The sequence below is a fragment of the Rhizobium sp. FG96 genome (genome assembly GCF_057808655.1).
Window position 1 is genome coordinate 219988 of the sequence record NZ_JBMDIL010000006.1, and the last position, 112127, is coordinate 332114.

Sequence of the window (112127 nt, forward strand, 5' to 3'; positions counted from 1 at the left end):
CGCCTCGTCGGTCACATCGTCGCCGATGGCGATGGCGCGGCGGCCCTGGAAAGGCGGCTGCGCCAGGAAGGCTTCGACAGCATGTCCCTTGTCGGCGCTGGAAGGGCGGATCTCGATCACCATCTTGCCATGCTGCATGTGCCAATCAGGCCCGGCGCGGTCGAGCGCCTGCTGCATCAGCGGTTCGAGATCGATTTCCCGATCCGGCGCCAGCCGGTAATGCGCGGCAACAGCCGCTCCCTTGTCTTCGATGAGGACGCCAGGCCAGCCCTGTGTCTGGCGTACGAGATCGGCTTTCAGTGCCTCGAATTCCGCCGTTGCCTTGGCTGTCGTCACCGACCCGTCGGCGGCGCGGCGTTCGGCGCCGTGAAGCCCAGCGATCGGGAAGCGAAGCGGTGCAAACAACCGGTCGGCATAGGAAAGGCCCCGCCCGGTCACCAGCGCCAATGCGCCGCCAAGCCTTGCGGAAAGGGTTTCGAGCTGGCCGGGAAGTTCCGGCGGCACGACGATGCCGTCAGGCGTCTCCGCAAGGTCGAGCAGCGTGCCGTCGATGTCGAGAAACAGGGCCCACGAATCCGGAGCGCTGGTCAGCGCGGCAAAGATGGAGTCCTCGCCTGAAGCCGCATCCGGCTCCGCGATGACAAGCGGCTGCTTTTGATAGGACATGAGACCTATCTATGTCAGCGCTCCCAAGCGGCAACCCTATTTGTCCGGTCTCGAACCCTAGTCGCCTGGCTGGATGCCGCCGTTCTTGGCGTAGAATGCCTTCGCATCCGCCGTGAAAGCCGCCCGTTGGTCCGCATTGGTGTAGAACATGTGGCCGCCGCGATAGACGTCGAGCTGCACGCGATCCTTGGCAAGGCTTTGCGGCAGGTGATCGACGACATAGCGGCTGACGCCATAGGGCGTCACGAGATCGCTGTAGCCATGGGCTATCAGCAGATGAAAGCTCGGGTTCGATGCCAGGAGCTGCCGGATATCGCCGGTGACGCTCGCCTGCAGGCGCGATCCGCCGCCGCGTCCGCCCCATTCCCATTGCCGGTTCACATCGTTGTCGAGCAGCGAATAGGTCATCTCGGTCTTGAAGCCCAGTTCGTTGCGGGCGTAGTCGCTAAAGGCGCCGCCATAGGCGCGCGTGAATCCGTCGAGAATGGCGTCGTCGCCTCGATCGTAATCGGATTCAGGATAGGGATCGGGCGAGGCAAACCCGGCATCATAGGGGCTCATCACCTCGCCCTTTTCCTTGCCGGAATTCTTGGCAAAGACATTGCCGAGGAAACCGCGGCTGCGGGTCACGACATCTTCCGGAATTCCGGTCAGTCCGGAAACTTTGGCATAGAATGCCTTGGCCGCATCGCCGGAAGGCTCAGGCCCCACGAGGGTCGTCAGATAGTCTCCCAGCGCAAAGCGCTCGGCCTCAGTCTGTTTCTCCGCTGAGAAAGCGCCGCGCCGGTCCATCTCTGCGGCGGCGAGCGAGGGAAGTTCGAGAGCAGCGCCGAGAGCGAACTCGTCGGCATTGAACATCAGCTGCGCCTCAAGCAGCGGCGACAGCATGATCGCCCCGGCAACGATAATGCCCTGGCTCTCCTGCAGCGCCCCGGCCACCTTTGCGGCGCGGAAGCCGCCATAGCTCTCGCCGAGCAGATATTTCGGCGAGGCCGCACGGTTGTTGTGGGCGACGTAAAGGGCGATCGCCTTGGCAATGCTCTGCGCATCCGAGCCGACATTGTAGTAGTCCTTGGCGTCATCGGCTTTTGCCGTCCGGCTCCAGCCGGTGCCGATGGGATCGATCAACACGAGATCGGTGAAATCCAGCCAACTCTCGGGATTGTCGGTGAGCTTCGCGTGGGCGCCATCGCGCGCCTGCGGTCCGAAATCGAGGATACGCGGACCGACGAGGCCGAGATGCAGAAAGGCGGACGCGGCGCCCGGCCCGCCGTTGAAGGCAAAGGTAAGCGGCCGGTTCGGACCAGCATTCTTCGCGGTATAGGCGGTATAGAAGATCGCTCCGGTCTGGTTGCCGTCCTGGCCGAACAGATCGAGCGTCCCGGCCGTTGCCGTATAATCCAGTTTCCGGCCGCCGATCGTTGCCTCGTGCTCCGTGACGGCATCCTGCGGAAGCAGCTTGAGAACACCCGGCCGCTCCTCGGAAAAGGCCGGTGCGGCGGCAAGCGAGAGAGTAAGGGCAATGGTCAGCGTCAGCGAGCGCAACAGCAAATGATCTCCTCCGGCGGTAGGTAGAGCCTGAGATAGGGTATCATCCCCCGCCGTGGAGACTCATCAAGACATGGTGATCCCCGGGTGAGTGCAGCTCATCCCCCCGAGGTGAGCATAGCTCATCCCTGCGTGAGTTCATCCCCGCAGCAACCGCGATCAAGGCGTCTCGATCGTCCTCGCATTGACCTGCAGCGCGCGCCCGGCATTCCAGCCGTTGATGGCAGCGCCGAGGCCGAGGGCGATGAACAGGACCGCGCACCAGGCAAAGCTCCCCGTCCAACTGCGGATCATGCCGACGATCAGCGGGCCGATCGCCGCAAGCAGATAGCCGACGCATTGCGCCATGCCGGAGAGATGGGCCGCAACATGCGAGTCCTTCGAACGCAACACGATCGCCGTCATCGCCACCGCGATCAGTCCACCCTGGCCGACGCCCTGCAGCGCCGCCCAGAGCCAGACGGTGGAAAGCGGTGCAAACAGCAGGCCGAGGAGCGCAATGACGGCGACTGCGCAGAGTGAGGCATTGATCAGCTTTTGATCCTTGCCGCGTACGGCGATGTGTGGCGCCACCAGGCAGGCGGCGGCCTGCACCATGACCGACATCGAAACGATCGCACCGGCCGTGATGCCGTCGAGGCCGCGCTCACGCAGGATCGGAACCAGCCAGCCAAAAACGCAATAGGCGAGGGCCGATTGCAGGCCCATGAACAGCGTCACCTGCCAGGCAAGCCTGTCGCGCCACAGACCCTCGACGCGGAAGCCGCTGCGCTTGGCGACATTCTTGGTGCTGAGAACCTGTGGCAGCCAGATCAGTCCGACGACGACGGCCGGAACAGCCCAAGCGGCCAATGCGCCCGAAAGCGAACCGCCGAGCGCATGCTCGATCGGCAGTGTCAGGCCGGCGGCACTCGCCGCACCGGCACAAAGCGCCATCGTATAGCAGCCGGTCATCAGCGCGGCTCGATCTGCAAAGTCGCGCTTCACCAGACCCGGCAGCAACACGTTGCCGACCGCGATGCAGCCACCGGCGATCGCCGTGCCGAGAAACAGCAGCGGGATCGAGTCGAGCCCGCGCATCGCCGTTCCGAGCGCCAGAAGGAAGATGACGCCGAGCAAAGTTCGCTCTGAACCTATGCGCTGCGCCAGCCGCGGTGCCAGCGGCGAAAAGGCGCCAAGGCAGACGACAGGAAGCGTGGTCAGCAGGCTGGCGCCGAGCGGCGAAAGGCCAAGCCCGGAGCGGATTTCCGGCAGCAGCGCCGAGGCGCTGGAGAAGACGGGCCGCAGGTTGAAGGCGATCAATACGAGGCTGACACCGAGCAGGATACGCGCGGTCGATGACATCGCCGCGGGCGGCTGCACCGGCGGCACGCTGTCGGTTTCGGCATCGATCAGCTGTTCGCTCGCCGCATCGAAGGCGTGTGCGGCATCATTCAGGGGAGTGGTCATGACAGGAGCATCCGATCCAGTGCGGCGATCACGGGGGCCATGAAGCGGCGCACCGCCGCATCGGCCTTTTCGGGATCGCCAGTTTCGATGGCATCGATAATGGCGGCATGCGCCGGCATGTCAGGTTCGGGCACATCCTGCCCAAGCGTCGCTTCGATGGTTTCGGCAATCGACGCCGAGAAGAAGTCGTAAATCTCGATCATCGCGCGGTTCTGCGCGGCGGCGATGACCGCCTTGTGGAAGGCGAGATCGCGGGCAATGAAGGCGGCCTTGTCGCCGCCATCATAATTGCCGCGCTCTTCGAGCAGGGTTCGCAACCCGGCGATGACGGCGGGCGTTCGCCGGATGCTGGCAAGCCGGGCGGCCTCGACATCGAGCGCGCAGCGCGCCTCGAACTGGTCGCGAAGGCCCGCCCGCCGCGCCATGGTCAGCGGCATGCTGCTGTCGGTCGTCGAGAGAACGTAGGTGCCCGAACCCTGTCGGGTCTCGAGATAGCCCTGCGACACCAGAACGCGCACGGCCTCGCGCACCGTGCCGCGGCTGACGGAGAGCATGCCGCAGAGTGCCGTTTCGTTCGGCAGTTTGTCGCCGACGGCCCAGCGCTTGGCGAGGATCTCGCTGCGGATCGCCTCGATCGCGGTCTCGGCCAGATTGGTCTTGCTGAGAGGTTGCATGGTCATATTCATAAAGTCATCAGATGACTTTATGAATATGACCATGGGCTCATGCCGTCAAATGCTTTCTGCAGAAATGGAAAAAGGGCCGCTTTCGCGACCCTTTCCATGAGTTTGGCCTTGAACTGGCCGGACCGTCAGGCGGTCCTAGGAAGGCTGGCTTTAGAGCGAGGGCTGCCCCGCTTTCATCACCACTTCCAAGCCTGCTACAAAGACCGAAATCTCATTAGACATTGGATCACCTTCCTTTCGTTTCGTTGAACATGACTCAAAGGTAGGCTGATTCGGCCGCGATGCAAGAAAAAACCCGACGCCTACGGGCTGGAGCGCCTCATACTTTCGGACACCAAGGCGTAGCAGCAACAGGATTTCGAACGAAATCAGGATGATGGCACGCCCAATTGGGCCAGTGATTTTCACGAAGGAAAGCTGTGAGCTACGCAAAGTGATCGCCGGAAGCGTCAACAATCCGTCATAAAGCCTTGCCACTCCCACAACCCTTAAGTTTTTATTCACCACGACGCCCGACAATCGGACCTCGTGTTTTCGGGCATTTTCTGCCGCCAAGACGGCAGGCTGGAGCAAAGAGCATGTGTCGCTGGGCAGCCTATCGCGGAGACCCCCTCTATCTGGAGGAGCTGGTATCCTCGCCCGCGCATTCTCTGATCGAACAATCTCACTGCGCCACCCGCGCCAAGACTGCCACCAACGGTGATGGCTTCGGCATTGCCTGGTATGGCGACCGGCCGGAGCCGGGGCGCTACCGCGACATCCTGCCGGCTTGGTCGGATTGCAATCTGAAGAGTCTGGCGCGGCAGATCCGCTCGCCGCTCTTTCTCGCGCATGTGCGCGCGGCGACCGGCGGCGGCACCCGCCGCGACAATTGCCATCCCTTTACGCACGAAAACTGGTCCTTCATGCATAACGGCCAGATCGGCGGTTTCGAGCGCCTGCGCCGCGCAATGGAAGCCATGCTCGACGACGAGCTTTTCAATGCGCGCAGTGGCACGACGGACTCGGAACTGATGTTCCTGCTCGCCATGCAGTTCGGCCTGCGCCAGGCGTCTGTCTCTGCCATGTCGGAAATGGTGAGCTTCGTCGAAAGCCTCTCGGAAAACGTTCTCGGCAGCGTCCACCTGCGCTTCACCGCGGCTTTCTCCGACGGCAAGTCGCTCTACGGCATTCGCTACGCCACGGATCGCAAGGCGCCGACGCTCTATGCCTCGCCGATGCGCGACGGCCACTGCCTCGTCTCCGAACCGCTGAATGACGATGTCGATGCCTGGGCCGAAATCCCCGATGGCAGCGCCGTGACGATCAACGAAACAGGCATTCATGTCGTGCCGTTCCGGCCGGAACAGCGCGCCACGAACAAGGCCGATATCGCTATCCCTGCCTGAGCCGCTCGGCGATCACCGCCGCCAGCCTATCGGCCACCTCTTCCTTCGCCATATCGGGCCATTGCTCGATACCGCCGCGGCTGATCAGCTTCACGCTGTTGCGCGTTCCGCCCATGATGGCGGTTGCCGGAGAGACGTCGTTGGCGACGATCATGTCGGCGCCCTTGCGCTCCAGCTTGGTCTTGGCATTGTTCTCGACATCCTGCGTCTCGGCGGCGAAGCCGACGACGAGCTTCGGCCGCATCGTGTGATGGCCGACGGTTTTCAGGATGTCCGGGTTTTCGGTGAGCGCCAGCGTCGGAATGGATTCGCCCGGCTGCTTCTTGATCTTCTGGTCGGCAGCTGAGCCCACACGCCAGTCGGCGACAGCCGCTACCATCACGGCTATATCCGCAGGCAAGGCAGCCAGAACCGCGTCGCGCATCTCCTCGGCACGCTCGACATGGATGGTCTTCACGCCCACCGGATCGGCAATCGTCACCGGTCCGGAAACAAGCGTCACATCGGCGCCGAGCTTCGCCAGCGCCGCGGCGATCGCATGGCCCTGACGTCCCGACGAGCGGTTGGCGATATAGCGCACCGGGTCGATCGGCTCATGGGTCGGCCCAGACGTCACGACGGCCTTGCGCCCCGCCAGCGGTTTGGGGCCATCGTCCAGCAGCGCCTCGGCAGCAGCGACGATCTCCAGCGGTTCGGCCATGCGGCCGGTGCCCGCCTCGCGGCTTTCCGCCATCTCGCCGGCCATCGGCCCGATCATCCGGATGCCGTCGGACGCGAGGGTCGCGACGTTGCGCTTCGTCGCCGGATGCGCCCACATGCGCGGGTTCATCGCCGGTGCGGCAAGCACGGGCTTGTCCGTCGCGAGCAGAATGGTCGAGGCGAGATCGTCGGCAAGGCCGTTCGCCATCTTCGCCAGAAGATCGGCGGTCGCAGGCGCGATCAGCACCAGGTCGCAATCGCGTGCCAGCCGGATGTGGCCGACATCCTGCTCGTCCTGCCGGGAGAAGAGATCGGTGAAGACATGATCGGCCGCCAGCGCGCCGACGGCGAGCGCTGTCACGAATTCCTGCGCGCCCGATGTCATGACGGGACGCACCGAAGCGCCGCGCTCGCGCAATCTGCGGATCAGATCGAGGCTCTTATAGGCTGCGATACCGCCCGAGATGATAAGCAGGATGCGTTTGCCGCTGAGAGCCATTGCCTTCTACCCGTCGTTTTGTTGTTGCGGTGAGCCTAAGCCTTTGGCGAATAACATGCAATGCGTGCAGCGCTCAGTGCGCCCGCCGCCCGCGCGCCGGCGTGAAGATGGCGATCGCCAGCCCGACGCCCGCAAGCTGCAGGATCGAGCCGCCGGCCTCGGCGAGCGTCGGCAGCCGCTGCTCGAAGAGGAAGCCGAAGATCAGGCCGAACACCGTCTCGGCGACGATCAGCTGCGCGGCCAGCGCCAGCGGCAGCCGCTTGGAAGCGATCATCCACAGCAGCGTCGCGAGCCACGCCCCGGCAAGTCCCATGATCAGCGACCAGAGAATGAAGCGCCAGAGCTCGGCCGCGGTGAAGACGATATCGGTGCCGGCGGAGGTGAAGGGGATGAGCACGAGGCAGCCGAGCCCTGCGCCGATGCCCTGCAATCCGGTCCATTGCAGAATGTCGGGCGCGTCGGGCGATTGCATCGCGGCGGTGCTGGCGAGGCCGTAGATCACCCACAGGATCAGCCCGATCATCGCCGAGCCGATGCCGAGCAGGATCGCGCCCTGATCGCCCGATGGCGTCGTCGCGAAGATCGACAGATTGACCCAGCCGATGCCGATCGCGATCAGGATCAAAGGCAGTGCCAGCAGCCGCCAGGGCACCGAGCGGTCACGCAGATTGGCGATGACGGCGAGAAGCACCGGCATGGTGCCGATGACGAGCGGCGGGATGGCAGCGCCCGCCAGCCGAACCGCATAGGCGACGCTGACGAAGTAGCCGACATAGCCGATACCGCCAAGCAGCAGCGCTGTGATCGCCATGCGCGGCTGGATGTTCTTCGGCCGGAAGCGCGGGCTGACCATCAGCACGATGCTCGCCAGCGCAAACAAACCATATCGGGTCACCGTCAGGTCCATGGTGCTGAAGGGCGCGATGGCGCGCGGCACGACGAAGGTCAGTCCCCACAAGGCGCATGTGGCGAGGCCGCAGAGAATACCGAGAAGCATGGAACACCCGAGGCGAAACCGCCGGACGATGAAGTGATTGGATGCCTTCTTGATAGGCCGCGGGCATCGGCCAAACAAGTCTCAGCCGCGACATCTAGCCGATGATTTCGACACAGAAATCGATGAAGGCGCGAACCTTGGCCGGCACATGATGACGGGACGGATAGAAGCAATGCAGCGGGAAGGTCTCGTCCGGCCAATCCGGATAGAGATCGACCAGCTGCCCGCTGTCGAGATAGGGCTTCATGCCGAGCGAGAAGACCTGGGCAATGCCGATCCCGGCAAGGCAAGTCGCGAGCGTCGTGCCGGCATCGTTGACGAGGACGCGGCCGCGCGTCTCGATCGGCACCACCTTGCTTCCACGCCTGAGCTCCCATTTGAAAGGCCTGCCGGTCAGCGGATCCTGATACTGGATGCAGGTGTGATCGGCGAGATCGGCCGGCACCTTCGGCGTGCCATGTTTCGCGAGATAGGATGGAGCTGCGACCGTGATCACCCGTGTGCGAAACAGCTGGCGGGCAATCAGCGAACTCTTCGCGGGAATCTCTCCAAAGCGCACGGCAACATCCATGCCGTCGGCCACGAGATCGCCGATCTCGTTGCGCGTCACCACCTCGATCTGCAGGTCGGGATAGCGGTCGAGAAAGAGGCCGAGCTTCGGCGCCAGGATCAGTCTGGAGAAATAAGGATCGACATTGATCCGCAGCCGCCCGCGCACCGCCTGCGTCGTTCCGGCGGCATAGGCGGCCGCTTCCTCGATGCCGCCAAGCAGCGGCACCACCTGCTCGTAGAAGCGCGCGCCGTCATCGGTCAACCGCAATGACCGCGTCGTCCGGTCGAGCAGGCGTACGCCGATCCGGCTCTCGAGCCGCGCCACCGCCCGGCTGACCCCCGATGCCGTCAGCCCCAGTGCCTCGGCTGCCCGTGCAAAGCTGCCGCTCTCGACCACGGCGGCCAGCACGCTGACCCCATTCAGCAATCGTCCGTCAAACATCATTCAATTCCTGATTTTTAGTCATGAATTATCTGACAAAAGCGCAATTCAGTCAAAGGCGGCTTTGGCGCATCTTCTAGTCATCGCGGCACAGGCCGCTGTCAGAAGGAGTTCGAACATGTTTGCTGTAACCGGAGTAACGGGCCAGGTCGGCGCCGTCGTCGGGGAGAAATTGCTGGTGCGCGGATTGCCCGTGCGCGCCGTCATGCGCAATGAGGAGAAGGCAGGAAGCTGGCGCGAACGCGGTGCCGAAATAGCGATCGCCGAGATGACGGATGCAGCGGCGCTTGCTGATGCCTTTGCCGGAGCGGAAGCCGTTTTCCTGTTGATCCCGCCGGCCTTCGATCCGGCACCGGGCTTTCCGCAGGCAAAGCTCATCATCGAAGCTTTGAAGACAGCTCTGGTGAAGGCGGCGCCGAAGAAGGTCGTCTGCCTGTCCACGATCGGCGCTCAGGCAAAGGAAGAAAATCTGCTGACGCAACTCGGCCTCGTCGAGCAGGCTCTGTCTGAACTGCCCATGCCGGTCGCCTTTCTGCGCGCCGGCTGGTTCATGGAAAACTCGGTGTGGGATATCGCCCCGGCGCGGGACGGCGTGATGCCGAGCTTCCTGCAGCCGCTGGATAAGCCCGTTCCAATGGTGGGCGTTCGCGATGTCGGCGCCGTTGCCGCCGAAATGCTGCAGGAGGACTGGACCGGCAAGCGCATCGTCGAGCTCGAAGGTCCCTACCGCATCACGCCGCTGCAGATGGCCGAAGCCTTTTCTACGGTGCTCGGCCGTCCGGTGCATGCCGAGAAGGTCGAGCGGGATGCGTGGGAGGCCCTGTTCCGCAGCCAGGGCATGCAAAACCCCGGACCCCGCATGCGCATGCTCGATGGCTTCAATGAAGGCTGGATCGAGTTCGAGGGCGGCGAGGCCGGATCGCGCAAGGGCGGGACCACCTTCGAAACCGCCATCCGCGCGCTGGTAGAACGCGGTTGATGAAAAAGGCCGCGGCAGATCAGTGCCGCGGCCTTCTTGGTCTTAGAGATTGCTCATCCCGCCATCGATGATCAGTTCGCTACCCACGATATAGGCGGCTTCATCGGATGCCAGGAAGATGATGGTCTTGGCGACCTCGGAGGGCTCGCCGAAGCGTCCGGTGGGGATCTGGCTCTGGATATGCGAGGTCATCGCCTTGGACTCGGCTTCCGAGCTGCCGAGCTTGCTGTAGAGAGGCGTGGCAATCGGGCCGGGGCTGACGGCGTTGACGCGGATGCCGCGGCCGATGAGTTCGCCGGACAGCGTTTTCGCCAATGTCAGCAAAGCGCCCTTGGTCAGCGAATAGACGCTGGAGTTTGGCATGCCGATATGGGCGTTGATCGAGGTGTTCAGAACGATCGCCGCGCCCTTCGCAAAGAGCGGCAGCAGCGCCTGGATCAGGAAGAACGGTCCCTTCACATTGATGGCAATCGACTTGTCGAAAGCCGCTTCCGTCCACTGCTCGAGCGGATTGAATTCGGCAATACCGGCATTGACGAAGAGAATGTCGAGATGGCCGAAGGCATTCTTGATGGCATCGGCGACAGCCTTCTGGCCATCGGCGTTGCCTGCATCGGCCTGGATGACCAGCGCCTTCTCACCCAATTCCTTGCGGGCGTTTTCGACGCTCGCGGCGCTGCTGCCGGTGATGGCGACGCGGGCGCCTTCAGCGATGAACTGGCGAGCGGTCTCAAGGCCGATACCGCTGGTGCCGCCGGTGATGAGGGCGGTCTTATTTGCAAGGCGTGACATGATGATGGTCCTTTGGGTGGGGGCTGACGCGCCGGATATTCATACGAAAATGGAAGGCGCGACCATCCCTTCTTTCGAAGAATGCGGATGATCGCGCCCGTTCGTCAGGTGCGGGTGATCGATGCGCCGCCATCGACCAGCGAGGCAGTACCGGTCACGAAGCTCGAATCGTCGGAAGCGAGGTAGAGAACCGAGCGGGCAAGCTCTTCCGGGGTGGCGACACGCTTCAGGGCGTGCAGGTTGGTGACGAAGCCCTTCTTGTCAGGCGTGTCGTTCATTTCGCGATACATGTCGGTATCGACCGCGCCCGGCAGCACAGAGTTGACGCGCACATTCTGCGGGCCGTATTCGGCGGCAAGCGCCTGGGTCAGGCCGATCAGGCCGGACTTGCTGGCGGCGTAAGCGGCAACACCCGGGAAGGCGAAACTGTAGCCGACGAAGGTCGAGGTGAAGATCACCGAGCCGCCGCCATGCTTTGTCATTTCGGCGATCTGGTGCTTGGCTGCCAGGAACGATGCCGTCAGGTTGATCGTCAGCGTGTCGGCAAAGCCGGCTTCAGAAACCTCGGTGCTGGGGCCGGCCTCGCCGAGCGTACCGGCATTGTTGAAGGCGATGTCGAGCTTGCCGTAATTGGCAACGGCGGCAGCGACCAGCGCCTTGTGATAATCTTCCGAGCGGACGTCACCGGCAACGGCAACGGCTTCGCCACCGTCGGCCTTGATCTCGGCGACGAGGCTTTCGAGTTCAGCCTGGCGGCGGGCGCCGACGACAACCTTTGCGCCTTCGGCGGCAAAGAGCTTGGCCGTCGAGCGGCCTATACCGGAGCTAGCGCCGGTGACGATTGCGACTTTGTTGTTCAGGCGGTTCATTGTTCCATCTCCTTGTTGCGGGGTGTTGTGCCCCTTCGATGAGTGGAAGATGGCATTTTCTTTTCGTTCGGATTAGTCTCCAAGTAGTGGAACTCGAATTCGGAAATACCGAACGATGATCAGGATTGAGGGGATCGCGGCTTTCGTCGCGGTGGTGGAGGCAGGATCGGTCAGCGAGGCGGCCAGACGCCTGCGATTGTCGAAGTCGGTGGTCAGCGAAAGGCTCGCCGAGCTGGAGAAAACCCTCGGCGGCACGCTGCTCCACCGCACGACCCGCAAACTGACACTGACGGAGGATGGGACGGCCTTTCTGGAGCGGGCGCTTCGCATCATCCACGAGATCGATGAAGCCTCGGCTTCCATGGCCGAACGCCGCGGCACGCTTGCCGGGCCGCTGCGGATCGCCGCCCCGGTCACCTTCGGGCGCATGCATCTCGGGCCCGCCCTCTATCCCTTTCTGGCGGAGCACCCGGAAATATCGCTGACGCTCGATATCGACGACCGCCGCGTCGATGCCGCATCGGAAGGCTATGACGCGATCATCCGCAACGGGCCGATAGCCGATTCCCGCCTGGTCGCCTGGAAGCTGGCGCCGAGCCGCCGGATGCTAGTCGCCTCGCCTACTTACCTCGCAAAGGCCGGCATTCCGCGCACGCTCGCAGATCTGCAGGAGCATCGCGGTCTCTTCTACACCAACCGCGGTGTTGCCGACTGGCGCTTCCAGACGGCCGATGGCACGGAGGTCGTTCGCGCGCATCTTTCCATGGGCATGAACAATGGCGACATGCTGCGCGATGCAGCAATCGCCGGCCTCGGCATCGCGTTGCTTCCGGCCTTCATCGCCGGACCGGCGATCCGCGAGGGCAGCCTTGCGGAGATCGATGTGGGCGAGAAGCCGGAGCCGGAATTCATCTATATGGCGCATCCCGAGGGCCGGAACCCCTCGGCAAAACTGCGCGCCATTGCCGATCACCTGCGCAAGGCCTTCGGCGATCCGCCCTATTGGGAGCGCCGCTAGAGAAGGCTCATGAGGTTCTCGGTCACCGGCGACCGCTGCGTCTTCAGCACAGCAAGTGCCAGCCGCGCAACGGCAGGCGGTCCTTCGATCGGCCGGTAGGCGACGCCATCGAGCTTGATCTGCGCGATCGACTCCGGAACGATCGAGACGCCGAGCTCGGCGGCAACCAGATTGACCACCGACGAAATCTGCGGCGCCTCCTGCGCCACGGTGAGCTCGAAGCCGGCCTTGCGGCACGCGAGCACCACATCGTCGAAAAGACTGAGACCGACCAGCCGCGGGAAGAGGATGAACGGCTCCGTTGCCAGCAGCGCCAGTGGCAAAGTCTCGCGCTTCGCCAATGGATGGCTTGCGGGCAGGGCAACGACCATCGGCTCGTCGGCCAGCCGCTTCAGCCGCACGCCGGGCGGATCGTCGAGGCTCGGCCGCATGAAGGTGGCGTCGAGCGCGCCGCGATGCAGTTTTTCCATCAGCGACAGCGTATTGAGCTCCGTGAGCGACAACCGCACATCCGGCCATTGCGCCTGAAAGCGCCGGATCGTGGCGCTGACAACAGGATTGAAAGCCGAGGACGCCGTGAAGCCAAGCGCTAGGCGCCCTGTCTCGCCGCGATTGGCGCGCTGTGCCGCAAGCTTCGCCTTCTCTGCGGAGGCGAGCGACGCCTTGGCTTCGGTCAGGAATGCCTCACCGGCCGCCGTCAGTTCCGCGCCATGCGGCACGCGATGGAAGAGCGCCGCCCCGATCTCCGCCTCCAGATCGCGGATCTGCTGGCTGAGCGGTGGCTGCCCGATGCCGAGCTTCGCCGCCGCCCGCGTGAAATTCGCCTCTTCGGCCACTGCAAGAAAGTAGCGAATGTGCCGAAGCTCCATGCCCGGTATCTCCAAAACATATTGAGAATGACAGTTCCATATATTGGACAAATTGAGCCTCGCTGGCTAGATCAGGGATGAAAGGCGCCTGACATGCCAAAGACAGCAGCAAGAATGAGCGATATTTCCCCGATCGAGGTGACGGAAGCGCCGCCCGCCAAGCAATATCTGACGCGCGGCACGCAGCCCTACCGGCGGGCCAGCCTGGCGCTGTTCCTCTCCGGCTTCTCCACCTTCTCGCTGCTCTACTGCGTCCAGCCGCTGCTGCCGGTCTTCGCTTCCGACTATGCGGTGAGCCCGGCCCAGAGCTCGCTGGCGCTCTCGTTGTCCACCGGCTTCCTCGCCGTCGCCATCATCTGCGCCGCCGCCGTATCTGAAGGTCTCGGCCGCCGCAGCCTGATGTCGATCTCGCTGGTCGGTGCCGCAGTGCTGACGATCGCCGCGGCCTTCGCGCCGAACTGGCATATTCTGCTGGTGCTCCGGGCTCTGCTGGGCTTTGTGCTCGGCGGTGTGCCCGCCGTCGCCATGGCCTATCTCGCCGAGGAGATCGATCCGAGGGGCCTCGGCACCACGATGGGCCTCTATGTCGGGGGAACGGCCTTCGGCGGCATGTCCGGCCGCGTGCTGACAGGCATCTTCGCCGAATACCTGACCTGGCGTCCCGCCATGGCGCTGATGGGTGTGATCGGTCTCGCTGCCGCCATCGGCTTCATCGTCCTCCTCCCGGCCTCGCGCAATTTCATCCGCCGCCCCGGCTTCGATCCGCGCTTTCATCTGAAAGCCTGGGCCGGCCATCTCCAAAATCCGGCGCTGCCCTTCGTCTTTTCGATCGCCTTCCTTGCGATGGGTTCATTCGTGACGATCTACAACTACGCCGGCTTCCGTCTCGTCGCGCCGCCCTATGAACTGACGCAGACCGAACTCGGCCTTATCTTCACCGTCTACATGTTCGGCATCGGCGCCTCGTCGATCGGCGGAATCCTTGGTGATCGCTTCGGCCACTTCGCCGTGCTCCTGACCGGCCTTGCCGTCACCGCTGCCGGAAGCGCGCTGACGCTCTCAGCCTCGCTGCCCGTCATCATCCTCGGCATCATCGTGCTGACAAGCGGCTTCTTCATGAGCCACTCGATCGCCAGCGGCCTCGTCGGCAAGCTGGCGAAGGGCACCAAGGGCCACGCCTCCTCGCTCTACATGCTTGCCTACTATGTCGGCTCCAGCGTCCTGGGCTCGGCGGGCGGCTGGTTCTTCTCCGCTGAGGGTTGGTCGGCCGTGGTCTTCTTCACCCTCGCCATGCTGCTCTGCGCCTTCGCTTGCGCCTATGGCGCAAGGCGTCTTTCAAAGGCAGCGCGCGTCTAGCAATCGCCATCTGACACAGAGGCCTTGACTGGCACCGCATCATCCATTATTTAACCTATAAGTTAATTAATCTAATGGGTAAATAATGGACCACTTGAGCGCGACCTTTTCGGCACTGGCCGATCCGACACGGCGGGCAATCCTCGCCCGGCTCGCCTCGGGAGAGGCATCCGTATCGGAGCTTGCCGAACCCTTCGACATGTCGCTGGTCGCCGTCTCCAAGCATCTCAAGGTGCTGGAGAATGCCGGGCTCATATCGAAGGGCCGAGAAGCTCAATGGCGGCCCTGCCGGCTGGAGCCGGCATCGCTGCGTGTCGTCGACGACTGGCTTGAGAACTACCGCGTTTTCTGGAGCGAAAGCCTGGACAAGCTCGAAGCCTATGCCGCGAGCCTGAAAAAGGAGGAAGAGAATGGCAAGTGATGTCAGCCCGGCTGTGCGGAGCCGCGAAATCGTGCTGGTGCGCGAGATCGATGCCCCGCGCGAACTCGTCTTCCGTCTCTGGACGGAGCCGGAGCACCTGCTGAAATGGTGGGGTCCGCACAATTGCTCGGCGCCATCCGTCTCCGTCGATCTGCGCGAAGGCGGTGCCTGGCGTCACTGCATCCTCGCGCCTGATGGCAAGGAATATTGGAGCCGCGGCCGCTACATCGAGATCACCCCGCCCGAGCGGCTGGTCTTCACTTTCGCCTGGGAGAATTCGGCCGGTCAGCCGGAACACGAGATGCAGGCGATTGTGGAGTTGGAAGATAAGGGCGGCAGGACGAAGCTCACCTTCCGCAAACATCAACTGCCAAGCGACACGGAATTCAAGCTTCAGAGCAGCGGCTGGGCGGAAGCGCTCGATAAGGTGGCGGCCTATGCTGAGGAGCAAGCAGGGAGGAGAGCATCATGAAGAAGACCTATCATGGCAGCTGCCACTGCGGCGAAGTCAGCTACGAAACCGCGCTCGACCTCCAGGCGGGCACCTTTCGCTGCAACTGCTCCGTCTGCAGGAAGAAGCGCAGTTGGCTCGCGGTGGCATCGCCCGAAGACTTCCGCTTGCTCTCAGGCAGGGAAGCGCTTGGCGAATATCAGTTCGCATCCCGTAAGCTGCATCATCTCTTCTGCAGGAATTGCGGCGTCAGCTCCTATGCCTGGGGCGAAAACGAAGCCCTCGGCACGTTCTTCGCTGTCGCCGTCAATTGCCTCGATGACGCCACGGCTGACGAGCTCGTCAACGCCCCCGTCGCCTATGTCGATGGCCTGCATGAGCGCTATGACACGCCGCCGGAGGAGACGCGGCATCTCTGATGCCGCATCAGGAGGTCAATCAAGCCGGATATACGGCACGTCCTTCTTGGCCACCTCATCAAGCGCGTCCTCATAACCCGCATCCGCATAGCGCATGACGCCCAGCGCTGTGTCGTTGGTCAGCGCGTGATCAAGCCGCTCATCGGCATCAACTGTACCGTCGGCAACGACCGTGACCCCGCAGCTCGTCATGTAACCCGCATAGCCGCCGCCGCCGGAGTGGACGACGACGAGATCGGCCATCGAGGAGCACAGCATCATCGCGTCGATGAGCGGCCAGTCGGCGATGGCGTCGGAGCCGTCCTTCATGCGCTCGGTCATGATGTTGGGATGCGCCATCGCACCGGCGTCGAGATGGTCGCGCGAAAAGGCGACCGGTCCCTTGAGTTCGCCGCTTGCGACCAGTTCGTTGACCCGCCGCGCCAGCGCCGTGCGTTCGCCGTGGCCCAGCCAGGCGATGCGCGCAGGCAGGCCCTCGAAGGGTACATGCTCACGCGCCAGCCGGATCCAGTTGGTAATGATCTTGTTGTCGGGGAACATCTCGAGCAGCAGATCGTCGATCCGGGCGATGTCGCTTTCCTCTCCAGACAACGCCATCCAGCGGAACGGGCCGATAGCGCGTGCAAACAGCGGCCGCAGGTAAGCTTCGGTGAAGATCGGGATGTCGAAAGCGTTCTGAACGCCGCCTTCCTTCGCCTGGGTGCGGATCAGATTGCCGTTGTCGAAAACCTCTGAACCCTTCTTCTGGAAGTCGAGCATCGCCGTCACATGCTGGACGATCGAGGCGCGGCTGGCCGCCATCAGCTGGCCTTGGCCGTCGTCGCGCAATTCTTTCACCTGGGCGATGCTCATGCCCTTCGGCACGTAGCCGTAGACGAGGTCATGCGCCGAAGTCTGGTCGGTGACGACGTCAGGCACGATGCCGCGGCGGGCGATCTCCGGGTAGATTTCCGCCGCGTTGCCGACGAGGCCGACGGACAGCGCCCGCTTTTGCTTCACGGCATCGTCGATCATCTTCAGCCCCGTATCGAGGTCGGGCGCTATCTCCTGCAGGTAACCGATCTCCTGGCGCTTCTTCGCCCGCTCGGCATCGATATCGACGCAGAGGATAGCCGCGCCCGCCATGCGGCCGGCGAGCGGCTGCGCGCCGCCCATGCCGCCGAGGCCAGCCGTCAGCACGAAGCGCCCGGAAAGGTCGCCGCCGAAACGCCGCTCGGCAATCCGCATGAAGATCTCATAGGTGCCCTGGATGACGCCCTGGCTGCCGATATATTGCCAGGCGCCGGCCGTCAGGCCGCCCCAGCAGATCAGGCCCTTTCGCTGCAGCTCGTAGAATACCTCAGCCTTCGCCCACTGGCCGACGATGTTGCAGTTGGCCATGATAACGAGCGGCGCCTTCGCATGGGTCTTCACCAGGCCGATCGGCTTGCCGGATTGGATCAGCAGCGTCTGGTCCTCGTCCATCTCGGTCAGTGCCTTGACGATGCCCTTGTGGGCCGCCCAGTTGCGCGCCGCCTTGCCGAGCGCGGCATAGACGATGAGATTGTCAGGATCCTCGCCGACAGAGAGCACGTTTTCGAGAAGCCGCAGCAACGCTTCCTGCCGCCAACCCTTGGCGCGCAGCTCCGGTCCGCCCGGGATCGGAAATTTCGGATGGCGTGGGTTCGGCTTCGGCATCTCGGTGTTCCTCGTTTGATTTCGACTTTCCCTTCTCCCCGCGGGGAGACGGTGGCCCCGAAGGGGTCGGATAAGGGGGCCAAGTCCTCGGCCTCACTTTCGCTCGGCCGCTCGCGTTTCCGGCGCTCGCCCTCTCATCGGTCCTGACGGACATCTTCTCCCTGCTGGGGAGAAGAGATGCTCAGCTCAAGCCCGCGCCCCCAGCGCATACCGGGCGATCTCGATGCCCATGGCCTTCTCCACCGGCGGGTAGACGGTCGGGTCGAGAACGCTTGCCGAGAGCGGGATGATATCCATCGGCACATGCAGGATGAAGATATGCATGCCCGTCTGCAGCTGGCCGACGGAGAGCGGTTCTCCCTCGGGCGACAGCGTGGTGATGACCGACGGGAAGGTCGCGACGCGCTTCCCGTCCGCATCGTCCACCGCCATGTATTCGTTCATCACATGCAGCGTTACCGCATTATCGCCGGCGCCGACGGAGACGGTGCCGATGTCGAAGGCTTCCTTCGTGTAGACGACATCCTTTTTGGTGATGATGCCCTCGGTCAGGATATGGCCGCCCGTTGTCTTGCAGATAGCGTCGATGACGGCGGAGCCGCCCTTCTTCTCGGCCGCGATGATCGCCTCGCCGAGCGCCAACGCCATGGAGATGCCGCCGAGTGCCGCATTCTTGCGTACGTAGGAGGCCCGCAGCGGATTTCGGCAGGAGGCTATGAAGCCGCCCGACTGATCGGAGGCAGCGCGTAGGATCGGCGAAATCTTCGCCGTCGCGCCCTTCACGACAAGCTCGATATAGCGGTTGTCGGCACGGTTGCCGCCGACTGCCGTCTGGATCATCTGTTCCGGTGATCCCGCCATGCCGATCGAACCCATGTCGCCGGTTGGATGCGCGCGGATATCGCCGACGGCATCCACGACCTTGGTGCCGAGAATGGCGGAGGGCAGCCAGCCGTTCAGTGTCGAGGACTTGCCGTTCTGGCCGATGATCAGGCCGGAAAGCTTTTCGCCAAGCTCGTCCTGCAGCAGCTGCACCGCCTTGACGTAATCGATGCCCTGCATTTCCCAGGGCGTGGTCGAGGCCGGCGCGCCGATCGCCGCGGCAGTCGCGATCCAGTCGTCGTCCTTCAATTCGTCGATCGAGACCAGTTCCGGCTTGCCGACATTGACGGCCGCATAGCCGAGCATCCGGCCGTGGTCGGCCCAGCCGCCACCGCCAGCCGCATAGACGGACCCGCCCTTGACGGCAGCCTCGACGTCTTTCTCAACGAGTATGCGTCCCATCAAGCCTTCTCCTCGTTCAAGCTCTTGTCCATGTTGCGTACAGCCTCGAACAGCACGGCGGCGCCAAGCGCGATGTCGTCATTCTCGGCCCACTCCTCGGCGCAGTGGCTGCGGCCTTCCTTGCAGGGCACGAAGATCATCGCCGCAGGCGCCACCTTGGCGACCCAGGCGGTATCATGACCGGCGCCCGAAGCCATGCGGCGATGCTTGGCGCCAACGGTGTCGCAGGCCTGCTCCAGGATCTTCAGAAGGCGCGGATCGCCGGGCGTCGGATAATTGTCGGAAACGCGGTTCGGCGACTTGATCGTCACGCCCTGCGCGATCGCCAGCTTGATCACATGGGCATCAAGCCACTCGCAGAAGGCTTCCATGTCGCCGCGGATTTCGGCGCGGCCGTCGATCAGCAGCACGACCTTCGAGGGAACGACATTGGCGGCGTTCGGCTCGATGCGGAATTCGCCGACGGTTGCGGCAAAATGGCCGGGCGTCTTCGCCCGCTCGGCGGCGGCGTTGCGGATATCGAGCACCAGCTGCGAGGCGGCGACCAACGCATCGGCGCGCCCATCCATCGGCGTCGTCCCGGCGTGATCGGCGCGGCCCTCGACGGTGATTTCGATGCGGGTGATCCCGGCGATCGCGGTGACGATGCCGACATCCTTCTTTTCGTTTTCCAGGATCGGCCCCTGCTCGATGTGAAGTTCGAGGAAGCCTTTCAGATCAGGGCGGCTCTGGGAGAGCAACGTTGCCGGATCGCCGCCGACTTCGGTGATGCCGTCGGCAAGCGTGCGGTCGCCGTTGGTGCGCGAAAGCCATGCCTCGGGGATCTGGCCGGTCATGCCGCGGCTGCCGATGCAGGAGACACCGAAGATGCTGACTTCTTCGGCCAGGAAGTCGATGATCTCGAGATCATGATCGAGCTGGATGTTCTGGTCCTTCAGCGAGCGGGCCACTTCGAGCGCCGTGATCGTGCCGGCGATGCCGTCGAAGCGGCCGCCGTCAGGCACGGTATCGGAATGCGAGCCGACCATGATCGTGCCGAGGCCGGGCTTTGCGCCCGCACGGCGGCCGATCAGGTTGCCGGCGGCGTCCATCCGCGTCTCAAGACCGGCTGCCTTCATCCGCGCCTCGATATAGGCGCGTCCCTCCAGAAAGAGAGGCGAGAAGGCGCGGCGCGTCCAGGGATGATCGGGCTCGGTGATCTTTGCCAGGGCATCGATATCTTCGGCGATACGTCCGGCGTTGACGGGCAGGTTGCGGCTCATGCGACTTCTCCAGCAATGACATGACGGGGCAGGGGCCGGACGAACTTGCCGTTGCCGGGCTCGGAAAGCACCTTGGCGCCATCGGTTATCTTTTCGCCGCGCAGATAGGCTGCGGAAACGGTCCAGGGCAAGCGGATGCCGTTATAGGGGCTCCAGCCGACGATACTGTTGCCGCTCGCTGCCGCATCATAGACCATCTCGCGCGGTTCCAGCACGACGATATCGGCGTCCTTGCCGGGCGTTAGCGCGCCCTTGATGTGATCGAGACGGAAATGCTTTGCGGGATTTGCGGCCATCAGCTTCGCGGCCCAGGTCAGCGAAACGCCGCGTTCCAGCGCGCCTTTCACGAAAAGCGGCACCATGGCTTCCAGTCCGGGCACGCCGGAGGAGTTGGCGAGCATATCGGGATTGGTCTTGCGGTTTTCCGACCAACTGACGTGGTCGGTCGAGACCAGCCAGACATTGCCTTCGGCCACCTTGCGCCACAGCGTCTCGACTTCGGCGCGCGGACGGATCGGCGGATTGATCTTGGCTTTGCCGCCCAGGCGCTTGACGTCGTTTTCCTCGTCCAGTGTCAGATAGTGGATGCAGCATTCGACGGTCGCCTCGAAGCCATCGCGGCGGTAGGCATGCGCGATGTCATAGCCGCGGCCGAGCGAGCAATGCACGACATGCGAGGGGCAGCCGGTATTGGCGCCGGTCTCGAAGATCGTGTGCATAGCAAGCAGTTCGGTGATCGGCGGGCGCGACAGGCCATGGGCGCGCCAGTCGGTGATGCCGCTCGCCTTGACCTTCTCCATATAGGTCCGGACCGCCTCGTCATCCTCGTTGTGCACGCCAGCCGTCAGGCCGGTCGGCGCGATCGCGGCGAAGCATTCATCGAGCAGGGCCGGGGGAATACGCGGGAAGCGCTTGGCATCCGTGCCGAAGGTCGAGAATTTGAAGGCGGCAACACCGGCATCCACCATCTCGCGGATACGGGCGGCACCTTCCTCTGGATCGACGGTGCCGTAGAGCGCGAAATCGACGCGGGCCTGCGGGCTCGCGTGATCCACCTTCTTCTTTACCGCCGCGGCGGAGCAAACGAGATTGCCTTCGTCGTAGGGCATGTCGACGATCGTCGTGACACCGCCAGCCGCGGCTGAGCGAGTCGACCAGAGGAAATCTTCCTGGTCCTTCTGCGAGAGCGAATGCGTCTGGGCGTCGATCGCGCCGGGTAGGATCAGCGCCTTGCCAAGCAGATGGCGCTCCTTTGCCGCGGGCGGAACGCCGACGCCGACTTCGGCGATCTTGCCGTCGCGCACGGCGACATAGCCCTGTTCCAGAATGCGCTCGGGCAGGACGACAGTCCCTTGCAGAACGAGATCGAAATCAGCCATGCGGCGCCTCCAGATGCTGTTGTTGTCAGAGAACCATCGGTTCGCTTGCGAGCCGTTCCTCGATGCGCTCCAGCGAGCCGAGGGCGAAGAAATCGTCGAAGGATGCGATCGGCACTTCGCCGATCAGCTTCGAGATGAAGGCGTCGGAGCCGAGTTCTTCCTCGATCGCCTCGACTTCAGCCGAAAGCGGCCGGTCGACCGTGTAGAAGGCGGCGTGGCTGCGCACGAGATCGTAGATCATCTTCGCAACGCCTTGCGGTTCGTCACCGAGAATGTCGATCGCCTGCGCCGAGAGCAGGGCTTCCAGCGCCGCAAGGCGCCGCAGCGCCCGCATCTGGCGCTCGAAACGCTCGATGACCAGCGGCAGGAAGGCTGCCTCGTCCTCAAGGCCGGCGGCGACCACCAGCGACTGCGCCGAAACCGGATTGGACATCGACAGCACGCGCGAGAAAATTTCGCCGGCAAGCTTGATGATCGGGCCGAAACCGGTTGCGATGCGGCCGGGCGGAACGAGATTGACCGGCAGATCGCGGCGCTGGCCGTTGCCGAGAATGACGCAGCGATTGAAGGCATTGCGCGCCGCATGCGCCATGCAGAGCGCGGCGGATTCGAGCAGGATCGTCACGTCGAGCGGCAGAGAACCACCAGAGGTCATGACACGTCCCTCGACGACGACAGGGTTGTCGTCCGAGCGGCCGGTGGCGGCCAGGATCTTGTGGCCCGTCGACAGCAGGTTCTCGATCACCGCGCCGAAGACCTGGGCGACCATGCGCAGGCTGAGAGGATCCTGAACATGCGTGGCAACCGGCCAGTTCCAGGCTTCCGAGGCATTGCAGAGCCAGGAGCCGATCAGCGCTTCGCGAGCGGTGCCGACATGACGCACGGCCTTCCACGGATCGCGGGAAGCGCCGAGAGCGCCAGAGGCCATCATACCGGTCGCCAGCAGCACGCGGATCGAGGCGGCGGCATTGCGCGTCGCCTCTCCGGCAGCCGCGAAGCTCACGGCATTGACGCTGAGCGAAGCAAGGCTGTCGCGCGGCGCCATCTTGATCGGTTCGAGACCGGCGGCCTGGAAGGCCTCGGCCGCCTGCATGCGCTTGCCGCGATAGACGGCTTCGCCGACGCCAGTCAGCACGGCGCCGATCTGCCCCATCAGGCCGATATCGGCGCAGCCGATCGATCCCGTGCGGCGCACCAGCGGGATAAGATCGGCATCCAGCAGCCGCATATAGGCTTCGATGAGTTCCGGCGTGCAGCCGACCTGTCCCGTCAGCGCCGTATTGATGCGGATCGCCATCGCGTTGCGCACGACGGCGCAGGAAAAGGGTGTGCCGGTGCCGAAATGGTGGGCGCGCACGAGGCCGAGATTGAAGGCTTCGAGCTCGTCATTCGACCACTCGACATCCTTCATGGCCCCGACGCCGGTCGTCGAGCCGTAGACGGGAACGCCCGCATCGATCGCATCCTCGACGATCGAGCGCGCATGCTCGACGCGCGCCATGCCCGCTGCCGAAGCCGAAAGCGCCACCTTGCCCGACCCGATCCTTACCATCTCGGCAAAGCCGAGGGGTTGGCCGGATAGTTCGATGCCGGGGCGTTCATGCTTCATCTGCTGGTCTCCTTGAAGGCGAGACTAAGCGAGCGTCTCACATCATGGGATATCCCAAATGCCGAACACAGCATGCTGCTTTATGCCTGAGGTCAGCTCAGCGTCCAGGCAATATAGAGAAGCGTCAGCGCAATAATCCAGAGGGCGATGCGGGCAGAACGGCTATGACGCGCCTCGGACTTGCCGATCGCCTCTGCCGTCTGCTCGTCGAAACGCAGTCCATGCTCGCTCATATGCAGCAGCTGGTGATGGAATTTCTCTGTCTGCGCGGCGATTTCGGGCACCGCTTCGGCCAGCTTCACGGCGGCCTTCAGCCCGTCCTTGAGGTCGGTGACGATGCGCTTCGGCCCGAGATTGTTGCGGATCCACTCGCCGACGACGGGTTCCGATGCCTTCCACATGTTGAAGCGCGGATTGAGCATGCGCGACACGCCTTCGACCACGACCATCGTCTTCTGCAGCATGACGAGCTCAGGCCGCGTCTGCATGTCGAAGAGTTCGGTCACCTCGAAGAGCAGCGTCAGTAGCTTGCCCATCGAGATCGTCTCGGCCGGCTGGCCGTGGATCGGCTCGCCGATTGCTCGGATCGCCTGCGCGAAGCTCTCGACATTGTGGTGTCCGGGCACATAACCGGCTTCGAAATGCACCTCGGCCACCCGGATGTAATCGCGGGTAATGAAGCCGTAGAGGATCTCGGCGAGGAAGCGCCGTTCCTTCTTTCCGAGCCGCCCGACGATACCCATGTCGACGGCGACGATCATTCCCTCGGCATCGACGAAGAGATTGCCGGGATGCATGTCGGCATGGAAGAAGCCGTCGCGCAGCGTATGGCGCAGGAAGGACTGGATCAGCGTGTCGGCGAGCGCGTTGAGGTCGTGACCGGCGGCGAGCAGCCCCTCGACATCCGACATCTTCACGCCGTCGATCCACTCCATGGTGATGACGTCGCGCCCGGTGCGCTCCCAGTCCACCTTGGGGACGCGGAACCCCGGATCCTTCTCGGTATTCTCGGCGATCTCGGAAAGGGCAGCCGCCTCAAGACGGAGATCCATCTCCACCTTGGTCGTCTGCTCCAGCGTCTTCGTCACCTCCACCGGCTGCAGCCGGCGGCTGGAGGGCATGAAGCGCTCCTGCAGATGGGCGACGAGATACATCGCCTCGATGTCATGGCCGAAACGCTGACGCACGCCGGGGCGCACGACCTTGACGGCCACCTTCTTGCGGCCTTCGCTGCCATCGACCTCCGCCGGATGAACCTGGGCGATCGAAGCTGCCGCGATCGGATCGCCGAAGCTCGCGTAGAGCTCTTCGACGGGACGCCCAAGCGAGCCCTCGATATTGGCCTTTGCCGCCGCAATCGGGAAAAAGGTCATCCGGTCCTGCAGCTGCGACAGGTCGTTGGCGAAATCGACGCCGACGACGTCAGGACGCGTCGCCAGGAACTGGCCGATCTTCACATAGGACGGACCGAGACGCTCGACCGCGCGCGCCAGACGGTCGCTGCGCTTCTGGCGCTTTGCCTTGCTGCGCTCGAAAATCGTCACGGAGGATTTGGCGAGCGCCACCACGGGCGGAAGCCCTTCGGACGGGAGGGCGGAGACGACCCCCTCGCGCACGAGCACCCAGCCGACGCGCCAAAGCCGGAAATATGCGCCGAAAGCACTCATCTATTCTATAATTTCCAGCCGGAATGCAGCGCGGCGATACCGCCGGTATAATTGGTGTAGGAAACCCGCGAGAAACCCGCCTCGCGGATCATCGCCGCGAAATTCTCCTGGTTCGGGAATTTACGGATCGACTCCACGAGATACTGATAGGGCTCGGCATCGCCGGTGATCGCCTTGCCGAATTTCGGGATCGCGTTGAACGACCAGGCGTCATAGACCTTGTCGAGAACCGGCAGCTCGACCTCTGAGAACTCAAGCACCAGAAGACGCCCGCCGCGCTTCAGCACGCGATAGGCTTCCGAAAGCGCCACATCGATGCGCGGCACGTTGCGGATGCCGAAGGCGATCGTGTAGGCGTCGAAGCTGTTCGCCTCGAAAGGCAGGTCCTCGGCATTGGCCTCGACGAAGGTCAGATTGTCCGAAAGCTTCTTCTTGGCGGCCCGCTCGGCGCCGACGCCGAGCATCGAGCCGTTGATGTCGAGCACCGTGGCATGGGCGAGACGGTTCGAGGCTTCGACGATGCGGAAGGCGATATCGCCCGTGCCGCCGGCAACGTCGAGCACCTTGTATCCCGCTTCCTTGCGCGGGTTCAGCGACGCGATCATCGCGTCCTTCCAGACCCGGTGCATGCCTGCCGACATGACGTCGTTCATGATGTCGTAACGCTTGGCGACCTTATGGAAGACCTCGTTGACGAGGCCCTGCTTTTCGCCGTTCTGCACCTCGCGGAAACCGTAGGACGTTTCCATGCCGCCATCGGCGGAAGTGCGGCTATCTGACATCGGACAACTCCGTTACTCGAAATCGGTGCGGCGACCATAGCGAAGCGATGCTTTGGACGCTATCTGTATGCGCGGATCAAAAGCCGCGGCCTTCTGGCGCTATAGCGCACATCATCCGCGGTTGAAACACGTTTAGCTACAGATGGGTAACGATGCCGGAATTGCCAGAAGTCGAAACCGTCAGGCGCGGCCTGACCCCCGCGATGGAGGGCACGCGCATCGAGCGGCTGGAGCTTCGCCGCGGCAATCTGCGCTTCCCCTTTCCTGAAAATCTCGCGGAAGATGTCAGCGGCCGTACGATCGTCGGCCTTGGTCGGCGGGCCAAATACCTGCTGATCGATCTCGACAGCGGCAAGACCATCATCTCGCACCTCGGCATGTCCGGCTCCTTCCGCATAGAGGAAGGCAGGCAGAAGACGACGCCCGGAGAATTTCATCACGAGCGGTCCAAGGATGAGAAGCACGACCACGCGATCTTTCACCTGGAAGGCAGCGAAGGGCCGCGGCGCGTCATTTATAATGACCCGCGCCGTTTCGGGTTCATGGATATTGCCGAACGCACCGAGCTGCAGAATAATCCGTTCCTCTTCGGCCTCGGCCCGGAACCGACCGGCAATGAGCTCAGCGCCGCCTATCTGGCGGAGCGCTTCGCCGGCAAGGCCCAGCCGCTGAAGGGCGCGCTTCTCGATCAGAAGAATATCGCCGGCCTCGGCAATATCTATGTGTGCGAGGCCCTCTGGCGCTCGCATCTGATGCCGACCAATGCTGCCGGCACGCTGGTGACGAAAACCGGAAAGCCGAAGGAAGCGCTGAACCTCCTCGTGTCATCGATCCGCGATGTGATTGCCGACGCCATCAAGGCCGGCGGTTCCTCATTGCGCGACCATATCCAGACGGATGGCTCGCTCGGCTATTTCCAGCATTCCTTCTCCGTCTATGACCGTGAAGGTGACCCTTGCCGCACGCCCGGCTGTAGCGGTACGGTTTCGCGCATCGTGCAGGCGGGCCGCTCGACATTCTATTGCCCCGTCTGCCAGAAGTGAGGAGGAACGCATGGCCTATGAAACCCTGATCGTTGAAACCCGTGGCAATGTCGGCCTCATCACGCTGAACCGGCCGCAGGCGCTGAACGCGCTGAATTCCACCGTTCTGGCCGATCTGAAGCGGGCCTATGCGGACTTTCACGCCGACGAGGCGATCGGCGCCATCGTTCTCACCGGCTCCGAGCGCGCCTTTGCCGCCGGTGCTGATATCAAGGAAATGCAGCCGCTGAATTTCGCCGATATCTATAAGTCGGAGTTCATCAGCGGCTGGGAAGAGATCTGGCGCGCCCGCAAGCCCGTCATCGCCGCCGTCAGCGGCTTTGCGCTCGGCGGCGGCTGCGAGCTCGCCATGATGTGCGATTTCATCATTGCTTCCGAGACCGCCAAGTTCGGCCAGCCCGAGATCACCCTCGGCGTCATCCCCGGCATGGGCGGCTCGCAGCGGCTGACGCGTGCCGTCGGCAAGTCGAAGGCGATGGACATGGTGCTGACCGGCCGCATGATGGATGCGGCCGAAGCCGAGCGCGCGGGACTCGTTTCGCGTGTGGTGGCGCCTGAGCGGCTGCTCGACGAGGCGCTGGAAGCGGCGGCCAAAATTGCCTCGCTGTCGCGCCCCTCGGTGCTGATGGCCAAGGAAGCCGTCAACCGCGCTTTCGAGGGAACGCTGGAGGAAGGGCTGCGTTTCGAGCGCCGTCTGTTCCACAGCCTGTTTGCCACGGAAGACCAGAAGGAAGGCATGTCTGCGTTCATCGAAAAGCGCAAACCGGACTTCAAACACCGCTGAGCCGGATTCATGGAGAAAGGCGGCTTTTCCTTGAAAATGCGCGTTGACGCGGCCCGGCTTTAGGGTTATACGCCCGTCCACGGTTCGGGAAGCCATTCTGGTCTTTCCCGATAATGCTCCCGCATTGCTGAATTTGTGGCCGCAGGGCCCGCGGTAATGACGGAGTTTGTTCGAATTCTTGAGAGAGGCATCCATGGCCAATACAACTTCGGCGAAAAAAGCGACCCGCAAGATCGCCCGCCGTACCGACGTCAATAAGGCTCGTCGCTCGCGCGTTCGTACTTTCGTTCGCCAGGTCGAAGAGGCACTCGCATCTGGTGATGCGGCCAAGGCTAAGGCAGCCTTCATCGCAGCGCAGCCGGAACTGGCCCGCGCAGCAAGCAAGGGCGTCCTGCACGCCAACACGGCATCCCGCAAGATCTCGCGTCTTGCTGCCCGTGTGAAGACGCTGTCGGCTTCGGCAAGCGCATAACATTTCATTAACGAACTGCTCGTTATGATTAGCCCGGTAATTTTACCGGGCTTTTTCGATTCCGCGATCTGCCCCTTGAATGGTTAATTCGGCGACGATTTCGTGTCAGGGGAATGACACTAATATGCATTGAAAATCAAATAGTTGCGCAAGGTTCTTTCCAGAATGCGCGACTCTCGCCCTCCCGGAAGGGGGGCGAAATGAGTCAAGCGGATTTTTATTTTTTTTCTTTCATAGCGTGTCGAAAATACCCACTTTGGGAATCTCATTGATTCTTCTGCGATTCTTTTTTGACATCAGCGTGACGCCCTAAACCGGCGCCCGGAGTCAATGGCTCCCTCTTAATTTTGCGTAAAATTCATCGTTGCAAGGCGCCATCGATCCTGCCTAAATGACTTCCAGCAAAGGGCGCGGACATCACCTGCAAGGGGACAGTCTAAACTGCCACACCGGCAGGGCGATGGGTTTTTGTGCCTTTTGTCGCGGAGCAGTCTATCTCTCCGTTTTTTCAAGCACTTGAGCTATTTGCACCGCGGCCGTGGCTGGTCTCGGAACGGGTATCTTTTGTGCTCTCGACGGTTACACGCCTGAGGCGAAACCGAAGGGGATGGGGAAACTACTTTTGTGTTCCGGTTGGTTAGCGGGCAAACGAGGGCCGCCAGCCAGCACGGCGAGGAAACAGCATGACGGAGGCCCCATGATGGCGGTTTCCGCCACGGGTTTTTGCGCCGGTCTTTTTGGGCTGGGACATCTGTATTGAGTGAACCGGCAAGCCTGCGGCTCATGAGGGGACGCCAGCCTGCCTAACGGGGAAAATTAATCGGGCGGCCGTTTTTCGGATGACCGCCCGGTGAAATGAAATTGGAAGGCGGCATGATGCAGATGAATTCTATGGCGGCGGGTGCTCTTGAGAATGGGGACAAGGCACCGGCGTTTGACTCTACTTGCCTTGATGCGGCGGGGGAAAAGGGAGACATGAAACATGGCGTACTTTTTGATCGCGTTAGCGCCCGTCTGAAGGCCCAGGTTGGCCCCGACGTTTTTGCAAGCTGGTTCCAGGGCCTGAAGCTTCATTCGGTTTCCAAGAGCGTCGTTCGCCTCACGGTGCCGACGACCTTTCTGAAGTCCTGGATCAACAACCGTTACATCGATCTGATCACCAGCCTCTTCCAGCAGGAAAACGCTGATATCCTGAAGGTCGAAATCCTCGTCCGGACGGCGGCTCGTCCTGGCGCCAAGCCTATGGACAATGCGGCTACCCAAGAGCCCGTGACCCAGGTGGCGCCGATGCGCCGCTCGACCAGCATGCAGCCGGCAGGTCAGTCGGTTCAGCAGACGGTCGCCGCTGCAGCCGCAGCCCGCCCGGCAACGACCGGTACCGGCCAGCCGCTCTTCGGCTCGCCGCTCGACTCCCGCTTCACCTTCGACACCTTCGTCGAAGGCAGCTCCAACCGCGTTGCTCTCGCAGCTGCCAAGACGATCGCAGAAGCTGGCCAGGGCGCTGTGCGCTTCAACCCGCTCTTCGTTCACTCGACGGTCGGCCTCGGCAAGACGCACCTGCTGCAGGCGATCGCCAATGCCGCCGTGCAGAACCCGCGCTCGCTGCGCGTCGTCTATCTGACGGCTGAATACTTCATGTGGCGTTTCGCAACCGCGATCCGCGACAATGATGCCCTGACGCTGAAGGACTCGCTGCGCAACATCGACCTCCTGATCATCGACGACATGCAGTTCCTGCAGGGCAAGATGATCCAGCACGAGTTCTGCCACCTGCTCAACATGCTGCTCGACAGTGCCAAGCAGGTCGTGGTCGCTGCCGACCGCGCTCCCTGGGAGCTGGAATCGCTCGACCCGCGCGTCCGCTCGCGTCTGCAGGGTGGCGTTGCGATCGAGCTCGACGGCCCGGATTACGAGATGCGTCTCGAAATCCTCAAGCGCCGTCTGGCCGTTGCCCGTGTCGAAGATCCGTCGCTGGAAATTCCGGCCGAGCTGATGTCGCATGTCGCCCGCAATGTCACGGCCAGCGGCCGCGAACTGGAAGGCGCATTCAACCAGCTGATCTTCCGCCGCTCCTTCGAGCCGAACCTGTCGATCGAGCGCGTGGATGAGCTTCTGGCCCATCTCGTCGGCTCCGGCGAGCCCCGCCGCGTTCGCATCGAGGACATCCAGCGCATCGTCGCGCGCCACTACAATGTCTCGCGTCAGGAGCTGGTCTCGAACCGCCGCACGCGCGTCATCGTCAAGCCGCGCCAGATCGCCATGTATCTCTCGAAGACGCTGACGCCGCGCTCCTTCCCGGAAATCGGCCGCCGCTTCGGCGGGCGCGACCACACCACGGTGTTGCACGCCGTGCGCAAGATCGAAGAGCTGATTTCCGAGGACACCAAGCTGTCCCACGAGATCGAGCTGCTGAAGCGCCTGATCAACGAATAGTGCGCCACTTGGTGCTGAAATCCACGGCCGGGAGCGATCCCGGCCGTTTTCTTTTATCGGTATTTTGGGGTGAAGATGGCGCTTGGGCCGCCGCCTAAGGCCTATTGCTTGCGCTTTTCCGGGAGCGCGCAGAACTTGCCGCAGCTCGGGATGCCGGGCAGCATGTAGCGCAGGCAGCAGAGCTTGCGGCGGGCGATATACTCGCCTTCGTCCTCGACCTGTCTAACACTGCCCGAAAACGGATTGACCCCGCCATTCGGCAGGCAGCCGCGCACGAATAGCGGCAAGTCGGACCGGCAGGGCTCGGCGCCATCCGCCTCGGTCAGGCGCAGCGCGTAGTCGATATAGACGGCCGCATTGTTCCAGCAGAGTTTTGCGGAAATGCCGTTCTGCTTCAGGAGGTCGACGGCCTTGAAGAGATGGGTCTCCAAGAGCGGATCCACGGCCTCGAAGGAGTCGGTAGAAGGATTGCGATCCTCCCATCCCGCATGCGGCACCCCGAAGGCCCGCGGTAGGCCATCCTCGCCGACAGCAATCGTCATTTCGTCGAAGGAAACCGGCAGCAACCGGCGGCGCAGCTGCCGGGCGATCAGATAAGGGATCGTCAGGCCGGAGAAATAGTAGAGCGACCACATGGAGACGACCGCGCGGCGGTCTGCGCCGCCCGAGGCGGCGGTATAGCGATCGATCGCCGCGTTGAAGCTGCCATCGGCAAAGAAGGTCCGTAACGGCGTCCCGTCATCAAGATCACTGGAGAGCATCAGCTTTTGAGCCCACCAGGAATGCTCGCCGGCAAACAGGGCCGCCAGCGGCTCTGGCTGCATGATGTCCTTGATGGAGCGTTCGAGCGTTTCGGTCATCGTCAAAGCGCCACTGCCTGCGGCCGGCCAAGGCGGGCAGCATCATTGCTCGGTTGAACGAGCGGGTATGGTCGAAGGCGCTGGTTTCTCATGGCACCGGTCGGCTCGAATATCGGCAGTCGCTAACCTGATAATCACGCCTGAACGGAAAAGGAAAGAAAAAGATGACTGCTGTAGTCATCTTTTTGGATCTTCACTCTTTCGACTCGCTGAGCAGCCAGCGGCGGAAAGCGGCGGCCGCCGGGCGTTCAAGCGAGGCGCCGGGATAGACGAGGTGGAAGGCGAGGCGGCTGGCGACGCCGAGGGGGAAGGGGGCCGCCACGGTGCCTTCCTTCAGCTCGCCCTCGACGAAGGAGCGGCGCATCAACGCGATGCCGAGACCGGCCTTCATTGCGTCATAGGCGCCGTTGCCATGCATAAAGATCGGACCGCGGGAGGCGTCGACGGTAGTGGCTGCCCCCGCGGCCTCCAGCCACAGCTGCCAGTCGTGCCTGTAGACGTCGTGGATCAGCGTGAAGGGCGCCAGTGCGGCAGGCGAGGGATGGTCGCCGAGCTCTGCTGCGAGCTTGGGGATGCAGACTGGCACCAGTTCGTCATCCACCAGCCGCTCGCTGACAAGCCCCTCATAACCGCCGAGCCCGTGGCGGATGGCAAGGTCAATACCGTCGCGCTGGAAATCCAGCACGCGATGCGAGGCGCTGATGCGTACGTCGATATCGGGATGCAGCACCTCGAACCTGCCGAGCCGTGGCACCAGCCAATAGGTGGCGAACCCAGCCGTGCAGGTCACGTTGAGGATCGCACCGCGGCTGCGCGCCGTGATCGCCGCCGTCGCTTCCCGCACCAGCTGGAAGGCGGCCCGCAGCGTCGTGAAGTAATCGGCACCCTCGACGGTCAAGGCTAGCGCCCGCGGCTTGCGCTCGAAAAGCTGAACGCCGAGTGCCGCCTCAAGATCGCGAATCTGCAGACTGACGGCGCCGGGCGTCACGTTCAGCTCCTTTGCCGCCAGCGTCATGCTGAGATGCCGTGCTGCCGCTTCGAAGGCACGAAGTGCGGAAAGGGAGGGCAGATAATCGCTCATGATTTAGCTCAGCTAAAGTGTTGCGCGAGAAAGACTCGTTTGATCCATCTTAATTAGCGAAATAATATCAGCATCAAGATGTATCGCAACACCGATCCAATGCCGGTTTGTTGCGAGAATAAATCGAACATTTCGCTGCGCAGGAAACGGGTGGCGGAGCCATGAGTGGTATCCTATGCAGACAGGATCGAACGGAGGATGACGATGCAGAAGCAGATGGATTTGGCCGAATGGGGCATGATGCTGGTGCTGTCGCTGCTGTGGGGCGGCTCCTTCCTGTTCAACGGCATCCTGGTCAAGGCGCTGCCGCCCTTCACGATCGTCACCGGCCGCGTGCTGCTTGCAGCCGTCGCGCTCAATCTGATCGTTCGGGTGATGGGCCATGCCATGCCGCGCGACGGCAAGAGCTGGGTTGCCTTCTTCGGCATGGGCGTCCTGAACAACATGATCCCGTTCTGCCTGATCGTCTGGGGCCAGACGCATATCGCCAGCGGCCTCGCCTCGATCCTCAATGCCACGACCCCGCTTTTCGCGGTCGTCGTTGCCCATCTGCTGACCGCGGATGAGAAGATGACCGCCAACAGGCTGATCGGCGTCGTCGTCGGCTTTGCTGGTGTCGCCTATATGATCGGCTTCGATGCCCTGCACGATCTCGGCTCGAATGTGCTGGCGCAGCTTGCGGTGCTGGGAGCGGCGATTTCCTATTCCTTCGCCGGGATCTGGGGCCGCCGCTTCCGCGCCATGGGTATGCCGCCGCTGTTGCCGGCGGCAGGCCAGGTCACGGCGTCAACCATTCTGATGATTCCGATTGCGCTGATCGCCGACCAGCCCTGGACGCTTCCCATGCCCGGCATGGAAACCTGGCTCGCTCTCGCCGGTCTCGCCATCCTGTCGACGGCGGTCGCCTACGTGCTGTTCTTTCGCATTCTGGCAACGGCAGGCGCGACCAATCTGATGCTCGTCACCTTCCTGATCCCGGTCAGCGCCATCCTGCTCGGCGCGCTGGTGCTCGGCGAACAGCTGCAGACCAAGCATCTGATCGGCATGGCAATGATCGCCATCGGCCTTGCGGCTATCGATGGGCGGCTGATGTCGATCGGGCGGAAGCGGGCGGTCTGAAGCTCAGCAGGCGAGATCGGCAACGACGGAATCAAGGATCAGCATGCCTGCAGGCGTGCAGCGCAGCCTCGAATTGCCGATCCGCTCGATGAAGCCGTGTTCCAGTAAGAACTCTTCGCGCGCCGGATCGGGATCGCGGCCGGAAAGCTGCTGCCAGCGGGCGAGATCGACGCCTTCCTTGAGCCTCAGGCCCATCAGCAGCAATTCGTCCGACTGCTCCTCGTAGCCGAGCCGTTCCTCGTCGAGAATACCGTGCCCGTCGCGCTCGACCATCTCAAGCCAGGCTTCCGGCTTGCGCTCGGTCGCCGTCGCGATTTTCTCCGGGCCGCGGCTGAGACGGCCATGGGCGCCGGGGCCGATGCCTGCATAGTCGCCATAGCGCCAGTAGGTCAGGTTATGACGGCTCTCGGCGCCCGGACGGGCATGGTTCGAAACTTCGTAGGCAGGCATGCCTTCGCGCGCCGTAATCTCCTGCGTCGCCTCGTAGAGGGCCGCAGACTGGTCACCATCCGGAACGATCAGTTTGCCGGCCTTGTGCAGGCCGAAGAAGGGCGTGCCTTCCTCGATCGTCAACTGGTAGAGCGATAGGTGATCGACGGCATAGGAGATGGCCTGCTTGAGCTCGCGTTCCCACTCGTCCACGGTCTGGTCGGGACGGGCGTAGATCAGATCGAAGGACATGCGCGGAAAGATGTCGCGGGCAAGCTTGATCGCCTTCAGCGCATCCGCAACGTCGTGCAGGCGGCCAAGGAATTTCAGATCGCGATCGTTCAGCGCCTGGACGCCGAGCGAGACGCGATTGACGCCGGCCACCCGGTAGCCGCGGAAGCGCTCGGCCTCGACGCTGGAAGGATTGGCCTCCATGGTGATTTCGATGCCGGCAGGCACGTGCCATTCCTTGGCAATGCCGTTCAAGATCGCATCGACGGTCTCAGGCTTCATCAGCGACGGCGTGCCGCCGCCGAGGAAGACGCTGGTGACGGTCTTCGGTCCGCTCAACTGCCGGATCGTCGCCATCTCCTTCAGGAAGGCCGCAACATAGCGCTCCTGATCGACAGGCTGGTGCCGGACATGGCTGTTGAAGTCACAATAGGGGCATTTCGCGGCGCAGAAGGGCCAGTGCACATAGACGCCGAAACCGGGCTCCCCCGTATCCGGCAGAAGCTTGGCATCACGCAGCGAAGTCAGGTTGTTCAAATCATCCACTGGCGGATCTTACGCTTCCAGGCAGGTTTCGACAAAGACTTTGAAGGCGCGCGCACGATGCGACAGCGCCTGCTCGTCGCCGGGCTTCCAGCCGTGTTTCTGTTCGGCGCTCATTTCGCCGAAGGTGGTTTCGTAGCCCTGCGGCTGGAATACCGGGTCATAGCCGAAACCCTGCGTGCCGCGCGGCGGCCAGACGACCGTGCCTTCCACTTCGCCGCGGAAGAGCTCCGTATGACCATCGGGCCAGGCCAGGCAGAGAACACTGACGAACCGGGCCGTGCGCTGCTCGGGTTTGGCGGCTCCAGCCTTTTCGAGAGCCTTCTCGACTTTCTCCATCGCCATCGCAAAGTCGCGCGTGCCATCGGCGGTCTCGGCCCAGTTGGCCGTGTAGACGCCGGGATCGCCACCGAGCGCATCGACCACCAGACCGGAATCGTCAGACAGCGCCGGCAGATTGGCAGCCTGCGCGGAGGCAAGCGCCTTGATCCTGGCGTTCTCTTCGAAGGTCGTGCCGGTTTCATCCGGTTCGATGAAATTGAGCTCGGCAGCCGACTTGGCGGTGAAGCCCAGGGGACCGATCAGGTCCTGGATTTCGCGGATCTTGCCGGCATTATGGCTGGCGACAACGATCGTTTTGGTATCGAGTTTGCGCATTCTGTTTTCCTATTCGATGCCCCAGATCCGGGCTTCGGCGCATTCTAGGCTGTTGCCGGCAGGGTCGCGGAAGTAGATCGAGCGGCCGCCATTCGGCCAGTGAACTTCGGATTCGATGGCGATGCCGGCGGCCTGCAGCTTGGCAGCCATGGCGTCGATATTCGTAGCCGAGACCCGAAAGCAGGCATGCCCGGCTCCCTCGGTACCATGCGGCGGAACCTGCAGGGAATCGGCTGCCGGTGGCTTTACCGTCTCGTCCGGATTGAAGATCAGCAGCACGCCCGGGCCGCAGCGAAAGAAGACATGCCGATTCGCCGCACGCGTGATCTTGGCAAGGCCGAGAACGCCTTCATAGAAAGCCTCGGCTTTATCGAGATCCTTTGCGTAGAGCGCCGTTTCCAGCATGCCTTCCAGCATGTCGTTCACCCGGCGATCGCCTGCTTCTGCAGGTCCACGAGTTCGGCGATACCGTTCTTGGCAAGGCCCATCAGCGACGCGAATTCGGCTTCGGAGAAGGGCGTGCCTTCAGCCGTTCCCTGGATCTCGACGATGCCGCCGGCGCCAGTCATGACGAAGTTGGCGTCGGTCTCGGCCGAGGAATCTTCCAGGTAATCGAGATCGATGACCGGCTGGTTTGCGAAGATACCGCAGGAGATCGCGGCGACATGGTCCTTGAGGACGCGGTCAACCTTGATCATGTTGCGGCTTTCCATCCACTTTAGGCAGTCATAAAGCGCGATCCAGCCGCCGGTGATCGAGGCCGTGCGCGTGCCGCCATCCGCCTGGATGACATCGCAGTCGATGGTGATCTGACGTTCGCCGAGTGCGGCGAGATCGACGACGGCGCGCAGCGAGCGGCCGATCAGGCGCTGGATTTCCTGCGTGCGTCCGCCCTGCTTGCCGGCAGCCGCCTCACGCTTCATGCGCTCGCCGGTGGCGCGCGGCAGCATGCCGTATTCGGCGGTGACCCAGCCCTTGCCGGTATTGCGCAGCCACGGCGGCGTCTTTTCTTCCAGGCTCGCGGTGCAGAGCACATGCGTGTCGCCAAACTTCACCAGACAGGAGCCCTCGGCGTGCTTGGAAAAGTTGCGCTCGAAGCTGACCTTGCGCATCTGGTCGGTTTTTCTGCCTGACGGCCGCATTCTCTGTCTCCTGCTGCATGAGGCCTCGTGGCCGCGGCGGCGGCAGGGCGTAGTCATGCGTGTTTCTGATGCTGCCCCGCTTCTACGATTGGCTGCGGCCATTTGCAAATTCCCTTTTGCCACGCCCGCGAGATTGACTATATTTTCCGGAGTTTCATCAGCGTGGGTGTTTTAGGATTCATGGCCTTCAGGTCGTCGCCGGTTTCGGATGCCATTGCTGCGCTGGATGAGCGTTCCAAGGAAATCTTCCGCAGGATCGTCGAGGGCTATCTCGAGAATGGCGAGCCGCTCGGCTCGCGCAATCTGTCGCGCATCCTGCCGATGTCGCTTTCCCCGGCTTCCGTCCGCAATGTCATGAGCGATCTCGAAGAGCTCGGCCTGATCTATTCGCCGCATGTCAGCGCCGGGCGCCTGCCGACCCAGGTGGGCCTGCGGTTTTTCGTCGACGCCTTCATGCAGGTCGGTGATCTCTCTGCCGAGGACCGCGCCAGCATCGATCGCCAGGTGCGCGCCGAAAGCCGCGACAACCCGGTGGAATCGATGATGAACGAGGCGAGCCGGATGCTCTCGGGCATTTCGCGCGGCGCAGGGCTTGTCATTACCGCCAAGAGCGATCCCATCCTCAAGCATGTCGAGTTCATCCGCCTCGAGCCGACAAAGGCTCTGGCGGTGCTGGTTGGCGAGCATGATCAGGTCGAAAACCGCATCATCGAGTTGCCGGCGGGCGTCACGTCCTCGCAGCTGACGGAAGCTGCGAACTTCCTCAATGCCCACATGACCGGCCAGACGCTGCCGGAACTGCGCAAGCAACTCGACAAGCTGAAGATCGATGTTCGCCATGAACTCGACACTCTCTCGCAGGACCTTGTCGAGCGCGGCATTGCCGTCTGGTCCGGCAGCCCTGACGAGGGCAAGCCGGCGCAGCTCATCATCCGTGGCCGCGCAAACCTGCTGGAAGGGCTCGCCGGTGCCGACGATCTCGATCGCCTGCGCATGCTTTTCGACGATCTCGAGAAGAAAGACAGCCTTATCGAGCTCCTGAACCTCGCTGAGAGCGGGCCGGGCGTGCGCATCTTCATCGGCTCGGAAAACAAGCTCTTCTCGCTTTCCGGCTCCTCGCTGATCGTCGCTCCCTACCGCGATGACGACGACCGGATTGTCGGCGCGGTCGGCGTCATCGGCCCGACGCGGCTCAATTATTCGCGCATCGTGCCGATGGTCGATTACACCGCGCAGCTGATTTCCCGCCTTTCGCGCGGTGGCGCCCTCTGAAAAGCCCGATTTTCCGCTTCTTTGTCACGCAGACTTGATTTTTTGCGGTCAAAGCTCGATATCGGGCGCATCCCGAAAGAACCCTTTACCCGGAGACCGTCATGACTGACGAAACGACGAAAAACGGACCTGAGGCTGCCGCGGCCGACGCTGCTGCGGACGCAGCCGCAAACGTCGAGAATGAAGCGGCCGCTGAGGCATCGTCCCAGCCGGATCCGATGGAACTCGTGAAGGCCGAAAATGCCGAGCTGCGCGACCGCTACCTGCGTCTCGCCGCGGAGATGGACAACCTGCGCCGCCGCACCGAGCGTGACGTGAAGGATGCCAAGTCCTACTCGGTCGCCTCCTTCGCGCGCGACATGCTGGCTGTATCCGACAACCTGCGCCGCGCACTGGACTCGATCCCGGCCGAAGCCAAGGCTGCGGGCGAAGCCGGCCTGACGACGCTGATTGAAGGCGTCGAGATGACCGAGCGCTCCATGCTCTCGACGCTCGAGCGCCATGGCGTTCGCCAGCTCGATCCCGTCGGCCAGAAGTTCGACCCGAATTTCCATCAGGCGATGTTCGAAATTCCGAACACGGAAGTCCCGAACAACACCGTCGTCCAGGTGGTGCAGGCAGGCTTCACGATCGGCGAGCGCGTTCTGCGCCCGGCCATGGTCGGTGTCGCCAAGGGCGGCCCGAAGCCCGAGGCGGAAGCTGCCAATTCCTATCTGGATCAGAAGGACGCATAATGAAAAAGGGCCGCTGAGAAGCGGCCCTTTTCTTTTCCAGTCTGCCGCCGCTCAGATGCGGGCGAAGCGCTCGATCAGAAGATCGAAGAAACCGTCGGCATCGACGAAGCGCATCACCTTTGCATTGCGCTTGCGGTCGGTCACATGCCACCAGTCGACGACGGTCATGCCAACCGTCAGCTCCGACTTCACCTCGATCTCGACATTGCACTCGCGGCCCTTGAATAGCTCCGGCTTCAGGAGATAGGCGACAACCGTCGGATCGTGTAGCGGGCCGCCGTCGGAACCGTATTTCTCGATGTCGAAGCGCTCGAAGAATTCCAGCATCTCGACCATTGCCTGGGCGGGCGCCGTGCCGAGGTCGGCCATGCGCTTGACGCGGTCCTTGCGGGTCAGCAGCTGATGGGTCACGTCGAGCGGCATCATCACGATCGGCACACCCGAACGGAAGACGATGTCGGCTGCTTCAGGGTCGACATAGATGTTGAATTCGGCGGCCGGCGTGATGTTGCCGCCCTCGAAGAAGCCGCCGCCCATCATCACCAGTTCGCGGACGCGCGCGACGATATCTGGCGCCTTCTGGAAGGCGAGGCCGATGTTGGTCAGCGGCCCGAGCGTGCAGAGCGTCACGCTGCCTTCAGGCTCGCGGCGTAGCGTCTCGATGATGAAGTCGACGGAATGCTGCGGCTGCAGCGGCATGGTCGGCTCGGCCAGCGTCGGGCCGTCGAGGCCGGTCTTGCCATGCACGTGCTCGGCGGTGACCAGCTTGCGGGCGATCGGTTTGTCGGCGCCGGCAAAGACCTTGATGTCGGTGCGCTTGCAGAGCTCGCAGATGATGCGCGCGTTGCGGCTGGTATAGGACAGCGGCACGTTGCCGGCGACCGTGGTGATACCGAGCACTTCCAGCTCTTCCGGGCTGCCGAAGGCGAGCATGATCGCTGCGGCATCGTCCTGGCCGGGATCGGTATCGATGATGATCTTTCTGGGGTTTGCCATATACGTCGGTCCCTCCTCAGGTGCACGTCGTTTTGGCAGGCACCATTTGTTTATGATTGCGTCGCAAATCGGCGCAGCCCTTGCGGGTGACGATTTGATGCGAGCCTGCATGCGCTTTGTCAAGCAAGGACGAAGCCGGCGTTTACCCTAAAAATTTCGGGTCCTTGCCCGGCGGCCGCAAAACCTTGCGCGACCGCGCGCCAATTCCCATATTAGCAAGACCCGGATGCTAGCTTAGGTCCGGAAAGGTCGCTTGCATCAAGGACTTGAAAACATGAGCCGTATCACTCCCTTCGCCAGCCCGCTGCTCCTGGGCTTCGATGCCATGGAAAAGACGCTTGAGCGGATTTCCAAGGCGAGCGACGGTTATCCTCCCTACAATATCGAGCGTATTGCCGCCGATCACGGTCAGCCGGAGCGCCTGCGGATTACCCTTGCCGTCGCCGGTTTCGGCGAGGATGAGCTCGATGTCACCACCGAGGAAAACCAGCTTCTCATCCGCGGCCGGCAGGTCGAGCAGGGCGAGCGCGAATATCTTTATCGCGGTATCGCCGCGCGTCAGTTCCAGCGCACTTTCGTGCTTGCCGATGGCATGCAGGTTCTCGGCGCCGGCCTCAAGAACGGTCTTCTCTCCGTCGATCTAATTCGCCCGGAGCCCGCACGCATGGTCAAGAAAATTAACATTTCGGTCTCACAGTAGGACAACGGTTCGATTGCGCCGTTGGTCCCTTCTCTTGGAGGTACAGGAATGTTGATGAAAGAAGCGAATTCTCACCTGACCAAGTCCGAACTTGCCGGTATCGGCAACGGCGAGGTCGCCTATATCCGCAAAATGCGTACTGAAGAAGTATCGAAGTGCTTCCCCGAAGCGCCCGATATCGACCCTGGCGTCGACCTCTGGGCCCTTTTCGGCGCTGACGGCACGCCGATCCTGCTCACGGACAACCGCTCCAGCACCTTCTTCAAGGCCGCTGAAGACGAGCTCAAGACGGTAAGCCTGCACTAAACGTGCGGGCTTATGTCACTTGCCTGTTGGCTTAGATCTTCTTGAAAGTCAGATAGGCGGACGAACGGCCTTCGCGCCGTGCCTTGGCCTCGTAGCGTGTGCTCGGCCAGCCCTCGTAGGGCGTCAGCCAATCCGCAGCATTGCTCGCCAGCCAGTCGAAGCCGCCGTGGTTGCGGCATTTCAGCAGCGTCCAGTTCACATAGGTATCGATATCTGAAGCGAAGCAGAACAGTCCGCCCGGCTTCAGCACGCGATGGAAACGCTTGAGGTTCGTCTGCGAGACGAAGCGGCGCTTCCAGTGCTTCCGCTTGGGCCAGGGATCGGGATAGAGCAGGTCGATCTGGTCGAGGCAGCCATCCGGCAGCCAGTCGAGCAGCTGCGTCGCATCGTCGTTATAGACGCGGACGTTTCTGGCGCCCTTGTCCTCGACGCTGGCAAGCAGCTTCTGCATGGAATTGATGAAGGGCTCGACGCCGATAAAGCCGGTGGAGGGCAGTTCCTGGGCGCGGTGGATCAAATGCTCGCCGCCACCGAAGCCGATCTCCAGCCGCAACTTTTCGACCGGAACCGGCCAAAGGCCTTTCAGCGGCTCGGGGGGAGCCGCTGAAATATCGATGAGGAATGCCGGGAGCAGAGTACTCAGCTTTTCCGCTTGCTGTCCGCGTAGAGCCTTTCCCTTGCGGCGACCGAAGAAGGCTTCGGTCGCGCGGCCGCGGCGTTCCATATCCGTCATGCTGCGGCCTTGAGCTTGATGGCTTCCTTGAGGCCCTTCACGAGGTCGGTGCGCTCCCAGGAGAACGAGCCGTCACGGCCGGCCTTGCGGCCGAAATGACCGTAAGCCGAGGTCTTTGCGTAGATCGGCTTGTTGAGGTCGAGGTGGCGGCGGATGCCCGTCGGCGACAGGTCCATGTTCTTGCGGATCGCGGCTTCGACCTGATCTTCGGTCACGCCCTTGCCGGTCTGGTGCAGGTCGACATAGATCGACAGCGGCTGTGCAACGCCGATGGCGTAGGACAGTTGGATCGTGCAGCGGTCGGCGAGACCGGCGGCAACGACGTTCTTGGCGAGGTAGCGGGCAGCGTAAGCAGCCGAACGGTCGACCTTGGTCGTGTCCTTGCCCGAGAATGCGCCGCCGCCATGCGGAGCTGCGCCGCCGTAGGTGTCGACGATGATTTTGCGGCCGGTCAGGCCAGCGTCACCATCCGGACCGCCGATGACGAACTTGCCGGTCGGGTTGATGTACCACTTGCAATCGCTGGCGATCGGCAGGTCGCCGAGAGCCTCGCGGATATAGGGCTCGACGACGGCGCGAACCTTCTTCGAATCCCACTTCTCGTCGAGATGCTGGGTCGAAAGAACGATCGAGGTCACTTCTGCCGGCTTGCCGTCGACGTAGCGAACGGTCACCTGGCTCTTGGCATCAGGGCCGAGCTTGGCAACGTCGCCGTCGCCCTTCTTGCGGGCGGTGGCGAGCAGCTGCAGGATCTTGTGCGAGTAGTAGATCGGCGCCGGCATGAGATCCGGCGTTTCCTTGCAGGCGTAGCCGAACATGATGCCCTGGTCGCCAGCACCTTCGTCGCCCTGCTGGTCGGCAGCGTTGTCGACGCCCTGGGCGATGTCTGCGGACTGCGAGTGCAGGAGAACGTCGATCTTCGCCTTCTTCCAGTGGAAGCCGTCCTGCTCGTAGCCGATGTCCTTGATGGCGCGGCGTGCAGCAGCCTTGAACTTCGACGGGTTGATGACGTCCTTGCCGTCCTTGTCCTTCTTCATCAGGCTCGGCGGCAGGCGTACTTCACCAGCGATCACGACGCGGTTCGTAGTGGCCAGCGTTTCGCAGGCAATGCGCACGCCCCAGGGGTTTACGCCGGTCTTTGCCGCTTCGCGGTAGACCAGGTCCACGATCTCGTCCGAGATACGGTCACACACCTTGTCCGGGTGACCTTCGGCAACAGACTCACTGGTGAAGAGGTAATTAGCGCGCATTCCGGGATTCCCCTCAAAGAATAAAGTTCGACGAATTGGTACTCAGTTCACGCTCGAAAAACAAGCGCAGAAGGACATAAATATATCTTTATATCTACGGCTAAATGACAAATTTTGCCTTAAAAACGCGAAAAAGGCGGCCTTTCGACCGCCTTCTGTCATTGGGCGCTGTTGGGAGCGCTTAGTCGGAGTCGGCTTCGGCGGCCAGCGCCTTGACGAGCTCGACGACCTTGCGGCGTACCTTCGGGTCGGAAATCTTCACGAAGGCGCGGTTCAGCTGCAGGCCTTCGGAGGAGGAGAGGAAGTCGACGACGTAGTTGGAGCTGGAGGCCTCAGCCATGCCGCTCATTGCGCCGGCGTGCTCGCCGGGTGCGTCTTCGAAGAAGAAGGAAACCGGGACGTTCAGGATGCTCGAGATGTTCTGCAGACGGCTGGCGCCGACGCGGTTCGTGCCCTTCTCGTACTTCTGAATCTGCTGGAATGTAATGCCAAGGCTTTCGCCAAGTTTTTCCTGGCTCATGCCAAGCATAGTGCGGCGAAGACGAATGCGACTGCCAACATGGATGTCGATCGGGTTCGGCTTCTTCTTGTTCTCAATCATGGTCGTGCCCTAACAAAAGATATTTCAACGAGTGAAACCGGCATTCCCTGAACCCATCCGTAACGCCACGTTGCATGAGGCGTTAACCCACCCTCAAGCATACGTTAACAACGCCGATCTGAACTACTATGCAATTTTAGGGGTTTTCGGTCAATTCTGCTTGAAAATAAAACCCATGCGAGAAATCAGCGCAATCATAAACAGCAACGTTTCAGTCAACCAAAAGTAGGTTTGATGTGGATAGCCTGCTGTTGAATCGGCCTTAAAGCCCTCAAGGGTTGCATCTATGAAACCGCTCTCATTGAGGCTGAGTCCACTAATAATCTCTCCGCGTGAATTCACCAGCGCTGAAATGCCGCTGTTGGCGTCGCGAATCAGCGGTAATCCTGTCTCAACTGCGCGGATTCTGGCCTGCTGAAAGTGCTGATAAGGTCCAGGCGTAGATCCAAACCAAGCATCGTTAGTAATGTTGAGAATAGCGTTGGCCTGATTGATGCCGGCCATCTCTCCGGGGAAAATGATCTCGTAGCAGATCAGCGGGTAGAGCGAGAGGCCGCTCGGGAGATTGAGCATCTCGCGGCTCGCGGCGGCGGTGAAGCCGCCCGGCATTTCGACGACGTTCTGGATGCCGAAATCATCGAGGAAATTCTCGAACGGCACATATTCGCCGAAGGGAACGAGATGAATCTTGTCGGATGCTGCAATGATCTGCCCGCGGCCATCGATGACGTAGATCGAGTTGTAATAGCGCGGTGCGTTACCGGGGCCGGTTTCCTCGACGCGAACGGCGCCGGCGATCAGGATCTGGTTATCGTCGAGCGTATCGGCAATCCGCGTCAGCGCGTCCTGATTATCCGTTAGAATGAAGGGGATAGAGGTTTCCGGCCAAACGATGATATCGGGCTTCTTGCCGCCATCCTTCGGCGCTTCCGCAGAGAGCTTGAGATGTTTCTCGAAGATTGCCGAGCGGTCGGCGTCACTGTCGAGCTTGGCGGCCTGGTCGATCATCGGCTGTACCAGGCGCACGACCGGCTGCTTGTCGGCAGGCGCAGCCTCAGGTTTCGGCAGGTAATAGAGAACGTAACCGCCGTAGCCGACATGCGCCGCAAAGAGCAAGGTGGCGAGCATTACGCCGATCTTCGCGCCCTGACGCGTGCCGAGAAGGGCAGGGGCGGCAAAGACGAAGACGGAGAGGGCGGTGATCCCCATGACGCCGAGGATGTGGACGGACTGCATCATCAGCGGAACGGGCATCATCCCGTAGCCGATGGCATTCCAGGGAAAGCCGGTGAACACCACGCTTCGCAGCCACTCGAACAGGCCGAAGCTTGCGGCCAGTGCGGCAATCCGCCCCAGTCCCTCCGACCAGAAGATCCGCGCGGCGGCCGCCGCCAGCCCGTAGAAAATCGCCAGCACCGCCGGCAGGCCGAGAATGGCAAGCGGCAGAGCCCAGGCAAAGGCGTCGGAATCGATAAGCAGCGCATGCCCCAGCCACCAAAGGCCGGCAACGAAATAGCCGAAGCCGAAAAGCCAGCCGGTGAGGAAGGCCGGCCAAAGACGGCCGATAAAGCTTGCCTCCGGAGAGGCGGCCGCCCCGTCGATCAGCCAGACGAGCAGCGTGAAGGAAATGAACATCGCGGCAAAGAAGCCGATCGGGGGAAGCGCTATAACGCCGATGGCGCCGGCCAGGATCGCCAGCAGTGCCCTTTTGAAACCCCAGACCAGGATAACCCTGTCCGCAAGCCGCTCCATGCGCAGTCCCCATCAAGCCGCGAATCAACCCGGCTCGCAGTCTTTCAAAAAAGCAGCTGTTTGTCGTGCTTTACGGGCACTCAGTTTGCCGCAGAAGATTCCGCGGGCCTGTCGTCGCCCTGCTCCGAGCCACCAACGCCGTCACCATCCGCCTTCACGCGGCGGCGTATCGCCTGGCGCTTGCGCGTGATGCGCACGCGCTTGATGCGCCGCGGATCGGCATCGAGGATGTGAAACTCGAAATCCGGCAGCGCCTGAACGACTTCGCCGCGCACCGGGATGCGTCCGAGCGCCGAGAAGATCAGGCCGCCGAGCGTATCGACCTCGTCCACCTGTTCGGCAATGTCGAAATCCGGGCCGATGGCTGCTGCGATCTCTTCCAGCTCGACGCGCGCGTCAGCAACGAACATGTCTTCGGAGACGCGCTTGAACATCACTTCGTCGTCGTCATGCTCGTCGTCGATGTCGCCGACGACCATTTCGACGATGTCCTCATGCGAGGCGAGACCATCGGTGCCGCCGTACTCGTCGATGACAAGCGCCATCTGCGTGCGGTTGACCTGCATGCGGCGCAGCAGGTCCGATGCGAGCATCGACGGGGGCACGAACAGGATCTTGCGGATGATTCCGGCCTCGGAGAGCGTCTTCTGCAGGTCGACGCGCGCCAGATCGAAATTCGGCTTTGCGGCGCGGCTCAGCTTCTGGATGTTTTCGGGCGCGATCTCGACCAGCGGCTCGGCAGCCTTGGTCTTGGCGCCGGCGCGGCGCTTGTTGCGCGCCTGCTTGGCGACATACGAGAGAAGGTCGCGGATATGGACCATGCCGCGCGGATCGTCGAGCGTATCGGCATAGACGGGCATGCGCGAGCGGCCGGACTCTTCGAAGAGGATCATCAGCTCGCCGATCGTGATCGTCTGGTCGACGGCCTCGATATCGGCGCGTGGCACCATGACGTCGGCGACACGGACTTCGCGGAAGCGCAGGATGTTGTGAAGCATCGCCCGCTCGTCGGGCGAAAAGGCGTCATCGCCGGTATCGCTGGTCATCAGCGCGTCGGCAATGTCTTCGCGCAGGCGCGAGCCTTGCTGTGGCCGGAGGATGCGGGCTGCGCGTGCCCAGAAAGATCGTCCGGAGTGTCTACTACTTCCGCCTTCGTCTGAGGAGGAAGATTGGTCGGCATCCTTGGTGTCTGCCGCGGGTTTTGCTGTAAAGTCGCTCATGGTTCCAATTTAAGGTCTTGACCCTCGTATGGGTCAGATAGGCCGAGATCCGCCAAAATGCGAGTCTCCAACCCCTCCATAATTTCGGCTTCTGCATTATTCATATGGTCGTAGCCGAACAGATGCAAGAAACCATGTACCATCAGATGCGTCAGATGGTCGTCGAAGGGCTTTTCGAGCTCGGCAGCTTCGCGCTCGACGGTTTCCCTGGCGATGATGATATCCCCGAGCATCGGCCCCGGCATCTTGCCGGGCGTGATCGGAAAGGCCGGGAAGGACAACACGTTCGTCGCCTTGTCCTTCTGGCGCCATTCGGCATTGATCGCCCGGATGGATTCGTCGTCGGTGAAGACCAGAGACAGCTCCGTCGCCATCTTCGGAAACTTCTGCTTGGCGTGCGTCTTCAGGTGACCCGCAGCCGCCTCCAGCACGCGTTCGGCCAGAGGCTGCAGCTCATCCTCGGAAGGCCAGCCGCCTTCCTCCACACTGATCTGAATATCGAGCAGGGTCATCAGTCCTGATTGACCGCGTCTTCTTCGCGCGCCGTATAGGTCGCGTCATAGGCGCGTACGATGCGGCCGACCAGCGGATGGCGCACGACGTCTGCATCCTTGAAGCGGACGGTCGAGATGCCCTCGACTTCATTCAGGAGGCGCAGAGCCTCGACAAGGCCCGACTTGATGCCGCGCGGCAAGTCGATCTGGCTCGGGTCGCCGGTGATCATCATCCGCGAATTCTCGCCGAGACGCGTCAGAAACATCTTCATCTGCATGGATGTCGTGTTCTGCGCTTCGTCGAGGATGATCGCGGCGTTGGAGAGCGTGCGGCCGCGCATGAAGGCGAGCGGGGCGATTTCGATGACGCCGGCAGTGATCGCCCGCTCCACCTTGTCGCCCGGGATCATGTCGTAGAGCGCGTCATAGAGCGGACGCAGATAGGGATCGACCTTTTCCTTCATGTCGCCGGGCAGGAAACCCAGGCGCTCGCCGGCTTCGACGGCCGGACGCGTCAGGATGATCTTCTCGACGGCGCCGCGCTCCAGAAGCTGGGCGGCTTGCGCGACAGCGAGGTAGGTCTTGCCAGTACCGGCCGGGCCGACGCCGAAGACCAGCTCGTTGCGCTCCAGCGCACGCATGTAAGCGTCCTGCGTTGGCGTTCGTGCGATGATCGTCTTCTTGCGCGTCGAAATCTGCGCCATGGTCAGCTTGGCTTTCTTTTCCATCGTCGGCAGGCTCAGCTGGTCGTCGGCGGCAACGGCCATGCGGATCGCACCTTCGACGTCAGATCGTTCCACGCTGCCACCTTTCTGAAGCTTTTCATAGAGATAATCGAGCGTGCGACGCGCCTGGTTGGTGGCGATCACGTCTCCGGTGATGACGACGGAATTGCCGCGGGCGCGTGCGTCGATGTGAAGCCGCTCTTCAAGCAGCTTAAGGTTCTGATCGAACTGACCAAAAAGTTCGCTGGCGAACCGGTTGTTCTCGAACGTCAGGACAAAGTGATTGGCGTCGCTCGCAATGCGTGGGTGGCGCGGTGAAGAAGAAACCAATTCTTGTCCGTTCAAGCGGTCGAGCTCCTTGTTGAACCTCAGCCCTCTGCAAATTCGGCAAACAGGCTGTTGGTTCCGGTTCCGGTGATTCGCACTTTAATAATGTCACCGATTTGCGATGCTTTTGCATCAACATTCACAGACTGAAGCCAGGGAGAACGCCCAATAAGCTGTCCTTCCATGCGACCGGGCTTTTCGAGCAACAGATCAATCGTTTTACCGACGCAGGATTCGGCAAATTCCTGCTGCTGCTTCAAGAGAAGCGCCTGCAGGCGTTCGAGCCTTTCTGCCTTGATCTCTTCGGGCACCTGGTCCTTCAAGTCAGCGCCGGGCGTACCCGGACGTGTCGAATATTTGAACGAGAAAGCCTGCGCATAGCGCACTTCCTCGACAAGCTTGAGTGTATCCTCAAAATCGGCCTCTGTCTCCCCCGGGAATCCGACGATGAAGTCACCCGAAAGAGCTATATCGGGCCGCGCGGTACGGATACGCTCGATCAGCGCCAGATACTCGGCAGCCGTATGGCGGCGGTTCATGGCTTTGAGAATGCGGTCCGATCCGGCCTGAACCGGCAGATGCAGATAGGGCATCAGCGCCCGCAGATCGCGATGCGCCTCGATCAGCCGGTCGTCCATGTCGCGCGGATGGCTGGTCGTGTAGCGCAGGCGCGCCAGGCCGGGGATGTCGGCGAGGCGGTAAAGAAGGTCGCCGAGGCTCCATTCTTCGCCGTTCGGGCCGACGCCATGCCAGGCATTGACGTTCTGGCCGAGCAGGGTGATTTCGCGCACGCCGCCCTCGACGAGCTTCTCGGCTTCATCAACGATCTGCGCAACAGAACGCGAAACTTCCGAGCCGCGCGTATAGGGTACGACACAGAAGGTGCAGAACTTGTCGCAGCCTTCCTGAACGGTCAGGAACGAAGTGACGCCGCGCGAGCGGATCTTCTTCGTTTCGGCGATCGGCAGATGCTCGAACTTGTCTTCAAGAGCATATTCCGTATCGACGATCCGCTGGCCTTCCTTGGCCTTGCGCAGCGCTTCCGGCAGACGGTGATAGGTCTGAGGGCCAATGACGACATCGACGGCCGGCGCGCGGCGCAGGATCTCTTCACCTTCGGCCTGGGCGACGCAACCGGCAACGCCGATCATCATCTCCTTGCCGGCGGCAGCCTTCTTCTTTTTCATTTCCCGCAGGCGGCCGAGGGCGGAATAGACCTTCTCCGCTGCCTTCTCACGGATATGACAGGTATTGAGCAGGACGAGGTCGGCCTCTTCCATATCCTCTGTCGGTTCATAGCCGTCGCGGGCCAGAGCGTCGCTCATGCGCGTCGAGTCGTAGACGTTCATCTGACAGCCATAGGTCTTGATGAAGACCTTGCGGCTGTTGCTGCCATCGCGGAGGCTCTCGCTCGGGAGCTGCTCCGTGGCCTGAAGAAGGGCGCTGTCTTGGGTCATGGCGGGCTATTTAGTGGTTTTTTGCCCGCTAGAAAATCGAAATCTTGTCTCAGGCGATGTCGCGGCCGCGCAGGCTGCTGTTCAGCATCGCGCGGATGCGCTGCGCGATCGTCGCACTGACATCCTTGCGCTTCGAATCCGCACGGTAATCGACCGGCTCGCCGAAGCTCACTTCGGCATCGAGCGCGCCCATTCTGAGAACGTCGAGGAGATGCGGCATCAGCTCGACATCACCCGGCCAGCCCGCCAGCGGGCGGTGATAGCGGCCCATCGCGATGCCATGAACACCAGTATAGGCGATCGCTACAGGCTGGACGAAAACCGAGCCATTCGGGGAGTGCGGCACGGCCATCGCGGCGGCGCCGAAGAGAGAGGACTTCACCTCGAGCAGCCGGTTGCCGTCGGAGGTCGTGCCTTCAGGGAAGAGCACGATGATCTCGCCATCGGCCATGCGCCCGGCGATCTCGTTCGCCTGGTTGCCAGTGTTGCGCTTTTCCTCGCGGACAATGAAGACGCTCTTCTGCAGCTTGGCGAGATGGCCGAATACCGGCCAGCCGCTGACTTCGATCTTAGCGATGAAGGCGACGTCGGCCACCGACGACATCACCATGATATCCATCCAGGAGGCGTGGTTGACGCAGAGCATCAGCGGACGGCGGGTTTCAAGGTTACCCTTGACCCTGACCCGGATCCCCAGGGCGTGGCAGGCGAATTTGTGCCATACGCGCGGCAGCGTGCGGCGGAGCTTCCAGTCGAATTTAAGCGCCAGCAGCTGGAAAGGCATCAGCAGGATGCTCGCCAGCGCAATGACGACGGCGGCATAGATCATGCGCACCCACACCATCAGCGGAGGCCTTCTGCTGCGGTCATCAGATCAGCGTTCGTCTTTCTTCAGCGGGATGCCATAGAGCTCCAGCCGGTGATCGACCAGCTTGAAGCCATGCTCGCGGGCGATCCGTTCCTGCAGCGCCTCGATCTCCGGCGAGCGGAACTCGATGACGACGCCGTTCTTCAGGTCGATCAGGTGATCGTGATGCTCTTCCGGCACCGTCTCATAGCGCGAGCGGCCGTCGCGGAAGTCGTGACGGGCAATGATGCCGGCGTCCTCGAACAGCTTGACGGTGCGGTAGACCGTCGAGATCGAGATCTTGGCATCGACTTTCACGGAGCGGCGATAGAGCTCTTCGACGTCGGGATGATCCGCAGATTCTTCGAGAATGCGGGCAATGACGCGGCGCTGCTCGGTCATCCGCATGCCGCGTTCGGCGCATAGCTCCTCAAGGGTCTTGGCTACGTCGGTCATTGGCGGCCTTCACAACAGATTCCAGTTCCGCAAGGGAACTAGCGAAGAACGCGCTTCATGACAAGCGCCGTGGAAACAGCACCCTTGTCGTCCTTGTAATAGCCGCGGCGCTCGCCGACCTTCTCGAAGCCGAGCTTGCGGTAGAGACCGAGCGCCGGTGCGTTGCCCGCATCGACTTCGAGGAACAGGCTTTCGCCGCCGCGCGCATGGGCTTCTCGCATCGCAGCCTGCATCAGCCGCCAGCCGAGACCGGAACGCGCGGCCTTGGCCTGCACGGCGACCGTCAGGATTTCGGCCTCTCCGGCAACCTGGCGGGCGAGCACGAAACCGGGCAGCGGCTTCTTGAGGAAAGCATTGGTCTGGCGCGCCACGAAGCCGAAGACATTGTCCTGGCTGAGCAGGCTGTGAAATTCGCCATCGCCCCAGGGGCGGGCAAAGCGTTCGCCATGCAGCACGGCAACGGCGTGGCAGTCGTCGCCGTCCATGGGGACAATCTCGAATTCCGGCTTAAGCGTCAGATAGGCTTCCAGCATTGTCATACTCGCGCAATCGCAAACCCCGCCTGTGGCTTGGCGTCAGGTCCACGCAGATAAAGGGGCTTCGGCTTTCCGGAAGACGGGTCGGCGGCAGCGCCGAGGCGCGCCACGAACGAGATGGGGAAGGAATTGGCGTAGTCGCCAGTCAGTTCGGGGCGCAGCAATGGTGCTGCGGAACCGGTGATCTCGCCATCGAAGGTCGAGGCGAAGGCTTGCGCTTCCTCGATGGTGACGGCGCGGGGATCGTCGAGAGGCTCGCCCTCGGCCGAAAAGCTCTGCAGATAGATTTCACCGCGCTTGGCATCCATCGCTGCGAGTACGGCGCGGCCGGGCGTTTTCACGCGCTGGGCTGCGGCCATGGTTTCGAGCGTGGTGATGCCAACGGTCGGGATATTCAGGGCGAGGGCAAAGCCGCGCGCTGCGGCAACACCGACGCGGATACCGGTAAACGAGCCTGGACCGATCGTGACGGCAATGCGTTCGACCATCGCGAGCTTCTTTCCCGCCTGCGCCAGCACGCGGTCGACGATGCCCATCAGATGTTCTGCATGCCCCTTTCCAATCATGTCCGATGCCTCCCCCAGCATCGTATCACTACCGCTGTCATAAACAGCGGCAGCGCAATCCACACCTGCCGTGTCGAGCGCCAGAACAATCATGCCATCAATTTCCGAATAAATTCTTCCGCGCGCAGAATAAATTCATCCGGCCGTGCTGCAATAGCCCGGCCGGGTGAATTCATGCGCAAATACTGCTGTTTAGGCCGCGACCACTTCCTGCACTTCGGGAACGAAGTGGCGAAGCAGGTTCTGAACGCCATGCTTCAGCGTCGCGGTGGAGGAGGGGCAACCCGAGCAGGAGCCCTTCATGTTGAGATAGACCTTGCCGTCCTTGAAGCCGCGGAAGGTGATGTCGCCGCCATCCTGCGCAACGGCCGGACGCACGCGGGTATCGAGCAGTTCCTTGATCGTCAGGACGATCGACTCGTCGCCGGCATCGAAGAACTCGTCGCCGGCATCGGCATCTTCGGAGAGAATGGAGGCGTCGCCCATGACCGGCTTGCCGGACATGAAATGCTCCATGATCGAGCCGAGGATAGCCGGCTTCAGGTGCTGCCACTCGGCATTGTCCTTGGAGACGGAGATGAAATCATAGCCGAAATAGACGCCGGTCACGCCCGGGATTTCGAAGAGGCGCGCGGCGAGCGGCGAAGCCTGGGCTTCTTCCGCGCTGCGGAATTCGGCCGTGCCGTTCTCCATCACCACCTTGCCCGGCAGAAACTTCTGCGTGGCGGGGTTCGGGGTGGCTTCGGTCTGAATGAACATTTCGCTCTCCATGCGGGCCAAGCCGTCGCTCGGTACCGTCTTTAGAATTCTTCAAAAGAAAATAGGCCGTTTGGACGCGCCATTCAAGAGATAATGACTCCAGAATTGCTGGTTTAGGCCAGCGCGTCCAACTCTTCGTTGGTCAATGTATCGGGCAGCACTGTTACCGGGATCGGAAAGGCCGCGCCCTTGCCGGCGACGGAGGATACGAGCGGTCCCGGTCCCTCTTTCGCGGAGCTCGCCGCAAGCACCAGGATCGCGATGTCCCGGTCTTCCTCGATTACCATGTTGATCTGCTCGGCGGCGCTGCCTTCGCGAATGACGATTTCCGGTTCGATACCGATCGTCTCGCGCACGACCTGCGCCGACTTGGCGACCACGGCTTCCGCCTCTTCGCGCGCCTCGGCACGCATGATCTCCTCGACCCCCAGCCACTGCTGGAAATCGCCTTCCGGGATCACATAGACGAGAACGAGACCGCCATTCGAGTTCTTGGCGCGCCGGCCGGCATAGTGGACGGCACGCTGGCATTCGGGTGTACCGTCAATGACCGCCATGAATTTGCGGCGATGACCTTCGAGACGTGAGAGTCGCTTTGATACCATGGCGCGGACTCTGACACCCTAACCCGAAAATTTGCAAGCCCCGGCCTGTGAACTCAATGTTCAGGGTCCAGTGACATTGGGCAGCCAGTTCGGCGGGTCGTCGGCGTGAAGCGCGAGCACCGATCGCGAGGTGATCGCGAGCCGCGCCTGCTTCCAGGCCTCGATGCGAACAGGATGGTTGCTGGCGAGCGCCTCGTTCTTTTCATGGAAAAGCTTGGAAAGCACCGGTCCCAGCCGATGGCCGAACTTTCGGTCGAAATCCTCAGGCTGAGGTTTGAACGTCGCGACTTTCAGTCCCTCGGCGCTCGCGGTCTGCACATAGAGGCCGAGCAGGCGTTCGATCACGAATGGCCGCATTCCGGCGCCTCTGTCACGGGCATAATTGGCGACGCCGCGATAGGCGAGGCCTGCCGGACGGCCCATGCCGGCTTCCTGATCGAGGCCGTAGAGAACGGCTTCGCAATAGGAGAAGTAACCACGCCAGAAGCGCTCGTTGCCGCAGACGTAGTTGCACAGAAAGAACGTATCCTGCCCCTGCGGCTGAACGACAGGGTAGCCTTTGTTGCCGAGATACTCGCAGATCCTGTCCAGGCCGGTATGGCCGGTCGCTATGCCTTGCTCCCATACATTGATGTAGATCGCGGCATTCGCCAGCATGGGATTGTAGATATAGCAATCGAATCCGGCGTCCTTGGCCTTCGCTGCTTCCGATGCGAAATGCGAAAATGACGTCGCAGCCTTCAGTTCGAATTTGCTTGAGACCAGACCCCAGAACGCCTCCCGATCAAGACCGATAGCCTTGTGGTGGTCGTAGAGGGTGTGGAAAAGCTCGTACTCGCGGGTACTGGCATCCGTATTGAACGAGATATCGAAGGCGATCGCGTCAGGATGGAGAGACGCCCGCTGGTCGCTGTTGAGGTAGGGCTGGTAGACCAGGCATCCGCTCTGCGACGCCTTTGCGGCAACAGTCGCGGCATCGGGCAGATACGTAGCGGCCTGCATAGCGGCAAACGGGGTCATCGATATTCCCTATGGCATGTGATTGCTGGACTGCGGCTGCGGCACCGCAGCGGCCTGTCTCATACCATAGGAGGGAGAGCTTGAGCCGGGCTTGCAAAGCCCGGCTCGCTATCTGCTAGTAGAGGAAGCCGATGATGTCGCGGACGTCCTTCATCGTTGCCTCGGCGCGGGCGCGGGCGCGTTCGCCGCCATTGCGCAGGATCGCGTCGATATGGCTCGTATCGTCCATCAGGCGGCGCATTTCGGCGGTGATCGGCGAAAGCACCTGAACGGAGAGATCGATCAGCGCCGGCTTGAAGACGGAGAACTGCTGGCCGCCGAATTCGGCCAGAACCTGCGCCTTCGTCTTGTCGGCAAGTGCCGCATAGATGCCGACGAGGTTGTCGGCTTCCGGGCGGCCCTTCAGGCCTTCGAGTTCGCTCGGCAAACCATCCGGATCGGTCTTGGCCTTGCGGATTTTCTTCGAGATCGCGTCCTCGTCGTCCATCAGGTTGATGCGCGACAGATCCGACGGATCGGACTTCGACATCTTCTTGGTACCGTCGCGCAGCGACATGACGCGCGGCGCGGGGCCATCGATCAGCGGCTCGACCATCGGGAAATAGGCGTGCACGGGCTCGTCGCCGACGGTGATGTCGGTGCCGTGACCGGCGCGCCGGATATGATCCTGGTAGTCGAGGTTGAACTTCATGGCGATATCGCGCGCCAGCTCAAGATGCTGCTTCTGGTCGTCGCCGACAGGAACATGCGTGCCGCGATAGACGAGGATGTCGGCAGCCATCAGGCTCGGATAGGCGAGCAGACCGAGCGAGGCATTCTCGCGGTCCTTGCCGGCCTTGTCCTTGAACTGCGTCATGCGGTTCATCCAGCCGATGCGGGCGACGCAATTGAAGATCCAGGCGAGCTCGGCATGCTGCGGCACGGCGGACTGGTTGAAGACGATGTGCTTCTCGGGGTCGATGCCGGATGCGATGAAGGCGGCGGCGATCGAGCGGATCTGGCCGCGAAGATCTTCATGCACGAGCTGTGCGGTGATCGAGTGCAGATCGACGACGCAATAGATGCAGTCATTACCGTCCTGCAGCGCCACGAACTTGCGGATCGCGCCGAGATAATTGCCGAGATGCAGATTGCCGGTCGGCTGAACGCCGGAGAAAACGAGCTTCTTGAATTCGCCCATGATGATGTCCTCGATTAGGCTGGTGGAGGGCCCCAGGGCCAATGGCCCATGTTGCTAACGGGCGCGCTTATGCACGCGCCAAGGGCGGCAATCAAGAGGCCGCGGGTGCGGCGTGTTGGATGAGGTCGAAGGTGTTGCCGTAAGGATCCGAAAACACCGCGACGGTGCCGTAAACCTCGTGCCGCGGCTCTTCCAGAAAGCGGACGCCGGCGGCCGTCATTGCCGCGTGGTCGCGCGCGAAATCATCGGTCTTCAGGAAGAAGCCGACGCGTCCGCCGGTCTGGTTGCCGATCGCAGCCTTCTGCCTGTCGTCCGCTGCCTGTGCCAGCAAGAACGCCGCTCCATCACCGTCACGCGGCTTCACCACCACCCATCGCTTGCCATCCGGCATTGCCTCGTCTTGCTGGCAGTCGAAGCCGAGCGCACCGCAATAGAAAGCTTTGGCGCGATCGTAATCATCGACGACAAGCGTGACGAGAAACAGCGATTGCATCGGTCCGGGCTCCTGGTTCGAGGCATTTCAACGGGTTGAAGATCACTCTCTTAAACTTTTTTGAGCCGCCACACCGCATTTTTCGCGCGTCTTCCGCGATTTCGAATGGGCTATGCACGCCGCCTTCAACGCATTGATTCCGTTTTGGGTGTCGGGAGTATTTTATACTCATAAATAGCTATGTTGAAAACAGCGATATCCTATAAATGAGGGATTTTCACATTTTGAATTAGTAGAAAATTTCACAAAATGGTCACAATTGAAACCAACGTTCCTCCCGCCATCCGGCCGGGCAGCGCCCCTTCAGCCCGGCCCTTTCCGGAGGGACGTCGATGCATACCATTCTATCCCTGGCGCTCGCCGGCCTGTTCGCCGTGTCCTGTTGCCTCAACGCCAATGCCCAGACAGCCAAGAAGCCATCCGTCAGACTGCTGAAGAACAGCGCCAATTCCGCCTATACTGTGCAGACCGTCAGCGTCCGTGTCGGCTGTTTCCCACCGCGGCTGAGAGGAATTCTCGCGCATATCGCCGCAAAAACCGGACGCCGGCCGATGGTGACATCGGGCTTCCGGCCGCATTCCGGCCGCTCGCACTCACAGCACCGGCATTGCAATGCCGCCGATATCCGAGTGCCCGGCGTTTCCGAGCGCGTGGTCATTGCCGCCGCTCAGAGCGCACCGGGTATTGGCGGTATCGGCCGCTATTGCAACGGTATCGTTCATGTCGATACCGGGCCGAAGCGGCGCTGGACCTATTGTTGAGCCTCAGCCTTCGGTCGAGGGTGCGGGCTTGCGGTTGAGGTTGCGGCGGATCATGCCGAGATCGGCGCCGCCGATCAGGAATGCTGTCGCGAAATAGACGATCATGGAAATGCCGATCAGCAGACCGAGCGTGCCGACCTTCGTCGTCAGATGCGCGTCTGATGCGAGCGACGGCGCCCAGCGATGCTGCAGATAGATGATGACGGCACCCATGACGGCGGCCGAGACGACGAGCAGAGCGGCCCGCCGCGCCAGCGCCCATTCCCAGGCCAGATGCCCGCGGCGCAGCAGCGTTACGAAAAGCAGGACCGTGCTGATCCACCCCGCCGTCGCTTCGGCGACCGCGATGCCGGGAGCGCCGAGATAGGGGAACAGCGTCAGCGCCGTCGCGCAGTTGACGCCGACCGCGATCGCCGAGAAGCGCATCGGTGTCTTGGTGTCCTCGCGGGCGTAGAAGCCGGGTTGCAGCGCCTTGATCAGCACGAAGGCCGGGAGGCCGATGCCGTAGATCGCCAGGATGGAGCCGACAATCAGGGTGTTTTCCTGATGGAAGGCGCCACGCTCGTAGAGCACGCGGATGATTTCGTCGGAGAGGATCCAGAGCGCGAAGGCAGCCGGGATCGTCAGGAACAGCACGAATTCGATCGACCGGTTCTGCAGGTTGCCTGCCTCGCGCAGATTGCCGCCCTTCAGCGCACGCGCCAGTTCCGGCAGCAATACCACGCCAACCGCGACGCCGACGACGCCGAGGGGAAGCTGGTAGATGCGGTCGGCATACTGAAGCGCCGCGATCGCGCCTTCGCGAGACGAGGCGATCGCCTGGCCGATCATCTGGTTGATCTGCGTGATGCCGCCGGTGACGGCTGCGGGCACCGCGAGGATCAGCAGCCGCTTGACGTTGGGCGTCATGCGCGGGCGGCGAAGGCCGATGCTCATGCCGGCATGGATGACGCCGAGATAGACGACGGCGAGCTGCAGAATACCGGCCGCGAGAACGCCCCAGGAGAGATACCAAGCCGTCTGCAGCGGCTCCGAGCCGGTGTAGAGCGCATAGAACAGCGCGCCGATCATCACGACGTTCAGGAAGACGGGCGCGACCGCGGCGGCGAAGAAGTGATGCAGCGAGTTCAGCATCCCGCTCATCATCGCCGTCAGCGACATGCACATCAGATAAGGGAACATCACCGCCGCCATGCGCACGGTGATCGAGAACTTGTCCGGATCGTCGGTGAAGCCGGGCGCGATGATGAAGCGCACCAGAAGCGGCATGCAGAGCTCCATCACGATGGTGATGAGCAGCAGTACCGAGAAGAGCACGCCGAAGACTTCTTCCGAGAAGCGCTTGGCGCCGTCGGTGCCGTTCGCCTCGATCTCCTTGGCAAACAGCGGCACGAAGGCGGCGTTGAAAGCGCCCTCGGCAAACAGGCGCCGGAAGAGGTTCGGAAAGCGGAAGGCGGCGTAGAACACGTCGGCCATCGGACCGGTCCCGAGGGCTGCGGCCATCAGCGTTTCACGGGCAAAACCGAAGATGCGGCTGCCGAGCGTGGCGCCGCCGACGGTGGCAAATTTCTTGACGAGGCTCATGCGGGGGAACCGGCTTTCTTGTCGCTCGGCTGCGAAGAGCGTGCCGTGGCAGCGGGCGCGATGATGCCGGATGGCATGCGTTCGCGCAGCTCGTCCTCTTCACCGGCCATGACGGCCTTCAGCCGGGCGGTGATGTTGGAGCGCTTGCTGTCGCTGGTGATCTTCTGGCCGACGAGGTCGGTGACGTAGAAGGTGTCAATCACCTTCTCGCCGAAGGTGGTGATGCGGGCGGATTGAATGTCGAGCGAGAGATCGGAAAGCACCGCGGTGATTTCCGACAGGAGACCGGCGCGGTCGAGGCACTCGACCTCGATGACGGTGAACTTGTTCGACAGGTTGTTGGTGATGTTGACCGACGGCGGAATGACGAAGGCCTTGCTCTTCTTGCGGTTCTTCGTCCGCGTGGCGATGACTTCGGGCAGCCGCTTGCGGCCGGAAAGCACGTCCTCGATCATCCGGCCGATGGTGGCGGCACGGCGAAGCTCGTCCTCGTCATTCGGGAATTCGCGGCTGACATGGATCGTGTCCAGCGCGCGTCCGTCCGAGGTCGTGAAGATCTGCGCATCGACGATATTGGCACCCGCTGCCGCGCAGGCACCGGCGATGACGGCGAGCAGGCGCGGATGGTCCGGCGAGAGCACGGTGATTTCGGTGATCGCATGGAAGCTGTCGGTCCGCACCGTTGTTGCCAGCGCCTGGCCGGCCTTGTCGGCATGGCGGATGAAATGCGCATGGCGCACCTGGTCTTCCAGCGGCACCGAGAGCAGGTAGGGCTGGTAGTGCAGCTTCGTATAAGTCTTGCGGTCCTTCTGCGTCCATTCGGAGAGCGCGTTGAACAGCGCCTCGGCGGCAAAGCCGGCGCGCTCCTTGCGCGACACTTCCGAGAAGCCACCGGCCAGCAGAAGCTCGGTTTCATAGTAGAGCGTGCGCAGCAGCTGGCCCTTCCAGCCGTTCCAGACCCCCGGGCCCACAGCACGGATATCGCAGATCGTCAGGATCAGCAGCATTTTCAGCCGGTCGAGCGACTGCACGCGATCGGCAAAATCGGTGATCGTCTTGCGGTCGGTCAGGTCGCGGGTCTGGGCGACCATCGACATCGTCAGATGTTCCTCGATCAGCCAGACGACCATCTCCGTCTGCTTCTGCGACAGGCCGAAGCGGGCGCAGAGCTTTCGGGCGACGCGGGCACCGGCGATCGAGTGATCTTCCTGGCGGCCCTTGGCGATGTCGTGCAGCAGCACCGCGACATAGAGCGAGTCCCGGTCTTCGATATGCGGCATCAGCTTGTTGGAGAGCGGGTGCAGCTCTTCCGCCTTGCCCTTGTCGATCTCCGAGAGCACGTCAACGCTGCGGATCAGATGTTCGTCCACCGTATAGTGGTGGTACATGTTGAACTGCATCATCGCGACGATCTTGCCGAATTCGGGAATGAAGCGGCCGAGCACGCCGGCCTCGTTCATCCGGCGCAGGATCAGGGCGGGGTCGCGATGCGAGGTGAGGATCGACAGGAAGAGGCGGTTTGCTTCCTCATTGTCGCGCAGGTCGTTGTCGATCAGCCCGAGCGAGCGGCTGACGCGCTTCAAGGCATCCGGGTGGAACTCAAGCCCGTTCAGATCGGCGACATGAAAGAGCCGGATGATGGCAACCGGATCGCGCTTGAAGACATCGGGGTCGGCAAGCGTGATGCGGCCGCGATCCTCGACGAATTCGACGCTTCCGGCGATCTTGCGGGTACGGTGGGTAAAGCGGCTGAGCACGCCTGTCAGGCCGGGGATCGACTTCGCCTGCTGGTCCTCAAGCGCCGCGCAGAGAATGCGCGTCAGGTCGCCGACATCCTTTGCAACGAGGAAGTAGTGCTTCATGAATCGCTCGACGGCCGACAGGCCGGGGCGGGCGTGATAGCCGAGCGCCTCGGCGATCTCGCGCTGGATGTCGAAGGAAAGCCGCTCTTCCGCCTTGTTGGTCAGGAAATGCATGTGGCAGCGCACCGCCCAGAGGAAGTCCTCGGCGCGCATCAGCAGCCGGTATTCCTGCTTTGAGAGAACCCCGAGCTTGATCAGTTCGGCGGGATCGCGGACGTGATAATAATATTTCGAGATCCAGAAGAGCGTGTGCAGGTCGCGCAGGCCGCCTTTGCCTTCCTTGACATTCGGCTCGACCAGATAGCGCGTGTCGCCCGCCTTGCGGTGGCGCTCGTCGCGTTCGGCAAGCTTGGCGGCGATGAATTCCGGGCCGGTGCCAGTGACGATTTCCTTGTCAAAGCGGGCTTCGAGATCGGTTTCCAATGACTGCAAGCCGCAGATATAGCGCATCTCGAGGATCGCCGTGCGGATCGTCATGTCCGACTTCGACAGCGCGATGCATTCCTCGACGGTGCGCGTCGCATGGCCGACCTTGAAGCCCATGTCCCACAGAATGTAGAGCATGAACTCGACGGCCTTGTGCGTCTCCTCGCCGGGCTTCGGCAGGAAGAGGAACAGCAGGTCGATATCCGAACCCGGCGCTAGCGTGTCGCGCCCGTAGCCGCCGACGGCGGTGACCGAGAACTTGTCCTTCTGCTTCGGGAAAATATGCGTGACGGTGAAATGATAGAGGACCGTGATGATCTGGTCCTGAAGCCAGGAGATACGGTAGGCGCAATGCAGGCCGCCGCCATCTTCCGAGAGCAGCTCGCGGGCCTTCTGGCGGCCCTCGTTGCTGGCCTTTTTCAGGAGTGCAAGCAGATCCGAGCGCAGAAGGTCCGGGCGGTTCTTGTTGGCTTCGGCCACGGCATCGCACTGGCTCTGCAGATAGGCCGTATCGAGGATGCCGGAAAAGTCGATGTCTTGCTTCGCCATGCTGTGTTCGCGCGGCGCGGCTTGCTCAGTCTGCGCCTCTCGTTTCGTTTGCATGCGATATAGCCTCTCTACCCGGCTGATGACACCGGCTTCATACCTCAAGAACCTTTAATTTTGGCGAAAAGGTGTTGCGAGCCGCCGGGGCGGGGCGCTTTGCCGCAAGTTGGCAGATTGCCGGCGGTCAGACCGTCTGGGCCTGAACCGAGTAGAGCACCTGGCGGGCTTCCTGGGTGATCGCCTCCAGCGTCGGCCGGTCGCATTCGCGGTAACCCGCCTTGGCGATCATCGAGGCGAGCTCGCAGATCAGCGTGCAGCAGCGGGTAACCTCAAGCAGGCCGTAGGGCGATTTCCAGCCGCGCGGATTGCCGTGCTCGTCGGCGCGACGAAGCGCTTCGAGGATCGTGAACATATCGGAGAGCCGCTGTGTCTCACGAACGAGGCTGCGCATGAACATCGGACGGCTCCTACTTCACTTGTTTCTTCAATGCGTAAAGCGCATCCAGCGCCTCACGCGGCGTCATGTCGTCAAGGCTCATGCCCTTCAGCGTTTCCTCGACCTTGGACGGACCGCGATTTGTATCCTCGCGGCGCACCGCCACCTGGAAGAGCGGCAGGTCGTCGATCAGTTGGCTCGCCGGGTTCTTTCTGTCGGCATCTTCAAGCCGCGTCAACACATCGCGTGCACGGGCAACGACGGAAGCCGGCAGACCGGCCAGCCGGGCAACCTGAATACCATAGGAACGATCGGCAGCGCCCGGGCCGACTTCATGAAGGAAAATGACGTCGCCGTCCCATTCTTTCACCCGCATCGTCGCGTTCGATAGCCGGGCAAGCTTTTCAGAAAGCACGGTCAATTCGTGAAAGTGCGTCGCAAAAAGCCCGCGGCAGCGGTTGGCTTCATGCAGATGCTCGACGGCCGCCCAGGCGATCGAAAGACCATCGAAAGTCGCGGTGCCGCGGCCGATTTCGTCGAGGATGACGAGCGAGCGGTCGGTCGCCTGGTTGAGGATCGCCGCAGTCTCCACCATCTCGACCATGAAGGTTGAGCGGCCACGCGCCAGATCGTCCGATGCGCCGACGCGGGAGAAGAGACGGTCGACGATGCCGATATGCGCCGACGTCGCCGGAACGAAGCAGCCCATCTGCGCTAGGATCGCGATCAGCGCGTTCTGGCGCAGGAAGGTCGATTTACCGCCCATGTTCGGGCCGGTCAGCAGCCAGATCGCGCCGTCCTTGCCGTCGGCGACCGGCGACAGGTCGCAATTATTGGCAACGAAGGGGCCGGAGGACTGGCGGCGCAGCGCCTGCTCGACGACAGGGTGACGCCCGCCCTCGATTGCAAACATCTTCGAGCCGTCGACGAGTGGGCGGCAATAAGCCTGCTCTTCAGCAAGCAGCGCCAGTGCAGCCGCAACGTCGATAATGGCAAGTGCCCGGGCGCCGGCCTTGATCGCCTCGGCTTCGGCAACGACAGCAGCCGTCATCCTGTCGAAGGCGGCAAGCTCGATCTGCAGCGCCCGGTCAGCGGCATTGGCAATGCGGCTTTCGAGATCGGCAAGCTCCGTCGTCGTGAAGCGCATGGCGTTGGCCATCGTCTGGCGATGAATGAAACGCGCCTTGGCTTCCGCGGTGTCGGTCATCGGACCAGCATTGCCGGCGGTGACCTCGATGAAGTAGCCGAGAACGTTGTTATGCTTGATCTTCAGCGACTTGATGCCGGTTTCGTCGGCATATTGCAGCTGTAGGCCGGCAATCACCCGGCGCGACTGATCGCGCAGCGCCCGGACCTCGTCGAGTTCGGCGTTGGCGCCATCGCGCAGGAACCCGCCGTCGCGCTTCAGGAGCGGCAGTTCGTCGGCGAGCGTTTCGCCAAGCAGCGCTTCCAGCTCGGAAGGCAAGGCGCGCAACCCATCAAGAGCCGCATCGAGCTCGACCGGCAGCAGCGCACCATCAAGCTGGCCGACCAGCTCGCTGGCAGCACCCAGTCCCTGGCGGATCGACCAGAGATCGCGCGGGCCGCCACGATCGAGCGCCAGCCGCGAGAGCGCGCGCGGCATGTCGGGCACATGCTTCAGCGCATCGCGCAGGTCGCCACAGAGCGACGGCTCTTCGATCAGGAAGCCGATCGAATCGAGACGTTCGTTGACCCTTGCCGGATCGGTCAGCGGCGACATCAGCCGTTCCGCGAGCAGGCGGGCGCCGCCACCGGTCACCGTACGGTCGATCGCCTTCAGCAGTGCGCCATTACGGTCACCTGAAAGGGTCTTTGCCAGTTCGAGATTGGCGCGGGTCGCCGGATCGATGAACAGCGTCGAAGCGCCGCTTTCGCGTTCCGGCTTGCCGAGCGGCGGCCGCTCGGCGATCTGCGTCTTCTCGACATAGGCGACGGCAGCGGCGGCCGCGGCGAGCTCGGCGCGCGAGAAAGTCCCGAAACCGTCCAGCGTCGAAACCCCGAAATAGCGGGCGATCCGGCCTTCGGCGGTAGCGCTGTCGAAGAGCACGCCGGGTTGCGGCACGGCCACCCGGCCCAGCACGTCGAAGACGGGCTTCAGTTCCGGGTCGTAGAACATCGTATCCGGCACGATCAGCTCGCGCGGATCGATGCGCAGGATATCGGCGAGCAGCCGCGAAGCCTCGGTTTCGGCAAGCCGGAAGACGCCCGTCGAAATGTCGATCCAGGCGAGCGCCATCAGCGGCTCGGAAGCACCGCGGATACGGGTAAGCGCCATCAGGTAATTCGATTCCGAAGGCGAAAGCAGCTTCTCTTCGGTGATCGTACCCGGGGTAACGAGGCGGATCACGTCACGCTTGACGACCGATTTCGAGCCGCGCTTCTTCGCCTCCGTCGGATCTTCCACCTGCTCGCAGACCGCGACGCGGAAACCGAGCCCGATCAGCTTCTGCAGATAGTCGTCGGCCGCATGAACCGGCACGCCGCACATCGGGATATCCTGGCCCATGTGCTGGCCGCGCTTCGTCAGCGTGATGCCGAGCGCGCGGGAAGCGTCGAGCGCGTCCTCGAAGAACAGCTCGTAGAAATCGCCCATGCGATAGAAGAGCAGCGAATCCGGATTGTTCGCCTTGATCTCGATGAACTGCTCCATCATCGGCGTTGCCGAAGCGCGGCTTTCCTCTGTCGCGAGTTCGGCAGCCGAAAAGGCTTCGTGTCGAGGATCCATTCTGTCGTTCACGTCGGTAGGCTTTTCCTTAAAAAATCAGGTGCCACCCTATCGAAGCGCGGCTATAGAAGACAACAGCTATCGGGAAATGGGAGCCGTTAGCCCACAGGAGGATTGAGGGAGGTATTCGCTGAACCGCGCGGTCAGGAACCCCTTGAGGGGCGCCTGCCAGTTCCAACGGATATTTTAATCGATTGTAGCCGTACGGCTTTTTCGCAAGGCGTCGTGTCAGCCCCCATAGCCCTGTCTATAGATTGGGGAAACGGCGCAATCGAAAGCCGATTGCCAGGAGATTTGGAGGAGATATGCCCGACATGAACAGCAAGCAGCGCCCCGCCAACGGCATCACCGACAAGGAAGCACTCGACTTCCACTCAATGGGGCGGCCGGGCAAGCTCGAGGTCAACCCGACCAAGCCGATGGCGACGCAGCGCGATCTCTCGCTTGCCTATTCGCCGGGCGTCGCCGTTCCCGTCAAGGCCATTGCCGCCGATCCCGCCACCGCCTATGATTATACCTCGCGCGGCAACATGGTGGCCGTCATCTCCAACGGCACGGCTATCCTTGGTCTCGGCAATCTCGGGGCCTTGGCGTCGAAGCCGGTCATGGAAGGCAAGTCGGTTCTCTTCAAGCGTTTCGCCGATGTCGATTCCATCGACCTGGAAGTCGATACGGAGAATGTCGACGAGTTCATCAATTGCGTCCGCTTCCTCGGCCCCTCCTTCGGTGGCATCAATCTCGAAGATATCAAGGCGCCCGACTGTTTCATCATCGAGCAGCGCCTGCGCGAGCTCATGGATATCCCTGTCTTCCACGACGACCAGCACGGCACGGCAATCATCGCCGCCGCCGGCCTGATCAACGCGCTGGAACTGACCGGCCGCGACCTGAAGACGACCAAGCTCGTCTGCAACGGCGCCGGTGCCGCGGCAATCGCCTGCGTCGAGCTCATCAAGGCCATGGGCTTCGCGCCCGAGAACATCGTTCTCTGCGACACCAAGGGCGTCATCTACCAAGGCCGCACCGAGGGCATGAACCAGTGGAAGTCGGCGCATGCCGTCAAGACCAAGGCCCGCACGCTGGAAGAGGCCATGAAGGGCGCCGACGTCGTCTTCGGCCTGTCGCAGAAGGGCGCCTTCTCCGAGGACATGATCCGCTCGATGGCCGACCGGCCGATCATCTTCGCCATGGCAAATCCGGATCCGGAAATCACGCCGGAGGAAGTCGCCCGCATCCGCGATGACGCAATCATGGCGACCGGCCGCTCCGACTATCCGAACCAGGTCAACAACGTCCTCGGTTTCCCCTATATCTTCCGCGGCGCGCTCGATGTTCGCGCCACGACCATCAACGACGACATGAAGATCGCTGCCGTGAAGGCGCTGGCCAGCCTCGCCCGCGAAGACGTGCCCGATGATGTCGTTGCCGCCTATCAGGGCAACCGACCGCGCTTCGGCGCGCAATACATCATCCCGGTTCCCTTCGATCCGCGTCTGATCTCGGCAATCCCGGCCGCCGTCGCGGAAGCTGCGATCGAAAGCGGTGTCGCCCGCAAGGTAATCACCGATATGGAAGGCTATCGCCGCGAGCTCTCCGCCCGCCGCGATCCAATCGCCTCGACGCTTGCAAGCCTCTACGAGCGCGTGCGCCGCCGGCCTAAGCGTGTCGTCTTTGCCGAGGCCGAAGAAGAGCAGGTGATGCGCGCCGCTCTCTCCTACGCCAACCAGCAGCTCGGTACCGCGATCCTGCTTGGCCGCGAAGACCTGATCAAGGCAACGGCCGAGCGCGCCGGCATCGATCTCAGCCGCCCTGGTCTCGAAATCGTCAACGCCCGCATCTCGACCCGCGTCGAAGCCTATATCGACTATCTCTACGCCCGCCTGCAGCGGAAGGGATACCTTCACCGCGATGCCCAGCGCCTGATCCACAACGACCGCAACCATTTCGCGGCAACCATGGTGGCGCTCGGTGATGCCGACGGCATGGTCACGGGCATCACCCGCAATTACTCGACGGCGCTGGAAGACGTCCGCCGCTGCATCGATGAAAAGCCCGGCCACCGGGTCATCGGCGTATCGCTGGTGCTCGCCCGCGGCCGCACCGTCTTCGTCGCAGATACCGCAGTTCACGACATGCCGACGGCGGAAGAGCTGGCGGATATTGCCGAGGAAGCAGCCGGCCTCGCACGCCGCATGGGCTATCAGCCGCGCGTCGCGATGCTCGCCTATTCCACCTTCGGCCATCCGTCGGGAGAGCGCTCGGAGCGCGTCCGCGAAGCGGTGAAGATCCTCGACAAGCGCCGTGTCGATTTCGAATACGACGGTGAAATGTCGGCAGACGTGGCGCTGAACCGCAAAGCGATGGAGCAATACCCGTTCTGCCGCCTCTCGGGCCCGGCAAACGTGCTTGTCATGCCCGCCTTCCACTCGGCCTCGATCAGCACCAAGATGCTCCAGGAGCTCGGCGGCTCCACCGTCATCGGCCCGATCCTCGTCGGCCTCGACAAGGCCGTCCAGATCACCTCGATGGGTGCCAAGGACAGCGACATCGTCAACATGGCCGCAATCGCGGCTTATGCGGCGGGGTCGTAAAGACAACGCCCTATCGCGATATCGCGCGGTAGGGCGTTATTCCGGGAATTTGCCCGGCCACAGGCGCGCGCCGTGAAGAACGCGCAGTACTCGCACCCGATCCGGCAAGGCGATGTAAGCGATGATATAAGGCGTGCGCTGCACAGTGAGTTCGCGCGTCCCTTCGATCCGGCCGGCTCTGCCGCTTTGCGGAAACGCGGTCAGGCGCTGGGCGGCAGCCGCAATCTGCTCGTCGATCAGCACTGCGGCCTGCGGATTTTCCGTCTGGATGAAGGAGAAGATGTCGTCTCGGTCTGAAAGCGCATAGCGGGTCCAGACAAGCTTCACCGGCCGCCCCCCGCATTGCGCAAGGTGTCGGCGCGTCTCTTTGCGAAATGCGCTGCCACCTCGTCGTCGTCTACATCCGCCGATGTATCCGCAAGCGCCTCCAGCACTTTCGCCTTGAACCAGGCGTTATGCGCTTCGCTGCTGCTCACCAGTTCGAGTGGTAGAGCGCCTTCGTTCGCCGTCCTCGTCAGTAGGATCCGGACAGCATCGGAAACGGTCAGGCCCATCGTCTCAAGAACGGCTGCCGCGCGTTCCTTGATCTCAGGATCGATTCTCGTTTGAACAAGCGTGGTCGAAGACATTGGTCACCTCCGTTAGGAGATGACCGTACTTCATTTGAATGACAAGTGCCAGCTTAGCTAGAGAACCGGCCGGCGTCGGCGCCGTAGTAGTTCAGGTAACGGTCCGAGATGCTGGAGATCGGCAGAACGATCAGCACGTCGGTCGTGTTGAAGGCGTGGTCGACCACGGCGGTGGAGCCGACCATCGCGCCCAAGCGCAGGTAGCCCTTGATCAGCGGCGGCAGTGCCATCAGCGCCTTCTTCGGGTTGACGGCTTCGGGCGGCATCAGGTCCATCGGACGGGCCAGATGCGGCAGGGCGTTGACGGCCCATTCGTTCTTGGCCTGAACCGTGTGGTGCAGGAAGGAGAGGGCCAGTGCATGGCTTTCCGGATGGATGCCCGGGAAGGAGGCGCAGCCGAACATGGCGCTCATGCCGTGCTTCAGAGCATAGGCCCAATTGCCCTGCCAGAGCAGTTCGACCGTGCGCTTCGTACGATATTCCGGCAGCACGCAGGAGCGCCCTAGCTCCATGAATTTCTTGTCGGGATGGCGGGCAAGCAGCTCGCCGATCGCGAATTCGGAAGCCGAGTAAAAGCCGCCATTCGCCATCGCGACATCCTGACGCAACAGGCGGTAGGTGCCGACGATCTGGTCTTCGCTGTCGCCTTCCAGCGATCGGTCGAGTACCAGCAGGTGATCGCAGAAAGCGTCATAGGCATCGAAATCGCGCTCGCGGCGCATGGCTTCAGCCGGAAGCTGCGCCTTCATCTCCTCGACGAAGACGCGGTAACGTACGTGCTGTGCGGCATCGATTTCGCTGGCGCTGCGGGCCAGCCGGGTCTCGAGATTACCGATACGGCCGAGAACGTCGCCTTCCTTCGGCGCAACAGTCGCCGAAGACCGGCTGGTCTCCGCAATCGTCTCGCGTTTCAAGGTGTCGATATCCATTGAAGATTCTCCCGTTGCCGGCTCATGAGCTGCCATAAAACACTTATGTGCGACAGGAAAGTGACATGAACGTTACGGAGAAATTGGGGCAATGTCACCCCGCTTTATAGCGCTTCCGCCCGCCGCGCCGAGAGCGCGGCCACGGCCTGAACCTCGGTCAGTAGCCGGATCGGATCGACCGGCTTGATCATCACCCGGTTGGCACCGGCCAGCAGAACGGCACGACGGGACTCGTCGCGCTTGTCTGCCGTCAGCACGATGACAGGCACCGGCACCAGATCGAGACGGCGCTCGTGACCGCGCAGGCGGCCGATCATGTCGACGCCTTCGCCGCCCGGCATGGTGAGATCGCTGATGACGATATCGGGGCGGCTGCCGTTCTCGGAAAGTGCGCCGTCAAGCAGGCTCTCGAAGTCCTCGACATGGCGAACAGTATGGCCACCCTTCTCCAGCATGGCACGCACCAGCATGGCATTGATCGGGTCGTCCTCGCCAAGCAGGATGTTGAGACCGCGCTGCAGGCTGGCTTCGGGAATGGAGGCGCTGAAGCCCGGCTGATTGTCGTTCAGCGCATCCCGCTTCTCCATGCCACGCATCCGTCCACGCAACACGTCGATCAGCGACTGTTCGCGCAGCGGCCGGATCAGCCAGGCATCGAAGAGATCGAGTGCGTGAGCGTTCCGTTCTTCCGGGTTGACGAGCAGGATCTTGCGCAGGCCAAGCGCCGCAACGTCGGTGCGGTCGGCGAGATGGCTGGCGAACTCGGCCGAAAGACGGTGGTCGATGATGATGTCGGTCGGGCGCTGGCCGCGGCCGGCCATATAGAGCAGCGTCTCGCGGGCGGTCTCACCATCCTCGACGAGATGGCAGGCGCCGCCGAGCGCGGTGACCGTTTCGGCAATTGCCGCCCGCGCAGCACCCGCAGGCGCGAGCAGCACGACGGTATTGCCGGCCAGCAGACCCTTGCGGCGGCCGCGGCCCTCTTCAGTGATGCCCGCCGGAAAGCGGATGGTGAATTCGCTGCCCTTGCCCTTCTCACTGGCAACCGTCAGCGAGCCGCCGAATTCGCGCATGATGCGCGCCGAGATGGTCAGGCCGAGACCGGTGCCGCCGCTCTTTTCGACCATGGTTCCTCCCTGTTCGAATTCACCGAAGATCCGGGACTGCTCCTCCGCAGTCATGCCCGGGCCGGTGTCGGTAACGGTAATGACGAGGTCTTCGTCAGACAGTGCGGCACGAATGAAGACGCCGCCTGCCTGCGTGAACTTCACCGCATTGCCGATCACGTTGAAAAGCACTTGGCGCAGCCGCGCCGGGTCGAAGCTCATGAATTCCGGCACATCGGACGAGACCGTGGCGCCGATCTCGATGTCCTTCTCGTGCGCCCGGTGCGCCAGCATTTCCACGACGCTTTCGAGAAGCTGCCGCAGCGATTCCGATCGTGGGCGCAGCTGGAAGCGGCCGACCTCGATGGTCGAGAAGTCGAGAAGGTCTTCGACCAGCTGGGTCAGGGCGTGACCGGATTGGCGGATGCCGCCGAGATAGTTCTGCTGCTCCTGTGTCATCTGCGCCTGGGCAAGCAAATGAGTCATGCCGAGAATGCCGGAGAGCGGCGTGCGGATTTCATGACTGACGGTCGCAAGCAGCCGCGACTTGGCGGCGCTGTTGTATTCGGCTTTCTGGCGTGCCTCTTCGCGCGCCTGCGCGGTCAGCCGCTCGTTGGTCACGTCGCGGGCAATGCTCTGGATCAGCAGATTGCCGTTTGCCGGATCGCGGGTGACGACATCGTGCCAGACGAAAATGCGCTGCCCCTCCAGCGTCGAAATCTCGACATCGAAGCGGTGCGGCTCGGCACCCGGGCGAAAGGCGATGCCGATCTCCTCGCATGTCTGCCCCTCGGGCTTCAGGCGGCCGGTCAGGCGCCGGAACGTGGCATTGGCGCCGATGATGCGCCGGTCGATGCTGCGGGTAACGGTGATGTCGCCGAGAACGTCATGCACATTGGCGAAGAGCTCGGCAGCTTCGCTCGTTGCAACGCCGCCGGTCTGCTTCTTCGGCAGCGCCTTCGCCTTGCGTCTGGAAACCGCGGCATAGGCAATGAGGGCAATGGCAATTGCCGCAAGCCCGATCGAAAAGAGCAGCGGGCCGCCGGCCTGACCGAGGATGAGGAGTAGGGCCGCGGCAAGAATGCCGGCGCCGCCGAGCCAAAGCGAGACCAGTGACTTCTTGCGCTGTACCGTTCTCGGACCAGCCACCGGTTGCAGGGAATCCTCGGCCGTCCGCACGTCCTGCGGTTTGGCGGGGCCGAAAGCAGCGGCCAGTCTTTCCTGCAGTTGAGCCAAGCTTTGCATGACTGCTGGCTAACATAGGCGCTCTTCCGAATGCCTTCAGGAAAAGACTAAGATTTTAGCTTTCGCTCTTTTTGGGTTGCAGCAACTCGTCAAGAATCACGCATCCCGCGCCGATCGTGATGAAACTATCGGCCAGATTGAAAACTGCGAACGACCATGTCTCCGTATGAAACAGGATGTAGTCGATCACGTGCCCGTAGAGAAACCGGTCGACAAGGTTGCCGAGCGCACCCGCAATAATCAGCGCGAAGCCGGTATGGGCGATCCAGCGGTCCTTGGCGGTGCGGTGCCACATCCAGATGACGAAGGCGACGATCACAAGGCGCATGCCGACGATGAACCAGCCGTCCATCCCTGACAGCATCGAGAAGGCGACGCCGAGGTTGTAGGTACGGTAGAGCGCCAGCATCGGAATGACCGGAACGGCTTCCTGCAGCGGCAGGTAATGATCGACGGCGATCTTGACGATCTGGTCGAGGATCACCGCCACGATGATGAAGAGCAGTATCGGCAGCGGGCGCGAAAAGAGGGCCGGGCGCGGAAGCGTCTGTTCGGTCATTTTGCCTCTGACAGTGAGAGAAGGTGGCGGCGTGCCTCGAAGAGCATGACGGCGCTCGCAACGGCAAGGTTGAGCGAGTCGGCGCGGCCCTGCTGCGGAATGCGGGCAAGCGCATCGGCCTCCCTGGCGAGCTGCTCGGGAATGCCGGATTGCTCGTTGCCCATCAGGAGAACGACAGGCTTCTTCTTGTAGTCGATGGTGCGGTAATCGACGGAGCCGGCCAGATGCGTGGCAACGACCTGCACGCCTGCCGTCTTCTTCCAGGCGATGAACTCTTCCATCGATGCCCGGGCGACCGGCACGGCGAAGACCGAACCCATCGTTGCCCGCACGGTCTCGAGCGAAAAGGGATCAGTTGCCTCGCCGACGAGGATGACGCCGGAGGCGCCAGCTGCATCGGCAGTGCGGATGATGGTGCCGAGATTGCCGGGGTCGCGCACGCGATCGAGCGCAATCCACGTCTCGCCCTGTTGCGGGCGGATGTCGCGCAGCGGCTTCCAGCGGGTCTCGAAAATGCCGACCACCATCTGCGGATTATCGCGCCGCGTGACCGAGGAGAGCACCTTCTCACTGACTTCAAGCACCAGCCCGCCGGAGGCGACCGTTTTCGCCGCCATCTGCTCGACCAACGGCTTGCCCTTGGCGGCCTTGGCATAGACTAGCGTGCGGATCGTCCAGCCGAGCTCGATCGCGTCGATGACGAGCTTCAGGCCTTCGGCCATGAAGGTGCCGCTCTGCTCGCGGGACTTCTTGTCGCTGAGCGCCTTGATGTCCTTGATGATCGGGTTGGCAAGCGAGGTGACTTCCTTCACCTGGCCGACCCGGCGCGGTCCGCGGTCGTGGAATTCGTTCATTTCGGCACCCAGCGCGAAAAGAGGGATGTGGAGAGGGCGCGGCCCGGCGTCTTGCCGTCAAGCCCGCCTTCGCGGATGACCAGCTCGCCCGACTCGACGGCGCCACCGGCGCCACGCATGATTTCGCGCATCAGCTCGTGGATCGAATAGAAGCTCGCCCGGATCGAATAGGCGGTCAGCACTAGGCCGACAGCCTTCGGCGAGAGGATTTCCCGGCAGATATCGAGCATCAGCGGCAGATGCTCGAACAGATGCCAGACCTCGCCATTCGGGCCACGGCCGAATTTCGGCGGATCGGTCAGGATGATGTCGTAGGTATTGCCGCGGCGTTCCTCGCGCAGGATGAACTTCATCGCGTCTTCGCAGATCCAGCGGATCGGCAGCTTTTCCATGCGGCCGAGCGCCTGGTTTTCGCGCGCCCAGCCGATCGCCTTCTTGGATGCATCGACATGGGTGACCTCAGCGCCGGCAGCGGCGGCCACTAGCGAGGCGACGCCGGTATAGCCGAAGAGATTGAGCACCTTCAGCGGCCTGCCTGCCTTCTCCACCTGCTCCTTCATCCAGCTCCAATGGACGATCTGCTCAGGGAAGACGCCGACGTGGCGGAACGAGGTGAAGCGGCCGAAGAAATCGACGCCAAGCAGGTGCAGCGGCCAGGTTTCGCCGAGCGCTTCCTTCGGGAAGCGCCAGCGGCCGGTGCCCTCTTCGTCGACATCGCCGGTAAAGACGGCATCGACCTTGTCCCAGACCGGCTGGGAAAGGGTCGGCTGCCACAGCGCCTGTCCCTCGGGCCGCACGACGCGGTAGGGGCCGTATTGCTCGAGCTTCTGGCCGTTGCCGCTGTCGATCAGGTGGAAGTCGCCGGCGCCGAGCGATTCCAGGATGACGGGCACGCGCTCGATCGGGCGGTCGCCGGTGCGGGTCTTCAGCGGTCGCTCGACGGCAACAGGCACGGCGGCCTCACGCACCGCCTCGCGGGGCGCTGCGGGTTTGGCAACCGGCTTGGCCGGGCGGTTCGGACGGTCGTCGCTGCGGCGAGGGCCGGAGGAGCCGGAAGGCGTCTTTGCGCCCGGCCGGCGGTCTTTTTGTCTCAACGTGGTTTTCCGCGTCTTCAATTCGATGGAGCCCGTGCAAATAGCATTCCGTTTCACCTTGGCAAAGCGCTTTCCCGCTGTGATAAGTTTAGCAATCCGAAATGGGAGGATTTCGAATGGATATGACCGGCGAAGAACGCATCACCGCACCGCGCGATGCCGTATGGGCGGCGCTCAACGATCCCGAAGTCCTCAAGCGCTGTATTCCGGGCTGTCAGACCCTGGAGATGAAGTCGCCCACCGAGCTCGCCGCCTCCGTCAAGATCAAGATCGGCCCTGTCTCGGCAACCTTCAACGGTGAGGTGACCCTCTCCAACATCAATGCGCCGGAAAGCTACACGATCTCGGGCGAGGGCAAGGGCGGCATCGCCGGCTTTGCCAAGGGCGGCGCCGATGTCGTGTTGAAAGAAGACGGCGCGGAAACAGTGCTGCAATATAACGCCAAGGCCCAGGTTGGCGGCAAGATCGCTCAGCTCGGCGCCCGCCTGGTCGATTCCACCTCGCAGAAGCTGGCGCAGCAATTCTTTGCCGATTTCAACGCCGCCGTTTCGGAAAAGGCGGGTACGTGATCCCGGCCATTGGCGGCTGTCCGTTCATCGGCTAATTCTTGATCATGGATTTGATGATCAGGACGCCGCGGCCGTCGGACCGCGAGGAGCTTGCCGATATCTATCTCGCGGTCCGCCGCCAGACTTTCACCTGGGTCGATCCGTCGCGCTTCAAGCACGAGGATTTCTTTTCCCATACGCAAGGCGAGCTCGTCTGGCTCGCCGAGACGGCGGATGGCTCTGTTGCCGGCTTCATGACGCTCTGGGCGGCCGACGATTTCATTCACATGCTTTATATCCGCAAGGAATGGCAGGGCAGGGGCGTCGGAACGGCGCTGCTGGGCGCACTCCCTGATTGGCCGCGCCACAGATACCGGCTGAAATGCCTGGTCAACAATGTGGGCGCCAAGGCCTTCTATCTCGCGAAGGGCTTTGCCGTGACCGGCACCGGAAGTTCGGCCGAAGGCGAATACGAAGAGCTGACCTTCGATCCGTCACGCCAATCAGCGTGAGGGCAGCTGCCCGGCGATCTCTTCCGCACGCGCCTTGTGGCGGCCGGCCTCGCCCTGCCAGCGGATCGCTTCCTTGGCTTCGACGCGCGCCCGCTTGCGGTGCTTGCCCTGGCTGAACCAGGTGACGGCAGAGCCGGCGAGCATGCCGATGATCAGCGCGATGAACAGGAAGACGAAGAACGGCGCGGAGAGCGACAGAACCTGATCTTCCGGGCGGAACGGGTTGAAAGCAAGCGTCACGCTCTGCCGGTTGGCCACGCAGAAGATGATCAGGATGATGCCGAGCGGCAGCAAAATCAAAAGGTTGGTGATCTTCTTCGCCATGTATGGCCTCCGCGCATTATGGCGCCGTCGTTGAAACGGCGCTTCTCAAGCTAAGAGCAGAATAGGAATCCGGTGGCGAACTTCAAGCGCGGTTTCGCCGCAGGTGAAAGGCTCAATCGTCCTGATCTGCCTGGCCGGGGTTCAGCCGTTCGCGCAGTTCCTTGCCGGTCTTGAAGAAGGGAACCCACTTTTCCTCGACGAAAACGGTATCGCCGGTGCGGGGGTTGCGGCCGGAGCGCGATGGGCGGTTCTTGACGGAAAAGGCGCCGAAGCCGCGCAGCTCGACGCGGTTGCCCGCCGCCAGTGCATCGGTGATCTCGTCGAGGACGGCATTGACGATATTCTCGACGTCGCGGTGATAGAGATGCGGGTTGCGCGCGGCAACTATCTGCACCAGTTCCGACTTGATCACGGTCGCCCCCTTAAATTATTGATTTCTTATCAATCGCGGCCAAACTGCCAAACTGAAACGAGCCCGTCAAGGAGCAACTTTTGTGGCAGAATGCCCTCAAGGTCCTGGGCTTTGAAGAGGTCGCCGTAGCCGAGAAGTGTGGCGACCTTCGAAACCGCGCCGGCGAGCAGGAAGGGCGTGTTGCTCTTCTTGTCCCAATCGACCACCGGCAGGTCCTTGCTGATGTCCCGCTTGGCCAGATAGTCGCGGATTTCAGGGTCGCCGCCGAGCTGGTCGATCAGCTTCACTTTCAGCGCCTGGCGGCCGGTATAGATCGTCCCGTCAGCGAGCTTAAGTACTTCATCGCGTGGCAGTTTCCGGCGATCGGCGACGAGATCCACGAACCAGGCATAGCTGTCCTGGACCATGTTGTTGATCATCGCCTTGGCCTCTTCGCTGGTATTGTGGAAGGGCGAGGGCTCGGCCTTCAGCGGAGAGGACTTGATCTCCTGCAGCGACACGCCGAGCTTTTCGAGCAGCGGCTGGATCTGCGGATACTGGAAGATGACACCGATCGAACCGGTGATCGAGCTGTCCCCGGCAATGATCGTGTCGCCGGCCGTGGCGATCATATAGCCGGCGGAAGCCGCGAGCGTGCGCACGTCGGAAACGACGGGCTTCTTGGCGGAGATCGCCCGGATCGCCTTGAAGATCTTCTCGCCGCCGTAGGTCGTGCCGCCCGGCGAGGAGATCGAGACGATCACGGCCTTCACCTGATTGTTCTCTTCGATCTTCTTCAGCCGCTCGAGCAGCTCGTCGTCATCGGTGATCAGGCCGGAGATCGTCACATGGGCAATCTGCGGACGGCTCTGCTCGATATCGCTGCGGAAAAACAGGTAGAGCGAGAGGCCGAGCGCCACCAGAAGCACCGCTGCTGCGATCCGCCAGAAGCCCAGTCGCCGGCGAAGTCTGCGGCGGTCGGCGATCGTCGAGCTGTCCATAAGTCCTCCGGGGCCTGAGACGGCCACAATTCACAGCGATATCAGATAAGGCGGCATGCTGTTGTGAAAATGCCGGTTTGCCGCGTTTTCTTGCCTTTGTTGCTTGTTGCAGAAAAAAATCCATATTGGCAAGGTAATGTAATAATGCGAAACGATCTGTGATCGGCCGAAGTAGTTCCTATATAGGAATGCCGATCGACAGACACGGACAGACTTAATGCTCGATACGATCAACAGCGGCGGGAAGGCTGCCTTTGCCCGACCCGCGCGCACTGCCTATGGCGCTGCGCTCAGTCATTCGGGGCGCGTGCGCCGTCTGAAGGTGCTGCTTCCGGTCGCCGCCGTCGTCGTGTCGCTGGCCTTCATCGCCGTCTCCATGGTCCGCGCCTATCTGCCGGAAAACCTGAAGATCGAGGGCGCCAAGATCGAGAATGGCAAGGTCGTCATGGCCAAGCCCGCGATCGCCGGTCGCAATTCCGATGGCATCAATTATTCGATGCTAGCCGAGCGCGCCCTGCAGGACATCAAGAATCCGAGCCTCATCACGCTGGAGACGATCAAGGCGGCCGTCCCTGTCAACGACGATCTGATCGCTCGCGTCGAGGCGCAATCGGCCGATTACGACCGCTCGACCGACAAGCTCGCGCTCACCTCGCCATTCACCGTTCTCCTGAGCAACGGTCTGACCGCCGATTTCAAGTCTGCCAAGCTCGATATCAAGGGTGGCAGCATGAGCACGGACGACCCCGTAACCATTACCAAAGAGGGAACTTCGGTTGTTGCGAACTCCCTCAAGATGACGGATAAGGGTCGCGTGATCACGTTCGAGGGGAAAGTTCGTATGAACGTCGATCCATCCGCCATCCGCAAACAGGGCACCTAACAGCCGGGTTCTTTAATGACAAAAGATTGTCACTCTCCAATTCGTAAGCTTGGCGCAGCAGCAACCGGCGGCGCTCTGGCGCTTCTGATGATTGCAGGAGCTGCATTCGCGCAGGCAACGACCAGCCAGATGGACGGCCTCAAGCTCGACAAGAACGAGCCGATCCAGATCGAGAGCGACAAGCTCGAAATCCACGACCAGGAACACAAGGCCGACTTTACCGGCAACGTGAAGGTCGTTCAGGGCAAGACGACGCTGCAGGCTGGCCACATGACGGTCTTCTACAAGCCGAAGGCAAATGCCGACGGTCAGGCGACGGATGCGAATGCCAAGCCGGATGCCGGCGCTGCATCGATCTCGTCCGGCAACGCCGATATCGACCACATCGTGGTCACCGACAAGGTTTTCCTGAGCTCCGGCACACAGACGGCAACCGCCGATAACGGCGCCTTCGACATGGCGGCGCAGACATTCATCCTGAAGGGCGACAAGGTTGTGCTCTCGGATGGCCCGAATGTCTTCACCGGCTGCCAGCTCACGGTCCACATGCAAACCGGACAGGCACAACTGGACAGCTGCGGGGGCCGCGTCCAGATTCAGCTCGATCCGAAGTCCCAGAAGAAGAACTGACCCGGCCCTCTCGTGAAACTTCTCTCGCTTCCCAAAATGTTCGGCAAGTCCGCGCCGCAGGCCGCGGACGCATCTGCCGGAGACAAAAGCCGTTACCAGGGCACGCTGATTGCGCGCGGTCTGACGAAGACCTACAGCACCCGGCGTGTCGTCAATGGCGTGTCGCTGGTCGTCCGGCGCGGCGAAGCGGTAGGGCTTCTCGGGCCGAACGGCGCAGGCAAGACCACCTGTTTCTACATGATCACTGGTCTCGTGCCGGTCGATGAAGGCACGATCGAGATCGACGGCAACGACGTCACGACCATGCCGATGTATCGCCGCTCGCGCCTCGGTGTCGGTTACCTGCCGCAGGAAGCCTCGATCTTTCGCGGCCTGACGGTCGAGGAAAACATTCGCGCCGTTCTCGAAGTTCACGAGAAGGACAAGGCGGCACGCGAGAAGAAGCTCGACGAGCTGCTCGAAGAGTTCCACATCTCGAAGCTCCGCAAGGCGGCAGCCGTATCGCTGTCGGGTGGTGAGCGCCGGCGTCTGGAAATCGCCCGCGCGCTGGCGACCGACCCGACCTTCATGCTGCTCGACGAACCCTTCGCCGGCGTCGATCCGATTTCGGTCTCGGATATCCAGAACCTCGTGCACCATCTGACGGCACGCGGCATCGGCGTTCTGATCACCGACCACAATGTCCGCGAGACCCTGGGTCTGATCGACCGCGCCTACATCATCCATGCCGGTGAAGTTCTGACGCATGGCCGGGCCAACGATATCGTCAACAACCCTGAGGTTCGCCGCCTCTATCTTGGCGACAATTTCAGCCTTTGATACGGTCGAAGGCGACGGAAATTCACCTTCCCGCCACACTTGAGCTTGACCAAATAGAATAAAAAAGCAATTTTTGGGCCAACTGGATTTCCGTGGCCTGAAATGCTTGTTCGGACGCGGCTTCCCGGAGGAAATGAACGGGAGTTTCGCGTCCGCCATGGCCCTGTCTGCCAATCTTTTCCTGCGACAGAACCAATCCCTCGTCATGACGCCGCAGCTGATGCAGTCCATCCAGCTGCTGCAGATGACGCATTTCGAACTCGTTCAATTCATCTCCCAGGAAGTCGAAAAGAACCCGCTGCTGGAATTTCCGTCAAATGACGCGGAAACGGGCAGCGAGCGTGACGGCGAAGATGATCCCCACGCCCACCAGCAGGATGATGACGAGCGCACCGATGCGCTTTCCGGCGACTGGTACGACAATGGCAGCGAAGGCAGCGTCAGTCACCTGAGCGAAGAGCTCGATTCCAACTATTCGAATGTCTTCCAGGACGACGGGGCGCCACAGCGGGCCGATGCGCCGGAGCTGATGAGCCAGTGGAAGTCGATGCCCGGCAGCGCCGAGGGCGAAGCCTATGACCTCGATGACTTCGTCGCCGGCCAGGTTTCGCTGCGCGACCATATCGTCCAGCAGGTGCCCTTCGTCCTGCCTGACATGGCCGACCGGCTGATCGGCCAGCATCTGCTCGATCAACTCGATGAGGCCGGCTATTTCCAGGGCGATATCGCCGAAGCCGCCGAACGGCTCGGCGCCACGACGGTCGATGTGGAGCGTGTGCTCGGCGCGCTGCAGACCCTCGATCCGCCCGGCGTCTTTGCCCGCAACCTCGCGGAATGTCTGGCGATCCAGCTACGCCAGAAAGATCGCTTCGATCCGGCGATGCAGGCCTTTGTCGCCAATCTTGAACTCTTGGCGCGCCGCGATTTCTCGACGCTGAAGCGCCTCTGCGGCGTCGATGAGGAAGATCTCCTCGACATGCTGACGGAGCTTCGCCAGCTCAATCCGAAGCCCGGCAGCGGTTTCGAGACCGGCGTCTCCGAAGCGATCATGCCGGATGTCGTCGTGCGGCCGTCGAGCGACGGCAGCTGGCTGGTGGAGCTCAATCCCGACACGCTGCCGCGCGTGCTGGTCAATCAGTCCTATTTCGCCAATGTCACGAAGAATGGCGAGGAGCACGCTTTCCTCTCCGAATGCCTGCAGAATGCCAACTGGCTGACGCGCAGCCTCGACCAGCGCGCCAAGACGATCATGAAGGTGGCGACCGAGATCGTCCGCCAGCAGGATGCGTTCCTGCTCCATGGTGTCGATCATCTGCGCCCGCTCAATCTGAAGACCGTTGCCGACGCCATCAAGATGCATGAATCGACCGTCAGCCGCGTCACCTCGAACAAATACATGCTGACGCCGCGCGGGCTCTTCGAGCTCAAATACTTCTTCACCGTCTCGATCAGCGCCGTCGAAGGCGGCGATGGACACTCTGCGGAGGCCGTCCGCCACAAGATCCGCATGCTGATCATGCAGGAAAGCCCGGAAGCCGTGCTGTCGGATGACGACATCGTCGACATGCTGAAAAAGGGCGGGATCGATCTCGCCCGCCGCACCGTCGCCAAATACCGGGAAGCGATGAACATCGCCTCTTCGGTGCAGCGCCGCCGCGAAAAGCGGGCGCTCGCCAAGGTCGCCGGCTTCTGAGCCCCTGACGGCCGGGCGTTGACTTTTTGGTAACCTCCGTTTATTAGCCCGCCGCAATTGGCGCTGTGAACAGCGTTCAGACTTATCCCCATCATCCTCAGGGCGCTTGAAGCACGAGACTTAAGCCGATCTTGCTTGAGTTTGCGCGAAGTGCTTGGATGAGAAGTAGGCTTGGCGTAAACTGGTACCGCAAACCACTATAAGAAGGGAAACTCCATGAGTGTGCGTGTATCCGGTAAACATATGGAAATTGGTGACTCGTTCCGTCAAAAGATCGAGGACCAAGTGGCCATGGCCGTCACGAAATACTTCGACGGGGGATATTCTGGTCAAGTGATCGTTGAGAAGTCGAGCTCGCGCTTCTCGGCCGATTGCAAGCTCCACCTCGATAGCGGGGTCGTGCTGCATGCGGCTGGTGAGGCGATGGATCCGCAGGTGGCTTTCGATGCCGCTTCGGAGCGTATCGAGAAGCGTCTGCGCCGCTACAAGCGGAAGCTCAAGGATCATCATGCCGGAAATCATCTGAACGGTTTTGCGGAAGTCGCCTATACGGTCATGGACGCTGTGCCTGACCACGAAGAAGAGGTTCCCGACGATTTCGCCCCGGCCATCGTGGCCGAGAGCACGAAGCAGCTGAAGACAATGTCCGTCGCAACCGCCGTGATGGCGCTCGACATGACGGACGAACCGCTGCTCCTGTTCCGCAACCCGGGCAAGGAACATTTGAACATCGTTTACCGCAGGCATGACGGTAATATTGGCTGGATCGACGCAGCCAATATCAAGAGCTGAGATCGGGCGATGAGCGGCGCCAAGCGCCGCTCTTCCAATCACCCGGCTTCGGCCACAGAAGGAAAAAGAAATGGCATTGGCAGATCTGCTGCATCAAGATGCGATTATCCCCGCCCTCAAGATAAATTCCAAGAAACAGCTGCTTCAGGAATTGGCGGCAAAGGCCTCGAAAATCACGGGCCTGTCTGAGCGGGAAATCTTCGACGTCGTGCTGCAGCGTGAACGTCTGGGTTCGACCGGCGTCGGCAATGGCATCGCAATTCCGCATGGCAAGCTCGCCAGCGTCCGCTCGATCGTCGGCGTCTTCGCACGTCTCGAGAGCCCGGTCGATTTCGAGGCTCTGGACGATCAGCCTGTCGATCTCGTTTTCCTGCTGCTCGCTCCCGAAGGGGCGGGCGCCGATCATCTCAAGGCCCTGTCGCGCATCGCGCGCGTGCTGCGCGACCAGGATCTGGTCGCCAAGCTGCGCGCCACCGACTCCGCCTCGGCGATCTATGCCTTCCTCAACGAAGAGCAGACTTCGAACGCCGCCTGAGATTTTCAATCGCAGAAATGAAAGAGGCGCCCGGTCATCCCGGCCGCCTCTTTTCGTTTGAGATGAGTTAGTTCTCAGAACTCTTCCCAATTGTCCTGCGCGACTGCGGCCGAACCATGGGCGACAGCAGCCCGGCGCGGTGCCGGAGCCCGGTATGCGGGTGCTGCGACAGGCGCGCGCATATGCTCGGCGGTTGCCCGCAGCGCCGCACTGTTTGCCTGGCCGGAAACCCGGAAGCGCAGCACGAGCGCCTTCAGCGTCTGCGCCTCGTCGTTCAGTGTCACACTGGCCGCCGTTGCTTCTTCCACCATCGCGGCGTTCTGCTGCGTCACCTGGTCCATCTGGTTCATGGCCTGGTTGATTTCCTTCAGCCCGATCGCCTGCTCGCTGGCAGACGCTGAGATCTGACGGATCAGGCCGTTGATGCCCATGACCTGCTCGGCGATCTTGTGCAGCGTACCGCCGGCGCGGCCAACGAGGTCGACGCCTTCCTTGACCTGAACGGCCGAGGTGTTGATCAGCGTCTTGATCTCCTTTGCGGCACTTGCAGAGCGTTGTGCGAGCTCACGGACTTCCTGTGCGACGACGGCGAAGCCCTTGCCTGCCTCACCGGCACGCGCGGCTTCGACACCGGCATTCAGAGCCAGCAGGTTCGTCTGGAAGGCGATCTCGTCGATGACGCCGATGATGCGCGACACTTCCGTGGACGACTGCTCGATGCCGTGCATCGAGGCGATCGCCTTCTGCACGACTTCACCGGACTTCTCGGCATCCTCGCAGGCGAGGTTGACGTTATCAGCTGCGGTGCGGGCGTTCTCGGCGCTCGAATTGACCTGGGCGGTCAGCTCGTTCAGCGCTGCAGCGGTCTCCTCGAGGCTTGCAGCCTGCTGTTCCGTGCGCTTGGCAAGGTCGGAGGCGCTGTTGCTGATCTCGCTGGTGCCGGAGCCGATATTCACGACGCTCGTGTTCATCGTATGGACGGTCTCTTCGAGGCTGGCGAGCGCGGCGTTGAAGTCCTGCTTCAGCTTCGCGTATTCGCCCGGGAAATCCTCGTTGATGCGGTGGCCGAGATTGCCTTGCGACAGTTCGGAAAGACCGGCACCGACGATCGAGACGATCTGGCGCTGCAGCGCGACCGACTGCTGGCGCTCGCTCTCCGAGCGGCTGCGCTCGGATTCAGCTGCGCTGCGCTGGTTGTTTGCTTCGGCTTCAAGGCGGCGCGTATCGGCAAGAGCGAAACGGAAGCCTTCCAGAGCCTTGGCGACCGAGCCGATTTCGTCGGCACGATCCTGACCGGCAACCGGCTGATCGTAGGCGCCGTCGCTCAGCTTCTTGACGCCGGCGACCAGCTGGCCGAGCGGCTTCTGCACGAAGGAACGGACGGCGAAGTAGAGGGCCAGCATGACCGCGCCGAGGACGAGAATGCCGCCGACGATCATCATGACGGTCTGATCCTGAACCGGGGCATTGATCGCGGTGTGCGGTACGTCGACGAGGACGACCCATGTCGCGTTGAGATCCGGGACGGCGAACGGATAGACGACGCGGTCGAAGGGCTCGTAACCATCGAAGGTCAGGTTGCGGACAACGGTCGGCGCCATCGACGCGCGGGCGTTCTTGATCTCGGTCGAGCCGTCGCCTTCATAGGGCTTCGACATCAGTTCCTTGGTCGGCGCGACGATCCAGTTGCCGTTCTGGGCAACGAGCGTGACGCGGCCGGAGCCGAACGGATGCAGAGCCTGCAGCTTGTCGGTCAGCGACTTCAGAGAGATGTCGACGCCTTCGACGCCGATCATCTTGCCACCCGAGACAACCGGGTAGGCGATCGAGGTCAGGAGGGTCGGAACGTCGGTGCCTTCGGCGAGATAGGGCGACGTGATCGCGCCCTTGCCGCTCTCGGCAGCAAGCTTCCACCACTCGGCGGTATAATCGTTATCGAAGGTCGAGAACTGGATGGCGCCATCCTTGGTCTTCGACCAGTAGGGCGTGAAGGCGCCAGCCTTGTTGGTGCCCTGATCGAGCTTGTCGGCAATCTCGGTTGTCTTGCCGTCGAAGGCGCCGAGCTGCTCGCAGAACCAGCTGCCGAAGGCGAAGGGGTTCTTTTCGAGATTGGCCTTCAGGACGTTGATGATGCCCTTGCGGTCGAAATTGCCGCCCTCGTGGCCGCGGCCGACGACACCGGACATGGAGCGCGCTGCGCTGGCGAGTTCGCCGACATTGGCGGCGATTTCGTTGGCAATGGCTTTGGCTTCAAGATTGGCCTGATCCATCGTCAGGGTCTGCACGCGGTTGCGCGTCTGATCGATCAGGAAAAAGTTGGAAACGAAAAGAACGAGCGCGATTGCAACGCCCGTGATGACAATAAGCTTTGCGGCAAGCGACTTCATGCGAAAGATGAACATGGTGCCTCGGCGGGGCGACTTGCCGGACGAACATTTCCGGCAAAGGCGAGGTGAGCCGCTTCGTCATGGAGCGGCCGTGGGGCTAAACCGGGCACCCTCTGAGGAGGCCTGGCGATCGCCGAAAAGATCGCCAGAAATCTCTTAAATTTGAGTGAAATTGTATGAAAGCGGACCGTTAGTAGTCTGAACGCCTTCACTTTTTGCTTGCGTCTATCGGAAACAGAAAAGTCTATAGCTTGTTTGCGACTTCGGCACTCAGCGGGATCGACGGCTGGGCTCCGGCCTTGAGGCAGGCAAGCGATCCGGCAACGGCTGCTCGGCGCAGCGCGGCCTCGAAATCGAGCCCTTCATCGAGGCTGGCGGCGAGGTATCCGCAGAAGGTATCGCCGGCGCCGACCGTATCGACCGGCTCGATCTTCAGACCCTTTGCGCGCACCAGCTGGCCGTCGCGAATGGCGATCACGCCATCGGCTCCGAGCGTCACGATCAGCGTCTGGCCGGTCTCGCCATGCAGGCGCTGAAGCGCGGCCTCGCGGTCGCCCGCTGTCATGTTCTCCTGGCCGGCAAGCAGCTCGAATTCCGTCTCGTTGGCGATGACGATATCGGCGAGGCGCCCGAGGCGTGCGGCATCGGCAATCAGTGGCGCGAGATTGAGCACGGTGCGAACGCCCTTCTTGCGGGCGGCTTCGAGCGCACGCTCCACCGCAGGCGCGGGAACCTCAAGCTGCAGCATCAGGATATCACTGGCATCCATCGCTGCGATCGCAGCATCGGCATCCGCCGCGTTGATCGTACCATTGGCGCCGGGCACAACGGCGATCATGTTCTCACCATCGCCGCCCACGAGGATCAGCGCAGTGCCGGTCGGCCCTTCGACGCGCTTGACGGTTGCGAGGTCGGTTCCGGCGTCATCGAGCAGCGCCAGCGCCGGCGCCGCAAATTCGTCCTTGCCGACGGCGCCCGCCATCCGCACCGTGCGTCCAGCGCGCCGGGCCGCCAGCGCCTGATTGGCGCCCTTGCCGCCCGCCGCAGTCGCAAAGCCGTTTCCGGCGACCGTTTCACCGGGCTTCGGCAGGCGTGCGGTGGTGGCGATGAGGTCCATATTGATGGAGCCGAACACAGTGATCATGTGAATGTCCCGTCCTTTGATTTTGGCGCGACACTGCCCGAAGGCCTCACTCTTCGTCAACTACCCTGAGCTTGAGAAGGCCGGTGCGGCTCTCGACGGATTTCGCGGCCGGCTGCGCGTCGCGCTCCGGCTTGGCGCCGTCAGCGGTCGCCTCGAATTCCAGCGCTTCGATCTTGGAGCCGCGCTTGGTCAGCTTGTCGGCAGAGGTGACGATCATGTCGACATCCTTCTGCGCCATGGCGAAATGACCCTGCAGCTTGCGCACACGCTCGTCCAGACGTCCGAGATCGTCCATCAGGTTGGCGACCTCGCCCTGGATCACATGCGCCTGCGCGCGCATGCGCTGATCCTTGAGGACGGCCTGGATCACCTGGATCGACAGCATCAGCAGCGACGGCGAGACGATGACGATCCGCGACCGGTGCGCCTTCTGAACGATCGGCTCGAAATTCTCGTGGATCTCGGCAAAGATCGATTCCGACGGCACGAACATGAAGGCCGTGTCCTGCGTCTCGCCCTGAATCAGGTATTTCTCGGAAATATCGCGGATATGAATTTCCATGTCGCGGCGAAACTGCTGGGACGCCGCCTTGCCTGCATCCGAACCGCCGGCATCGCGGATCGCGTTCCAGGCCTCCAGCGGAAACTTGGCGTCGATGACCAGCGGCGGCGCGCCATTCGGCATCTTCACCGTGCAGTCCGGGCGCGAGCCGTTCGACAGCGTCTGCTGAAATGCATAGGCGCCCATCGGCAGGCCATCGGCGACGATCGTTTCCATGCGCGACTGGCCGAAGGCACCGCGCGTCTGCTTGTTGGAAAGGATCGCCTGCAGGCCGACGACATCCTTGGCAAGCGTCTGGATGTTGTTCTGCGCCGCATCGATGACGGCCAGCCGCTCCTGAAGCCGCTGCAAGTTCTCGTGCGTCGATTTCGTCTGTTCTGTGATCGTATGGCTGACGCGCTGCGACATGCCGTCCAGCCGCTGGTTGATCGCCTGGTTGAGCTCGGCCTGACGAGTGCCGAAGACCTCGGCCATCGTCGAGATTCGGCCCTGCATCTCGGCCTGGATCTTCAGGAGTTCGGCCATGCGCGCATCCGCTTCGGCGGAGCGAATGGCCGCTTCCTCATTCTGCTCCCGTCTGAGATTACCGCTCCTGAAAAGCAGGAAAACCAGCAGGACGATCATCGCGGCGATGGCGCCGCCGACGAGAGCAAGAATGGCCGGATTGATGGCGGCGAGCGAAATGGCGAGCGAGTCGGCAGAATTGTTCATGCCCCACCATAGCAAACTTCAGCGCCCTGACTAGATCAAAACGTGAACATATCAACAGCTGCAGGAGATGCCGCCAAAAGGTCGCAGCCTGCCAAGTTGCTGCAACGATAAATCGTAGCGGGGTTTAACGATTGCTCAACCATATTTTAGAAATGTCGCAGCGGAAACAATTCCTTACATCGCCCCCGGCAGACAGAGATCATCATGACCAGCCAGCATTCGCAGTCCTCCCTCAAGCAGCGCCTTGATTTCATCGAGCTCGATGATACCGCGCGAAAGACGATGAGCGAGATGCGGCCGGTGATCAGCTCGCTGGTCGGCGGTGCACTGGACAAGTTCTACGCCAAGATAGCCAAGACCCCCGCAGTCGCCGGTTTCTTCTCCGACAAGTCGCATATGGGTCACGCCAAGAAGGCGCAGGAAAACCACTGGGCGAACCTCGCGGGCGGCAATTTCGACGAGACCTACGTGAAGGGCGTCACCGCCGTCGGCCGCACGCATGCGCGCATCGGTCTGGAGCCGCGCTGGTATATCGGCGGCTACGCGATCGTCATGTCCGAACTCGTGAAGGGCATCATGGAGAAGCAGTGGCCGTCGATGTTCGGCCGCCAGCAGGGCAAGGCGCTCGCCGAAAAGCTCTCCGCCGTCATCAAGGCCGCGATGCTCGACATGGATTACTCGATCTCCGTCTATCTCGAGGCGCTCGAAGAGCGGCGCCACAAGCTGGAAGAGGAGCGCGCCAAGGCCGAGGCGGATCAGGCGATGGCGCTCGATCATTTGCGCCGCGGCCTCGAAGCGCTGTCGAACGGCGATCTGGAAGCCTCCCTCCCGGCCGACCTGCCCGGCAATTTCAAGCATATGGCCGAAGACTATAACCGCGCCGTTGCGGCTCTGCGCAGCTCCTTCGGTTCGGTCCGCAGCACGTCTGCCGAGATCCTGAGCGGCACCAACACCATCTCCAAGGCAACCGACGATCTGGCGTTGCGCACCGCGCAGCAGGCAGCCGGCGTCGAGGAGAGCTCGGCCGCCCTCCAGCAGCTGTCCGTCAGTGTCGGCCTGACAGCGGCCAATGCCGAGAAGGCCTCCGACGCGGTTCGCGAGACGCAGCAGCGTGCGAAGAGCTCCGGCGAGCTCGTCAGCAGCGCCGTCTCGGCCATGGCCGGCATCGAGAAGTCATCCGACGAGATCGCCAAGATCATCGGCGTCATCGACGAGATCGCCTTCCAGACCAACCTTCTGGCGCTGAATGCCGGCGTCGAGGCCGCCCGTGCCGGTGAAGCGGGCAAGGGCTTTGCCGTCGTGGCGCAGGAAGTTCGCCAGCTTGCCCAGCGCACGGCGGAAGCTGCCAAGGAGATCAAGAACCTGATTTCGGAAAGCTCCGCCCAGGTGGACGAGGGTGTCGGCATCGTCAGCAGCACTGGTGAAGCTCTGAACGACATGATCAGCCGCATCGACATGATCAACCATGTCGTCGCCGAGATCGCCGCTGCCGCCCGCGATCAGGCAACCGGTGTCAACGAAGTCAGCGTCGCCATCCGCAACATGGATACGATCACCCAGCAGAATTCCGGCATGGTCGAGCACACCTCTGCCGAAACCCGCCGCCTGCGCGGCGAGGTCAGCAATCTCATGGATCTGCTGCAGCGCTTCCGCACCCAGGCCGATATCCGCGGCACCATCAGCCGCCGCGCTGCGTAAGGCGAATACGGCGATTTTCCGGAGGCGGCAGCAAAAAACCGCCTTCGGAAGTTTCGGGATAATTCCCACGCCCAAAAAGATAGGTTATGGGAACGCCATGACCATCAAGCCACTCATCATTCTTCCCGATCCCATTCTCCGTCAGGCTTCCAAGCCGATCGAGCACGTCGACGATGAACTGAAGCGTCTCGCCGACGACATGCTGGAAACCATGTATGACGCGCCGGGCATCGGCCTTGCCGCGATCCAGATCGGCGTACCGCGCCGCATGCTCGTCATTGACGTCTCGCGCGAAGGCGAAGACAAGCAGCCGCAGGTTTTCATCAATCCCGAAATCCTGAAGTCTTCGGACGAGCGCTCTGTCTATGAAGAGGGCTGCCTTTCTATCCCGGATTACTATGCCGAGGTCGAACGTCCCGCCACGATCACCGTCAAATATCTCGACCGCGACGGCAAGGAACTGACCGCCGAAGCCGACGGCCTGCTGGCGACCTGCCTGCAGCACGAAATCGACCACCTGAACGGCGTGCTGTTCATCGACCATATCTCGCGGCTGAAGCGCGAGATGGTGATCAAGAAGTTCACCAAGGCTGCGAAGTCGAAGGCGATCTGATCTGTGCATTGAACGCGCTCTGCCGACGTATTATGATATCAGCGATATCATGAGAGAGGTGCCGCATGGGCGATCTTCTGATCCGCAATATTCCCGACGCGATGAAGCGAGACATCGCTTCGCGCGCCGAGAAAAACGGCAATAGCCTTTCCGACGAGGCGAAAAGCCTGCTGCAGAAGGCGATGGTCGGCACCTCGGGCGCGGACAAGCCGACACGGTCTGCGCTCGATGGCTTTCGTGAAATATTCTCGCCGCTGACTGAAAAAGAGCAGGAAGAATTCGCGCGTGTCATGGATGAGCTTGAGGCCGAGCGCAAAAAGGATTTCGGCCGGCCTCTTGAGGGCTTCGATTGATCGTTCTCGACACCAATGTGATATCGGAGATTGCCAGACCCGCTTCGAATGCCAAGGTCCTCGCATGGGCAGCCGCACAGTCTGAAGACCACCTCTACCTTTGCGACGTTGTCCTCATGGAGCAATCGTATGGGGCGGAGCGAATTTGGCTTCGAGATAAGTCTCCCCGTTACCGCGAGGTGCTAGATCGGCTACTGGTGGTTTACGGCGGTCGAATACTGGCATTCGACAGACATACGGCAGTTGAAACGGGCAGGCTTCGTGCCCGTCGCGAAGCGATCGGAAGGCCGGTCTCTCTGCAGGACGCCATGATCGCCGCCATCTGCCTTTCGCACGGCGCGACGCTGGCGACCCGCAACATAAAAGATTTCGAGGGGCTTGATCTCAAGCTCGTAAACCCGTTTGAAGACGGCTGATCGGTAAACGGCGGACAGAATGTCACTTCGCATCATCTTCATGGGCACGCCCGAATTCTCGGTTCCGACGCTGCGCACGCTTGTCGATGCCGGGCATCAGATCGTTGCCGTCTATTCGCAGCCGCCGCGTCCGGGTGGCCGCCGCGGGCTCGATCTGCAGAAGTCGCCGGTGCATCAGGCCGCCGAAATGCTCGGCCTGCCGGTCTTCACGCCTGTTAATTTCAAGGATCAGGAAGAGCGCGAGAAATTCCGCGCCCTCGATGCCGATGTCGCCGTCGTCGTTGCCTATGGCCTTCTGCTTCCCGAAGCGATTCTCACCGGAACGCGCGACGGCTGCTACAACGGTCATGCCTCGCTGCTGCCGCGCTGGCGGGGTGCCGCACCGATCCAGCGGGCGATCATGGCCGGTGACGCAAAGACCGGCATGATGGTGATGAAGATGGAAAAGGGGCTGGATACCGGCCCTGTCGCGCTCACCCGTGAGGTCGAGATCGGCCCGAACATGACGGCCGGCGAACTGCACGACAAGCTGATGCATGTCGGCGCCAAGGCGATCGGCGAGGCGATGGTTGCGCTCGAAAGCGGCAACCTGCCGCTGACGACTCAGCCGGACGAAGGCGTGCTCTATGCGAGCAAGATCGACAAGGGCGAAACGCGGATCGACTTCGCAAAGGCGGCTGCTGACGTTCACAATCACATCCGCGGTCTGGCGCCGTTCCCGGGTGCGTGGTTTGAACTCGAAATCGGCGGCAAGCCGGAGCGCGTCAAGGTTCTCGGATCCGAACTCGCCGAAGGCAATGGCCCGGCGGGCGAGTTGCTGAGCGACGATCTGGTCGTTGCCTGCGCGACCGGCGCTATCCGGCTGACCCGATTGCAGAAAGCCGGCGGCAAGCCACTGCCTGCCGCAGACTTCCTGCGCGGCACGCCGCTTACTCGCGGCGCAAGGATCAGCTGATGCCGCGCTACCGGATGACCGTCGAATATGACGGCGCGCCCTATGTCGGCTGGCAGCGCCAGGACAACGGCCCGTCCGTACAGGGCGCCATCGAGGCCGCGATCCTGTCGCTCAGCGGCGAGACCGTTTCGATCCGCGGCGCAGGGCGCACCGATTCCGGCGTTCATGGGCTCGGCCAGGTCATCCATGCCGATCTCGCTAGGGAATGGTCACCCTTCAAGCTGCAGAATGCACTGAACGCCCATCTGAAGCTCGCCAGCGAGCGGGTTTCCATCCTTGATGTCGAGGCCGTCAGCGATCTCTTCGACGCGCGCTTCTCGGCGCTGCGCCGCCACTATCTCTACCGCATCATCACCCGCCGCGCGCCGCTGGCGATCGAGGCCGGAAAGGCCTGGTGGGTGCCGAAGGTTCTCGATCACGAGGCCATGCATGCGGCCGCCCAGCGCCTCGTCGGCAACCATGATTTCTCGACCTTCCGCTCGGCTCATTGCCAGGCAAACAGCCCGGTGCGCACGCTGGACAGGCTGGATGTGACCCGTACGGGCGAGCTCATCGAAATCCGCGCCACGGCGCAGAGCTTCCTGCACAATCAGATCCGCTCCTTCGCCGGAACGCTGAAGCTCGCCGGTGAGGGAAAATGGACGCCTGACGATGTGCAGGCAGCGCTCGAAGCGCGTGACCGCAAGGCCTGCGGCCCGGTCGCGCCGCCGGATGGTCTCTATTTCATGCAGGTCGACTACCCCGATGTAATCACGGATAGGCGCGCAACGGCGGAGAGCACCGATGACGGTGAAGATCTATCATAACCCGGCCTGCGGCACCTCGCGCAACACCCTGGCGATGATCCGCCAGTCAGGCGAGGAGCCCGATGTCATCGAGTATCTGAAGACGCCGCCAACCCGTGGCGAGCTGATTGCCCTGATCGCAGAACTGGGGATGTCCGCACGCGATCTGCTGCGCGAGAAGGGCACGCCCTATCACGAGCTCGGCCTCGATAATCCCGCATTCTCGGACGATGAACTGGTCGATGCGATGATGGCCCATCCGATCCTGATCAACCGGCCGATCGTGGTGACAGAGAAGGGCGCGCGCCTCTGCCGTCCGTCCGAACTGGTGCTCGACATCCTTCCCAATGCCGATATCGGAAGCTTCACCAAGGAAGACGGCGAAGTCGTTCCCGGCCGAAATCAGGCCGGATAGATCCCGAGAAACTTCTGCAGATATTCGGCAAGCATCATCGTCGGCACCAGAAGTGCCAGCGTCAGCGCCCCGACCATCAGCCCGTGGCCGTGAAAGATCATCCGCAGGATGCGCGCCAGGATGAAAACCTGCGCGATCATTAGGATCAGCAGCAGGATGGAAACGATGCTGACCGTGCCCGGAATGAAGAACACCAGCGCCAGCAGCAGGCCGTTGATATAGGAGAGCGGCACACCCAGCCAGTTGACGCTGACGACGACGGCGGCAAAGCGGTTGCCCATCTTGAAGATCAGCAGCAGGATGCCGGTGAGAACCAGCGGCACGAACCAGTTGGCGATCTCGACCATTCCCAGCCGGAAATAGAAGGGCAGGCCGACATCGTAATGCGGCGGCATCGTCTGCAGGAAGGCCTGTCGCCACCAGAGCCAAGAAATCCCCATCGGCGGCAGGCACCAGACCATCGCCCAGAAGGAACGGTTGACGCCGCGATCCGAGACATCGAGAAAGCGGAAGCCGCGCGGATCCATGCGGATCAGCAGCCAGAGCCCCGCCAGATAATATTGGACTTCCCTAAGCCCCGGCATTCTCGAACCAGCGCTCGATGAAGGTTTGATAGATCTGCGTCAGCGTCTCCAGGTCGGCGACCGACACGCGCTCGTCGACCATGTGCATCGTCTGCCCGACGAGGCCGAATTCGACGACCGGGCAGTAATCCTTGATGAACCGCGCATCCGAGGTGCCGCCCGTTGTCGAGAGCTTCGGGGCCTTGCCCGTAATGTTCTCGACGGCCGAGGAGAGCGAGGCGATCAGCGCATTGTTGCGCGTCAGGAACACATGGCTGGGACGATCGGCCCAGATGATCTCGTAGCGAACCGGCTCGCGGCCCGGACGCAGTGCGCCCTCTGCCGCAGCCGCATCGAGACGGCGGATGATTTCCGCCCGCAGCGTATCGGCGGTCCAGGTATCGTTGAAACGGATGTTGAAGCTCGCCGTCGCCTTCGCCGGAATGACGTTGGTCGCCGGGTTGCCGACATCGACAGTCGTCACTTCGAGATTGGAGGCCTGGAAGCTCTCGGTACCGCCATCGAAGGGCGGATCCATCAGCGCCGTTGTCAGCTGCAGCAGGCCGCGCACCGGATTATCGGCAAGATGCGGATAGGCGGCATGGCCCTGAACGCCGTGAACGGTGATCTTGCCCGAAAGCGAACCGCGGCGGCCGATCTTGATCATGTCGCCGAGCGCATCGGGATTGGTCGGTTCGCCGACGACGCAGGCATCCCAGCGCTCGCCGCGTTCCGCCGCCCATTGCAGCAGCTTGATCGTACCGTTGATCGAGGGTCCCTCTTCGTCACCGGTGATCAGGAAGGAAATCGAGCCCTTCGGTGCGCCATGCTTTTCGACATGGCGCGCAACAGCTGCCACGAAGCAGGCGATACCGCCCTTCATGTCGACGGCGCCGCGGCCGAACATTTCCCCACCGGCGATTTTCGCCGAAAAGGGCGGGTGCGTCCACGCCGCCTCGTCACCGACAGGCACGACATCCGTATGTCCCGCAAACATCAGGTGCGGGCCGTCATTGCCGATCCGCGCATAGAGGTTCTCGACATCGGGCGTGCCCGGCTCGGCGGCCATCACCTTGTCGACCTTGAAGCCGAGCGGCGAAAGCATTGCATCGAGCGCCGAGAGCGCGCCACCTTCGGCGGGCGTAACGGAGGGGCAGCGGATGAGGGTCTGGAGATTGGCGACGGGATCGGTAGCGGTCATGACGGTCGAATTATCCGGCAGGAATGGCAAAGGCATGGCGAGGCGGAGACCGCCTCGCGTTAAGAGGGTGCCGTCTGTTTACCGGATCGCGGTCCGGCTGTCACTGCAGCTTAGTCGCGCAGCAGCTCGTTGATGCCGGTCTTCGAGCGGGTCTGCTCATCGACGCGCTTGACGATGACGGCGCAGTAGAGATGCGGTGCCGGCAGGCCGTTCGCCATGGTCTTGTTGCCTGATGGCATCGAGCCGGCGACGACGACGGAATAGGGCGGTACTTCGCCATACATCACTTCGCCGGTGGCGCGATCGACAATCTTGGTCGACTTGCCGATATAGACGCCCATGCCGAGGACCGAGCCCTCGCGGATGATGCAGCCTTCGACGACTTCCGAGCGGGCGCCGATGAAGCAATTGTCTTCGATGATCGTCGGGCCGGCCTGCATCGGCTCCAGAACGCCGCCGATGCCGACGCCGCCCGAGAGATGCACGTGCTTGCCGATCTGCGCGCAGGAGCCGACCGTCGCCCAAGTATCGACCATCGTGCCTTCGCCGACATGGGCGCCGAGGTTCACGAAGGAGGGCATCAGCACGACGTTCTTGGCAATATAGGCAGAGCGGCGCACGACGCAGTTCGGAACGGCGCGGAAGCCGGCGTCACGATACTGGTTCTCGCCCCAGCCTTCGAACTTCGAGGGAACCTTGTCCCACCAGGTCGAATTGCCCGAGCCACCCTTGACGACTTCCATGTCGTTCAGGCGGAAGGAGAGCAGCACGGCCTTCTTGAGCCACTGGTTGACCGTCCAGGCGCCATCGGCACCACGCTCGGCAACGCGAGCCTTGCCGCCATCGAGCAGTTCGAGCGCAGCTTCCACCGCATCGCGAACTTCGCCCTTGGTGGACGTGCTGACGCTGTCGCGGTTGTCGAAGGCCGCTTCGATGGTCTTTTCGAGGGATGCGAGATCGGTAGCGCTCATGAGGATTCCTTAAACTTCGAACTTTATCCTGAAGGCTACAGCGCCTCCGGGAATTGTGATCGGCAAGATGCGATCTGCTCTATCGCATGGACGCCCAAAATGGAATGATTTTTCGAACCAGATCGTTCTGGATTCAAGGCGTTAAAGACGTCGCTTGGTAAGGACTGAAAGGCATTTGAGAATGGCAAAGGGTAAGAATGGCAGGCTCCGGCGTAAGGATGGGGTCTGGGATCCGCTGAAGACGAGCGAAACCGACAAGGATCGCGCCCGCGCCGTACCGAAAACGCCTCAGACGCTATCGCCTTCCTATCGCCTGGCCTATGTCGACGAAGACTTCCTGTGCCGCGAAGAACTGCGCCCGATCCGCCTTCAGCTCGAATTGCTGAAACCGGAAATGCTGCTGGCCGAACGCGGCATCAAATCGACGGTCGTCATGTTCGGCGGCGCCCGCATTCCGGCCCCCGGCCAGAGCGCCTGGGCGGCCCGCAACGATATCCAGCGCGCCAATCTCGAAGCCGCCTCGGTCTATTACGACGAGGCCCGCAAATTCGCCCGTCTCTGCTCGCGCTATTCGGCAGCTCACGATTTCCATGAATATGTGATCGTCACCGGCGGCGGCCCGGGCGTGATGGAAGCCGGTAATCGTGGCGCTGCGGATGAAGGCGCCCCTTCGATCGGCCTCAACATCGTGCTGCCGCACGAGCAGGCGCCGAACGTCTATGTGACGCCGGAGCTCAGCTTCAATTTCCACTATTTCGCCATCCGCAAGATGCATTTCATGGTGCGCGCAAAGGCGATCGCGGTATTTCCCGGCGGCTTCGGCACGCTCGACGAGTTCTTCGAGTGCCTGACGCTGATCCAGACCGGCCGCATGGAAAAGATGCCGCTGATCCTGTTCGGTGAAAAGTTCTGGCGCAGCATCGTCAATTTCGAGGCGCTTGCCGAGTTCGGCACCATCGCCCCTGACGACGTCAATCTCATCAGTTTCGTCGACACGGCCGACGCTGCCTGGAAGATCATCCAGGATTTCTACGAGCACCAGGAATAGGAAGAACCCGCCGCGAGACGTGGCGGGTTCCAATCTTTCCAGCCTCTCTCAGAGGAACGGCCTGTCGGGCATATCGTCGATCGAGATGAAGCCGTCCTTGTTGGTGTCCAGGCGGTCGAAGAAGCGGCTCATCGCATCTTCTGCTTCCTGCTTGGAAATCTGGCCGTTCTCGTCCTTGTCGACGCGGCGCATCATCGCGGCGAACATCATGTCGCCGCCATGGCGCTTGCCCCAGCGGTGGCCATCGGGGCCGCCGTGGCGGCCCATGCCGTCGTTCTGAGCCATCTGCTGATCGTCGCCGCCGTCCTTCTTGGCGTCCTTGTGCGCATCGCGCCAAGCCTTGATCTGCGCCTGGTGGTATTCGCGGATTTCGCCGGGCGTCAGGCTGCCGTCGTTGTTCTTGTCGGCGGCCGCGAAGATCTTGTCGACACCATCGATCGCCTCCTGCTTGGAAATCTTGCCGTCCTTGTTCTCGTCGAACTGCTTCAGCATGCGCACGAAGGCGATTTCACGGAAGGCGGCGCCGCGCGGCCCGCCCATCATTTCGTGGTGGTGGCGCGGCCGGTCGGGATGTTTGCCGTTGGCAGCAAAGCTCGCGCCGGCGGCTCCGGCGATCAGAGCGGCGGAGAGACCTGCCAGGATAAGCTTGTTGCGATACATGAGAATTCCTTTCGGTTCGTATCCCTTCACGACCAAAAGGTAAGGCTGCGATGCCCGAAAACCCAATTAAACCTAGGTAAGCTGGATGAAACTTTCGTAAGTCAGCCGGTAATCTTCGCCAGGAATGCGGTGAGGTCATCGGTGACGAAATCGATGTGATCCTCGTCGCCGCTGGTCTTCTCCCACCACTCGACGACGGTGTCTTCGAGGTTGTTCGGCACCAGCAGAACCGTCGCCATTCCGAGTGCCTTGGGCACCACGAGATTGCGCGGCAGGTCCTCGAACATCGCGGCCTTCCTGGTCTCGACGCGCTTCAGGGCCATGAACTTGTCATAGGTCACCTGCGCCGGCTTCGGCACAAAATCGGCAGCGACGATGTCGAAGATATCGTCGAAATGATCGAGAATGCCGAGCGCGCCCGCTGCCATCTCGGCGTGCTTCACGCTGCCGTTGGTGAAGATGAACTTCCGGCCCGGCAGCGCCTTGATCGCCTCGCCAAGCTCCGGCTGCGGCAGCAGCGAGGAGTAATCGATCGCATGCGCCTTCTCGAGGAAATCGTTGGGATCGACCCCATGATGGATCATCAGCCCCTGAAGCGTCGTGCCGTGATCGAAATAATACTGCTTCTGGAGCTTCCGCGCCTCGTCCCGCTCCAACTGCAACAGCGCCGACACATAGGCCGTCATGTTCTTGTCGATCTGCGCGAAGAGGTTGATGTGATGCGGGTAGAGCGTGTTGTCGAGGTCGAAGACCCATTCGCTCACATGCGCAAAATCGGAAGTCGTCGGAGTGCGGTCGATCTTTGTCATGCGCGCCTTATGGCATGCCTCGCGCAGGAAGCCAAAATCTTTCGCGTGGTCCAGGCGGCAAAGCACTTCGCGAAAATGCCTTCAAGTCTCCACAACTTTAAGGAGATTTTGACCTGATGCCGCCATGTATCGCTGTTGATTTATGCATATAGGCTGGCGCACCGGGGGCAGTGCATGAAAATCGTTCTGATAAACCCACCTCATACCGCGATCGGCAGCCGCATTCCCGACGACCATCTTCCGCCGCTCGGAATGCTCTCGGTTGGCGGCCCGTTAATCGATGACGGTCACGCCGTCCGGCTTGTCGATGCCGAGTTCGGGCCGATGACGATCCCTGACATCGTCAGTCACGTCGGCGGTCCCGATCTTGTCTTGATCGGCCACTCGGGCTCGACGTCAGCGCATCCGACGGCCTGTGCGATCGCGCAGGCCATCAAGGCCGTCAAGCCAGGGATCCGCATCGTCTATGGCGGGGTCTTCCCGACCTATCACTGGCGCGAGGTGCTGGCGGAAACAGAGGCCTTCGATGTCTTGGTGCGCGGGGAAGGCGAGGAGACTATGCGGCGCCTGGCTGCTGCGCTGGACAATGGCGGTCCGCTCGGCTCAGTCCCGGGCATCGCGTTCCGAAGCGAAGCCGATGAGATCGTGGCGACGCCGCCAATGCAGGCGCTTTCCGACCTCGATGACTATCGCATCGGCTGGGAGCTGATCGATCATCGCCGCTACAGCTATTGGGGTGGAAAGCGCGCGGTCGTCCTGCAGTTTTCGCGGGGCTGTCCCCATCTTTGCAACTACTGTGGCCAGCGCGGTTTCTGGACGCGGTGGCGCCACCGGTCGCCCGTACTCTTCGCCCGCGAGATCGCACGCCTCTATCGCGAGGAAGGCGTCGAGCTGATCAATCTCGCCGACGAGAACCCGACTTCCTCGCGAAAGGCATGGCTCGCTTTTCTGGAAGCGATGATCGCCGAGAACGTCCCGGTCCAGATCGTCGGTTCGACGCGGGCCGACGACATCGTGCGCGATGCCGACATCCTTCATCTCTATCGCAAGGCCGGGGTCGTCCGATGGCTTCTCGGCATGGAGAATACCGACGAGGCAACGCTGGCGCTGATCAAGAAGGGCGGCGGCAAGGCCACGGACCGCGAGGCGATCCGGCTCCTGCGCCAGCACGACATTCTTTCGATGGCGACATGGGTCGTCGGGTTCGAGGAGGAGAAGCTGAGCGATCTCTGGCGCGGCTTCCGCCAGTTGCTCGCCTATGATCCCGACCAGATCCAGGCGCTCTATGTGACGCCGCATCGCTGGACGCCGTTCTTCCGCATCGCGCGCAGCAGACAGGTGATCGAGGCCGATATTCGCAAGTGGGACTACAAACATCAGGTCCTGCAGATGCGCCACCTGCACCCGGCCGTCCTGCTCGCTGCCGTCAAGCTGATCGAGGTCGCAATCCAGGCCCGCCCGAAGGCGCTGATGCGCATCCTCTTCCATCGCGACAGGCAGCAGCGCCATTCCATGCGGTGGTATACGCAGATGGGGCGCCGCGTCTGGGTGCATGAGATATTCGAGTTTCTCTTTCGGCGGCGGCATCTTAAGGCTGGTCCCAGCCTCGAAGCATTCTGGGGCGCGCCGCAGGATGCCGAGGAGGAATCCATGCTGCGTCCCGAAAGGCGTGCAAAAAGCCTCGACGCCGCCGAATAAAATAGACGCCCGTTTTCGGGCGGACGGCGGGTCGGTGGGGTGGTAGAAAGACGCCATGCTGTTTGATCTGCCAGATGACGATGCGCTTTATGGTGCGCTTATTGCCCGGAGCTCCGATTACGAGGGGCTCGCTTATGCTTGCGTCAAGACGACGGGCGTCTTCTGCCGGCTGACCTGCCCGGCGCGCAAGCCGAAGCGGGAGAATACGCTGTTTTACGATTCCATCGCCACCTGCATGCAGTCGGGCTTCCGTCCCTGTCAGCGCTGCAGACCGCTGGAGCAGGCGGGGCGTGAAGCGATCGTCGATGATCTCCTGAAGGCGCTGGATCGTGATCCCTCGGTGCGCTGGACGGAGGATGATCTCGTCGATCTCGGCTACGATCCCTCGACCGTTCGCCGTGCCTTCAAGCGTGCGCTGGGCATGACCTTTCTCGATATCGCCCGTTACCGCCGTCTCGGTCAGGCGGCCAAGCAGCTGGCCGATGGCGCGCGCGTTATCGATGCGCAGCTGGATGCCGGCTACGAATCCGCCAGCAGCTTTCGCGCCGCCTTTCACCGGATGATCGGCAAGGCGCCTGTGATCGTGCAGAACCGTGAACTGCTCTTCGCCGATATCTTCGATACGCCGCTCGGGCCGATGATCGCGGTCGCCGACCAGACGCATCTGCATCTCCTCGAGTTTCACGATCGCAAAGCCCTGCCGGGCGAGCTCGAGAAGCTACAGCGCAAGACGCGCTCGACCGTCGCAGCCGGAAGGACGTCGGCAATCGACCGGATAGAAGCGGAGATGACAGCCTATTTCGATGGCCGGTTGACGGAATTTGAGACGCCCTTGGCGCTGAGTTTTGCCACGGACTTCGAGCGGGAGATCTGGGCGCGGCTGATCCGTATTCCCATCGGCGAGACGCGCGCCTATGGCGATCTCGCCCGCGACATGGACAATCCGCAGGTCGTCCGCGCTGTGGGGCGGGCGAACGGCGCCAACCAGATCGCCGTCGTTATCCCCTGCCACCGGCTTATCGGCGCGGACGGGTCGCTGACCGGATACGGCGGTGGCCTCTGGCGCAAGCAGTGGCTTTTGAAACACGAAGCGAAAATGCGGGCGGCAAAGCCCCAGATGGAGGAAGCATCATGAACCAGGCGGACAAGGCAAAGGCATTCGCAGCACTGCACCAGAAGGGCAAGCCGGTCGTTCTCTACAATATCTGGGATGCCGGAACGGCAAAGGCGGTTGCCGAGGGCGGCGCCAAGGCGCTGGCGACGGGCAGCTGGTCGGTTGCCGCTGCGCAGGGCTATGCCGATGGCCAGGAGCTGCCGATGGCGGCACTTATCGATACGGCGAGAGCAATCGCCGCATCGACCGATCTGCCATTATCCGTCGATTTCGAGGGCGCCTATTCAGAAGAGCCGGATGGTGCTGCGGCCAATGTCGCCAAGGTGATCGAAGCCGGAGCGATCGGCATCAATTTCGAGGATCAGATCGTCGGCGGGAGTGGCCTGCATCCGGTGGAAAAGCAGGCGGCCAAGATCAAGGCGATCCGGGCGATGGCGGATGCCCGCGGCATCGCGTTCTTCATCAATGCCAGAACCGATCTCTTCCTCGCAGAACGCGATGAGGCCAAGCATGCAGGTCTCGTCGACGAGGCGATCGCGCGCGGCAAGGCCTATGCGGCGGCCGGTGCCAATGGCCTCTTTGTGCCCGGCCTCGCTAATCCTGCGCTCATCAAGAAAATCTGCGCGGCTTCCACGCTGCCGGTCAACATCATAATGCGCGCCGGCGTCCCTGACGCGAAAATCCTGGCAAGCCTCGGCGTCGGCCGTATCAGCTACGGCCCGGGACCTTACCGGATGATGATGGAAAAGCTGAAGGAGGCCGCGGCAGCGGTTTACACCGCCGCGCCTTGAAGGGTGATCAGGGCACGATCAGCGTGCCCGCACCATGTTCCGTGAAGATTTCGAGCAGGACGGAATGGGCCGTCTTGCCGTTCAGGATGACGACGCCCTGTACGCCTGCCTTGATGGCGTCGATGCAGGTCTCGACCTTCGGGATCATGCCGCCCGAGATCGTACCGTCGGCGATCAGCGCATGCGCCTGGGCGACCGACAGTTCCTTGATCAGGTTACCCTGCTTGTCGAGAACGCCGGGAACGTCGGTGAGGAAGAGAAGGCGGGTGGCGTTCAGCGCACCGGCGATCGCGCCTGCGAACGTATCGGCATTGATGTTGTAGGTCGCGCCGTCGCGGCCGGGAGCGACCGGTGCGATAACCGGGATCATCTCGGAGCGGGCGAGCAGGTCGAGCAGCGTGCGGTCGACTTCGACCACTTCGCCGACGAAGCCGAGATCGAGAACGCGCTCGATGTTGGAATCCGGATCCTTGATCTTCTTCTGCGCCTTTTCGGCGAAGACCATGTTGCCGTCTTTGCCGCAGAGGCCGATCGCCCACTCGCCGGTCTGGTTGATCAGCGCGACGATTTCCTTGTTGATCGAGCCGGCGAGAACCATCTCGACGATCTCGACCGTCTTGGCGTCGGTAACGCGCAGGCCGCCTTCGAACTTGGATTCGATGCCCATCTTCGTCAGCATCGCGCCGATCTGAGGACCGCCGCCGTGGACGACGATCGGATTGACGCCCGACTGCTTCAGAAGCGCGATGTCGCTGGCGAAAGCCTTGCCGAGTTCGGGGTTGCCCATGGCATGGCCGCCGTATTTCACGACGATCGTCTTGTTCTCGTAGCGCTGCATGTAAGGCAGCGCCTGCGCGAGAAGATGGGCCTGCATTTCGCTTTCGGACTGGTTCATGGCTTACCCCGCAGAATGGATCGCGGGCCTTTTATCTCAAGTTTTTGACAGATGGAATAATGTGCAGGTCATTAGTTGGCTGCGCTCTTGTCAATTTTGCGCCCTGCCTTTTATCTAGGGGAGCACAGGGAGAGCGGCAGCGGCATGACAGGCGACGAACTCGCAAGACTGATTGGCCGCGTGGCGATGTCCGACCGCCAGGCGTTCGTCGCACTTTATCGAGAAACAAGCCCGAAACTTTTTGCGATCTGCCTGCGTATCTTGAAGGATCGGGCGGAAGCCGAGGAGGCGTTGCAGGAGATCTATGTGAAGATCTGGCAGCGCGCCAAGGCCTTCGCCTCATCGCAGGGCGCTCCCAATTCCTGGCTTGCGGCAATTGCGCGCAATCAGGCAATCGACACGATGCGGGCACGAAAGCCGGTCGCCGATGAATTGGACAGCGCCTACGATCTTGCCGACTCCGGATTGGATCCGGAAAAGCAAGCTATGATATCCGATGAAGGAAGGCGGATTGACACCTGCATGGAAGAGTTGGAAGCTGACAGGGCGACATCGGTTAGGCGGGCCTATGTCGAAGGACTGAGCTACCAGGAACTTGCCGATCAGTTCGGCGTTCCGCTCAACACCATGCGGACATGGCTGCGGCGCAGCCTTTTGAAGCTGAGAGAGTGCATGGAACGATGACATCGCCTGATCAAAGCAAGGGAGGCCGCTCTCGCGATGAAGTGCTCGCAGGCGAGTATGTTCTTGGCGTTCTCTCTTACCAGGATCGGCGGGTCGTCGAAGAACGCATGCGCCGCGACCGGCAGTTTGCCGCCATCGTCAGCCGATGGGAAACCAACCTCTCCGCCTTCAACGATGAATACGAAAGCGTCGCCCCGAGCCGCGAGACCTTCAAGCAGGTCGAGGCCCGGCTTTTCGGCGATGCGGCGCATTCGCCCTCCTTCTCGCGCGGTCTCTGGAATTCGGCGGTCTTCTGGCGCTCGCTGACCTTCGCCTCGCTGGTCGTTGCCGCCGGTGCGATCATCTTCGCCTCCGGCATCGTGCCGCCGCCGCAGGGGGCAGCGCCGCTGGTGGCGGAGTTGTCGGCCGCAGGCAGCCAGGTCAATCTGCTGGCTTCCTATCAGGCAGATACCGGTCGTCTTCGCATCGTCCCTGTCGCGGCCGGCAAGCCCGAAGAGAAATCGCTGCAGCTGTGGCTCGTCCCGGGCAGCGGTGCGCCGCAGTCTCTCGGCGTCTTCCAGCCGGGTGAGGGCGGCGATCTCCTGATCCCGGCTAATATGCGCAGCCAAATCGGCGAAGGCGCGACGCTCGCTGTCAGCCTCGAACCCTTCGGCGGCTCGACCACAGGTCTACCCACCGGACCCGTGATCGCCAGCGGCGCGGCACACCATCCGTAAAAACTTCAATCCCGTCTGAAACTCTTTTCCGAAAGCCTCCGTAGCTCTCCTGACCGGGCGGCGCGAGGCATCAGGCCAGCGTTACGCGGCCGGTTTGGAGGAGAAGATCATGCTCAAGTCCGCTATGCGCACCATCGCGCTTGCCGCCGCCGTATCCGGGATCGCCTTTGCGGCCCAGGCGAAGAACCCGATGGTCGGCGGTGCACCCATGTACCCGACGAAGAATATCGTCGAGAATGCCGTTCACTCCAAGGATCACACCACGCTCGTTGCAGCCGTGAAGGCGGCGGGCCTGGTTTCCACGCTCGAAGGCAAAGGGCCGTTCACGGTATTTGCGCCCACCAACGAGGCTTTCGCGGCCCTTCCGGCCGGTACCGTCGATACGCTGCTCAAGCCGGAGAACAAGGCCAAGCTCACCAAGGTGCTGACCTGCCACGTCGTTGCCGCCGACGCGATGTCGAAGACGGTTGCCAAGATGATCAAGGACGATGGCGGCGAGCACGACATCAAGACGGTTGGAGGTTGCGTCCTGAAAGCCAAGGAAAGCATGGGCAAGATCACGCTGACCGATGAAAACGGCGGCGTGGCTCATGTGACGATCGCTGACGTCAAGCAGTCGAACGGCGTCATCCACGTCATCGACAAGGTGCTTCTGCCGAAGATGTAAATGATTGCAGGCAGGAGAATGTGGGGAGGCGCCTTTCGGGGCGCCTCTTTCATTTCCAGTTGCTGATTTCGACTGTTTCGGCGATCGCCTGGCGCAGATCGTCCAGTCCGTCGCTCTTCTCAGAAGAGGTAGCGATCACGAAAGGATAGGCGGCCGGGCGCTTCTTGATCTTCTCGGCGGTCTCCGCGAGCAGCTTGACGACAGCCGGCGGCTTGATCTTGTCGGTCTTGGTCAGAACGATCTGGTAGGAGACGGCGGCCTTGTCGAGCAGCGTCAGCACATCCTCGTCGTTCTTCTTGATGCCGTGGCGGCTGTCGATCAGCACATAGACGCGCTTCAGCGTCGCGCGGCCGCGCAGGTAATCGAAGACCAGTTTCGTCCAGGTGTCGACCTGATCCTTCGGCGCCTGCGCATAGCCGTAGCCCGGCATGTCGACCAGCGCCATCGGCGGCAGGTCGCCGCCTTCGCCGGTATAGCCGTCGGGCACGAAGTAATTGAGCTCCTGGGTGCGGCCCGGCGTGTTCGATGTACGCGCCAGACCTTTGTGGCCGACAAGCGCATTGATCAGCGACGACTTGCCGACATTCGAGCGCCCGGCAAAGGCAACCTCGAAAGGTCCTTCCGGCGGCAGGAATTTCATGGACGGCACGCCGCGGATAAAGATCCACGGGCGTCCGAAGAGTGGCTTGTCGTTCTTGTCCGTCATCCGGCCCTTATCCAGTATCAGAAATCTGTCAGCTACCGCATTCAGCTTTTGCGGCCCAATGTCAACCTTGCGGCTGAGCGGTAACGGCGCCCTGAAACGAAAAAGCCCCGCCGGAGCGGGGCTTTCGACGTCATTTCGATGGTGCCGGTTTTCGCTTGAAGAGGCCCTTCAGATTGTCGAAGAGCTCGATCTTCACACCGTGGCGCTTCATGATGACCGACTGCTGGATGACCGAGAGCGTGTTGTTCCAGGCCCAGTAGATGACCAGACCGGCCGGGAAGCTTGCCAGCATGAACATGAACACCAGCGGCATCCAGTTGAAGATCATTGCCTGGGTCGGATCCGGAGGCGTCGGGTTCATGCGCATCTGCAGGAACATCGTGACACCCATGATCAGCGGCCAGACGCCGAGATGCAGCAGGGTCGGCGCCTCAAACGGCAGCAGGCCGAAGAGGTTGACGATCGAGGTCGGATCCGGAGCCGAAAGGTCCTTGATCCAGCCGAAGAACGGCGCGTGGCGCATTTCGATGGTGATGTAGATCACCTTGTAGAGCGAGAAGAAAATCGGGATCTGCAGCGCGATCGGCCAGCAACCGGCAACCGGATTGATCTTCTCTTCCTTGTAGAGCTGCATCATTGCCTGTTGCAGGCCCATGCGGTCGTCGCCGAACTTCGCCTTCAGCTCTTCCATCTTCGGCTGCATGCGCTTCATGTTCGCCATCGAAGCGTACTGCTTGCTGGCGAGCGGGAAGAACAGCGCCTTGACGACGATCGTCGTCAGCAGGATCGCCACGCCGAAATTGCCGAAGTAACGGAAGAAGAAGTCCATCAGTTTGAACATCGGCTTCGTCAGGAAGTAGAACCAGCCCCAGTCGATCAGGCGGTCGAAGCGCGGGATCTCGTAGGAGGTTTCGTAGCCGTCGATGACCGGAACTTCCTTCGCGCCGGCGAAGACGAGGCTCTTCAGCTCGACAGACTGGCCGGCCGGAATGCTGACGGCGTCTTCCTTGTAGTCTGCCTGGTAGGTCGGCCGCTCGCCGGCATAGTAGGCGAAGCGGGCTTCATAGGCCGATTTCTGCGGCGGAACGATCGTCGCAGCCCAATACTTGTCGGTGATGCCGAGCCAGCCGCCGGTGGACTTGGCAGGCGTAACGGCTTCCTTTTCGGCGGCGCTATACTTGGTTTCGACCAGGCCATCGTCACCGATGACGCCGATGAAGCCTTCGTGCAGGACGTAGACGGAAGGCGTCGTCGGCTTGTTGTTGCGCGTGACGCGGCCATAGGAAGAGATCGATGCCGCGCCGGCGCCGCTGTTCGTCACCTTGTCGGTGATCGTGAACATGTAGCGCTCGTCGACCGAGATCGTACGGGCAAAGGTCAGGCCCTTGTCGTTGGTATAGGTCAGCGTGACCGGGGTCTTTTCCGTCAGCTTGGCGCCTTCGGGTGCCGTCCATACCGTCGATGCGCCGGGAACCGTGCCCGTCTGGTCGTTGCCGACATAACCGAGCTCGGCGAAGTAGCCGTCCTTCGATTCAGCCGGCGAGAACAGCGTGATGATCGGGCTGCTCTTGTCGACGGTCTCGTGATAGCCCTTGAGCTTCAGGTCGTCGAGGCGCGCGCCCGTCAGGTTGATGGTGCCCGAGAGAGCAGCGGTGTCGATGACGACGCGCGGCGACTTGGCGAGCGCTTCTTCACGCGTGGTCGTCACTGCCGCCTGGCCGGTCGGTGCGGCACCATTCGTCTGCGGCTGAGCGCCGCCAGCGGCGGGCGTCTGCGTCTGTTCGGTGGTCTGCTGCGCCTTCTGGGCTTCCTGCGCCTTGCGCTGCGCTTCGATGCGCGGATTCATATAAAGGAACTGCCAGCCAAGAACGATCAGCACGGAAAGAGCGATCGCAATGAAATAATTGCGGTTGTTTTGCATCATACGTTCCTGGAGCGGCCTTCATTCGACCGCTTTTGTTTCGGCTTGTTTTCAACGCGGGCTTTGAGCTCCGCAGTTAACTGTTGGAAAGATGCCTTCAGGACATCCCTTCTTGCGACAACCACATAGTCGTGTCCGGCTTGCATTGCAAACCCTGCATGAAGCCGCACCGCCTCTTTAAGACGCCGCCGCATGCGGTTTCTCTCGACTGCGTTGCCATGTTTCTTGGTGACTGTGAAGCCGACGCGGGCTTCGGTGTCGGGTTCCTTCCGGTCAAGGACCTCGAGAAGGAAGAAGCCGCCGCGGCGTTTTTCGCCATTGCGCGCAGCAAGAAACTGCGGGCGGCTTTTCAGCCGCCCGACAGTCGATTTTTCTTGTTCTTTTTTGGTCGTCAATTCGCCCGCCATCTCTTATCGGGCAATTCCGGCCTTAGGCCGAAAGACGCTTGCGGCCGCGGGCGCGGCGAGCAGACAGAACCTTCTGACCGCCCTTGGTGGCCATACGCGCACGGAAGCCGTGGCGGCGCTTGCGGACAAGCTTGGATGGTTGGTAGGTACGCTTCATTTATTTAAACACCGCGGAGTGCGGCCCTTCTTAAGTTTTGCAAAGTGCAAGGAGCGTTGTTTTGCGAACGGACGAGGTCAGAGACCTTGAATGACCGGACGTGCGGCGGCTTATACGGATGGTGACCCCGGAAGTCAATTATACCAGCGCAAATGATCTTGCCGGCGCTGCCCATCAAAGTTGCACAATGCAAAAAGTCGCACATTGGTGTTAACGACTACGACTAGGCCCGGAAAGGTTGAATTTTGCGGCAGATGTGTGGCTGCCGTTACGATTTTCCGGTGTCTCGGCCGCAACGCCTGCAATTTTTGCGAAAATCGTGCTGCGTTCCGGAATAATAGGGATAATTTCTTGTAGTCGGAACAACTAAAATCCGAAACATAACTTTAAGAAATTTCGCCGATATTTTGTTCATCGGCTGGGAAATTGCTTTCCAGGCTCTCTTCACCCCCAGGGAGACTATACTTTGAAAATTCGTGGAAAGATCAATTTGCTGGTCAGCGTGATGGCCGGCGTTGCGCTCGTTATCGGCGCCACGGCATTGTTCGCTATGAACGAATACAACAATAAGCTGACCGCATATGAAAGCGCTTCCAGCCGCGCCTATGCCGGTGAGCGCCTGAACCGTTTCGTGACGGCTGTCGTCATGGAGGCCCGAGGCATCTACGCTGCCAAGGACGTCAAGGACGTCGCGCCCTTTGCCAAGGGCATTGCAACCGATCTCGACGAGATCGACAAGGTTATCGCCAGCTGGGCGCCGCTCGTGCCCGATAGCCAGAAGGATACCTTCAGCAAGCTCGTCGACCGCTCCAAGGAATTCCGCACCTTCCGCACCGAGACCGCCCGTCTTGGTACTGAAGTTGGCCCCGCAGCCGCGAACGAGCAGGGCAACAACGACGCCAACCGCGCCAACCGCAAGGCCTTCCAGGCCGAGATCGACGCTATCGTCAAAGTCGACCGCGCTGAGCTCGATGCCGTTGACGACGAGATCGAAGCGTTCCGCAACTCTATCTTCTGGCTCGTTCTCGCCATCACCACCTTCGGCATTGCCGCTGGCGTAGGTCTCGGCTTCTATATCGGCACAAGTCATCTCAGCCGCCCGATCAAAAAGGTCACGACTGCGATCAAGGAAGTTGCCGATGGCAATTTCGACGCCGAAGTGCCTTATGCCGGCCGCCAGGACGAAATCGGCGACATGGCCGCTGCCGTCGCTGTCTTCAAGCAGAACGGTCTCGCGGTAAAGCGCATGAACGCTCAGGAAGCCGCGATGCGTGCCAAGAGCGACGACCTGCAGTCCAGCATGTCCGTCGTGGTCGCCGCCGCTGCTGCCGGCGATTTCAGCCGCCGCATCGAGAAGGACTACGAGGACGACAGCCTCAACCACTTTGCCGGCAACATCAACTCGCTGCTTTCGAGCGTTGATAGCGGTGTCAACGAAACCCGCCGCGTTATTGCAAGCCTCGCCGAGGGCGACCTGACGCAGACGATGCGCGGCGAGTTCCAGGGCGCCTTTGCCGAACTGCAGCAGAACGTCAACAGCACCTTCGTCACCCTGCAGACGACGATGCGCGAAGTTCGCGAAACCACCGAAGCGATCAACGGCAACACCAACGAACTGCGCGTTGCGACCGACGACCTGTCGAAGCGTACAGAACAGCAGGCTGCCGCACTCGAAGAGACGTCTGCCGCACTCGATGAGATCACCGCGGTCGTCCAGAACTCGACGGAACGCGCCCAGGAAGCCAGCGTCATGGTCTCCGAAGCCAAGGACAAGTCCGGCGCCTCCGGTGTCGTCGTCCGCAACGCCGTCGACGCCATGGGCCGTATCGAGCAGGCATCCCGTGAAATCAGCCAGATCATCAACGTGATCGATGAAATCGCCTTCCAGACCAACCTGCTTGCTCTGAACGCAGGCGTCGAGGCAGCGCGTGCCGGTGAAGCCGGCAAGGGCTTCGCGGTCGTCGCACAGGAAGTCCGCGAACTGGCGCAGCGCTCCGCAACCGCCGCCAAGGACATCAAGGCGCTGATCACCAAGTCGGGCGATGAAGTCAATGTCGGCGTCAAGCTGGTGCAGGCAACGGGCGAGGCGCTCTCCGAAATCGAAACCCGCGTCATCGCCATCAACGACCATATCCATTCGATCGCAACCGCGGCGAAGGAACAGTCGACCGGCCTCAAGGAAGTCAACACCGCCGTCAACCAGATGGACCAGGTGACCCAGCAGAACGCCGCGATGGTCGAGGAAACCTCGGCTGCGACCCACAAGCTCTCGGCAGAGGCCGATGGCCTGGTGCGCCTGATCTCGCGCTTCAAGGTGTCGAATACGGGCCATGCCGCAGCCCCGGTCGCTGTTGCCCGCCGCGAAGAGCATCGCCCGGTCGCGTCGCCCGCCCGCCGCGCCATGAACACGGTCGCTCGTGCCTTCAACGGCAATGCTGCGGTCGCTGAGCAGAGCTGGGAAGAGTTTTGATCGCCAGGCTCTCGAATTCAGGAAACGCCGCCTCGGGGCGGCGTTTTCTTTTGTGACGAACTGCCGCGCCTCGCGAAGATTTGAAAGTGCAAAATAATCCGTCTAATATAAGTCTCTGCCTCGCAGGCGCTTGCGCCGAACGGAAACAGCGATGCCGGTGCAAGACCAAAGCGGAATTTCAGCAAATGTAACGATGGCTGCTGGCGGCGAACGCCCGGCAGGGTGGCTCAGTGGTCTCTCGGGCAAGCTGCTCTGGATGATCGTGCTGTTCATCATGCTCGCCGAAGTGCTGATCTTCTTCCCTTCGATCGCCAGCATGCGTATCCGCTGGCTGGACGACAAGCTGAACACCGCCGCTGCCGCGGCGATCGTCATCGATGGCCTGCAGCCGGTGGAGCTGCCGCGCTCCGTCCAGAAGGAAACGCTGGAAGCGACCGGCACCAAGGCGATCGTTCTGCGCAAGGACGGCACCTCCCGCCTGCTGGCGATGAGCGAGATGCCGACATCCGTCGACGAGCAATATGATCTGACCAAGGTCACGCCCGTCAGCGCCATCTGCGATGCACTGGATACGCTGATCTTCGGCGGCAACCGGATGATCCGCGTCTACGGCCCTGTCGGCGATACCGCGACCGGGGTTGAAGTGGTCATGAAGGACCGGGCGCTGCGCAATGCGATGTTCGTCTATGCCCGCAACGTTCTCCTGCTGTCGATCCTGATCTCGCTGTTCACGGCAACGCTGGTCTTCTTCGTCATCAACCGCATTCTCATCCGGCCGATCCGCAATCTGACCGGCAGCATGCAGGACTTCTCCGCCGATCCCGAAAATCCGCAGAACGTCTTCGTCGGCGAGGGCGGGCGCGACGAGCTGGCCGTTGCCGGGCGCCATCTGACCGCGATGCAGGTCGAGCTGCAGAAGACGTTGAAGCAGCAGAAGAACCTTGCCGCACTCGGCCTTGCCGTCTCGAAGATCAATCATGACATGCGCAACATCCTGGCCTCGGCCCAGCTGATGTCCGACCGCCTCGTCGATGTCGATGACCCCATGGTCAAGAGTTTCGCGCCGAAGCTGCTCAGAACCATCGACCGCGCCGTCGGCTACACGACCGAAGTGCTCTCTTACGGCCAGGCGAGCGAATCGGCGCCGCGCCGCCGCCGTATCCGTCTCTACGAGCTCACCCAGGACGTCCGCGACATGCTGGCGATCGATCCGGCAAGCGGCGTCGAGTTCGTCGAGCAGATGTCCACCGATCTCGAAATCGATGGCGACAGCGAGCAGCTCTTCCGTGTCATCCACAACCTCTGCCGCAATGCGCTGCAGGCGCTGATGATGCCGGGCGAGCTCGGAATGGATGGGATCAAGCGAATCACCGTCTCGGGCCAGCGCGTCGGCAGCGTCGTCAGCATTATCGTCGACGATACCGGTCCAGGCATGCCGCTGAAGGCCCGCCAGAACCTTTTTACGGCCTTCCGCGGCTCTGCCCGCTCCGGTGGCACGGGACTTGGCCTGACGATCGCCCGCGAGCTGGTCCTCGCCCACGGCGGCACCATCGCGCTTGTGGAAAAACCCGCGGCCGGCACGCAATTCCGCATCGAGATCCCGGATCGCCCGGTTTCCCTGGACGATTACCGCTCCCGCAGCCACGCTGAAAAGTAATGCAAATTCCGCAGATCAGCTCTGCGGAACGAAAGTCGCGATTTTTTCACAAACCCTATTGCATTCCCCCGGAGGACCCTTTAGAGGATCGCCACGCAAGCGGTTCAGCCGCTTCGAGACGCACCCGTAGCTCAGCTGGATAGAGCACCAGACTACGAATCTGGGGGTCAGGAGTTCGAATCTCTTCGGGTGCGCCAATCTCTCTTCTCATCTAAATTTAGACCGAAGCTAGAAGTGCACGTTTGACGCTGCGCCGTTAAAAATGACATCCTCGCGCCTGGCGGATCATTCGGATCAGGTGGTCTTCGAGATAACTCGCCGCGCATGACAGCGGGCGAGTCGTTCGTGGGAGCTGTCGCGGTGTTTATTGACCGCTCGTCGCATTCGCCATTTTGGTAGATACGCCGCCGAAGGTGGCGTTGATCGAGTTGCCGAGGCTTGAGGCGCCTGCGATCAGCGCGACGGAAATGAGCGCTGCAATAAGACCATATTCAATTGCGGTGGCGCCAGACTCGTCTCTGAATAGACGCTTTACAAACTTGATCATTGTTTCCTCATACGGGGGCTGTTCAAATGAAGGATTCGCCAAATATCATGGCCCCAAGATTTTAGGGTATTCGTCATTTAGATTTGATTAAAATTCGAATTATCTAAATTCAGATAAAGAAAAATCTATATGACAAAGTAAAGCTTGCCGCGACTGCCAATTTTTATTGCGGCAGTGTCCGCGATTTGAACTTTATTGATTTGCGATGCGTCTGCGCTCCAGCCTAGCTTCGCGCAATCTTCAGGCGGTATCTGCGAGATCTTCGCGCGCAGGAGAGAATGCAATGAAGGCAAGTGGTTTGGTTGTGGTTTCGGTCGCCGGTATGGCGGCTTTGCTTGCCGGTTGCGTCGATCGTGCCAATTCTCCGGTTCTCTATCCTGTTGGTACGCCTACCAATCCCTCCTTCGTCGCGCATGCGATGTGCATGGGGGAGGGCAATGCGGCCTATGACGAATCGATGCGGCTCTACAAGGAGCGCTCGCAGATCAGCGGTCAGTATGATGAGGATGAAGGCAAGGCGGTCTCGCGCAGTGCCGCCCGCCGTGCCTACACCGCCTGCGCCTCGTCGGAAGGCTATCGGGCCGTCTACGATCAATAGACCGTGTAGGCGCCCCAACACCTCTCAAAAACGTGCCGGCTGACGGGGGCAGCATATTGCCCCGCACATGGCCGCTGCCCATCTAACGTCAGCACCGTTCTGCCTTGCCGCCGGAAGCGGGATTGCTGAACCGTGCGCATTTGGATGTCCGGCCAGCTCCGGCTGCTGCCTCTCGTCCGTTTTGATTGTTTTCACGCATCGATAAGAGAGGAAAGATCATGCCCGCTTTGAATGCTGCACAATCCGGCACCTTCAAGATCGGCGGTGACCTCGAGGTCAATCGCCTCGGCTTCGGCGCCATGCGCGTCACCGGCGACGGTATCTGGGGCCAGCCGGCCGATCATGCCGAATCCATTCGTACGCTGAAGCGCCTTCCGGAACTCGGCGTCAATTTCATCGACACTGCCGATTCCTATGGCCCTGACGTTTCCGAATGGCTGATCAAGGAAGCGCTTCATCCCTACAGCAAGGGATCCATCATCGCTACCAAAGGCGGCCTGACGCGGCATGGGCCGAATATCTGGCTTCCGGTCGGCCGTCCGGAATATCTGATCCAGCAGGTGCACAAGAGCCTGCGCAATCTCGGCGTCGACAGGATCGATCTCTGGCAGCTCCACCGCATCGACCCGAAGGTCCCGGCGGGCGAGCAGTTCGATGCGATCAAGTCTCTGCAGGCCTCCGGTCTGATCCGCTATGCGGGTTTGAGCGAAGTCTCCGTCGCCGACATCG

At 61.9% G+C, this 112127-nt stretch carries 114 protein-coding genes and 1 tRNA gene (2 of these 115 only partly in view); 45 read left to right on the forward strand and 70 right to left on the reverse strand.

The window, feature by feature from the left end:
- From otsB to ACODR6_RS14170, 5 genes are all read right to left on the reverse strand, one after another.
- Nucleotides 1-666 carry the 5' portion of a trehalose-phosphatase gene (gene otsB / locus ACODR6_RS14150; protein ID WP_489022711.1) on the reverse strand. It extends 141 nt beyond the left edge of the window, so 666 of the gene's 807 nt are visible here — the first part of the coding sequence; it begins with the start codon at nt 664-666; its stop codon lies off the left edge, out of view.
- 57 nt (nt 667-723) lie between these two features.
- Nucleotides 724-2217: a S10 family peptidase gene (locus tag ACODR6_RS14155; protein ID WP_489022712.1), complete on the reverse strand. Its 1494-nt coding sequence runs from the start codon at nt 2215-2217 to the stop codon at nt 724-726.
- A gap of 156 nt (nt 2218-2373) precedes the next feature.
- Nucleotides 2374-3663 carry a CynX/NimT family MFS transporter gene (locus ACODR6_RS14160; protein ID WP_489022713.1) on the reverse strand — a complete coding sequence of 430 codons (1290 nt, stop codon included), beginning with the start codon at nt 3661-3663 and terminating at the stop codon, nt 2374-2376.
- Nucleotides 3660-4337 carry a FadR/GntR family transcriptional regulator gene (locus tag ACODR6_RS14165; RefSeq protein WP_489022714.1) on the reverse strand — a complete coding sequence of 226 codons (678 nt, stop codon included), beginning with the start codon at nt 4335-4337 and terminating at the stop codon, nt 3660-3662. Before ACODR6_RS14165 ends, ACODR6_RS14160 begins: the two co-directional genes overlap by 4 nt.
- A gap of 162 nt (nt 4338-4499) precedes the next feature.
- Nucleotides 4500-4868, reverse strand: a complete 369-nt coding sequence (locus ACODR6_RS14170) for a hypothetical protein (RefSeq protein ID WP_489022715.1) — start codon at nt 4866-4868, stop codon at nt 4500-4502.
- Nucleotides 4869-4927: 59 nt separating this feature from the next.
- On the opposite strand from ACODR6_RS14170, the gene ACODR6_RS14175 reads away from it, so the two are divergent.
- Nucleotides 4928-5737 carry a class II glutamine amidotransferase gene (locus ACODR6_RS14175; protein WP_489022716.1) on the forward strand — a complete coding sequence of 270 codons (810 nt, stop codon included), beginning with the start codon at nt 4928-4930 and terminating at the stop codon, nt 5735-5737.
- On the opposite strand, the gene coaBC is transcribed toward ACODR6_RS14175, so the two are convergent.
- From coaBC to ACODR6_RS14190, 3 genes are all read right to left on the reverse strand, one after another.
- Complete coding sequence (gene coaBC, locus ACODR6_RS14180; protein ID WP_489022717.1) at nt 5724-6935, reverse strand: bifunctional phosphopantothenoylcysteine decarboxylase/phosphopantothenate--cysteine ligase CoaBC; 1212 nt, start codon at nt 6933-6935, stop codon at nt 5724-5726. The two genes, ACODR6_RS14175 and coaBC, sit on opposite strands and share 14 nt — an antisense overlap.
- A gap of 73 nt (nt 6936-7008) precedes the next feature.
- Entirely contained in the window at nt 7009-7932 is a 924-nt protein-coding gene (locus tag ACODR6_RS14185; protein WP_489022718.1) for a DMT family transporter, read from the reverse strand.
- 94 nt (nt 7933-8026) lie between these two features.
- The gene (locus ACODR6_RS14190) at nt 8027-8926 is read right to left on the reverse strand and encodes a LysR family transcriptional regulator (protein ID WP_489022719.1); all 900 of its coding nucleotides are present in this window, start codon (nt 8924-8926) and stop codon (nt 8027-8029) included.
- Nucleotides 8927-9044: 118 nt separating this feature from the next.
- Here ACODR6_RS14190 and ACODR6_RS14195 point away from each other — a divergent pair, with 118 nt between their 5' ends.
- Complete coding sequence (locus ACODR6_RS14195) at nt 9045-9905, forward strand: NmrA family NAD(P)-binding protein (RefSeq protein WP_489022720.1); 861 nt, start codon at nt 9045-9047, stop codon at nt 9903-9905.
- Nucleotides 9906-9947: 42 nt separating this feature from the next.
- Here the strand turns inward: ACODR6_RS14195 and ACODR6_RS14200 are convergent, their stop codons facing one another.
- Together ACODR6_RS14200 and ACODR6_RS14205 are read right to left on the reverse strand one after the other, a co-directional pair.
- Nucleotides 9948-10697 (reverse strand): SDR family oxidoreductase, encoded by a 750-nt coding sequence (locus ACODR6_RS14200; RefSeq protein ID WP_130279236.1) that lies wholly within the window; start codon nt 10695-10697, stop codon nt 9948-9950.
- A gap of 104 nt (nt 10698-10801) precedes the next feature.
- Complete coding sequence (locus tag ACODR6_RS14205) at nt 10802-11566, reverse strand: SDR family oxidoreductase (protein WP_489022721.1); 765 nt, start codon at nt 11564-11566, stop codon at nt 10802-10804.
- A 115-nt stretch (nt 11567-11681) separates the two neighbouring features.
- Between ACODR6_RS14205 and ACODR6_RS14210 the strand changes: the two genes are divergently transcribed.
- Nucleotides 11682-12584 carry a LysR family transcriptional regulator gene (locus ACODR6_RS14210; protein WP_489022722.1) on the forward strand — a complete coding sequence of 301 codons (903 nt, stop codon included), beginning with the start codon at nt 11682-11684 and terminating at the stop codon, nt 12582-12584.
- On the opposite strand, the gene ACODR6_RS14215 is transcribed toward ACODR6_RS14210, so the two are convergent.
- Nucleotides 12581-13453, reverse strand: coding sequence for a LysR family transcriptional regulator (locus ACODR6_RS14215; protein ID WP_489022723.1), 873 nt, complete (start codon nt 13451-13453; stop codon nt 12581-12583). The genes ACODR6_RS14210 and ACODR6_RS14215 overlap by 4 nt on opposite strands.
- 114 nt (nt 13454-13567) lie before the next feature.
- Between ACODR6_RS14215 and ACODR6_RS14220 the strand changes: the two genes are divergently transcribed.
- From ACODR6_RS14220 to ACODR6_RS14235, 4 genes are all read left to right on the forward strand, one after another.
- Entirely contained in the window at nt 13568-14809 is a 1242-nt protein-coding gene (locus ACODR6_RS14220; protein ID WP_489022724.1) for an MFS transporter, read from the forward strand.
- Between the two features lie 85 nt (nt 14810-14894).
- On the forward strand, nt 14895-15230 hold the full coding sequence (locus tag ACODR6_RS14225) for a metalloregulator ArsR/SmtB family transcription factor (RefSeq protein WP_130279231.1): 336 nt from the start codon (nt 14895-14897) through the stop codon (nt 15228-15230).
- On the forward strand, nt 15220-15702 hold the full coding sequence (locus ACODR6_RS14230) for an SRPBCC family protein (protein WP_199626027.1): 483 nt from the start codon (nt 15220-15222) through the stop codon (nt 15700-15702). Before ACODR6_RS14225 ends, ACODR6_RS14230 begins: the two co-directional genes overlap by 11 nt.
- Nucleotides 15699-16100: a GFA family protein gene (locus ACODR6_RS14235; RefSeq protein WP_199626028.1), complete on the forward strand. Its 402-nt coding sequence runs from the start codon at nt 15699-15701 to the stop codon at nt 16098-16100. The genes ACODR6_RS14230 and ACODR6_RS14235 overlap by 4 nt, the downstream gene beginning before the upstream one ends.
- Before the next feature lie 15 nt (nt 16101-16115).
- Here the strand turns inward: ACODR6_RS14235 and ertB are convergent, their stop codons facing one another.
- From ertB to ubiE, 7 genes are all read right to left on the reverse strand, one after another.
- Nucleotides 16116-17777, reverse strand: a complete 1662-nt coding sequence (gene ertB / locus ACODR6_RS14240) for a thiourocanate hydratase (protein WP_489022725.1) — start codon at nt 17775-17777, stop codon at nt 16116-16118.
- Nucleotides 17778-17963: 186 nt separating this feature from the next.
- Nucleotides 17964-19061, reverse strand: a complete 1098-nt coding sequence (gene ertC, locus ACODR6_RS14245; protein ID WP_489022726.1) for a thiohydantoin desulfurase — start codon at nt 19059-19061, stop codon at nt 17964-17966.
- Nucleotides 19061-20323, reverse strand: coding sequence for a Zn-dependent hydrolase (locus ACODR6_RS14250; RefSeq protein ID WP_489022727.1), 1263 nt, complete (start codon nt 20321-20323; stop codon nt 19061-19063). The genes ertC and ACODR6_RS14250 overlap by 1 nt, the downstream gene beginning before the upstream one ends.
- Nucleotides 20320-21702 (reverse strand): hydantoin-5-propionate amidohydrolase, encoded by a 1383-nt coding sequence (gene ertD / locus ACODR6_RS14255; RefSeq protein ID WP_489022728.1) that lies wholly within the window; start codon nt 21700-21702, stop codon nt 20320-20322. Before ertD ends, ACODR6_RS14250 begins: the two co-directional genes overlap by 4 nt.
- A 25-nt stretch (nt 21703-21727) precedes the next feature.
- Nucleotides 21728-23311: an aromatic amino acid lyase gene (locus ACODR6_RS14260; protein WP_199626033.1), complete on the reverse strand. Its 1584-nt coding sequence runs from the start codon at nt 23309-23311 to the stop codon at nt 21728-21730.
- Between the two features lie 92 nt (nt 23312-23403).
- A complete protein-coding gene (gene ubiB, locus ACODR6_RS14265; RefSeq protein ID WP_489022729.1) occupies nt 23404-24978 on the reverse strand; it encodes a 2-polyprenylphenol 6-hydroxylase in 1575 nt (524 codons plus the stop codon).
- A 5-nt stretch (nt 24979-24983) separates the two neighbouring features.
- The gene (ubiE, locus tag ACODR6_RS14270) at nt 24984-25760 is read right to left on the reverse strand and encodes a bifunctional demethylmenaquinone methyltransferase/2-methoxy-6-polyprenyl-1,4-benzoquinol methylase UbiE (RefSeq protein ID WP_130279222.1); all 777 of its coding nucleotides are present in this window, start codon (nt 25758-25760) and stop codon (nt 24984-24986) included.
- A 152-nt stretch (nt 25761-25912) separates the two neighbouring features.
- Here ubiE and mutM point away from each other — a divergent pair, with 152 nt between their 5' ends.
- The 4 genes from mutM to dnaA all read left to right on the forward strand — a co-directional run bounded on the left by mutM (nt 25913) and on the right by dnaA (nt 30492).
- The gene (gene mutM, locus ACODR6_RS14275; protein WP_203429702.1) at nt 25913-26803 is read left to right on the forward strand and encodes a bifunctional DNA-formamidopyrimidine glycosylase/DNA-(apurinic or apyrimidinic site) lyase; all 891 of its coding nucleotides are present in this window, start codon (nt 25913-25915) and stop codon (nt 26801-26803) included.
- Between the two features lie 10 nt (nt 26804-26813).
- Complete coding sequence (locus ACODR6_RS14280) at nt 26814-27587, forward strand: enoyl-CoA hydratase (protein WP_112713779.1); 774 nt, start codon at nt 26814-26816, stop codon at nt 27585-27587.
- A gap of 193 nt (nt 27588-27780) precedes the next feature.
- Complete coding sequence (rpsT, locus tag ACODR6_RS14285; RefSeq protein WP_112713777.1) at nt 27781-28059, forward strand: 30S ribosomal protein S20; 279 nt, start codon at nt 27781-27783, stop codon at nt 28057-28059.
- Between the two features lie 876 nt (nt 28060-28935).
- Nucleotides 28936-30492: a chromosomal replication initiator protein DnaA gene (dnaA, locus tag ACODR6_RS14290; RefSeq protein ID WP_112714384.1), complete on the forward strand. Its 1557-nt coding sequence runs from the start codon at nt 28936-28938 to the stop codon at nt 30490-30492.
- Nucleotides 30493-30593: 101 nt separating this feature from the next.
- Here the strand turns inward: dnaA and fhuF are convergent, their stop codons facing one another.
- Complete coding sequence (gene fhuF, locus ACODR6_RS14295) at nt 30594-31352, reverse strand: siderophore-iron reductase FhuF (RefSeq protein WP_489022730.1); 759 nt, start codon at nt 31350-31352, stop codon at nt 30594-30596.
- Between the two features lie 193 nt (nt 31353-31545).
- Complete coding sequence (gene gcvA, locus ACODR6_RS14300; protein ID WP_413710849.1) at nt 31546-32433, reverse strand: transcriptional regulator GcvA; 888 nt, start codon at nt 32431-32433, stop codon at nt 31546-31548.
- A gap of 198 nt (nt 32434-32631) precedes the next feature.
- Here gcvA and ACODR6_RS14305 point away from each other — a divergent pair, with 198 nt between their 5' ends.
- Nucleotides 32632-33552, forward strand: a complete 921-nt coding sequence (locus ACODR6_RS14305; RefSeq protein WP_489022800.1) for a DMT family transporter — start codon at nt 32632-32634, stop codon at nt 33550-33552.
- Nucleotides 33553-33555: 3 nt separating this feature from the next.
- Here the strand turns inward: ACODR6_RS14305 and hemW are convergent, their stop codons facing one another.
- From hemW to rph, 4 genes are read right to left on the reverse strand one after another with little or no spacing between them, the layout of a single operon-like run.
- Nucleotides 33556-34758 carry a radical SAM family heme chaperone HemW gene (gene hemW, locus ACODR6_RS14310; RefSeq protein ID WP_130279217.1) on the reverse strand — a complete coding sequence of 401 codons (1203 nt, stop codon included), beginning with the start codon at nt 34756-34758 and terminating at the stop codon, nt 33556-33558.
- Between the two features lie 9 nt (nt 34759-34767).
- Nucleotides 34768-35412, reverse strand: coding sequence for an RdgB/HAM1 family non-canonical purine NTP pyrophosphatase (gene rdgB, locus ACODR6_RS14315; RefSeq protein WP_489022731.1), 645 nt, complete (start codon nt 35410-35412; stop codon nt 34768-34770).
- 9 nt (nt 35413-35421) lie between these two features.
- Nucleotides 35422-35838: a VOC family protein gene (locus ACODR6_RS14320; protein ID WP_449098492.1), complete on the reverse strand. Its 417-nt coding sequence runs from the start codon at nt 35836-35838 to the stop codon at nt 35422-35424.
- Complete coding sequence (rph, locus tag ACODR6_RS14325; RefSeq protein WP_489022732.1) at nt 35835-36554, reverse strand: ribonuclease PH; 720 nt, start codon at nt 36552-36554, stop codon at nt 35835-35837. The genes ACODR6_RS14320 and rph overlap by 4 nt, the downstream gene beginning before the upstream one ends.
- Nucleotides 36555-36734: 180 nt before the next feature.
- Here rph and hrcA point away from each other — a divergent pair, with 180 nt between their 5' ends.
- Complete coding sequence (gene hrcA, locus ACODR6_RS14330; RefSeq protein ID WP_489022733.1) at nt 36735-37826, forward strand: heat-inducible transcriptional repressor HrcA; 1092 nt, start codon at nt 36735-36737, stop codon at nt 37824-37826.
- 101 nt (nt 37827-37927) lie between these two features.
- Nucleotides 37928-38560: a nucleotide exchange factor GrpE gene (gene grpE / locus ACODR6_RS14335; RefSeq protein WP_112713761.1), complete on the forward strand. Its 633-nt coding sequence runs from the start codon at nt 37928-37930 to the stop codon at nt 38558-38560.
- Between the two features lie 51 nt (nt 38561-38611).
- Here the strand turns inward: grpE and ACODR6_RS14340 are convergent, their stop codons facing one another.
- Nucleotides 38612-39556: a nucleoside hydrolase gene (locus tag ACODR6_RS14340; protein ID WP_489022734.1), complete on the reverse strand. Its 945-nt coding sequence runs from the start codon at nt 39554-39556 to the stop codon at nt 38612-38614.
- A gap of 274 nt (nt 39557-39830) precedes the next feature.
- On the opposite strand from ACODR6_RS14340, the gene ACODR6_RS14345 reads away from it, so the two are divergent.
- Nucleotides 39831-40256 (forward strand): Hsp20 family protein, encoded by a 426-nt coding sequence (locus ACODR6_RS14345; protein ID WP_112713757.1) that lies wholly within the window; start codon nt 39831-39833, stop codon nt 40254-40256.
- A gap of 48 nt (nt 40257-40304) precedes the next feature.
- Nucleotides 40305-40562 (forward strand): BQ00720 family protein, encoded by a 258-nt coding sequence (locus ACODR6_RS14350; RefSeq protein WP_112713755.1) that lies wholly within the window; start codon nt 40305-40307, stop codon nt 40560-40562.
- A 31-nt stretch (nt 40563-40593) separates the two neighbouring features.
- Here ACODR6_RS14350 and trmB read toward each other — a convergent pair whose 3' ends face one another.
- From trmB to ACODR6_RS14435, 17 genes are all read right to left on the reverse strand, one after another.
- Nucleotides 40594-41295, reverse strand: coding sequence for a tRNA (guanosine(46)-N7)-methyltransferase TrmB (trmB, locus tag ACODR6_RS14355; protein WP_489022735.1), 702 nt, complete (start codon nt 41293-41295; stop codon nt 40594-40596).
- Nucleotides 41292-42545: a methionine adenosyltransferase gene (gene metK / locus ACODR6_RS14360; protein ID WP_112713751.1), complete on the reverse strand. Its 1254-nt coding sequence runs from the start codon at nt 42543-42545 to the stop codon at nt 41292-41294. Before metK ends, trmB begins: the two co-directional genes overlap by 4 nt.
- Nucleotides 42546-42726: 181 nt before the next feature.
- A complete protein-coding gene (locus tag ACODR6_RS14365; protein WP_112713749.1) occupies nt 42727-43146 on the reverse strand; it encodes a helix-turn-helix domain-containing protein in 420 nt (139 codons plus the stop codon).
- Nucleotides 43147-43296: 150 nt separating this feature from the next.
- Entirely contained in the window at nt 43297-44898 is a 1602-nt protein-coding gene (gene lnt / locus ACODR6_RS14370) for an apolipoprotein N-acyltransferase (protein ID WP_489022736.1), read from the reverse strand.
- Between the two features lie 80 nt (nt 44899-44978).
- The gene (locus ACODR6_RS14375) at nt 44979-46118 is read right to left on the reverse strand and encodes a hemolysin family protein (RefSeq protein WP_130279209.1); all 1140 of its coding nucleotides are present in this window, start codon (nt 46116-46118) and stop codon (nt 44979-44981) included.
- The gene (gene ybeY, locus ACODR6_RS14380; RefSeq protein WP_449098488.1) at nt 46115-46630 is read right to left on the reverse strand and encodes an rRNA maturation RNase YbeY; all 516 of its coding nucleotides are present in this window, start codon (nt 46628-46630) and stop codon (nt 46115-46117) included. The genes ACODR6_RS14375 and ybeY overlap by 4 nt, the downstream gene beginning before the upstream one ends.
- Entirely contained in the window at nt 46630-47682 is a 1053-nt protein-coding gene (locus tag ACODR6_RS14385; protein ID WP_489022737.1) for a PhoH family protein, read from the reverse strand. The genes ybeY and ACODR6_RS14385 overlap by 1 nt, the downstream gene beginning before the upstream one ends.
- A 23-nt stretch (nt 47683-47705) precedes the next feature.
- Nucleotides 47706-49121, reverse strand: coding sequence for a tRNA (N6-isopentenyl adenosine(37)-C2)-methylthiotransferase MiaB (gene miaB / locus ACODR6_RS14390; protein ID WP_489022738.1), 1416 nt, complete (start codon nt 49119-49121; stop codon nt 47706-47708).
- Between the two features lie 49 nt (nt 49122-49170).
- Nucleotides 49171-49965, reverse strand: coding sequence for a lyso-ornithine lipid O-acyltransferase (gene olsA / locus ACODR6_RS14395; RefSeq protein ID WP_489022739.1), 795 nt, complete (start codon nt 49963-49965; stop codon nt 49171-49173).
- A 30-nt stretch (nt 49966-49995) separates the two neighbouring features.
- Complete coding sequence (locus ACODR6_RS14400) at nt 49996-50424, reverse strand: Fur family transcriptional regulator (protein WP_112713735.1); 429 nt, start codon at nt 50422-50424, stop codon at nt 49996-49998.
- 38 nt (nt 50425-50462) lie between these two features.
- Nucleotides 50463-50963: a GNAT family N-acetyltransferase gene (locus ACODR6_RS14405; protein ID WP_246777525.1), complete on the reverse strand. Its 501-nt coding sequence runs from the start codon at nt 50961-50963 to the stop codon at nt 50463-50465.
- On the reverse strand, nt 50960-51619 hold the full coding sequence (tsaB, locus tag ACODR6_RS14410) for a tRNA (adenosine(37)-N6)-threonylcarbamoyltransferase complex dimerization subunit type 1 TsaB (RefSeq protein WP_112713731.1): 660 nt from the start codon (nt 51617-51619) through the stop codon (nt 50960-50962). Before tsaB ends, ACODR6_RS14405 begins: the two co-directional genes overlap by 4 nt.
- Before the next feature lie 99 nt (nt 51620-51718).
- Entirely contained in the window at nt 51719-52285 is a 567-nt protein-coding gene (locus ACODR6_RS14415; protein ID WP_112713729.1) for a NifU family protein, read from the reverse strand.
- A 113-nt stretch (nt 52286-52398) separates the two neighbouring features.
- On the reverse strand, nt 52399-52890 hold the full coding sequence (locus ACODR6_RS14420) for a universal stress protein (protein WP_112713727.1): 492 nt from the start codon (nt 52888-52890) through the stop codon (nt 52399-52401).
- 60 nt (nt 52891-52950) lie between these two features.
- The gene (locus tag ACODR6_RS14425) at nt 52951-53910 is read right to left on the reverse strand and encodes a hypothetical protein (RefSeq protein WP_489022740.1); all 960 of its coding nucleotides are present in this window, start codon (nt 53908-53910) and stop codon (nt 52951-52953) included.
- 115 nt (nt 53911-54025) lie between these two features.
- The gene (trpS, locus tag ACODR6_RS14430) at nt 54026-55090 is read right to left on the reverse strand and encodes a tryptophan--tRNA ligase (RefSeq protein ID WP_112713723.1); all 1065 of its coding nucleotides are present in this window, start codon (nt 55088-55090) and stop codon (nt 54026-54028) included.
- A 91-nt stretch (nt 55091-55181) separates the two neighbouring features.
- Complete coding sequence (locus ACODR6_RS14435) at nt 55182-55583, reverse strand: VOC family protein (RefSeq protein WP_489022741.1); 402 nt, start codon at nt 55581-55583, stop codon at nt 55182-55184.
- Nucleotides 55584-55915: 332 nt separating this feature from the next.
- Between ACODR6_RS14435 and ACODR6_RS14440 the strand changes: the two genes are divergently transcribed.
- Nucleotides 55916-56344 carry a YcbK family protein gene (locus ACODR6_RS14440; RefSeq protein ID WP_112713719.1) on the forward strand — a complete coding sequence of 143 codons (429 nt, stop codon included), beginning with the start codon at nt 55916-55918 and terminating at the stop codon, nt 56342-56344.
- Between the two features lie 3 nt (nt 56345-56347).
- Here the strand turns inward: ACODR6_RS14440 and murJ are convergent, their stop codons facing one another.
- The 4 genes from murJ to mutS form a co-directional block, all read right to left on the reverse strand.
- Nucleotides 56348-57928, reverse strand: coding sequence for a murein biosynthesis integral membrane protein MurJ (murJ, locus tag ACODR6_RS14445; RefSeq protein ID WP_112713717.1), 1581 nt, complete (start codon nt 57926-57928; stop codon nt 56348-56350).
- Nucleotides 57925-60819 (reverse strand): [protein-PII] uridylyltransferase, encoded by a 2895-nt coding sequence (locus ACODR6_RS14450; protein ID WP_489022742.1) that lies wholly within the window; start codon nt 60817-60819, stop codon nt 57925-57927. The genes murJ and ACODR6_RS14450 overlap by 4 nt, the downstream gene beginning before the upstream one ends.
- Before the next feature lie 127 nt (nt 60820-60946).
- Complete coding sequence (locus ACODR6_RS14455; RefSeq protein ID WP_112713713.1) at nt 60947-61219, reverse strand: hypothetical protein; 273 nt, start codon at nt 61217-61219, stop codon at nt 60947-60949.
- A gap of 10 nt (nt 61220-61229) precedes the next feature.
- A complete protein-coding gene (mutS, locus tag ACODR6_RS14460) occupies nt 61230-63944 on the reverse strand; it encodes a DNA mismatch repair protein MutS (protein ID WP_489022801.1) in 2715 nt (904 codons plus the stop codon).
- Nucleotides 63945-64249: 305 nt separating this feature from the next.
- Here mutS and ACODR6_RS14465 point away from each other — a divergent pair, with 305 nt between their 5' ends.
- A complete protein-coding gene (locus ACODR6_RS14465) occupies nt 64250-66535 on the forward strand; it encodes an NADP-dependent malic enzyme (RefSeq protein ID WP_489022743.1) in 2286 nt (761 codons plus the stop codon).
- 36 nt (nt 66536-66571) lie between these two features.
- Here ACODR6_RS14465 and ACODR6_RS14470 read toward each other — a convergent pair whose 3' ends face one another.
- The 7 genes from ACODR6_RS14470 to ACODR6_RS14500 form a co-directional block, all read right to left on the reverse strand.
- Nucleotides 66572-66862 carry a type II toxin-antitoxin system RelE/ParE family toxin gene (locus ACODR6_RS14470; protein WP_489022744.1) on the reverse strand — a complete coding sequence of 97 codons (291 nt, stop codon included), beginning with the start codon at nt 66860-66862 and terminating at the stop codon, nt 66572-66574.
- The gene (locus ACODR6_RS14475) at nt 66859-67164 is read right to left on the reverse strand and encodes a type II toxin-antitoxin system RelB/DinJ family antitoxin (protein WP_489022745.1); all 306 of its coding nucleotides are present in this window, start codon (nt 67162-67164) and stop codon (nt 66859-66861) included. Before ACODR6_RS14475 ends, ACODR6_RS14470 begins: the two co-directional genes overlap by 4 nt.
- Before the next feature lie 53 nt (nt 67165-67217).
- Complete coding sequence (gene olsB / locus ACODR6_RS14480; protein ID WP_112713703.1) at nt 67218-68093, reverse strand: l-ornithine N(alpha)-acyltransferase; 876 nt, start codon at nt 68091-68093, stop codon at nt 67218-67220.
- A 104-nt stretch (nt 68094-68197) separates the two neighbouring features.
- Nucleotides 68198-70444, reverse strand: a complete 2247-nt coding sequence (locus tag ACODR6_RS14485) for a hybrid sensor histidine kinase/response regulator (RefSeq protein WP_489022746.1) — start codon at nt 70442-70444, stop codon at nt 68198-68200.
- 55 nt (nt 70445-70499) lie between these two features.
- Nucleotides 70500-71003, reverse strand: a complete 504-nt coding sequence (gene lspA, locus ACODR6_RS14490) for a signal peptidase II (protein WP_489022747.1) — start codon at nt 71001-71003, stop codon at nt 70500-70502.
- A complete protein-coding gene (locus ACODR6_RS14495) occupies nt 71000-71857 on the reverse strand; it encodes a TrmH family RNA methyltransferase (RefSeq protein ID WP_489022748.1) in 858 nt (285 codons plus the stop codon). The genes lspA and ACODR6_RS14495 overlap by 4 nt, the downstream gene beginning before the upstream one ends.
- Complete coding sequence (locus ACODR6_RS14500; RefSeq protein WP_489022749.1) at nt 71854-72951, reverse strand: class I SAM-dependent methyltransferase; 1098 nt, start codon at nt 72949-72951, stop codon at nt 71854-71856. Before ACODR6_RS14500 ends, ACODR6_RS14495 begins: the two co-directional genes overlap by 4 nt.
- Nucleotides 72952-73067: 116 nt before the next feature.
- Between ACODR6_RS14500 and ACODR6_RS14505 the strand changes: the two genes are divergently transcribed.
- Entirely contained in the window at nt 73068-73520 is a 453-nt protein-coding gene (locus ACODR6_RS14505; protein ID WP_112713693.1) for an SRPBCC family protein, read from the forward strand.
- Between the two features lie 44 nt (nt 73521-73564).
- Nucleotides 73565-74011 (forward strand): GNAT family N-acetyltransferase, encoded by a 447-nt coding sequence (locus ACODR6_RS14510; protein ID WP_489022750.1) that lies wholly within the window; start codon nt 73565-73567, stop codon nt 74009-74011.
- On the opposite strand, the gene ACODR6_RS14515 is transcribed toward ACODR6_RS14510, so the two are convergent.
- The 3 genes from ACODR6_RS14515 to sppA all read right to left on the reverse strand — a co-directional run bounded on the left by ACODR6_RS14515 (nt 74003) and on the right by sppA (nt 75727).
- Nucleotides 74003-74335, reverse strand: a complete 333-nt coding sequence (locus tag ACODR6_RS14515; RefSeq protein WP_112713689.1) for a LapA family protein — start codon at nt 74333-74335, stop codon at nt 74003-74005. The two genes, ACODR6_RS14510 and ACODR6_RS14515, sit on opposite strands and share 9 nt — an antisense overlap.
- Before the next feature lie 112 nt (nt 74336-74447).
- The gene (locus ACODR6_RS14520; protein WP_018898213.1) at nt 74448-74747 is read right to left on the reverse strand and encodes an integration host factor subunit beta; all 300 of its coding nucleotides are present in this window, start codon (nt 74745-74747) and stop codon (nt 74448-74450) included.
- A 29-nt stretch (nt 74748-74776) separates the two neighbouring features.
- A complete protein-coding gene (gene sppA, locus ACODR6_RS14525; protein ID WP_112713687.1) occupies nt 74777-75727 on the reverse strand; it encodes a signal peptide peptidase SppA in 951 nt (316 codons plus the stop codon).
- A 217-nt stretch (nt 75728-75944) separates the two neighbouring features.
- Between sppA and lptC the strand changes: the two genes are divergently transcribed.
- From lptC to ptsN, 6 genes are all read left to right on the forward strand, one after another.
- Complete coding sequence (gene lptC, locus ACODR6_RS14530) at nt 75945-76610, forward strand: LPS export ABC transporter periplasmic protein LptC (protein ID WP_112713685.1); 666 nt, start codon at nt 75945-75947, stop codon at nt 76608-76610.
- Nucleotides 76611-76625: 15 nt separating this feature from the next.
- Nucleotides 76626-77240: an LptA/OstA family protein gene (locus ACODR6_RS14535; protein ID WP_112713683.1), complete on the forward strand. Its 615-nt coding sequence runs from the start codon at nt 76626-76628 to the stop codon at nt 77238-77240.
- 36 nt (nt 77241-77276) lie between these two features.
- Nucleotides 77277-78059: an LPS export ABC transporter ATP-binding protein gene (gene lptB / locus ACODR6_RS14540; RefSeq protein WP_112713681.1), complete on the forward strand. Its 783-nt coding sequence runs from the start codon at nt 77277-77279 to the stop codon at nt 78057-78059.
- A 157-nt stretch (nt 78060-78216) separates the two neighbouring features.
- Nucleotides 78217-79752 carry an RNA polymerase factor sigma-54 gene (gene rpoN, locus ACODR6_RS14545; RefSeq protein ID WP_489022802.1) on the forward strand — a complete coding sequence of 512 codons (1536 nt, stop codon included), beginning with the start codon at nt 78217-78219 and terminating at the stop codon, nt 79750-79752.
- A 216-nt stretch (nt 79753-79968) separates the two neighbouring features.
- Nucleotides 79969-80544, forward strand: a complete 576-nt coding sequence (gene hpf / locus ACODR6_RS14550; protein ID WP_489022751.1) for a ribosome hibernation-promoting factor, HPF/YfiA family — start codon at nt 79969-79971, stop codon at nt 80542-80544.
- Nucleotides 80545-80614: 70 nt separating this feature from the next.
- Nucleotides 80615-81079 carry a PTS IIA-like nitrogen regulatory protein PtsN gene (gene ptsN, locus ACODR6_RS14555; RefSeq protein WP_489022752.1) on the forward strand — a complete coding sequence of 155 codons (465 nt, stop codon included), beginning with the start codon at nt 80615-80617 and terminating at the stop codon, nt 81077-81079.
- Nucleotides 81080-81153: 74 nt separating this feature from the next.
- On the opposite strand, the gene ACODR6_RS14560 is transcribed toward ptsN, so the two are convergent.
- From ACODR6_RS14560 to ACODR6_RS14570, 3 genes are all read right to left on the reverse strand, one after another.
- On the reverse strand, nt 81154-83481 hold the full coding sequence (locus tag ACODR6_RS14560) for a methyl-accepting chemotaxis protein (RefSeq protein ID WP_489022753.1): 2328 nt from the start codon (nt 83479-83481) through the stop codon (nt 81154-81156).
- Between the two features lie 229 nt (nt 83482-83710).
- The gene (locus ACODR6_RS14565; RefSeq protein ID WP_203429683.1) at nt 83711-84610 is read right to left on the reverse strand and encodes a ribokinase; all 900 of its coding nucleotides are present in this window, start codon (nt 84608-84610) and stop codon (nt 83711-83713) included.
- Nucleotides 84611-84656: 46 nt separating this feature from the next.
- On the reverse strand, nt 84657-85883 hold the full coding sequence (locus ACODR6_RS14570) for a DNA recombination protein RmuC (protein ID WP_112713669.1): 1227 nt from the start codon (nt 85881-85883) through the stop codon (nt 84657-84659).
- 204 nt (nt 85884-86087) lie between these two features.
- On the opposite strand from ACODR6_RS14570, the gene ACODR6_RS14575 reads away from it, so the two are divergent.
- The 7 genes from ACODR6_RS14575 (at nt 86088) to arsC (ending at nt 91118) form a co-directional block, all read left to right on the forward strand.
- Entirely contained in the window at nt 86088-87581 is a 1494-nt protein-coding gene (locus ACODR6_RS14575; RefSeq protein ID WP_130279185.1) for a methyl-accepting chemotaxis protein, read from the forward strand.
- 97 nt (nt 87582-87678) lie between these two features.
- A complete protein-coding gene (gene def, locus ACODR6_RS14580) occupies nt 87679-88194 on the forward strand; it encodes a peptide deformylase (protein ID WP_489022754.1) in 516 nt (171 codons plus the stop codon).
- Nucleotides 88195-88259: 65 nt separating this feature from the next.
- Nucleotides 88260-88547, forward strand: a complete 288-nt coding sequence (locus ACODR6_RS14585; RefSeq protein WP_203429682.1) for a FitA-like ribbon-helix-helix domain-containing protein — start codon at nt 88260-88262, stop codon at nt 88545-88547.
- On the forward strand, nt 88544-88963 hold the full coding sequence (locus tag ACODR6_RS14590) for a type II toxin-antitoxin system VapC family toxin (protein WP_203429681.1): 420 nt from the start codon (nt 88544-88546) through the stop codon (nt 88961-88963). Before ACODR6_RS14585 ends, ACODR6_RS14590 begins: the two co-directional genes overlap by 4 nt.
- A 19-nt stretch (nt 88964-88982) precedes the next feature.
- Complete coding sequence (gene fmt, locus ACODR6_RS14595; RefSeq protein WP_203429680.1) at nt 88983-89918, forward strand: methionyl-tRNA formyltransferase; 936 nt, start codon at nt 88983-88985, stop codon at nt 89916-89918.
- Nucleotides 89918-90724 (forward strand): tRNA pseudouridine(38-40) synthase TruA, encoded by an 807-nt coding sequence (truA, locus tag ACODR6_RS14600; RefSeq protein WP_489022755.1) that lies wholly within the window; start codon nt 89918-89920, stop codon nt 90722-90724. Before fmt ends, truA begins: the two co-directional genes overlap by 1 nt.
- Entirely contained in the window at nt 90702-91118 is a 417-nt protein-coding gene (arsC, locus tag ACODR6_RS14605; RefSeq protein WP_413710882.1) for an arsenate reductase (glutaredoxin), read from the forward strand. Before truA ends, arsC begins: the two co-directional genes overlap by 23 nt.
- On the opposite strand, the gene ACODR6_RS14610 is transcribed toward arsC, so the two are convergent.
- The 3 genes from ACODR6_RS14610 to dapD form a co-directional block, all read right to left on the reverse strand.
- The gene (locus ACODR6_RS14610; RefSeq protein WP_025555447.1) at nt 91106-91702 is read right to left on the reverse strand and encodes a hypothetical protein; all 597 of its coding nucleotides are present in this window, start codon (nt 91700-91702) and stop codon (nt 91106-91108) included. The two genes, arsC and ACODR6_RS14610, sit on opposite strands and share 13 nt — an antisense overlap.
- The gene (gene dapE / locus ACODR6_RS14615) at nt 91689-92882 is read right to left on the reverse strand and encodes a succinyl-diaminopimelate desuccinylase (RefSeq protein ID WP_489022756.1); all 1194 of its coding nucleotides are present in this window, start codon (nt 92880-92882) and stop codon (nt 91689-91691) included. The genes ACODR6_RS14610 and dapE overlap by 14 nt, the downstream gene beginning before the upstream one ends.
- Before the next feature lie 110 nt (nt 92883-92992).
- Nucleotides 92993-93853 (reverse strand): 2,3,4,5-tetrahydropyridine-2,6-dicarboxylate N-succinyltransferase, encoded by an 861-nt coding sequence (gene dapD / locus ACODR6_RS14620; protein ID WP_489022757.1) that lies wholly within the window; start codon nt 93851-93853, stop codon nt 92993-92995.
- A 181-nt stretch (nt 93854-94034) separates the two neighbouring features.
- Here dapD and ACODR6_RS14625 point away from each other — a divergent pair, with 181 nt between their 5' ends.
- Entirely contained in the window at nt 94035-94901 is an 867-nt protein-coding gene (locus ACODR6_RS14625; protein ID WP_199626066.1) for an LOG family protein, read from the forward strand.
- Nucleotides 94902-94949: 48 nt separating this feature from the next.
- On the opposite strand, the gene ACODR6_RS14630 is transcribed toward ACODR6_RS14625, so the two are convergent.
- Complete coding sequence (locus ACODR6_RS14630) at nt 94950-95561, reverse strand: EF-hand domain-containing protein (protein ID WP_489022758.1); 612 nt, start codon at nt 95559-95561, stop codon at nt 94950-94952.
- Between the two features lie 101 nt (nt 95562-95662).
- Nucleotides 95663-96370 carry a pyrimidine 5'-nucleotidase gene (locus ACODR6_RS14635; RefSeq protein WP_413710884.1) on the reverse strand — a complete coding sequence of 236 codons (708 nt, stop codon included), beginning with the start codon at nt 96368-96370 and terminating at the stop codon, nt 95663-95665.
- Nucleotides 96371-96544: 174 nt separating this feature from the next.
- On the opposite strand from ACODR6_RS14635, the gene bchE reads away from it, so the two are divergent.
- The 3 genes from bchE to ACODR6_RS14650 are packed head-to-tail and all read left to right on the forward strand — an operon-like array spanning nt 96545 to nt 99973.
- The gene (gene bchE / locus ACODR6_RS14640; protein ID WP_489022759.1) at nt 96545-98068 is read left to right on the forward strand and encodes a magnesium-protoporphyrin IX monomethyl ester anaerobic oxidative cyclase; all 1524 of its coding nucleotides are present in this window, start codon (nt 96545-96547) and stop codon (nt 98066-98068) included.
- Between the two features lie 55 nt (nt 98069-98123).
- Nucleotides 98124-99203 (forward strand): bifunctional transcriptional activator/DNA repair enzyme AdaA, encoded by a 1080-nt coding sequence (locus ACODR6_RS14645; protein ID WP_489022760.1) that lies wholly within the window; start codon nt 98124-98126, stop codon nt 99201-99203.
- Complete coding sequence (locus ACODR6_RS14650) at nt 99200-99973, forward strand: isocitrate lyase/PEP mutase family protein (RefSeq protein WP_489022761.1); 774 nt, start codon at nt 99200-99202, stop codon at nt 99971-99973. The genes ACODR6_RS14645 and ACODR6_RS14650 overlap by 4 nt, the downstream gene beginning before the upstream one ends.
- Before the next feature lie 7 nt (nt 99974-99980).
- Here ACODR6_RS14650 and argB read toward each other — a convergent pair whose 3' ends face one another.
- Nucleotides 99981-100868, reverse strand: a complete 888-nt coding sequence (gene argB, locus ACODR6_RS14655) for an acetylglutamate kinase (protein ID WP_025555365.1) — start codon at nt 100866-100868, stop codon at nt 99981-99983.
- A gap of 144 nt (nt 100869-101012) precedes the next feature.
- Here argB and ACODR6_RS14660 point away from each other — a divergent pair, with 144 nt between their 5' ends.
- The 3 genes from ACODR6_RS14660 (at nt 101013) to ACODR6_RS14670 (ending at nt 102935) form a co-directional block, all read left to right on the forward strand.
- Nucleotides 101013-101552: a sigma-70 family RNA polymerase sigma factor gene (locus ACODR6_RS14660; protein ID WP_025555364.1), complete on the forward strand. Its 540-nt coding sequence runs from the start codon at nt 101013-101015 to the stop codon at nt 101550-101552.
- Complete coding sequence (locus tag ACODR6_RS14665) at nt 101549-102268, forward strand: anti-sigma factor (protein WP_025555363.1); 720 nt, start codon at nt 101549-101551, stop codon at nt 102266-102268. The genes ACODR6_RS14660 and ACODR6_RS14665 overlap by 4 nt, the downstream gene beginning before the upstream one ends.
- A 109-nt stretch (nt 102269-102377) precedes the next feature.
- A complete protein-coding gene (locus tag ACODR6_RS14670) occupies nt 102378-102935 on the forward strand; it encodes a fasciclin domain-containing protein (RefSeq protein WP_489022762.1) in 558 nt (185 codons plus the stop codon).
- Between the two features lie 49 nt (nt 102936-102984).
- On the opposite strand, the gene yihA is transcribed toward ACODR6_RS14670, so the two are convergent.
- From yihA to rpmH, 4 genes are all read right to left on the reverse strand, one after another.
- Nucleotides 102985-103641: a ribosome biogenesis GTP-binding protein YihA/YsxC gene (gene yihA, locus ACODR6_RS14675; protein WP_025555361.1), complete on the reverse strand. Its 657-nt coding sequence runs from the start codon at nt 103639-103641 to the stop codon at nt 102985-102987.
- A 130-nt stretch (nt 103642-103771) separates the two neighbouring features.
- Nucleotides 103772-105562 carry a membrane protein insertase YidC gene (gene yidC / locus ACODR6_RS14680; protein WP_025555463.1) on the reverse strand — a complete coding sequence of 597 codons (1791 nt, stop codon included), beginning with the start codon at nt 105560-105562 and terminating at the stop codon, nt 103772-103774.
- Nucleotides 105562-105969: a ribonuclease P protein component gene (rnpA, locus tag ACODR6_RS14685; RefSeq protein ID WP_130279171.1), complete on the reverse strand. Its 408-nt coding sequence runs from the start codon at nt 105967-105969 to the stop codon at nt 105562-105564. Before rnpA ends, yidC begins: the two co-directional genes overlap by 1 nt.
- A gap of 22 nt (nt 105970-105991) precedes the next feature.
- Nucleotides 105992-106126, reverse strand: coding sequence for a 50S ribosomal protein L34 (rpmH, locus tag ACODR6_RS14690; RefSeq protein WP_025555461.1), 135 nt, complete (start codon nt 106124-106126; stop codon nt 105992-105994).
- Nucleotides 106127-106592: 466 nt separating this feature from the next.
- Between rpmH and ACODR6_RS14695 the strand changes: the two genes are divergently transcribed.
- The 3 genes from ACODR6_RS14695 (at nt 106593) to ACODR6_RS14705 (ending at nt 110450) form a co-directional block, all read left to right on the forward strand.
- A complete protein-coding gene (locus tag ACODR6_RS14695) occupies nt 106593-108596 on the forward strand; it encodes a methyl-accepting chemotaxis protein (protein WP_489022763.1) in 2004 nt (667 codons plus the stop codon).
- A 151-nt stretch (nt 108597-108747) separates the two neighbouring features.
- Nucleotides 108748-110253 carry an ATP-binding protein gene (locus tag ACODR6_RS14700; RefSeq protein WP_413710891.1) on the forward strand — a complete coding sequence of 502 codons (1506 nt, stop codon included), beginning with the start codon at nt 108748-108750 and terminating at the stop codon, nt 110251-110253.
- Nucleotides 110254-110373: 120 nt separating this feature from the next.
- A tRNA-Arg gene (locus ACODR6_RS14705) sits at nt 110374-110450 on the forward strand.
- A gap of 167 nt (nt 110451-110617) precedes the next feature.
- On the opposite strand, the gene ACODR6_RS14710 is transcribed toward ACODR6_RS14705, so the two are convergent.
- Nucleotides 110618-110800 (reverse strand): Flp family type IVb pilin, encoded by a 183-nt coding sequence (locus ACODR6_RS14710; RefSeq protein ID WP_112713635.1) that lies wholly within the window; start codon nt 110798-110800, stop codon nt 110618-110620.
- A 283-nt stretch (nt 110801-111083) separates the two neighbouring features.
- On the opposite strand from ACODR6_RS14710, the gene ACODR6_RS14715 reads away from it, so the two are divergent.
- On the forward strand, nt 111084-111398 hold the full coding sequence (locus tag ACODR6_RS14715; RefSeq protein ID WP_112713633.1) for a hypothetical protein: 315 nt from the start codon (nt 111084-111086) through the stop codon (nt 111396-111398).
- 218 nt (nt 111399-111616) lie between these two features.
- Nucleotides 111617-112127, forward strand: partial view of an aldo/keto reductase gene (locus ACODR6_RS14720; RefSeq protein ID WP_489022764.1) — the 5' portion only. Its footprint extends 371 nt past the window's final position; only the first 511 of its 882 coding nucleotides appear in the window; it begins with the start codon at nt 111617-111619; the stop codon falls past the right edge of the window.

Bases quoted from the DNA above. Each gene is read 5' to 3' on its own strand.
- ACODR6_RS14160 (WP_489022713.1), bottom strand. From the start codon at position 3,663: ATGACCACTCCCCTGAATGATGCCGCACACGCCTTCGATGCGGCGAGC.
- ACODR6_RS14165 (WP_489022714.1), bottom strand. From the start codon at position 4,337: ATGCAACCTCTCAGCAAGACCAATCTGGCCGAGACCGCGATCGAGGCG.
- ACODR6_RS14175 (WP_489022716.1), top strand. From the start codon at position 4,928: ATGTGTCGCTGGGCAGCCTATCGCGGAGACCCCCTCTATCTGGAGGAG.
- coaBC (WP_489022717.1), bottom strand. From the start codon at position 6,935: ATGGCTCTCAGCGGCAAACGCATCCTGCTTATCATCTCGGGCGGTATC.
- ACODR6_RS14185 (WP_489022718.1), bottom strand. From the start codon at position 7,932: ATGCTTCTCGGTATTCTCTGCGGCCTCGCCACATGCGCCTTGTGGGGA.
- ACODR6_RS14190 (WP_489022719.1), bottom strand. From the start codon at position 8,926: ATGTTTGACGGACGATTGCTGAATGGGGTCAGCGTGCTGGCCGCCGTG.
- ACODR6_RS14195 (WP_489022720.1), top strand. From the start codon at position 9,045: ATGTTTGCTGTAACCGGAGTAACGGGCCAGGTCGGCGCCGTCGTCGGG.
- ACODR6_RS14200 (WP_130279236.1), bottom strand. From the start codon at position 10,697: ATGTCACGCCTTGCAAATAAGACCGCCCTCATCACCGGCGGCACCAGC.
- ACODR6_RS14205 (WP_489022721.1), bottom strand. From the start codon at position 11,566: ATGAACCGCCTGAACAACAAAGTCGCAATCGTCACCGGCGCTAGCTCC.
- ACODR6_RS14210 (WP_489022722.1), top strand. From the start codon at position 11,682: ATGATCAGGATTGAGGGGATCGCGGCTTTCGTCGCGGTGGTGGAGGCA.
- ACODR6_RS14215 (WP_489022723.1), bottom strand. From the start codon at position 13,453: ATGGAGCTTCGGCACATTCGCTACTTTCTTGCAGTGGCCGAAGAGGCG.
- ACODR6_RS14220 (WP_489022724.1), top strand. From the start codon at position 13,568: ATGAGCGATATTTCCCCGATCGAGGTGACGGAAGCGCCGCCCGCCAAG.
- ACODR6_RS14225 (WP_130279231.1), top strand. From the start codon at position 14,895: ATGGACCACTTGAGCGCGACCTTTTCGGCACTGGCCGATCCGACACGG.
- ACODR6_RS14230 (WP_199626027.1), top strand. From the start codon at position 15,220: ATGGCAAGTGATGTCAGCCCGGCTGTGCGGAGCCGCGAAATCGTGCTG.
- ACODR6_RS14235 (WP_199626028.1), top strand. From the start codon at position 15,699: ATGAAGAAGACCTATCATGGCAGCTGCCACTGCGGCGAAGTCAGCTAC.
- ertB (WP_489022725.1), bottom strand. From the start codon at position 17,777: ATGCCGAAGCCGAACCCACGCCATCCGAAATTTCCGATCCCGGGCGGA.
- ertC (WP_489022726.1), bottom strand. From the start codon at position 19,061: ATGGGACGCATACTCGTTGAGAAAGACGTCGAGGCTGCCGTCAAGGGC.
- ACODR6_RS14250 (WP_489022727.1), bottom strand. From the start codon at position 20,323: ATGAGCCGCAACCTGCCCGTCAACGCCGGACGTATCGCCGAAGATATC.
- ertD (WP_489022728.1), bottom strand. From the start codon at position 21,702: ATGGCTGATTTCGATCTCGTTCTGCAAGGGACTGTCGTCCTGCCCGAG.
- ACODR6_RS14260 (WP_199626033.1), bottom strand. From the start codon at position 23,311: ATGAAGCATGAACGCCCCGGCATCGAACTATCCGGCCAACCCCTCGGC.
- ubiB (WP_489022729.1), bottom strand. From the start codon at position 24,978: ATGAGTGCTTTCGGCGCATATTTCCGGCTTTGGCGCGTCGGCTGGGTG.
- ubiE (WP_130279222.1), bottom strand. From the start codon at position 25,760: ATGTCAGATAGCCGCACTTCCGCCGATGGCGGCATGGAAACGTCCTAC.
- mutM (WP_203429702.1), top strand. From the start codon at position 25,913: ATGCCGGAATTGCCAGAAGTCGAAACCGTCAGGCGCGGCCTGACCCCC.
- ACODR6_RS14280 (WP_112713779.1), top strand. From the start codon at position 26,814: ATGGCCTATGAAACCCTGATCGTTGAAACCCGTGGCAATGTCGGCCTC.
- rpsT (WP_112713777.1), top strand. From the start codon at position 27,781: ATGGCCAATACAACTTCGGCGAAAAAAGCGACCCGCAAGATCGCCCGC.
- dnaA (WP_112714384.1), top strand. From the start codon at position 28,936: ATGCAGATGAATTCTATGGCGGCGGGTGCTCTTGAGAATGGGGACAAG.
- fhuF (WP_489022730.1), bottom strand. From the start codon at position 31,352: ATGACCGAAACGCTCGAACGCTCCATCAAGGACATCATGCAGCCAGAG.
- gcvA (WP_413710849.1), bottom strand. From the start codon at position 32,433: ATGAGCGATTATCTGCCCTCCCTTTCCGCACTTCGTGCCTTCGAAGCG.
- ACODR6_RS14305 (WP_489022800.1), top strand. From the start codon at position 32,632: ATGACGATGCAGAAGCAGATGGATTTGGCCGAATGGGGCATGATGCTG.
- rdgB (WP_489022731.1), bottom strand. From the start codon at position 35,412: ATGCGCAAACTCGATACCAAAACGATCGTTGTCGCCAGCCATAATGCC.
- rph (WP_489022732.1), bottom strand. From the start codon at position 36,554: ATGCGGCCGTCAGGCAGAAAAACCGACCAGATGCGCAAGGTCAGCTTC.
- hrcA (WP_489022733.1), top strand. From the start codon at position 36,735: ATGGCCTTCAGGTCGTCGCCGGTTTCGGATGCCATTGCTGCGCTGGAT.
- grpE (WP_112713761.1), top strand. From the start codon at position 37,928: ATGACTGACGAAACGACGAAAAACGGACCTGAGGCTGCCGCGGCCGAC.
- ACODR6_RS14340 (WP_489022734.1), bottom strand. From the start codon at position 39,556: ATGGCAAACCCCAGAAAGATCATCATCGATACCGATCCCGGCCAGGAC.
- ACODR6_RS14345 (WP_112713757.1), top strand. From the start codon at position 39,831: ATGAGCCGTATCACTCCCTTCGCCAGCCCGCTGCTCCTGGGCTTCGAT.
- ACODR6_RS14350 (WP_112713755.1), top strand. From the start codon at position 40,305: ATGTTGATGAAAGAAGCGAATTCTCACCTGACCAAGTCCGAACTTGCC.
- trmB (WP_489022735.1), bottom strand. From the start codon at position 41,295: ATGACGGATATGGAACGCCGCGGCCGCGCGACCGAAGCCTTCTTCGGT.
- metK (WP_112713751.1), bottom strand. From the start codon at position 42,545: ATGCGCGCTAATTACCTCTTCACCAGTGAGTCTGTTGCCGAAGGTCAC.
- ACODR6_RS14365 (WP_112713749.1), bottom strand. From the start codon at position 43,146: ATGATTGAGAACAAGAAGAAGCCGAACCCGATCGACATCCATGTTGGC.
- lnt (WP_489022736.1), bottom strand. From the start codon at position 44,898: ATGGAGCGGCTTGCGGACAGGGTTATCCTGGTCTGGGGTTTCAAAAGG.
- ACODR6_RS14375 (WP_130279209.1), bottom strand. From the start codon at position 46,118: ATGAGCGACTTTACAGCAAAACCCGCGGCAGACACCAAGGATGCCGAC.
- ybeY (WP_449098488.1), bottom strand. From the start codon at position 46,630: ATGACCCTGCTCGATATTCAGATCAGTGTGGAGGAAGGCGGCTGGCCT.
- miaB (WP_489022738.1), bottom strand. From the start codon at position 49,121: ATGACCCAAGACAGCGCCCTTCTTCAGGCCACGGAGCAGCTCCCGAGC.
- olsA (WP_489022739.1), bottom strand. From the start codon at position 49,965: ATGGTGTGGGTGCGCATGATCTATGCCGCCGTCGTCATTGCGCTGGCG.
- ACODR6_RS14400 (WP_112713735.1), bottom strand. From the start codon at position 50,424: ATGACCGACGTAGCCAAGACCCTTGAGGAGCTATGCGCCGAACGCGGC.
- ACODR6_RS14405 (WP_246777525.1), bottom strand. From the start codon at position 50,963: ATGACAATGCTGGAAGCCTATCTGACGCTTAAGCCGGAATTCGAGATT.
- tsaB (WP_112713731.1), bottom strand. From the start codon at position 51,619: ATGATTGTTCTGGCGCTCGACACGGCAGGTGTGGATTGCGCTGCCGCT.
- ACODR6_RS14415 (WP_112713729.1), bottom strand. From the start codon at position 52,285: ATGTTCATTCAGACCGAAGCCACCCCGAACCCCGCCACGCAGAAGTTT.
- ACODR6_RS14420 (WP_112713727.1), bottom strand. From the start codon at position 52,890: ATGGTATCAAAGCGACTCTCACGTCTCGAAGGTCATCGCCGCAAATTC.
- ACODR6_RS14425 (WP_489022740.1), bottom strand. From the start codon at position 53,910: ATGACCCCGTTTGCCGCTATGCAGGCCGCTACGTATCTGCCCGATGCC.
- trpS (WP_112713723.1), bottom strand. From the start codon at position 55,090: ATGGGCGAATTCAAGAAGCTCGTTTTCTCCGGCGTTCAGCCGACCGGC.
- ACODR6_RS14435 (WP_489022741.1), bottom strand. From the start codon at position 55,583: ATGCAATCGCTGTTTCTCGTCACGCTTGTCGTCGATGATTACGATCGC.
- ACODR6_RS14440 (WP_112713719.1), top strand. From the start codon at position 55,916: ATGCATACCATTCTATCCCTGGCGCTCGCCGGCCTGTTCGCCGTGTCC.
- murJ (WP_112713717.1), bottom strand. From the start codon at position 57,928: ATGAGCCTCGTCAAGAAATTTGCCACCGTCGGCGGCGCCACGCTCGGC.
- ACODR6_RS14450 (WP_489022742.1), bottom strand. From the start codon at position 60,819: ATGCAAACGAAACGAGAGGCGCAGACTGAGCAAGCCGCGCCGCGCGAA.
- ACODR6_RS14455 (WP_112713713.1), bottom strand. From the start codon at position 61,219: ATGTTCATGCGCAGCCTCGTTCGTGAGACACAGCGGCTCTCCGATATG.
- mutS (WP_489022801.1), bottom strand. From the start codon at position 63,944: ATGGATCCTCGACACGAAGCCTTTTCGGCTGCCGAACTCGCGACAGAG.
- ACODR6_RS14465 (WP_489022743.1), top strand. From the start codon at position 64,250: ATGCCCGACATGAACAGCAAGCAGCGCCCCGCCAACGGCATCACCGAC.
- ACODR6_RS14475 (WP_489022745.1), bottom strand. From the start codon at position 67,164: ATGTCTTCGACCACGCTTGTTCAAACGAGAATCGATCCTGAGATCAAG.
- olsB (WP_112713703.1), bottom strand. From the start codon at position 68,093: ATGGATATCGACACCTTGAAACGCGAGACGATTGCGGAGACCAGCCGG.
- ACODR6_RS14485 (WP_489022746.1), bottom strand. From the start codon at position 70,444: ATGCAAAGCTTGGCTCAACTGCAGGAAAGACTGGCCGCTGCTTTCGGC.
- lspA (WP_489022747.1), bottom strand. From the start codon at position 71,003: ATGACCGAACAGACGCTTCCGCGCCCGGCCCTCTTTTCGCGCCCGCTG.
- ACODR6_RS14495 (WP_489022748.1), bottom strand. From the start codon at position 71,857: ATGAACGAATTCCACGACCGCGGACCGCGCCGGGTCGGCCAGGTGAAG.
- ACODR6_RS14505 (WP_112713693.1), top strand. From the start codon at position 73,068: ATGGATATGACCGGCGAAGAACGCATCACCGCACCGCGCGATGCCGTA.
- ACODR6_RS14510 (WP_489022750.1), top strand. From the start codon at position 73,565: ATGGATTTGATGATCAGGACGCCGCGGCCGTCGGACCGCGAGGAGCTT.
- ACODR6_RS14515 (WP_112713689.1), bottom strand. From the start codon at position 74,335: ATGGCGAAGAAGATCACCAACCTTTTGATTTTGCTGCCGCTCGGCATC.
- sppA (WP_112713687.1), bottom strand. From the start codon at position 75,727: ATGGACAGCTCGACGATCGCCGACCGCCGCAGACTTCGCCGGCGACTG.
- lptC (WP_112713685.1), top strand. From the start codon at position 75,945: ATGCTCGATACGATCAACAGCGGCGGGAAGGCTGCCTTTGCCCGACCC.
- ACODR6_RS14535 (WP_112713683.1), top strand. From the start codon at position 76,626: ATGACAAAAGATTGTCACTCTCCAATTCGTAAGCTTGGCGCAGCAGCA.
- lptB (WP_112713681.1), top strand. From the start codon at position 77,277: ATGTTCGGCAAGTCCGCGCCGCAGGCCGCGGACGCATCTGCCGGAGAC.
- rpoN (WP_489022802.1), top strand. From the start codon at position 78,217: ATGGCCCTGTCTGCCAATCTTTTCCTGCGACAGAACCAATCCCTCGTC.
- hpf (WP_489022751.1), top strand. From the start codon at position 79,969: ATGAGTGTGCGTGTATCCGGTAAACATATGGAAATTGGTGACTCGTTC.
- ptsN (WP_489022752.1), top strand. From the start codon at position 80,615: ATGGCATTGGCAGATCTGCTGCATCAAGATGCGATTATCCCCGCCCTC.
- ACODR6_RS14560 (WP_489022753.1), bottom strand. From the start codon at position 83,481: ATGTTCATCTTTCGCATGAAGTCGCTTGCCGCAAAGCTTATTGTCATC.
- ACODR6_RS14565 (WP_203429683.1), bottom strand. From the start codon at position 84,610: ATGATCACTGTGTTCGGCTCCATCAATATGGACCTCATCGCCACCACC.
- ACODR6_RS14570 (WP_112713669.1), bottom strand. From the start codon at position 85,883: ATGAACAATTCTGCCGACTCGCTCGCCATTTCGCTCGCCGCCATCAAT.
- ACODR6_RS14575 (WP_130279185.1), top strand. From the start codon at position 86,088: ATGACCAGCCAGCATTCGCAGTCCTCCCTCAAGCAGCGCCTTGATTTC.
- def (WP_489022754.1), top strand. From the start codon at position 87,679: ATGACCATCAAGCCACTCATCATTCTTCCCGATCCCATTCTCCGTCAG.
- ACODR6_RS14585 (WP_203429682.1), top strand. From the start codon at position 88,260: ATGGGCGATCTTCTGATCCGCAATATTCCCGACGCGATGAAGCGAGAC.
- fmt (WP_203429680.1), top strand. From the start codon at position 88,983: ATGTCACTTCGCATCATCTTCATGGGCACGCCCGAATTCTCGGTTCCG.
- truA (WP_489022755.1), top strand. From the start codon at position 89,918: ATGCCGCGCTACCGGATGACCGTCGAATATGACGGCGCGCCCTATGTC.
- arsC (WP_413710882.1), top strand. From the start codon at position 90,702: ATGACGGTGAAGATCTATCATAACCCGGCCTGCGGCACCTCGCGCAAC.
- ACODR6_RS14610 (WP_025555447.1), bottom strand. From the start codon at position 91,702: ATGCCGGGGCTTAGGGAAGTCCAATATTATCTGGCGGGGCTCTGGCTG.
- dapE (WP_489022756.1), bottom strand. From the start codon at position 92,882: ATGACCGCTACCGATCCCGTCGCCAATCTCCAGACCCTCATCCGCTGC.
- dapD (WP_489022757.1), bottom strand. From the start codon at position 93,853: ATGAGCGCTACCGATCTCGCATCCCTCGAAAAGACCATCGAAGCGGCC.
- ACODR6_RS14625 (WP_199626066.1), top strand. From the start codon at position 94,035: ATGGCAAAGGGTAAGAATGGCAGGCTCCGGCGTAAGGATGGGGTCTGG.
- ACODR6_RS14630 (WP_489022758.1), bottom strand. From the start codon at position 95,561: ATGTATCGCAACAAGCTTATCCTGGCAGGTCTCTCCGCCGCTCTGATC.
- ACODR6_RS14635 (WP_413710884.1), bottom strand. From the start codon at position 96,370: ATGACAAAGATCGACCGCACTCCGACGACTTCCGATTTTGCGCATGTG.
- bchE (WP_489022759.1), top strand. From the start codon at position 96,545: ATGAAAATCGTTCTGATAAACCCACCTCATACCGCGATCGGCAGCCGC.
- ACODR6_RS14645 (WP_489022760.1), top strand. From the start codon at position 98,124: ATGCTGTTTGATCTGCCAGATGACGATGCGCTTTATGGTGCGCTTATT.
- ACODR6_RS14650 (WP_489022761.1), top strand. From the start codon at position 99,200: ATGAACCAGGCGGACAAGGCAAAGGCATTCGCAGCACTGCACCAGAAG.
- argB (WP_025555365.1), bottom strand. From the start codon at position 100,868: ATGAACCAGTCCGAAAGCGAAATGCAGGCCCATCTTCTCGCGCAGGCG.
- ACODR6_RS14660 (WP_025555364.1), top strand. From the start codon at position 101,013: ATGACAGGCGACGAACTCGCAAGACTGATTGGCCGCGTGGCGATGTCC.
- ACODR6_RS14665 (WP_025555363.1), top strand. From the start codon at position 101,549: ATGACATCGCCTGATCAAAGCAAGGGAGGCCGCTCTCGCGATGAAGTG.
- ACODR6_RS14670 (WP_489022762.1), top strand. From the start codon at position 102,378: ATGCTCAAGTCCGCTATGCGCACCATCGCGCTTGCCGCCGCCGTATCC.
- yihA (WP_025555361.1), bottom strand. From the start codon at position 103,641: ATGACGGACAAGAACGACAAGCCACTCTTCGGACGCCCGTGGATCTTT.
- yidC (WP_025555463.1), bottom strand. From the start codon at position 105,562: ATGCAAAACAACCGCAATTATTTCATTGCGATCGCTCTTTCCGTGCTG.
- rnpA (WP_130279171.1), bottom strand. From the start codon at position 105,969: ATGGCGGGCGAATTGACGACCAAAAAAGAACAAGAAAAATCGACTGTC.
- rpmH (WP_025555461.1), bottom strand. From the start codon at position 106,126: ATGAAGCGTACCTACCAACCATCCAAGCTTGTCCGCAAGCGCCGCCAC.
- ACODR6_RS14700 (WP_413710891.1), top strand. From the start codon at position 108,748: ATGCCGGTGCAAGACCAAAGCGGAATTTCAGCAAATGTAACGATGGCT.
- ACODR6_RS14710 (WP_112713635.1), bottom strand. From the start codon at position 110,800: ATGATCAAGTTTGTAAAGCGTCTATTCAGAGACGAGTCTGGCGCCACC.
- ACODR6_RS14715 (WP_112713633.1), top strand. From the start codon at position 111,084: ATGAAGGCAAGTGGTTTGGTTGTGGTTTCGGTCGCCGGTATGGCGGCT.